The 115,343-nt window shown below is 38.5% G+C and carries 98 protein-coding genes, 1 tRNA gene and 3 pseudogenes (2 of these 102 cut by a window edge); 39 read left to right on the top strand and 63 right to left on the bottom strand.

Going from position 1 to position 115,343, the window contains the following annotated elements:
* Positions 1-831, bottom strand: the 5' portion of a protein-coding gene (locus tag VB797_RS05285; RefSeq protein WP_323236604.1) for a M23 family metallopeptidase. Its footprint begins 48 nt before the window's first position; the window shows 831 of its 879 coding nt (coding positions 1-831); the start codon lies at positions 829-831; its stop codon lies beyond the left edge, outside the window.
* 344 nt (positions 832-1,175) lie between these two features.
* On the opposite strand from VB797_RS05285, the gene VB797_RS05290 reads away from it, so the two are divergent.
* Positions 1,176-2,381 carry an HhoA/HhoB/HtrA family serine endopeptidase gene (locus VB797_RS05290; protein WP_323236605.1) on the top strand — a complete coding sequence of 402 codons (1,206 nt, stop codon included), beginning with the start codon at positions 1,176-1,178 and terminating at the stop codon, positions 2,379-2,381.
* 229 nt (positions 2,382-2,610) lie between these two features.
* Here the strand turns inward: VB797_RS05290 and VB797_RS05295 are convergent, their stop codons facing one another.
* From VB797_RS05295 to ispD, 3 genes are all read right to left on the bottom strand, one after another.
* The gene (locus VB797_RS05295) at positions 2,611-2,955 is read right to left on the bottom strand and encodes a DUF760 domain-containing protein (RefSeq protein WP_323236606.1); all 345 of its coding nucleotides are present in this window, start codon (positions 2,953-2,955) and stop codon (positions 2,611-2,613) included.
* A gap of 221 nt (positions 2,956-3,176) precedes the next feature.
* Positions 3,177-3,722 (bottom strand): SMC-Scp complex subunit ScpB, encoded by a 546-nt coding sequence (scpB, locus tag VB797_RS05300; protein ID WP_323236607.1) that lies wholly within the window; start codon positions 3,720-3,722, stop codon positions 3,177-3,179.
* 253 nt (positions 3,723-3,975) lie between these two features.
* On the bottom strand, positions 3,976-4,656 hold the full coding sequence (ispD, locus tag VB797_RS05305) for a 2-C-methyl-D-erythritol 4-phosphate cytidylyltransferase (RefSeq protein ID WP_323236608.1): 681 nt from the start codon (positions 4,654-4,656) through the stop codon (positions 3,976-3,978).
* 332 nt (positions 4,657-4,988) lie between these two features.
* On the opposite strand from ispD, the gene VB797_RS05310 reads away from it, so the two are divergent.
* Positions 4,989-5,930 (top strand): glycosyltransferase family 9 protein, encoded by a 942-nt coding sequence (locus VB797_RS05310; RefSeq protein WP_323236609.1) that lies wholly within the window; start codon positions 4,989-4,991, stop codon positions 5,928-5,930.
* 1,292 nt (positions 5,931-7,222) lie between these two features.
* Positions 7,223-7,993: a hypothetical protein gene (locus VB797_RS05315; RefSeq protein WP_323236611.1), complete on the top strand. Its 771-nt coding sequence runs from the start codon at positions 7,223-7,225 to the stop codon at positions 7,991-7,993.
* Positions 7,994-8,517: 524 nt separating this feature from the next.
* On the opposite strand, the gene VB797_RS05320 is transcribed toward VB797_RS05315, so the two are convergent.
* Complete coding sequence (locus VB797_RS05320; protein WP_323236612.1) at positions 8,518-8,991, bottom strand: CRR6 family NdhI maturation factor; 474 nt, start codon at positions 8,989-8,991, stop codon at positions 8,518-8,520.
* Positions 8,992-9,299: 308 nt separating this feature from the next.
* Entirely contained in the window at positions 9,300-11,525 is a 2,226-nt protein-coding gene (locus VB797_RS05325; RefSeq protein WP_323236613.1) for a S8 family serine peptidase, read from the bottom strand.
* A gap of 692 nt (positions 11,526-12,217) precedes the next feature.
* Here VB797_RS05325 and VB797_RS05330 point away from each other — a divergent pair.
* The 3 genes from VB797_RS05330 to VB797_RS05340 all read left to right on the top strand — a co-directional run bounded on the left by VB797_RS05330 (position 12,218) and on the right by VB797_RS05340 (position 15,081).
* Positions 12,218-12,661 carry a Fur family transcriptional regulator gene (locus VB797_RS05330; RefSeq protein ID WP_323236614.1) on the top strand — a complete coding sequence of 148 codons (444 nt, stop codon included), beginning with the start codon at positions 12,218-12,220 and terminating at the stop codon, positions 12,659-12,661.
* Positions 12,662-13,274: 613 nt separating this feature from the next.
* Positions 13,275-14,051 (top strand): putative hydro-lyase, encoded by a 777-nt coding sequence (locus VB797_RS05335; protein WP_323236615.1) that lies wholly within the window; start codon positions 13,275-13,277, stop codon positions 14,049-14,051.
* A gap of 64 nt (positions 14,052-14,115) precedes the next feature.
* Positions 14,116-15,081 carry a DUF4392 domain-containing protein gene (locus VB797_RS05340; RefSeq protein WP_323236616.1) on the top strand — a complete coding sequence of 322 codons (966 nt, stop codon included), beginning with the start codon at positions 14,116-14,118 and terminating at the stop codon, positions 15,079-15,081.
* Between the two features lie 41 nt (positions 15,082-15,122).
* On the opposite strand, the gene VB797_RS05345 is transcribed toward VB797_RS05340, so the two are convergent.
* Positions 15,123-15,992 (bottom strand): 3'(2'),5'-bisphosphate nucleotidase CysQ, encoded by an 870-nt coding sequence (locus VB797_RS05345; protein WP_323236618.1) that lies wholly within the window; start codon positions 15,990-15,992, stop codon positions 15,123-15,125.
* Between the two features lie 155 nt (positions 15,993-16,147).
* Positions 16,148-17,023, bottom strand: a complete 876-nt coding sequence (locus tag VB797_RS05350; protein WP_323236620.1) for a sugar kinase — start codon at positions 17,021-17,023, stop codon at positions 16,148-16,150.
* A 266-nt stretch (positions 17,024-17,289) separates the two neighbouring features.
* On the opposite strand from VB797_RS05350, the gene rsmI reads away from it, so the two are divergent.
* Both rsmI and rpsU read left to right on the top strand, forming a co-directional pair.
* Positions 17,290-18,162 carry a 16S rRNA (cytidine(1402)-2'-O)-methyltransferase gene (gene rsmI / locus VB797_RS05355; protein WP_323236622.1) on the top strand — a complete coding sequence of 291 codons (873 nt, stop codon included), beginning with the start codon at positions 17,290-17,292 and terminating at the stop codon, positions 18,160-18,162.
* Positions 18,163-18,329: 167 nt separating this feature from the next.
* Positions 18,330-18,509: a 30S ribosomal protein S21 gene (gene rpsU, locus VB797_RS05360; protein ID WP_193923349.1), complete on the top strand. Its 180-nt coding sequence runs from the start codon at positions 18,330-18,332 to the stop codon at positions 18,507-18,509.
* A 308-nt stretch (positions 18,510-18,817) separates the two neighbouring features.
* Here rpsU and VB797_RS05365 read toward each other — a convergent pair whose 3' ends face one another.
* Entirely contained in the window at positions 18,818-19,663 is an 846-nt protein-coding gene (locus VB797_RS05365) for a lysophospholipid acyltransferase family protein (protein WP_323236623.1), read from the bottom strand.
* Positions 19,664-19,955: 292 nt separating this feature from the next.
* Here VB797_RS05365 and VB797_RS05370 point away from each other — a divergent pair, with 292 nt between their 5' ends.
* Positions 19,956-20,528: a retropepsin-like aspartic protease gene (locus tag VB797_RS05370; protein WP_323236625.1), complete on the top strand. Its 573-nt coding sequence runs from the start codon at positions 19,956-19,958 to the stop codon at positions 20,526-20,528.
* Positions 20,529-20,530: 2 nt separating this feature from the next.
* On the opposite strand, the gene VB797_RS05375 is transcribed toward VB797_RS05370, so the two are convergent.
* Together VB797_RS05375 and gndA are read right to left on the bottom strand one after the other, a co-directional pair.
* Positions 20,531-21,652, bottom strand: coding sequence for a Gfo/Idh/MocA family oxidoreductase (locus VB797_RS05375; RefSeq protein WP_323236626.1), 1,122 nt, complete (start codon positions 21,650-21,652; stop codon positions 20,531-20,533).
* A gap of 271 nt (positions 21,653-21,923) precedes the next feature.
* Positions 21,924-23,381 (bottom strand): NADP-dependent phosphogluconate dehydrogenase, encoded by a 1,458-nt coding sequence (gene gndA / locus VB797_RS05380; RefSeq protein WP_323236627.1) that lies wholly within the window; start codon positions 23,379-23,381, stop codon positions 21,924-21,926.
* Positions 23,382-23,748: 367 nt separating this feature from the next.
* Between gndA and VB797_RS05385 the strand changes: the two genes are divergently transcribed.
* Positions 23,749-24,474, top strand: coding sequence for a Ycf66 family protein (locus VB797_RS05385; protein WP_323236628.1), 726 nt, complete (start codon positions 23,749-23,751; stop codon positions 24,472-24,474).
* A gap of 258 nt (positions 24,475-24,732) precedes the next feature.
* Here the strand turns inward: VB797_RS05385 and VB797_RS05390 are convergent, their stop codons facing one another.
* The 3 genes from VB797_RS05390 to VB797_RS05400 form a co-directional block, all read right to left on the bottom strand.
* On the bottom strand, positions 24,733-24,960 hold the full coding sequence (locus VB797_RS05390) for a ferredoxin family protein (protein WP_323236630.1): 228 nt from the start codon (positions 24,958-24,960) through the stop codon (positions 24,733-24,735).
* 130 nt (positions 24,961-25,090) lie between these two features.
* The gene (locus VB797_RS05395) at positions 25,091-26,305 is read right to left on the bottom strand and encodes an ATP phosphoribosyltransferase regulatory subunit (RefSeq protein WP_323236716.1); all 1,215 of its coding nucleotides are present in this window, start codon (positions 26,303-26,305) and stop codon (positions 25,091-25,093) included.
* Entirely contained in the window at positions 26,305-27,243 is a 939-nt protein-coding gene (locus tag VB797_RS05400; protein ID WP_323236631.1) for a J domain-containing protein, read from the bottom strand. The genes VB797_RS05395 and VB797_RS05400 overlap by 1 nt, the downstream gene beginning before the upstream one ends.
* Before the next feature lie 446 nt (positions 27,244-27,689).
* On the opposite strand from VB797_RS05400, the gene VB797_RS05405 reads away from it, so the two are divergent.
* The 3 genes from VB797_RS05405 to VB797_RS05415 all read left to right on the top strand — a co-directional run bounded on the left by VB797_RS05405 (position 27,690) and on the right by VB797_RS05415 (position 30,365).
* Complete coding sequence (locus VB797_RS05405) at positions 27,690-28,949, top strand: DNA/RNA non-specific endonuclease (protein WP_323236632.1); 1,260 nt, start codon at positions 27,690-27,692, stop codon at positions 28,947-28,949.
* A 430-nt stretch (positions 28,950-29,379) separates the two neighbouring features.
* Complete coding sequence (locus VB797_RS05410; protein WP_323236633.1) at positions 29,380-29,556, top strand: hypothetical protein; 177 nt, start codon at positions 29,380-29,382, stop codon at positions 29,554-29,556.
* A gap of 164 nt (positions 29,557-29,720) precedes the next feature.
* The gene (locus tag VB797_RS05415; RefSeq protein WP_323236634.1) at positions 29,721-30,365 is read left to right on the top strand and encodes a type I restriction endonuclease subunit R; all 645 of its coding nucleotides are present in this window, start codon (positions 29,721-29,723) and stop codon (positions 30,363-30,365) included.
* Positions 30,366-30,429: 64 nt separating this feature from the next.
* Here the strand turns inward: VB797_RS05415 and VB797_RS05420 are convergent, their stop codons facing one another.
* From VB797_RS05420 to VB797_RS05430, 3 genes are all read right to left on the bottom strand, one after another.
* Positions 30,430-31,245, bottom strand: a complete 816-nt coding sequence (locus tag VB797_RS05420) for an inositol monophosphatase family protein (protein ID WP_323236635.1) — start codon at positions 31,243-31,245, stop codon at positions 30,430-30,432.
* Between the two features lie 215 nt (positions 31,246-31,460).
* Positions 31,461-31,988: a thermonuclease family protein gene (locus tag VB797_RS05425; protein ID WP_323236636.1), complete on the bottom strand. Its 528-nt coding sequence runs from the start codon at positions 31,986-31,988 to the stop codon at positions 31,461-31,463.
* A 185-nt stretch (positions 31,989-32,173) separates the two neighbouring features.
* On the bottom strand, positions 32,174-32,542 hold the full coding sequence (locus tag VB797_RS05430; protein WP_323236637.1) for a 2Fe-2S iron-sulfur cluster-binding protein: 369 nt from the start codon (positions 32,540-32,542) through the stop codon (positions 32,174-32,176).
* A 95-nt stretch (positions 32,543-32,637) separates the two neighbouring features.
* On the opposite strand from VB797_RS05430, the gene VB797_RS05435 reads away from it, so the two are divergent.
* The 3 genes from VB797_RS05435 (at position 32,638) to VB797_RS05445 (ending at position 34,610) form a co-directional block, all read left to right on the top strand.
* Positions 32,638-32,724, top strand: a tRNA-Ser gene (locus VB797_RS05435).
* 591 nt (positions 32,725-33,315) lie between these two features.
* Positions 33,316-33,492 carry a hypothetical protein gene (locus tag VB797_RS05440; RefSeq protein WP_323236638.1) on the top strand — a complete coding sequence of 59 codons (177 nt, stop codon included), beginning with the start codon at positions 33,316-33,318 and terminating at the stop codon, positions 33,490-33,492.
* Between the two features lie 308 nt (positions 33,493-33,800).
* Entirely contained in the window at positions 33,801-34,610 is an 810-nt protein-coding gene (locus VB797_RS05445; protein ID WP_323236639.1) for an ABC transporter permease, read from the top strand.
* A gap of 104 nt (positions 34,611-34,714) precedes the next feature.
* Here the strand turns inward: VB797_RS05445 and VB797_RS05450 are convergent, their stop codons facing one another.
* A complete protein-coding gene (locus tag VB797_RS05450) occupies positions 34,715-35,116 on the bottom strand; it encodes a hypothetical protein (protein WP_323236640.1) in 402 nt (133 codons plus the stop codon).
* A 452-nt stretch (positions 35,117-35,568) separates the two neighbouring features.
* Here VB797_RS05450 and VB797_RS05455 point away from each other — a divergent pair, with 452 nt between their 5' ends.
* Entirely contained in the window at positions 35,569-36,657 is a 1,089-nt protein-coding gene (locus tag VB797_RS05455; protein WP_323236641.1) for a hypothetical protein, read from the top strand.
* Here the strand turns inward: VB797_RS05455 and VB797_RS05460 are convergent.
* The 10 genes from VB797_RS05460 to VB797_RS05505 form a co-directional block, all read right to left on the bottom strand.
* Entirely contained in the window at positions 36,654-37,658 is a 1,005-nt protein-coding gene (locus VB797_RS05460) for a glycosyltransferase family 2 protein (protein ID WP_323236642.1), read from the bottom strand. The two genes, VB797_RS05455 and VB797_RS05460, sit on opposite strands and share 4 nt — an antisense overlap.
* Positions 37,622-38,890 (bottom strand): lipopolysaccharide biosynthesis protein, encoded by a 1,269-nt coding sequence (locus VB797_RS05465; RefSeq protein WP_323236643.1) that lies wholly within the window; start codon positions 38,888-38,890, stop codon positions 37,622-37,624. Before VB797_RS05465 ends, VB797_RS05460 begins: the two co-directional genes overlap by 37 nt.
* A gap of 45 nt (positions 38,891-38,935) precedes the next feature.
* Positions 38,936-40,339 (bottom strand): glycosyltransferase family 4 protein, encoded by a 1,404-nt coding sequence (locus VB797_RS05470; RefSeq protein WP_323236644.1) that lies wholly within the window; start codon positions 40,337-40,339, stop codon positions 38,936-38,938.
* Positions 40,336-41,319 carry a glycosyltransferase family A protein gene (locus VB797_RS05475; protein ID WP_323236645.1) on the bottom strand — a complete coding sequence of 328 codons (984 nt, stop codon included), beginning with the start codon at positions 41,317-41,319 and terminating at the stop codon, positions 40,336-40,338. The genes VB797_RS05470 and VB797_RS05475 overlap by 4 nt, the downstream gene beginning before the upstream one ends.
* A 52-nt stretch (positions 41,320-41,371) precedes the next feature.
* Positions 41,372-42,337: a glycosyltransferase family A protein gene (locus tag VB797_RS05480; protein ID WP_323236646.1), complete on the bottom strand. Its 966-nt coding sequence runs from the start codon at positions 42,335-42,337 to the stop codon at positions 41,372-41,374.
* Positions 42,338-42,384: 47 nt separating this feature from the next.
* Entirely contained in the window at positions 42,385-43,788 is a 1,404-nt protein-coding gene (locus VB797_RS05485) for an O-antigen ligase family protein (RefSeq protein WP_323236647.1), read from the bottom strand.
* Positions 43,788-45,938, bottom strand: a complete 2,151-nt coding sequence (locus VB797_RS05490) for a polysaccharide biosynthesis tyrosine autokinase (RefSeq protein ID WP_323236648.1) — start codon at positions 45,936-45,938, stop codon at positions 43,788-43,790. Before VB797_RS05490 ends, VB797_RS05485 begins: the two co-directional genes overlap by 1 nt.
* A gap of 96 nt (positions 45,939-46,034) precedes the next feature.
* Positions 46,035-47,216: a glycosyltransferase family 4 protein gene (locus VB797_RS05495; RefSeq protein WP_323236649.1), complete on the bottom strand. Its 1,182-nt coding sequence runs from the start codon at positions 47,214-47,216 to the stop codon at positions 46,035-46,037.
* 31 nt (positions 47,217-47,247) lie between these two features.
* The gene (locus VB797_RS05500; RefSeq protein ID WP_323236650.1) at positions 47,248-48,465 is read right to left on the bottom strand and encodes a glycosyltransferase; all 1,218 of its coding nucleotides are present in this window, start codon (positions 48,463-48,465) and stop codon (positions 47,248-47,250) included.
* 604 nt (positions 48,466-49,069) lie between these two features.
* Positions 49,070-51,661 (bottom strand): M1 family metallopeptidase, encoded by a 2,592-nt coding sequence (locus VB797_RS05505; protein WP_323236651.1) that lies wholly within the window; start codon positions 51,659-51,661, stop codon positions 49,070-49,072.
* 394 nt (positions 51,662-52,055) lie between these two features.
* Between VB797_RS05505 and VB797_RS05510 the strand changes: the two genes are divergently transcribed.
* The 3 genes from VB797_RS05510 to VB797_RS05520 all read left to right on the top strand — a co-directional run bounded on the left by VB797_RS05510 (position 52,056) and on the right by VB797_RS05520 (position 56,362).
* Entirely contained in the window at positions 52,056-53,693 is a 1,638-nt protein-coding gene (locus VB797_RS05510; RefSeq protein ID WP_323236652.1) for a DUF3352 domain-containing protein, read from the top strand.
* A gap of 227 nt (positions 53,694-53,920) precedes the next feature.
* Positions 53,921-54,841: a class I SAM-dependent methyltransferase gene (locus VB797_RS05515; protein ID WP_323236653.1), complete on the top strand. Its 921-nt coding sequence runs from the start codon at positions 53,921-53,923 to the stop codon at positions 54,839-54,841.
* A gap of 630 nt (positions 54,842-55,471) precedes the next feature.
* Complete coding sequence (locus VB797_RS05520) at positions 55,472-56,362, top strand: fasciclin domain-containing protein (RefSeq protein ID WP_323236654.1); 891 nt, start codon at positions 55,472-55,474, stop codon at positions 56,360-56,362.
* Positions 56,363-56,384: 22 nt separating this feature from the next.
* On the opposite strand, the gene VB797_RS05525 is transcribed toward VB797_RS05520, so the two are convergent.
* The 3 genes from VB797_RS05525 to VB797_RS05535 all read right to left on the bottom strand — a co-directional run bounded on the left by VB797_RS05525 (position 56,385) and on the right by VB797_RS05535 (position 59,123).
* The gene (locus VB797_RS05525; protein WP_323236655.1) at positions 56,385-56,543 is read right to left on the bottom strand and encodes a hypothetical protein; all 159 of its coding nucleotides are present in this window, start codon (positions 56,541-56,543) and stop codon (positions 56,385-56,387) included.
* A 29-nt stretch (positions 56,544-56,572) separates the two neighbouring features.
* A complete protein-coding gene (locus VB797_RS05530; protein WP_323236656.1) occupies positions 56,573-57,277 on the bottom strand; it encodes a TrkA family potassium uptake protein in 705 nt (234 codons plus the stop codon).
* 511 nt (positions 57,278-57,788) lie between these two features.
* The gene (locus VB797_RS05535; protein WP_323236657.1) at positions 57,789-59,123 is read right to left on the bottom strand and encodes a TrkH family potassium uptake protein; all 1,335 of its coding nucleotides are present in this window, start codon (positions 59,121-59,123) and stop codon (positions 57,789-57,791) included.
* A gap of 169 nt (positions 59,124-59,292) precedes the next feature.
* On the opposite strand from VB797_RS05535, the gene VB797_RS05540 reads away from it, so the two are divergent.
* The 3 genes from VB797_RS05540 to VB797_RS05550 all read left to right on the top strand — a co-directional run bounded on the left by VB797_RS05540 (position 59,293) and on the right by VB797_RS05550 (position 61,739).
* Positions 59,293-60,138: a methyltransferase domain-containing protein gene (locus tag VB797_RS05540; RefSeq protein WP_323236658.1), complete on the top strand. Its 846-nt coding sequence runs from the start codon at positions 59,293-59,295 to the stop codon at positions 60,136-60,138.
* A gap of 135 nt (positions 60,139-60,273) precedes the next feature.
* Positions 60,274-61,212, top strand: coding sequence for a homogentisate phytyltransferase (locus VB797_RS05545; protein WP_323236659.1), 939 nt, complete (start codon positions 60,274-60,276; stop codon positions 61,210-61,212).
* Positions 61,213-61,286: 74 nt separating this feature from the next.
* Positions 61,287-61,739, top strand: a complete 453-nt coding sequence (locus tag VB797_RS05550) for a tetratricopeptide repeat protein (RefSeq protein ID WP_323236660.1) — start codon at positions 61,287-61,289, stop codon at positions 61,737-61,739.
* Positions 61,740-61,893: 154 nt separating this feature from the next.
* Here the strand turns inward: VB797_RS05550 and VB797_RS05555 are convergent, their stop codons facing one another.
* A complete protein-coding gene (locus VB797_RS05555; RefSeq protein ID WP_323236661.1) occupies positions 61,894-62,106 on the bottom strand; it encodes a hypothetical protein in 213 nt (70 codons plus the stop codon).
* 759 nt (positions 62,107-62,865) lie between these two features.
* Here VB797_RS05555 and VB797_RS05560 point away from each other — a divergent pair.
* The 3 genes from VB797_RS05560 to VB797_RS05570 all read left to right on the top strand — a co-directional run bounded on the left by VB797_RS05560 (position 62,866) and on the right by VB797_RS05570 (position 66,857).
* Positions 62,866-63,834, top strand: coding sequence for an LCP family protein (locus VB797_RS05560; RefSeq protein WP_323236662.1), 969 nt, complete (start codon positions 62,866-62,868; stop codon positions 63,832-63,834).
* A gap of 106 nt (positions 63,835-63,940) precedes the next feature.
* Positions 63,941-65,311, top strand: coding sequence for a cytochrome P450 (locus tag VB797_RS05565; protein WP_323236664.1), 1,371 nt, complete (start codon positions 63,941-63,943; stop codon positions 65,309-65,311).
* A gap of 217 nt (positions 65,312-65,528) precedes the next feature.
* A complete protein-coding gene (locus VB797_RS05570) occupies positions 65,529-66,857 on the top strand; it encodes a cytochrome P450 (RefSeq protein WP_323236665.1) in 1,329 nt (442 codons plus the stop codon).
* A gap of 72 nt (positions 66,858-66,929) precedes the next feature.
* On the opposite strand, the gene VB797_RS05575 is transcribed toward VB797_RS05570, so the two are convergent.
* The 10 genes from VB797_RS05575 to VB797_RS05620 form a co-directional block, all read right to left on the bottom strand.
* A complete protein-coding gene (locus tag VB797_RS05575; RefSeq protein WP_323236666.1) occupies positions 66,930-67,397 on the bottom strand; it encodes a PAM68 family protein in 468 nt (155 codons plus the stop codon).
* 18 nt (positions 67,398-67,415) lie between these two features.
* A complete protein-coding gene (rpsO, locus tag VB797_RS05580) occupies positions 67,416-67,685 on the bottom strand; it encodes a 30S ribosomal protein S15 (RefSeq protein WP_323236667.1) in 270 nt (89 codons plus the stop codon).
* Positions 67,686-67,908: 223 nt separating this feature from the next.
* Complete coding sequence (locus VB797_RS05585; protein WP_323236668.1) at positions 67,909-68,736, bottom strand: cyanophycinase; 828 nt, start codon at positions 68,734-68,736, stop codon at positions 67,909-67,911.
* Between the two features lie 242 nt (positions 68,737-68,978).
* The gene (gene ureG, locus VB797_RS05590) at positions 68,979-69,575 is read right to left on the bottom strand and encodes an urease accessory protein UreG (RefSeq protein ID WP_323236717.1); all 597 of its coding nucleotides are present in this window, start codon (positions 69,573-69,575) and stop codon (positions 68,979-68,981) included.
* Positions 69,576-69,614: 39 nt separating this feature from the next.
* Positions 69,615-70,289 carry an urease accessory protein UreF gene (locus tag VB797_RS05595; protein WP_323236669.1) on the bottom strand — a complete coding sequence of 225 codons (675 nt, stop codon included), beginning with the start codon at positions 70,287-70,289 and terminating at the stop codon, positions 69,615-69,617.
* A gap of 188 nt (positions 70,290-70,477) precedes the next feature.
* The gene (ureE, locus tag VB797_RS05600) at positions 70,478-70,912 is read right to left on the bottom strand and encodes an urease accessory protein UreE (RefSeq protein ID WP_323236670.1); all 435 of its coding nucleotides are present in this window, start codon (positions 70,910-70,912) and stop codon (positions 70,478-70,480) included.
* Positions 70,913-70,949: 37 nt separating this feature from the next.
* Positions 70,950-71,339, bottom strand: coding sequence for a hypothetical protein (locus VB797_RS05605; RefSeq protein ID WP_323236671.1), 390 nt, complete (start codon positions 71,337-71,339; stop codon positions 70,950-70,952).
* 31 nt (positions 71,340-71,370) lie between these two features.
* Positions 71,371-71,730 (bottom strand): papain fold toxin domain-containing protein, encoded by a 360-nt coding sequence (locus VB797_RS05610; protein WP_323236672.1) that lies wholly within the window; start codon positions 71,728-71,730, stop codon positions 71,371-71,373.
* Positions 71,731-71,907: 177 nt separating this feature from the next.
* Positions 71,908-72,153 carry a DUF4926 domain-containing protein gene (locus tag VB797_RS05615; protein WP_323236673.1) on the bottom strand — a complete coding sequence of 82 codons (246 nt, stop codon included), beginning with the start codon at positions 72,151-72,153 and terminating at the stop codon, positions 71,908-71,910.
* An 81-nt stretch (positions 72,154-72,234) separates the two neighbouring features.
* Positions 72,235-73,662, bottom strand: coding sequence for a sodium/proline symporter (locus VB797_RS05620; protein ID WP_323236674.1), 1,428 nt, complete (start codon positions 73,660-73,662; stop codon positions 72,235-72,237).
* A gap of 660 nt (positions 73,663-74,322) precedes the next feature.
* Here VB797_RS05620 and VB797_RS05625 point away from each other — a divergent pair.
* Positions 74,323-75,798 (top strand): tetratricopeptide repeat protein, encoded by a 1,476-nt coding sequence (locus VB797_RS05625; protein ID WP_323236675.1) that lies wholly within the window; start codon positions 74,323-74,325, stop codon positions 75,796-75,798.
* Positions 75,799-76,015: 217 nt separating this feature from the next.
* Here VB797_RS05625 and VB797_RS05630 read toward each other — a convergent pair whose 3' ends face one another.
* From VB797_RS05630 to VB797_RS05655, 6 genes and pseudogenes are all read right to left on the bottom strand, one after another.
* On the bottom strand, positions 76,016-76,357 hold the full coding sequence (locus tag VB797_RS05630) for a cupin domain-containing protein (RefSeq protein ID WP_323236676.1): 342 nt from the start codon (positions 76,355-76,357) through the stop codon (positions 76,016-76,018).
* A 51-nt stretch (positions 76,358-76,408) separates the two neighbouring features.
* On the bottom strand, positions 76,409-77,578 hold the full coding sequence (locus tag VB797_RS05635) for a zinc-dependent alcohol dehydrogenase (RefSeq protein WP_323236677.1): 1,170 nt from the start codon (positions 77,576-77,578) through the stop codon (positions 76,409-76,411).
* Between the two features lie 86 nt (positions 77,579-77,664).
* Positions 77,665-78,000: a hypothetical protein gene (locus tag VB797_RS05640; RefSeq protein ID WP_323236678.1), complete on the bottom strand. Its 336-nt coding sequence runs from the start codon at positions 77,998-78,000 to the stop codon at positions 77,665-77,667.
* Positions 78,001-78,066: 66 nt separating this feature from the next.
* A pseudogene (locus VB797_RS05645) lies at positions 78,067-78,549 on the bottom strand (SRPBCC family protein); the annotation flags it as partial.
* A 77-nt stretch (positions 78,550-78,626) separates the two neighbouring features.
* On the bottom strand, positions 78,627-79,718 hold the full coding sequence (locus VB797_RS05650; RefSeq protein WP_323236679.1) for a DJ-1/PfpI/YhbO family deglycase/protease: 1,092 nt from the start codon (positions 79,716-79,718) through the stop codon (positions 78,627-78,629).
* 56 nt (positions 79,719-79,774) lie between these two features.
* On the bottom strand, positions 79,775-80,161 hold the full coding sequence (locus VB797_RS05655; protein WP_323236680.1) for a DUF2267 domain-containing protein: 387 nt from the start codon (positions 80,159-80,161) through the stop codon (positions 79,775-79,777).
* A gap of 459 nt (positions 80,162-80,620) precedes the next feature.
* Here VB797_RS05655 and VB797_RS05660 point away from each other — a divergent pair, with 459 nt between their 5' ends.
* The 3 genes from VB797_RS05660 to surE all read left to right on the top strand — a co-directional run bounded on the left by VB797_RS05660 (position 80,621) and on the right by surE (position 82,718).
* Positions 80,621-81,016, top strand: a complete 396-nt coding sequence (locus VB797_RS05660) for a DUF6335 family protein (protein ID WP_323236681.1) — start codon at positions 80,621-80,623, stop codon at positions 81,014-81,016.
* 357 nt (positions 81,017-81,373) lie between these two features.
* On the top strand, positions 81,374-81,865 hold the full coding sequence (locus tag VB797_RS05665) for an orange carotenoid protein N-terminal domain-containing protein (RefSeq protein WP_323236682.1): 492 nt from the start codon (positions 81,374-81,376) through the stop codon (positions 81,863-81,865).
* Between the two features lie 154 nt (positions 81,866-82,019).
* Entirely contained in the window at positions 82,020-82,718 is a 699-nt protein-coding gene (gene surE, locus VB797_RS05670; protein WP_323236683.1) for a 5'/3'-nucleotidase SurE, read from the top strand.
* 126 nt (positions 82,719-82,844) lie between these two features.
* Here surE and VB797_RS05675 read toward each other — a convergent pair whose 3' ends face one another.
* Positions 82,845-83,150, bottom strand: a complete 306-nt coding sequence (locus VB797_RS05675) for a hypothetical protein (RefSeq protein ID WP_323236684.1) — start codon at positions 83,148-83,150, stop codon at positions 82,845-82,847.
* A gap of 681 nt (positions 83,151-83,831) precedes the next feature.
* On the opposite strand from VB797_RS05675, the gene VB797_RS05680 reads away from it, so the two are divergent.
* On the top strand, positions 83,832-84,491 hold the full coding sequence (locus VB797_RS05680) for a sugar transferase (RefSeq protein WP_416350839.1): 660 nt from the start codon (positions 83,832-83,834) through the stop codon (positions 84,489-84,491).
* A gap of 52 nt (positions 84,492-84,543) precedes the next feature.
* On the opposite strand, the gene VB797_RS05685 is transcribed toward VB797_RS05680, so the two are convergent.
* Positions 84,544-86,289 carry an ABC transporter ATP-binding protein gene (locus tag VB797_RS05685; protein ID WP_323236686.1) on the bottom strand — a complete coding sequence of 582 codons (1,746 nt, stop codon included), beginning with the start codon at positions 86,287-86,289 and terminating at the stop codon, positions 84,544-84,546.
* A gap of 153 nt (positions 86,290-86,442) precedes the next feature.
* Between VB797_RS05685 and VB797_RS05690 the strand changes: the two are divergent.
* From VB797_RS05690 to VB797_RS05700, 3 genes and pseudogenes are all read left to right on the top strand, one after another.
* A pseudogene (locus VB797_RS05690) lies at positions 86,443-87,116 on the top strand (NUDIX hydrolase).
* A gap of 470 nt (positions 87,117-87,586) precedes the next feature.
* On the top strand, positions 87,587-89,119 hold the full coding sequence (locus VB797_RS05695) for a right-handed parallel beta-helix repeat-containing protein (protein WP_323236687.1): 1,533 nt from the start codon (positions 87,587-87,589) through the stop codon (positions 89,117-89,119).
* A gap of 86 nt (positions 89,120-89,205) precedes the next feature.
* Positions 89,206-91,410, top strand: a complete 2,205-nt coding sequence (locus VB797_RS05700) for a hypothetical protein (protein ID WP_323236688.1) — start codon at positions 89,206-89,208, stop codon at positions 91,408-91,410.
* 66 nt (positions 91,411-91,476) lie between these two features.
* On the opposite strand, the gene speD is transcribed toward VB797_RS05700, so the two are convergent.
* From speD to VB797_RS05715, 3 genes are all read right to left on the bottom strand, one after another.
* Entirely contained in the window at positions 91,477-91,908 is a 432-nt protein-coding gene (gene speD / locus VB797_RS05705; RefSeq protein ID WP_323236689.1) for an adenosylmethionine decarboxylase, read from the bottom strand.
* 282 nt (positions 91,909-92,190) lie between these two features.
* Positions 92,191-94,371 carry a serine/threonine-protein kinase gene (locus VB797_RS05710; RefSeq protein WP_323236690.1) on the bottom strand — a complete coding sequence of 727 codons (2,181 nt, stop codon included), beginning with the start codon at positions 94,369-94,371 and terminating at the stop codon, positions 92,191-92,193.
* Between the two features lie 272 nt (positions 94,372-94,643).
* Positions 94,644-96,398, bottom strand: coding sequence for a serine/threonine-protein kinase (locus VB797_RS05715; protein ID WP_323236718.1), 1,755 nt, complete (start codon positions 96,396-96,398; stop codon positions 94,644-94,646).
* 337 nt (positions 96,399-96,735) lie between these two features.
* On the opposite strand from VB797_RS05715, the gene VB797_RS05720 reads away from it, so the two are divergent.
* The 3 genes and pseudogenes from VB797_RS05720 to VB797_RS05725 all read left to right on the top strand — a co-directional run.
* Positions 96,736-98,274: a phenylacetate--CoA ligase family protein gene (locus VB797_RS05720; RefSeq protein WP_323236691.1), complete on the top strand. Its 1,539-nt coding sequence runs from the start codon at positions 96,736-96,738 to the stop codon at positions 98,272-98,274.
* A 202-nt stretch (positions 98,275-98,476) separates the two neighbouring features.
* Positions 98,477-98,563 carry an antitoxin family protein gene (locus VB797_RS34945; protein ID WP_416350840.1) on the top strand — a complete coding sequence of 29 codons (87 nt, stop codon included), beginning with the start codon at positions 98,477-98,479 and terminating at the stop codon, positions 98,561-98,563.
* A pseudogene (locus tag VB797_RS05725) lies at positions 98,563-98,905 on the top strand (RNA-guided endonuclease InsQ/TnpB family protein); the annotation flags it as partial. The gene VB797_RS34945 and the pseudogene VB797_RS05725, both read left to right, overlap by 1 nt.
* Before the next feature lie 76 nt (positions 98,906-98,981).
* On the opposite strand, the gene VB797_RS05730 reads toward VB797_RS05725, so the two are convergent.
* The 4 genes from VB797_RS05730 to VB797_RS05745 form a co-directional block, all read right to left on the bottom strand.
* Complete coding sequence (locus VB797_RS05730) at positions 98,982-99,596, bottom strand: hypothetical protein (RefSeq protein WP_323236692.1); 615 nt, start codon at positions 99,594-99,596, stop codon at positions 98,982-98,984.
* Between the two features lie 363 nt (positions 99,597-99,959).
* The gene (gene petJ / locus VB797_RS05735) at positions 99,960-100,289 is read right to left on the bottom strand and encodes a cytochrome c6 PetJ (RefSeq protein WP_323236693.1); all 330 of its coding nucleotides are present in this window, start codon (positions 100,287-100,289) and stop codon (positions 99,960-99,962) included.
* A gap of 190 nt (positions 100,290-100,479) precedes the next feature.
* Positions 100,480-100,968 carry a GNAT family N-acetyltransferase gene (locus VB797_RS05740; RefSeq protein ID WP_323236694.1) on the bottom strand — a complete coding sequence of 163 codons (489 nt, stop codon included), beginning with the start codon at positions 100,966-100,968 and terminating at the stop codon, positions 100,480-100,482.
* Positions 100,969-101,330: 362 nt separating this feature from the next.
* Positions 101,331-102,482, bottom strand: coding sequence for an RpoD/SigA family RNA polymerase sigma factor (locus VB797_RS05745; RefSeq protein WP_323236695.1), 1,152 nt, complete (start codon positions 102,480-102,482; stop codon positions 101,331-101,333).
* Positions 102,483-103,339: 857 nt separating this feature from the next.
* On the opposite strand from VB797_RS05745, the gene priA reads away from it, so the two are divergent.
* On the top strand, positions 103,340-105,976 hold the full coding sequence (gene priA, locus VB797_RS05750) for a primosomal protein N' (protein ID WP_323236696.1): 2,637 nt from the start codon (positions 103,340-103,342) through the stop codon (positions 105,974-105,976).
* 156 nt (positions 105,977-106,132) lie between these two features.
* Here priA and VB797_RS05755 read toward each other — a convergent pair whose 3' ends face one another.
* The 6 genes from VB797_RS05755 to VB797_RS05780 form a co-directional block, all read right to left on the bottom strand.
* Positions 106,133-108,142 (bottom strand): ATP-binding protein, encoded by a 2,010-nt coding sequence (locus VB797_RS05755; protein WP_323236697.1) that lies wholly within the window; start codon positions 108,140-108,142, stop codon positions 106,133-106,135.
* 113 nt (positions 108,143-108,255) lie between these two features.
* On the bottom strand, positions 108,256-109,788 hold the full coding sequence (kaiC, locus tag VB797_RS05760) for a circadian clock protein KaiC (RefSeq protein ID WP_323236698.1): 1,533 nt from the start codon (positions 109,786-109,788) through the stop codon (positions 108,256-108,258).
* A 44-nt stretch (positions 109,789-109,832) separates the two neighbouring features.
* On the bottom strand, positions 109,833-110,102 hold the full coding sequence (locus tag VB797_RS05765; protein ID WP_323236699.1) for a circadian clock KaiB family protein: 270 nt from the start codon (positions 110,100-110,102) through the stop codon (positions 109,833-109,835).
* An 83-nt stretch (positions 110,103-110,185) separates the two neighbouring features.
* A complete protein-coding gene (locus tag VB797_RS05770) occupies positions 110,186-111,031 on the bottom strand; it encodes a response regulator (protein ID WP_323236700.1) in 846 nt (281 codons plus the stop codon).
* Between the two features lie 336 nt (positions 111,032-111,367).
* Positions 111,368-112,447 (bottom strand): PAS domain S-box protein, encoded by a 1,080-nt coding sequence (locus VB797_RS05775; protein WP_323236701.1) that lies wholly within the window; start codon positions 112,445-112,447, stop codon positions 111,368-111,370.
* A 132-nt stretch (positions 112,448-112,579) separates the two neighbouring features.
* A complete protein-coding gene (locus VB797_RS05780) occupies positions 112,580-113,908 on the bottom strand; it encodes a transposase (protein ID WP_323236702.1) in 1,329 nt (442 codons plus the stop codon).
* Between the two features lie 618 nt (positions 113,909-114,526).
* Between VB797_RS05780 and kdpA the strand changes: the two genes are divergently transcribed.
* Positions 114,527-115,343, top strand: partial view of a potassium-transporting ATPase subunit KdpA gene (gene kdpA, locus VB797_RS05785; RefSeq protein ID WP_323236703.1) — the start only. Its footprint extends 872 nt past the window's final position; only the first 817 of its 1,689 coding nucleotides appear in the window; its start codon is at positions 114,527-114,529; its stop codon lies beyond the right edge, outside the window.

A 115,343-nucleotide genomic window follows, 5' to 3' on the forward strand; every position in this document is an offset into this window, starting at 1 on the left:
ACTGGAACGTATTTCAAAGTGAAGATGAGGTTGCTTGACAGTTGGTGTTCCGGTGGCTCCAACGGTTCCTAATAAGTCGCCTTTATTTACTTCCTTACCGACGCTAACTTTGATATCCTGAAGATGGGCATAGCGGCTTTGCAGTCCGTTGCTGTGATTGATTATGACTAAGTTGCCATAAGAACCTTGCTTCTCGGCAAATACTACTACTCCTTTACCAACTACTGTTACCGAGGTTCCAGGTTGTGCTGACAAATCTATACCGCTGTGGAAGAAAACATCACCGTTACTCGGATTTATTTGCCATCCGTAGGGGAAAGCCACAGTAGCTTTTTCTGGTAACGGATACCCAGTTAATTTATTAGAATTGGAAACAGTATCGAGTACGTTCGATTCGGCTTGAGTCGAATTTGGTGATTTCTTCAGTTCTGGAACAAAAACGACTTGAGGATTTTCTTGACAACCATTGATTTCAAAAAGCGCATCGACACGGATTTTGTGTTTTGCTGCTATTTCTCGTAAAGTTTGTCCCCTAGGCACTTTTTCAACAATGCCATCATAAGGAGGGATGATTAAATTTTGACCTACAGTAACTTTACCGTTACGTATTGTCGGATTCATGCGGATAATAGTTGCAGGAGTAATATCATAACTTTGAGCTATGGTTTCTAAAGTTTCTGCTACTGCTACTTGGTGACGCACAAATCGCTCCAAGGCTGGAGTTGGACATCTTTCTTCTGACTGCGCGGCAGCTAAGTTAGGGAATGTAGATATTAACCCAAATATACCGACCAAACTATAAAACAAGACTGAACAAGAACGAAAGCTCATGTATATAAACAATGATAAGTTTATTTATAAGTTATTTTAAATACTTAGTAGCTTAGCAATTGTCAATTTACAATTATGTCACGAAGCCGCACCGCTAACGGTGAATGTGCCACTCTAAGCTATGCAATTTATTAATTTATCAACCATAATTAAGCTACGGACTTATTTTTGAAGTTAATATTTTATTATAAATCCAAAATTCCAAAATTGATTGATTCCGATTAATCTTAATATTCAAAGCTATTTTTTTATTTTTTTGTTTTCACGTTTATTCGTCAACTGATTCATAAGTTGAATACACTTATAAATTAGCATCTGCATTGCTGTCTTTGAGCGTTATAGTTATGAAGTTATCTGTAAAGCAACTGGCTGTTTCCCTTTCTTTACTGGCAATCGGTGGTGGTGCAGGTCTATTTGCAAGCCGCTTTTTATTGCCACAAAGTCCCTCTTTTCATGATTTCAAAAATGTTACAGTAGCTTTACCTCCAGAAGCTGTTATCAACCGTCCGATAGGAGAATCTGGTGGCAGTAATGAAGGTGGTGAAATGAATTTTATTGCTACCGCAGTACAAAAAACTGGATCTGCGGTAGTACGAATTAATGCTACTCGTAAAGTAGCAAATCCGATATCAGACGCATTAAAAAATCCTCTCCTGCGCCGTTTTTTTGGAGAAGATGAACAACCATTTCCTCAAGAACGAATTGAGCGGGGTACCGGATCTGGTTTTATATTAAGTGACGATGGAAAATTGTTAACTAATGCTCACGTAGTATCAGATACAGATACCGTACAGGTAACGCTCAAGGACGGTCGCACTTTTGAAGGTAAAGTAGTTGGTGTTGATAAAGTCACAGATGTGGCTGTGGTGAAAATTCCTGCGTCAAAATTACCCAACGTCAAAATAGGAAGTTCTCGAAACTTGATTCCGGGACAATGGGCGATCGCCATTGGTAATCCCTTGGGTTTAGATAATACTGTGACAATTGGAATTATTAGCGCTACTGACCGTACCAGCGCTCAAGTAGGTGTTCCAGATAAGCGAGTTAGCTTTATACAAACTGATGCGGCAATTAACCCCGGAAATTCTGGCGGACCTTTACTAAATTCTAAAGGTGAGGTAATTGGTGTTAATACGGCGATTCGCGCCGATGCACAAGGTTTAGGGTTTGCAATTCCCATCGAAACTGCGGCTCGTATCGCGAATGAATTATTTTCTAAAGGAGAGGTACAACATCCATTCCTTGGTATCGAAATGGTGGATTTAACTCCTGCTAAAAAAAAGCAGCTCGATCAAGAAACATCGCTGCAATTGAAGCAAGAAACTGGCATTTTGGTTAGAAGAATTACAGATGATTCCCCTGCAAAAGAAGCTGGACTACTTCCTGGGGACATTATTGAAAAAATTAACAAAAAACCCGTCAAATCTTCTGCACAAGTACAAAAATTCGTTGAATCTTCAACTGTAGGAGATATTTTGCAAATTCAAATTAAACGGGATGGTAAGCTGCAAACTTTTAAAGTCCAATCCGGCGTTTATCCCTCCCCATAGTTAAATAATAAAGGGCATGGGGGGTTAGGGATTGGGCATAGTTGGTAATTGTTTTGCCAGAACCTTACTTACCACCGATCGCAATTTTTGATTTTCAGTTCAGAGAAATAGTTAGGAGCTAGGAGGAAGGTTAAGATACTGCCTCAAGTTATCGCAATTTATAGTCATAACCAGATAGCAATGAATCAATTAACGCTTCTTCGCTCATAACTATTTACTCCTATTAATCCTATTTACTAGTTAAATTATCCAAATTCATCCTTTGTTCCATTTGGCGCAGGAAATACCCCGTCATCATTGCTGAAGCTAAGAGTCCAGCCAGATTATCCCTGTCTGTTGTCACCTGCACATTAAAATTTGGTGGGGGTAACATTCCCACAAGCCCTTGGACGTTTTGCGAAATGATTTGTTTAATTTCGGGGCTGACAGACTGGGCTACCCGTGCTAAAACCTCGGGAGGTTGATGTTCAAGATATTTAAGCAACTGATTGGGATTTTCCTCAAGGTTGTCAAAAATATTTTGATTCGGGTGTTGGTCGAAGTTGTCATTCAAAAAGTCGGGGTCAAACACCATTGGCAATTTATTCGCTGAGTTGCTAATCCTACTCTAAACCATACTTTGAGCATGAGACACCTTGACCGTGCCGGAATAATGCGGTAATTAGAATTTTCTGTTTCCAGGGATATAGGAGACTATATTGCAGTGTTACTAGGCATCCTAGCTATTTGTAGTCAAGAAGTTAATTTAATCGCAAATTATATTTACTTTAAAAAAGTTTTACAAGTTTTACCGTTTTATGCGCTTTCCGCAGTTGCAATCGTTGCCGACTCTAACTCTAATTCGAGTTGTCGTTCCTGCTTGATATTAGAAAAAGGTTGGGGTAATTGGTCTATTTGAAAATATTGATGAAATTTGGGGGTGACTTGCAGCGAGAATGAGCGAGAATCGCCATTACGTCGTTTGCGGACAAAACCTAGCTCTACCAGTTCCGGAACGTGTTGATAAGCCCCCGAACCGCGTAGATTGATTAAATCACTTTGCAGCATCGGACTGTTAAGAGCGATCGCAGCCAAAGTTCTTAATGCTCCCACACCTAATTCCACAGGAATCATCGTTTGTACCAACTCATGAAAATCCGACCGCAATTGTAGACTATAGCCCTGCGGCGTTTCAATCACTTCCAAAGCGCTATCTCGACGAGCATATTCATCAATTAATTCGATTATCCCTTCCTCTGCCGTGGTGCGATCGCACTTTGCATAATCAGCTATCTCACCGATTAACAAGGGTTTCCCCTTCAAGTACAGAATCGCTTCTATCTTTGAGGCCTCTACAGTCATGAGTTCTTTATCCAGTTTCAATTAATCGCAATGGACAATCCACAACTCAAGAAAACAAACTACAAGCAAGTTGGCACGGATAATACCATTTTATTAAATAAATGTCAATTTTAATTGGGAATGGGAATGGGTATGAGATTTTAGATTTTGGATTGTGAATTACGAGTTAGAAGTTATCTACTTGCCTTATCCCTTTGTGTTTCAATGTTCCCTACTCCTAACTCCCAACTCTTAACTCCTAACTCCTAACTCCCTACTCCCTACTCTTCAAAATAAATTCTGCGATCGCTAAATCCTGGGGAGTGGTAATTTTTAAATTAGTTTCTTCTCCCTGGACTATGGACACTTTTAGTCCGCATTTTTCAAATAAAGCAGCGTCATCGGTGACTTGCCAACCAATCTTCACAGCTTCTGTATGACATTGTTTTAATAATTTGACATTAAAGCCTTGAGGAGTTTGTGCGGCCCACAATTGCCGTCGGTCGGGTGTTGATTGAACTATATTATTTTCATTGACAATTTTAATCGTGTCTTTCACTGGAACTGCGGCAATCAAACCGTCAGTACTTTTAAGAGTTTCGGCACACGAATCAAACAAATTTGGCGTAGCAAGACATCTTGCTCCATCGTGAATTAATACTTGCTCTGCTTGAGATGGCAATGCCCGCAAACCATTGTAAACCGATTCTTGACGAGTAGAACCACCTTGGATCAATTTTACTGGTTTGTTTAACTTCAACTGACCGATAATTTTCTCAAAGTCTTGCCAGTCATCCGGTTGAGAGATTATCCCAATCCAACTAACATGATTAGCTGCTGTCGCTGCTTGGATAGTCCAGCCAATTATCGATTGTCCCAGCAAATTTAATAGCAGTTTATTCCGGTCACTGTTCATTCTTCTACCGCTTCCTGCTGCGGGAATTAATACATACACTTTAATAATTCCTCGATTTAAATCAATAATATTTTTTATCGAACTTCGGGGGATGAGAGGATGGGGACAAGGGGACAAGGGGACAAGGGGACAAGGGGATAGGGGGATAGGGGGAAAGATTCCTAATCTAAAATCTAAAATCCAAAATCCTATAACTCCTCACTCCCAACTCCTAACTCCTAACTCCTAACTCCCAACTCCCAACTCCCAACTCCTAACTCCTCACTTACAATCCAAAATCCCATGCTCAATTCTCAATTCCCAATTCTTAATTGCAAATTGTCTCCCTATCTTCCCTTAAAATAAATAGCCAGTAAGCGTAAATAAATAATATGCGAATAGTAGCCCTTGTCCCTGGTGGAATAGGCGAACAAATTCTATTTTTTCCGACCCTAGACAATCTCAAGCGGAAGTATAATACATCTCGCATTGATGTGGTATGTGAACCTTCCTCTAAGGCTGCTTACCGGGTAAGTAAGTCTGTAGACGATTTACTAGCGTTTGATTTCAAAGACCGTAACAGTATGGCTGATTGGGGTAACTTGATCGGTACAATCAGAGATCGCGAATATGATATTGCGATTACCCCATCAACAAGCTGGTTGAATGGCTTGATGCTGTGGTTGAGTGGTATCAACACGCGGGTTGGTTTTAAGGGAGATAGTTCTTTATTTTTTAATCGTGTTGTACCCCAAAACAAGCAGCAGTATGCAGCTTATATGTACTGCGATTTGCTTCAAGGGTTAGGGATTAATTCTAGTTGTCCGGAACTAGAAATTAATGTACCAAAACCAGATATTGAATGGGCAACTTCTGAGCAATTGCGTTTGGGAGTTAAAGATACGGGCTATATTTTGGTTGTTGATGGTTTATTTAATGCTGATAATTCTTACCCAGCAAAACAATGGCTATCCCTGATTCAAGATTTTAAGGAAAAGCAACCAGATATGCCTGTAGTGGTTGTTTCTAAACCGGATAATCAAGATTTACTGCGTGTTCTCAAACTAGCAATACCGGATATCAAGGAAACTTTTCCCGATAATATTGGTAAATTAGCTGGTGCGATCGCCGGAGCTAATTTAATGTTGTGTACTGATAGTCCGCTAGTGCAACTAGCTGTATTTTTACAAACCTACACCATTGCTTTATTCGGCTCAACTGAACCAACCAAATTATTACCTCAAAGCGATAAATTTATCGCGATTAAATCGAATACCGGCATCATGGCGGATATTCAACCAGCAACCATTTTAGAAAAAATTTGGCAAGGCTAAGTTTTAATTTTCGATTCAGGGAAAGCTAACAAAGCAAAATTCCATACAACTATTGCAGCACTGGGTATCAAAAAAAATACCTGGTGTCGTTTTTTTGCATCTACCTGATAAGTAGCCATTATTTTAATTTTCAAATCCTTTTCAAAAAACTATTATATTTGTTATTTACAATACAAAATATTTTGGTAACGCAATGAAATTATTTATTTGTGAATAAAGTGTTTTATCCGAGTTTATTAACAAAGATTATTCTACGCCAAACAAAATTAAATTTTTCTTGTCAGAAAGTTAACCATCAACTTTAGTTGATACAAAAATTCATATTCTAAAACTATAAAATTATGTTTTAATAAATATCCGTCTTACAAAAAGTTGTATTAAAAAATACAATTAAGCTACTTTTTGACAATCAGTTTACTTCAAGTAACTAGGCTTTTTATAAGCAGTTTGAACGCAATTAAATGAGCGTGATCGGAGAACTAAATGTATCAAACACTAATTTTTATAAATTGGCTCTATGGCTTACTGGTAAATCAATACATAATTCAAGGGGGTTAAGCCCCTCAATATAAAAGCAGAAGTATCTATTAAGCTATAAACCTTAGTTCAAGGTTTGTCTGGCGACTAAATTTTTTACTTAAAAAGAAAACTTTGATTGAGATAGATTATAAATGTTAAATAGAATACATCTGATTATAGAATATTGCCTAAATAAAAAAGCATCTTGTTTAAGAAATGAATTTATCTGTCGGCTGTAAATGGCTTGAGACCTAAGTTAATCCGCTGTTTTAAAAAAAAAATATTTTTTTTTGGTCAGAATGTTAGTTTCATTTCATTTTGGGGAATGATAAATCAGAAGTAAATAAGATGACCTGCATCTAGTCTTAACCAAAAGTTATTAATAGTAGTGCTAGTCAGTCACTACGAACAAGATGACTTGGTTCTTAAGGTTGGTGATAGTGGAGAAAAGCTAATTAGCTTTATGTATCTTAACTATCAAAGTTAGCAAGGCATTTTTAAATTGAATTCCTAGAAGCCAAAAGGTTTTGAGTTAACAGCTAGCTTGAAGTTTTGTAACCTTTATTAGTCAACATCTAATTGTTAGCAATTAATGGCAAATCAATTTACAGATTTAAATGTAAGTTCAGCGATTGATACAAACAATATTCCTTGTGAAAGATGTACGAATAAAGGTAAAAGCGATAAATTCTTTTAGCATGAACAACTCTTTAGCTGTTAAGTATGTGAAACCACCACATTTAAATGATTAACTAAATATAAGGAAAGAAATAATGGCGATTCAGTTACATAGCTTAGTTATTAGTAAGAAGCGTTATATTCAAGTAGAGAGTCTACCTCATCATCTCACAGGTATCTATAAAAAAATGATGCTTGACTCTCAAAATATTCCGTTATGGCAATTTTCCGATACGGAAAGCGCATATTATGAAAATGAAGAAGACGGAACCATTACTTTTTATCAATCTGTAAGCACCGAAACGGCAAGCCCTGGGATTTGGACTTACATGATGTATGAATGTCCCGAAGGTGGAGAAGGTGTATTTACGGACTCATCTTTTAATACAAGCATTCAACCCTTAAAAGAATTATTCGCGGGTAAAAAGCTGGAGAAATCCGCTGTAGATATTTATGAATATTTACAATATAGATATAGCGATAATGATTATTTAGATATTGAAATTCCGTCGGGTTGGAATAAAATAGTTGGAATCAAGATAGCCGATGTGCTGTTAGAAGAATATAAAGCATTTAAATCGACATCTATTTTTGCAGAAGGTGTGGGGAAGCGGTACGCACAAATAATATTAGATGAATTTATCAAAGCCGGTGAAGAAATTATTCAAAATGGCAAGAGATTAGAAGATTTTGAATCAGACCAATACGATATATTAAATAAAATTTATATTGATGATATGGCTAAATCGATTGTTGAATATAACGACTATCGTATTTGGCAAGCAGCTTTACCAACTAAATCAAAAGCTGTTGAGTATGCTTTTAATACTGCATTAAGCCTGATATCTCGCATTCATCAGAGTTAATGTGAAATTAACCTGGTTTAAGCAACTTTGGGGGTTAAAGTCCTCTGCTTTTACAAGCAGCACGTTTTGCGTCGGTGTAAAATCCCCTTTGCAAAACTTAATTACGAATTACGTTCACCTTTGTGTGTTCCCGTTCACCGCAAGGTGTCCCGTAGGGAAGGGTATTACGAATTACGAATTATTTTAACTTCAACCGCAAGAAGTCTCACTCCGTATTCTTTGAATCGGTGTTGAGATTAATTGCGGACAGAATTTATGGTATTATTCAAAATGTAGGTGTAAATCAATTAAATGCAGAAATGCAGCCTACAAGATCAAAAAACAATTTAGTAGAAAGTCCGTAGGGCATACGGCTTAAAAGCTCAGTAAATGTCTTCATAGAAGAGTCGCTGAGAAGCCTACAGTTACTCGAAGAGAAGTGTAGGTATGTCACGCCCTCCCCAACTAATGGAGAGGGAAATAATATTTTTCTTTCTTTTTTTTAGTCAGAAGCCTACACTTGCTCAAAGAGAAGTGTAGGTACGTCACAGCATTGCAAATAGCTCATCATCTAAGTCATAACCCAGCAACTTTGCCATTGACTTGATTCGAGATTGACTGGGGATATTTTGTTGTTCCAGCCAATCCTTCAAGACAAAGGTTTTGTGCATGATAAAAATTTCTAAAGCTTCGGGATTGTATTGAATACCTTCTTTAGAATTAAACTGATGTGGAACCAATACAGCAGCATAGCGAACAAATTCTCCCGATTGCCAATCGAGAAAAAATGGTAGCCACGGGTATTTAGCATCCAAACGGATAAACCACAGCCGTACTTCTGGAATTTCCGAGAGTTCCCGTGGGTCTCCCGGTTCTAAATCATATTGAACATCAAAGCGTAACTGTTGTTCGCTCGATGCAATATTATCAAGCGCCAGAATTTTATCAATTACCGTTGTCGCAGGAGACAAATCCAAACTGTTGATAGATAACTTCGGAAGTGTAATAGTGAAAGTCATTGCCCTTACATTTAGCTTTGACAATTTACACTAGCACCAATTAGGATTTTGGATTTTAGATTTTGGATTTAAAAGCGGATAATTTTAGATTAATACCCATAAATAATGTAGAGACGTTGCAGTGCAACGTCTCCCCGTAATTCTATTGGTATCGATGATTTAATAACTGGTTAACTGGTTTCTAGATTCTGGCTAGGAACCCTCCTAAGAAGGCTCTGCCTTTGGGTACTTGACAAGAGGCAGAGCCTCTGTGTAGGCATTCCCAGCCGGAGACTGGGAACGAGACAAGTCAATACCCTAGCCTCAACCTAACTCAACCACTTGTGATACAAAGCATTATCACCACCGATCGCAAATATATCGAGACGGCATTGCTCTGAAGATACGGCAGCAGGAGCGGAGATTGCTGTTCCACCGAGGTTCTCCCATTCACTCGCAGTGGTTCCGCAAACTTTGCGGTGTATAGCATTATCAGCACCGACAGCAAATACATTAATCCGGTTGCTACCCCCAGTTACTGCGGGGGAATATAACCATAAACCACCCAAGCTTTCCCAATTGCTCCAAGCAGTACCGTTCCAAGATTTGCGGTATATCGCATGGTCGCAACCTCGAATAAATATCTCAAGGTTGCCTTCTTGTAAAGAAACTGCTGCTGGGGTACCCAAACTAATACCACCCAAAGAAAGCCATTCACTCCAACATTGACCGTTCCAGAATTTGTGCCAAACGGCATTGTCAGCAGCAACGCTAAATACATCAAGTCGGTTGCGACCCCAACTAGTAGCTGTTACACCGTGCTTGCATAAACCCCCTAAGTCTTCCCATTCGCTCCAAGATTTACCGTTCCAACATTTACGCTGCAATGTACGTTCTTGAGAGATGATAAATAGATCGATATTTTGTTCGTCACGGGACAATACCGCAGGGGTTCCCAAACTAAACCCGTCTAGCTTCTCCCACTCGCCGGGATTTTTGTCTTCGTGCCAAGATTTACGATAAATGGCGCTGTCTCCACCGACAATAAAGGCATCAAGATGATTGGACTCAGTAGAAACCACCGCAGGTGCATAAAAGCTGTTACCTCCCCAACTTTCCCATTCGTGCCATTTTGGCTGTTGGGGTAATAACTGGTCAAAAGCGGCTTTGGCTTGAATAATTCCAGCACCGGAATGATGATCGAAACCGGGTTCTCCAATATTTTTTGCAGTACTCTTGAGGGCTTCTTTAGCTTCTTGTTGGTTTAGGTCTGATTTGGCTTGCTTGAGCAACGCTACTATACCAGCAGCGATCGGACAAGCCGCAGAGGTGCCGTTATCGCTAGCGAAGTAACCTTTAAAATGACTCACCGAGCAAAAATCCGGTTTGTTGGGGTCTAAAGATGCGGGTCCTTGGCTGCTATAACCAATAAACTGCTCTTCTTTATTCACTGCACCAACGGTCATTACTAAAGGATGTCCGTTTGCACCCCAAATGCTTTTACCGGAACCAACATCGGTACCGCATCTTTGAGAGGGACAGCTTCCTCCACAGTTACCTGCTGCGAATAAAACTAAAATACCTTGCTCGATCGCCTCTACAACTTTACGGGTGAAAGGATGTTCGGGATTGCTGGCATAAAACTCGTCCCAGCTTGCTTGGTAAATTCCCCAACTGTTGGTAAGAACATGGGGTGTACCGTCGATTTGATACTGTTTGATTGCCCAATCGAATACTTTTAAAGCATTGGATATAGAATCACCACCGGAAATCCGACAATCGTAGAGTTTGGCTGCGGGTGCCATTCCTAATACATCGGTTGCGGACATATTACCGTGTTCGCCCCATTCTTTGGCAGTAGTTCCCCAGTCGGATGCGGGACCACCAATGACGTTCTTGACGCGACGAATGGTTTCTGAAGCACCAATATCGCGACCTTCAGCAGTTATACCACCATCAACAACGCCAACAACAATACCTTCTCCTTTGAAACCAGCCGCCCAAATTTGGTCAGCACCGAAATACTTGGCTACATCGGTGATGGTTCCTTTGGCTGTGGTTGGTTCGCAATCACAGGTACCGATGGGACAATTTTGCGCTCCATCCATCGGTGCGACTAAATCTTTGCTTTTTTCTAATAACGGAATGTCAAAGGGTGCAATGGGAGTATCTTTGTAAACTTTGATGACGTTAGATTGTGATTCTAATTGCTGAATATCGTTTTCTTCTACCATCCCCCGCACAATAACCGTTTCTTCGTTATTAGCCTGTAAGTTAGATAGTTGCTCGCTACTGGGGTTAATTGTTATCGGTTCGTAGCTGGTGTCAAATCTGAAACTACTGACATTGATTTGTGCAGCCGTCCGAGATGCAGCCAATACACCTTGATTGCTAGGAACGCGCAATTCTACCAAAACTTTCTGCATATGTCCGTAAGAAGAAGACGCATCCATATCGCTGCTAGGCATGGGGCGGGGTGCAGATGGCGAATTCATATCTAGGGAAGGCATTCTGCGCGGAGAATTATTAAAACCACCGTTAACATTGCTCTGCATTTTTATCACCCTGTTAAATAGTTAAGACTTGAAATTACGGTTATCTACTTGTTTAAAAAAACTCAGCAAATACCGTTAAGTAGATGTGCTTATTTATTGATAAGTTCGCGACAAGTATTACTTGCGGCTGCTATTCGAGATGCTTTACAGACATTATGTAAATACACCAGTCTATATGAGAATAAGTAGATATACGGAAAAATAAATCTTGGGTCTTAATCTTCAGTAGAAACCACAGTTGTTTTAGTTTTAAATCATGAAAAGTAATGGCGATCGCGCTTAGATTTAGAGATGTCTAATTATTTACACTCAATAGCGGTAAAAGGGAAAAAATATAAAAATGCTAGCTCAGTATGATTACTGTGAAGAAAGCTAATTGTAAATACTGAAGCGTTAAACTGTAAAGACGTAACGATGTAGCTCTAGTCAAACAAACAACATAAGTTATTGCTGTGTAATACTAAATCTACCTTCGAGTAGACGTTTGTAATGATTTTAAGCTAAAGTGGTAATGAGTTTATTTTAGATTAACTGGTGACAAACTAGACTTTAGCAAGCTTTCAAGAGTTCCTTTTATCGCTCCGTGTCTTTGTAGATGTGAAGTAGGAAAATATGAGTAAATGATAATAAGTGAAATTACTTTTATATTTGCATCTATGAAAAAATAAACTTTAATAGTTAAAAATAAAAATATGCAAAAACAACCATTATCTACAAAACCAATTCGTTCGCTAGAAGACGCAATTGAAAGATGTCAAACTTTGGGTATGCGAGTTAGTCGTCAGCGTCGTTACATTTTAGAACTTTTGTGGAAAGCAAACGAACATCTTTCCGCTCGTGAAATTTACGACCGGCTGAATTTGGAAGGTAAGGAAATTGGACATACATCTGTTTACCAAAATTTAGAAGCGCTATCAAGCGGGAGCATTATTGAATGTATCGAGCGCTGTGACGGACGTTTATACGGAAATATCAGTGATTCTCACAGTCATGTCAACTGTTTAGATACGAATCAAATTTTAGATGTTCATTTGGAATTACCTGAAGAAGTTATTCGCTGTGTGGAAGAACAAACAGGAGTTAAAATAACGGATTACAGCGTGAATTTCTATGGGTATCGTGAACCGCAGGATTGATGCTCGTCTATCGTCGAAATTATCTAGAGACGTAATATATTACGTCTCTACAATTTTGGAATCGGGTTTGTTACGTTAATTTAAACTAATATTCATAACAATTAAATCGCTTCATCAGTCATGTTTTTGTGAGATTATATTTATCTACTTCAGGTAATCTATTATTAAATATTTAAGTTTATGTTATGGCTTTAGCCTTCCCTATATTACAACACTAATTATTTTGGATTTTGACGAAAAGGGATTCTAGTCGTAGGCTTAACTAAACGGTATTGCTATATAAGTAAATATTTCTTGTCGTTCATAAGGCAATAACTTAAATAAGTCAAGTCATAATTTATCAAAATGAAATAAACTGTATTTTAACTTAATCATATTTAAAACTCCCTTGCTTCAAACTAAAAAATAGGGTATTTGTTTGAGGATTATTCTTCATTTAAAGCATTTGTGCTAATATCCTTTTTGTAAATAATATATATATTTTAAATCAAACAATATTGATTCAAGAGACATAGACAATTAATACCGAAATCAGTAATAGATTCGTTGTAGGGTAACTTGGTATTTTAATTAATTTACCCGCGAACATTAAATCTACAAAAATTGATTAATTATGGACTTATCTCCTGCTGAAGTTCGCTATCAATGTCGTCAGGGAACATTCCACTTTCCAACCTCTGGAATTTCATCTGGATTTTTACAGGCAAACTTGGTTATTTTGCCAAGAAATGTGGCATTTGACTTTTTAGTTTTTTGCACCCGCAACCCCAAACCTTGTCCTTTGCTAGATGTTACTGAAGTTGGAAATCCCGAACCTGAAATAGTTTCTCCTGGTGCGGATTTGAGAACGGATTTACCCAGATACCATATTTTTCGTGATGGAAAATTGAAAGACGAAGTAGCCAATATTTCCGATATTTGGCAAGATGATTTTGTGGGTTTCCTAATTGGCTGTTCGTTTTCCTTTGAAGCTGCATTAATGAATGCGGGTATTCCCGTGAGACACATCCAAGAAGGTAAAAATGTCCCAATGTACAAAACTAATATCCCTTGTAGAACCGCAGGTGGTTTTTCCGCTCCAATGGTAGTGTCAATGCGTCCTTTATCTCCATCAGACGTGATTCGTGCGGTACAAATTACCAGCCGTTTTCCAAAAGCCCACGGTACACCGATACACTTTGGTTCTCCCGAAGAAATTGGCATTAAAAATCTCGACGCTCCCGATTTTGGTGAAGCTGTAACAATTGCGGAAGGTGAAGTTCCTGTATTTTGGGCTTGTGGAGTCACAACTCAAATTGCGATTCTGCAAGCAAAGCCAGAAATTGCGATTACTCACGCTCCTGGATATATGTTCGTTACAGACATTAAAGACGATTATTTCGCCTGGTAATCATATTTTTTAACGTCTCAAGTTATTTATTATCCGGCTCCCCTGGTTACAAGAATTTCTCCTAATGACAAAAAAAACGCATTGCGATCGTAGCAGTCGTGTGGTTGAGCGTGAAAATTTAAACAAAATAGCTCGTTTGGAAAGTATTTGTTCGCGAGATGTCGGTAGAGGAATTCAACCTTTAGTGAAAGCGGCTAAAGGAGGGTTGCTGGGGGCTGCGCTTTCAATTGCCGAGCATAGTTGTCCAACGGTAGCGATTATTACAGGGTTTTTTATGCCTAACGGCAACGCACCATGTCCTGAAACTGACGGTATCATCGGTTGTGCGTTGTTAGCAGTTAGTTTGTTAGAAATTGGGATAGCTGTCAGGATTGTAACTGATGATTTGTGTTGTCAAACTGTAAAAACCGCAGTTGTTGCAGCAGGGTTTGATGATATACCTTTAGATATTGTCGCTGTAGGGGAAGTTAAGAAAAACCAATATTCAATCACTTCACTTTTAGAATTTTGGAAGTCTTTAGCATCACCAATATCTCATATAATTTCTATTGAAAGAGCAGGTCTTGGGAAAGATGGCATTGTCCGCAATATGAGAGGACAAGATATTACCGCTTATACAGCACCAATGCATTTGTTATTATCAGAAAACATCATTTCCGTGGGGATTGGGGACGGTGGAAATGAATTAGGAATGGGGAATATTCCTAAAGAAATTATTGCATCTAGCATTCGTCATGGAGAAAAAATCGGCTGTAGTGTCAAGTGCGATTATTTAATAGTTTGCGGTGTATCTAATTGGGGTGCTGCTGGTATATTGTTAGCACCTTATTTACTTCGTCCCCATTGGAAAGCCGCAATTATTAACAAATTAAATCCAGACATTGAATTTCATATCTTAGAGACAATTATAAATCAAGGTTTAGCAGTAGACGGAATTAGAGGAATCCCAAGTTTATCTATTGATAATTTATCTTGGGAATTTCATGCTGAAGTTTTGAAAAGTTTAATTGAGGTTGTAAATAAACAATGAACAATTAGGAGTTATCAATTCATTTTCCCATGCCCAATGGCCTATTCCTTATTAACCGCAAATTCTTCTAAAATTCTTTCAGCCTGTTGACAAAGCATTTCGTGACATTGCCCATTACTTGCTAATAAACCACCCCATTGACTGATATCTCCGGTGTTGTATTCTAATGGTGTACCGTCGAAGTGTGTATATTTTCCGCCTGCTTCAGTTAAAATTAATTCTGGTGCGGCAATATCCCAATCTTTGGGTGCTGATTTCCCGGAAAGTGAGATATAAACATCTGCTTGCTGTTCGATAATTGCAGCAATTTTACCTCCAACGCTACCAACTGATTTTTGATTTTGACAGGGTAGTTTTTCTAAAAGATAATCTAATTGTTTGTTACGGTGACTGCGACTTACAACTAAAGTTAAATCTTGGGGATTTTTGCACTCGGAAACACGCATGGATTTTCTTTCTCCATTACGAGTTTCTACAAATGTACCGCTACCTTTAATTGCATAATATATTTTTTCTGCTTCAGGTATTACGACTAGCGCTAATTCCGGGCGCTTATTTCTGACCAAAGCGATATGAATTGCATATTCACCAGTTTTATTAATAAAATCTTTTGTTCCATCTAAAGGGTCAATAATCCATACCCATTCAGAATTATTCTTACCATCTTGTTTCTGATAAGTTTCTTCGCTAATATAGCCAAATTCTTCACTTCCCAATTCATTTTTTAACTGCTGTAAAATATAATTACTCACAGCTAAATCTGCTGCTGTCACTGGGTCTTTGCCGTTATCATCTTTATATTCTATATTCAAATCATCTTGTTTATTTCCACGATAATAAGAGCGCAATATATCAGATGCACCCCAACCAATGGGACGAATTAATTCGAGAATAGATTGTAATTCTTTCATATTGGTAATTGGTAATTGGTAATTGGTAATTGGTAATGGAGAATTGGTTATTGGGAATTGGTAATTGGGAAACAATCCAAAATCTATTGATGCGGAAGCGTCTTACCGTAGGGTAATCTAAAATCTAAAATCTAAAATCCAAAATTAAATAACTCCTAACTTTTCACTTCTTCCATCCAACGACGAGTACCGAAAAATTGACAGGATAAAGCTGCAACTTTCGCGGATTGTTCGAGAGCAGTGGTAAATGTTTCTTGCAACACATGGTTACAAAAAGCACCGTGAAAAATATCTCCAGCCCCTAGTGTATCAGCAGCTTGTATTTTTGGAACATTTAAAAGTTTGATTTCATTTTGGGATAAATATTGAATCGGGTTTTCTCCGTGAGTTATCGCAATATGAGGAATACCAATTTGATTTAGATAAGCAAAGACTTCTGCGGAAGTTTGACAGTTGGGGGGATAAAAATTAGCTGAACAAATGGCATAATTAACGAAGGGTAGAAGCTTGTCAAATCCGGGCTTCCAACTTCCACCATCGATAACTACAGGTATATTTTTCGCTTGAGCTAATTGTGCGATCGCACATCCCACTTCCATCTGATGTCCGTCAATTAGTACAATATCAATATCTTGCAAAATGTCTGATGAAATAGCTTGGATATTAGCTTGAGTTTTGACGGCATTGATAGAAATTACAGCACGTTTACCTGTCTTACTAACAATAATAGAAGATACTGGTGGAGGGTTTTCTGTGGTATAATTCAAGTCAACTATTTCTATTTTGTAGTTTGCCAAATCGCTTTTAATTAATTGCGTCATTGGATGACAACCAACTACACCTAATATTTTGGCGTTATTTCCCAAATGACTAAAGCTGACGGCAGCGTTTGTTACCGGACCCCCAGATGCAACTGTATAATCATCAGCAACCAATTTTTGATTATTTTGTGGGGGAGATTCTGCAAGATAAATTAAATCTAGCGTTATCAAACCGACGAATAATCCTTTAAAAGATTTTTTAATTGTCATAGAATTTTGGATTTTGGATTTTAGATTTTAGATTAATTTTTTTTAGTAATAAGTAAGTTGGCAGAAATAAACCCAAATATATAACAAAATGCAAAATTGTTTTAAAAGCTTTTCCCTACTGCCTTGTCCTAATTACAATTTTTAACACCGACCTACTTAATTAGGAGTTATGAGTTAATAAGGTTAATCACAATTAATCATAATTTTAGATTAAAAACACCCCAGTCCCTTGTGATAATTGTTCATTGATAATTGATAACTGATTAATGCAAACCGAATCAAAAGCAGGTGTACTCTATATTGTTGGTACACCGATTGGTAATTTGGAAGATATGACTTATCGAGCAGTGAGAATTTTGCAGTCTGTAGATTTTATTGCTGCTGAGGATACACGTCATACAGGAAAACTTTTAAAGCATTTTCAAATTAATACACCGCAAATAAGTTATCACGAACATAATAGCTACACTCGCATTCCAGAATTATTAAAGCAGTTGGAAGGTGGAATTGCGATCGCACTAGTAAGTGATGCTGGTGTGCCGGGAATTTCCGACCCTGGTTATGAGTTGGTGAAAGCTTGTGCTGAAGCTGGAATTACTGTAGTTCCTATTCCTGGTGCGGTTGCAGCAATTACCGCTTTGAGTGCTTCGGGGATTTCTACGGATAAATTTGTGTTTGAAGGATTTTTGAGCGCTAAAGCAAAACAACGGCGATCGCATTTACAATTTTTGAAGTCAGAGGAGCGGACTTTGATTTTCTACGAATCCCCTCATCGATTGCGATCAACGTTACAAGATATCAAAGAAATATTTGGTGAAGACAGACAAATTGTCTTAGCGCGAGAATTGACTAAAATATATGAAGAGTTTTGGCGCGGAACTATTACGGGTGCTTGTAATTACTACGATCAGAAAGTTCCTATCGGTGAATATACTTTAGTTGTGGCGGGTCATTTACCCATGCAGCGCGAGTTTACCCAAGCGGAACTCATAGAAGAGTTAGAAACAATCATGAATCAAGGAATATCGCCTTCACAAGCGAGTCGGCAGCTAGCTGCATCAACTTTTTTACCTCGTCGTCAACTTTATCAACTTGCTCTAACATTAAAAAATTCGGATTCTCAGATGCCAGATACATAGATAACAGGATTGAAAGGTAAAATAGGAAATCTGGATTCAGCAGTCGAATATTATTTGATTGTTCCAGTTTTGTTTGATTTTAGGTAGCTACCGGAGTGTTTTTACTCCGAGCAACCAGCACATTACAATAAAGTAAAAATATAGTAGGAAGACAACGAGGGATTAGGATGACCCAAGTGGTTTTAGGTGAAAACGAAGGAATAGATTCTGCTTTACGCAGGTTTAAGCGTCAAGTTTCCAAAGCTGGGATTCTGGCTGATGTCAAATACCATCGGCACTTTGAAAACCCACAGGAAAAGCGTAAGCGTAAAGCAGTAGCAGCAAGACGCAAACAACGTTTCAGATAACTATGAAGGATTCTACACGTTGGAAATCTATCATCACAAAGAATGAATGCACCTTCTACGTATCGTCATAATATATCTAAACAATACGTCAGAAGTAAAAGGAGTTTGATAAAAGCACCTTGAAACTTCCCAAAATATAGTTGGATGAGGCAAATATTAACTATTAATTGTCCATCAACGAATTGATTTTATAAAGCAACCATCGTTGAATCGGCGATGGTTGTTTGCTAAGTAAGTCGGCACAAATAAAACCATTCAAAATCCTGCGATTAATGGCATACATTGGTTTTTTAACGCCGACCTGCTTATTACGAATTATTTTTAACTTCTCTTGCCAAAATATCTAATTCCTGCTGCATTTTGGTACAAACCTCTGCATAACAAGCATCTACATAATCGCGATTTTTGGCGACATCTTTACCATATTTCTCAAATACAATCGGCTGACACATACGAGTATGAATTTGTACGGGGAGAGGTATATTTGGTAAAGGTCCGATCGCTAAACCCCAAGGTAAACCTAAATATATCGGAAATACTCCAGGGTCTAATCGATATAACCAAGGTAAACCGCGATCGTTCAATTGTTTCATTAATTCGTAAAAATCACCTAATACAATTAAAGTATCATGTGCGCCTACTGAAATTGCGGGAATTATGGGAACTTCTTGTCTTAAAGCCAACTTAATAAAACCTTTATTCCCAGCAAAATTAATGTTGTAACGCTGGTTGTAAGGACGAAACATATCATATTGTCCTCCAGGATACACTAAAACGCTGGCACCCTGATTAAAAGCGGCATTTGCGGTTTTAGGATGAGCTATAATTGCACCTGCTTTTTGGGCTATATGACCCAGGAAAGGACTAACTTCCCAAGCATAAGGGTGCGTCAAACCATATACTAAACGTTCGGTTCCAAATCGACGAAACCAATCGTACATCATCATAATCATATCGGGAGTTGCCATTCCCCCATTATGAGAACCAACTATCAGTACTTGGTCTTTGATCGGAATATTTTCCCAACCATCCGTTTGAACGCGAAAATAATAGCGGTAAAACCACTCCCAAATCGGCATAAATGATTCAATAAATTTAGGGTCTCGTTCTTCTAAAGACCAACCTGGGATAGATTTACTTTGTTGATTGCTCATACGATAAATATATATTGATATTCCGATTAAGGCGATGGTTTCGCAACACCCTTCATTAATATTAAGCAAATTAAGAACCAGTGAACAGTCAACACCGATAACTATGTTAAAGCAGGTTTTAGCGAAGACAAGGCAAAATTACAAACGCTTTTTATTTATCTAAAAACTTGAAAACGAGCATAGTGAAGTCTTTTTAATGTTCACCATACCTTTACATCACGCTGGCTAAATTTTCCTTCCAGCGTGGGTACCCTAATGGTAAGCAGGTTCGGCAAAATTAGGAAAATAATATATGAAAGGTGTTTTCAGTCGGTGGACTACTAAAATTTCAGTTATTCCCATCACGATCATTTTACTTTTAAATAATACCGCCAAGGCTGACGACCCCGGAGCCTGTTTTATGAAAACCGAAGATGGTAGAATCCTGGATTTAGGCAGTCTCTGCGGAATTACACCTGTAAAGCCGGTAGATACGGGAGTTTTTCGAGTTCCTATCAAACGTCGCAGCGGTAAAACTCCCGTAATAGATGTTACATTCAACGGCAAAAAAACCTTTGAAATGATTGTTGATACGGGTGCTAGCGGTACTTTGATTACTCAATCAATGGCAAACGCTTTACAAATCAAGCCTTCGGGTACCCTTCAAGCCAGTATTGCCGATGGTTCAGTCATCAAATTAAATACAGGTCAAGTCAATTCAATGGTCGTCGGTGGTGCTAAGGTGAGCAATATTCAAGTTGCGATCGCCCCCAGAGCAGAAATTGGGCTTTTAGGTCACGATTTTTTCGGTAATTATGACGTGAAAATTGGATTAAATACAATAGAGTTTTACCGTCGCGATCGACAGTCAACAGTTAGCAGTTAACATTAAAGAAACGCATCTAAACTTGGTACATTTACCCAACTAGATGTTTCATTTGACTCGTGGGACTTATCCATCAACAACTGAGAATAAACTCCTTCACGCAAAGATGGTGTGATTGATTCTCCGCTTTCAATTGCTTCTACCCATTGATCCACAACCCGCAAAAATCCGGAAATACGTCCATCTGCATAATTTTTAGGAAACGTTAACCGATTAGGAATTTCAATTTCTCCAACTGGTTTACCTGCTTTAGCACCCCAGACACGAAATCCATGTACGTAGTCTTTTTGATTCTCGCTAGCTAAAATCAAAGTCCCTTCATCCCCGTAAACTTCTATGGTATGAGTCCGGGGTGCGTAAATTACTGCGCTAATAGAAACTTGACAAGGGGTTCCCGAAGCTAATTCCAACATTAGCATACAGGTATCATCTGTATTTACGGGTTTCATTTCTTCAGTTGTCGCATCCGGTCTTTGAGGAATTGCGGTTGTAAAGTGAGCGTTGACTCGACTTACTTCCCCGAATAACCAGTGAATATAGTCGAAAGTGTGGGAACCCAACGACCCCAAAGTTCCACCACCTTTGTCTTTCTGAGAATACCAGTTCCAAGCGCGATCGGGGTTAGAGCGAGAAGAACCGAACCAGTTAATTGTAATTAAACGCTTGTTACCGACATATCCTTGAGCTAGCAGTTCGCAAAACAATAACCATCCAGGTACGAAGCGAAATTCAAAATCTACAGTGGCAATTACACCTTTTTCTTGAGCTAAATAATAAAGTTCTTTAGCTTCGGTAGCATTTAAAGTAACTGGTTTTTCTAATAATAAATGTTTACCGGCTTGTAAAACTTGTTTTGCCATTTCGTAATGAAGAAATGGTGGTGTTGAGATGGTGACTGCTTGCACTTCTGGTAATTGCAGGATATCAGTAAGATTATTGCAAGCGTGAGGAATATTATGAGATTGAGCAATTTGTGAGGCTTTATCCAAATCCCGATTGTAAACCGCAACTACCTGAGTACGCGAATGTGCCTGCAATCCCGGAATATGGACTTTTTGACCGAATCCTGTTCCTACTACAGCAACCCCAATAACACCCTGTTGATTTTTTAATGCAGCAGTCATGAAAGTAAATTATACGTAGATAAGTATTGATCTTACAATTTACAACAATCTTTAAGTTATAAGAAAATTTAGATTGACAATATGACTACGATAAAGATATTTCTACAGCATAAGAAATGATTAAATGGTTTTAAATCAGTAATTAATGAAAAATTATCAATTATCAATCTTTATTATGCTCAATGTACCATGCCCAATTCATAAAAAAAAAGGCTCTGAGTTTTCAGAGCCACAAAATAATTACTTATTAGTTCGTAAATACTATTGACATTTAGTCCTTTTTCACTACTGATTCAGTGCTAACGGTAGCTTCGTCGATGGGAACCCATGCGGTGTGGAAACTTCCTTCTTTGTCGGTACGCTCATAGGTATGTGCGCCGAAGTAGTCGCGTTGTGCCTGAGTAAGGTTTTGAGGCAATTTCTCGCGTCTGTAGCTATCGAAGTAATCCAAAGATGCGCTGAATGCGGGAACGGCGATTCCTAATTTAGCTGCGGTAATAATTACTTCACGCCAAGCGTCTTGTCGATCGAGAATTGTTTGCTTGAATTCGGGAGCTAACAACAAGTTGGGCAATGAAGGATTTTGGTCAAATGCTTTCTTGATTTTGTTCAAGAATCTAGCACGAATGATACAACCACCTTTCCAAATCCGTGCCATTTCACCAAGATTCAAGTTGTAGTTAAACTCATTGGAAGCTTTGTATAACAGCGCCATACCTTGAGCGTAGGAGCAGATTTTGGAACAGTAAAGAGCATCGCGCACCATGTTGATAAACTTCTTGGTGTCGCCTTCGTACTTACCGCTAGGACCAGAAATTTGCTTGGATGCTGCAACCCGTTCCTGCTTGTAGGATGACATAATCCGGGCGTTTACTGCTGCAATAATTGTAGGAATTGGTACACCCAAGTTAAGTGCATCTACTGCTGTCCAGCGTCCGGTACCTTTTTGTCCGGCTGCATCAACAATTAAATCTACTAAAGGTAAACCAGTTTCTTCGTCAATGTAGGGGAAAATATCGGCAGTGATTTCAATCAAGAATGAATCTAATTCCTCTGTGGTATTCCACTCGGCGAAAACTTCATGTAGCTGATTGTGATCTAAACCTGCGACATTTTTTAATAAATCGTAGGCTTCTGCAATTAACTGCATATCACCGTACTCAATACCGTTGTGAACCATTTTGACATAATGTCCGGCACCGCCAGGTCCGCAATAGGCAACACAAGGACCGTCGTCAACCTGCGCTGCGATTTTGGTGAAGATGGGAGATAGATACTCATAAGAGCTTTCGGTACCTCCAGGCATCAAGGAAGGACCGTTGAGCGCTCCTTCTTCACCACCACTAACACCCATGCCGATGAAGCGAAAACCTTGGGGTTCTAATTCGCGGGTGCGTCGTTCAGTATCTTCGTACAGCGAGTTACCACCATCGATAATGATGTCACCTTCATCTAGTAATGGCTTGAGTTGCTCAATTACCGCATCAACTGGCTTTCCAGCTTTCACCATCACCAAGATTTTGCGGGGACGTTCTAATAAGCCCACAAACTCTTCTAAGGTATACCCAGCTTTTACATTTCTACCTTGGGCGCGTTCCTTCATGAACGCATCAGTTTTTTCACGCGAGCGATTATAAACTGCGATCGGGAAGCCGTTACGCTCTACGTTCAGAGCGATATTTTCTCCCATAACAGCTAATCCAATCACACCAAAGCTTTGTAGTGTCATAAATTTTTTCTGGCTAACTCTTCCAAATTCTTTCTTTTATCTCTTAGGGTAGTCCGATAATTTCGGTTCACTCCTAAAGAAGACATTAAGAGTTTATTTAAAGACTAAAAATGCACTATGGATACACATAATTATTTTTAATTTGTATATCAGTCAACATTTTACTTGTAGAATTCGCTAAATTAAAGTGTTTAACATAAAAAATGGGAAAGTGAGAATGGGGCATTACAGATGGGGCATTGGGCATAGGGGGATGGGGAGACAATTGCCAATTCGCAATTAATAACTCCTCACTCCTAACTCCTAACTCCTATTCCCTATTCCCAGTCCAAAATCCAAAATCTAAAATCTAAAATCTAAAATTCTGATGACACACATTCTGGCGTTAATAGTCGGTTTTGGCAGTTTAGCAATCTACCTAACGGCTTTCTTTTTTCCTGAAGTTCACCGCAAAAATGATTTTATCTTGAGTGGTGTAGGATTGTTTTACGCCCTTGTATTATGGGTGTTTGCGCCGCGTATCGGTGGATGGTTTTTCTTGGGTCAATTGGCTGCGGTTGCTTTATTAATTTGGTTTGGTTGGCAAACTTTTTCGTTGCGTCGTCAAATTACTCCCGCAATGCAGCAAACCCCGCTACCCACCACAGACGTGGTGAAAAGTAATATTTCGCTGCAAGAACGTATGGGAGGATTGGTTAAGAGTGTAAGCAATATCTTGCCTGGAAAAAAAGACCGGGTAGAAACTCAAACTGCTATTCAACCACCAACTACAACCACCACTGAGGATACAACTGCTGCAACAATAGGCAAATCTTTAGTTGACGCGATTGATGAAGATAGTTCTACTTTTGTATCGGATACATCCGTTGTTGTTGTTGATAATACTGCCGCAACCGCTACAGATGAAACAGTCCTACAGGCTATCCCACCAGAACCTCCGCCGCAAGAACTTGTAGAAGCGGCGGCTGAAAATTTTGATGTAGAAGAAAAAACTATACCCCCAATAGCAGAAATCGCTCCTGATGCCGAATTTGCTCCTCCTGCGGCAGATCCAGATGAAGAAATTCCACCAAAAGATCTACCTCAAGGATGACTAAACAAGCAAAATTACTTGTTGTTGTCAAACCAATATATAAGTAAATGTAAATCCCCTCCAAAGAAGTTTTCCGGAGGGGATATTTGTTTGTCAATCAATTTTGGATTTTAGATTTTAGATTTTGGATTTTGGATTGAGAGTTAGGAGTTAGGAGTTATTAATTGCGAATTGCGTTCGCGAAGCGTCTCCCGAAGGGAGAAATTGGTAATTGTCTCCCCATCCCCCCATCTCCCCATCCCCCCATCCCCCATCTCCCTATTGCGGTGTTTTCTGTAATTCGGGCTGTTCTTCTGGAAGAATCGCTCCTTCTACGGGACAAACTTGGATGCAAATACCGCAGTCAATACAGGTAGCAAAGTCAATCCAAAACCAATCGGTTCCTTTGACGTTTTTACCTGGTCCCGGATGAATGCAAGCTACTGGACAAGCCTCTACGCAATCCGCAACACCTTCACAAACATCAGTAACAATTGTGTGTGCCATGTTTCCCCTCTCTTTTCAGCGAACAGTCAACAGTTAACCACAGTTCAATAATTTGTTATAAATCATCGGGTTTGTGATTTTGAGCAATTCATTAACTACTCTAAACTGTAAACCTTCCATAAGTAACTGCTCACTGCTTACTGCTCACTGATTCAATGGTTTTTGAACCGTCGGCTTTGATCCAAGCAATTTGAGCGATTCCTCTTTTGCTTGCGTATTCTTGAACGGAATCAGCATCAGATCCTCCTAGTTCCATTTCAACTCTGACTAAGTGAGTAGAGGAACGTAGTTTCTCAGCGTAAGCAAAAGCACTGGCGATCGCGCTGCTATTTTCTGGTACCACTAACCAGTTGCTTGCTGGTGTGGTTTGCGGTAATTGCCCAGAAGTTGATAATACGTGGTATAAATCTTCAATAAATAAAGCGAAGCCGGTACCGGGAATGTTTTTACCTTGGGGATGATACAGCCCTAAAAGCTGATCGTAACGTCCGCCGCTGCCTATAACCCGCGCCTGGTTATCTACAGTGCTAACTACTTCAAATATAATTCCCGTGTAGTAGTCAAAGGTTTGAATCAAGCTAAGGTCGAGAATCAGGGAATTTCCTTGAGATTCGATCAACTTTACTAAAGCAGAAAGGTTATTCACCGCTTCTTGCTGCTGGGAGTCGAGATTTAAAGTATTAATTTTTTGTAAAACGTCCGCACTTTTACCGCGTAAATCCAAGATGATTTTGGCGCGTTCGCGAAGTTCTTCACTCAGAGGCAAGGTATCTATCGCTACTCTGTCTAAGTTTGCGATCGCGCTGCGGATTTTAGTTTGTAAGTCAGCGGGGAAGGGTTTGAGTAAGGACTGGGTAATTCCGGCTTCCCCGACAATTAAATGCCAATTTTGTAGCTGGAGTGCTTGTAAGCAAGCGGCTGCTAACAGCAAAACTTCTGCATCTGCGACTAAACCACCACCACCTAAAAGTTCAACTCCTGCTTGATAAAACTCTTGCTGACGATTGTGTTTAGATTCCGGAGTTCGTCCAAATACGTTGGCATTATAATACAAACGCTGGGGATAGTGGTCAGTCATCCGCGTCACAACTGTACGAGCGATAGAAGCCGTTAGTTCTGGACGTAATCCCAATTCGTCTTCTTGAATATTCTGTAATTGAATTACCGTTGAGCGTTCAATTGCACCTCCCGCCATTAAGGTGTCAATACGTTCTAAGGTTGAGGTAATAATTCTGTGATAACCCCAACCGTGAAACACTTGTTCTAGTCTGTCTTCAATCCAGCGTTTTTGAGCTACGTCTATTGGTAATAAATCCCTAGCTCCAGCAGGAGGTTGATACACCATCATTTTTTCTTTCCACCAAATAAACCACCGAACAAACCACCACTATCAGGTTTTGGAGATTTACCCGCAGCAGCACCAACCGTAGTTTTTTTGTTCGTGCTAGATGCAGTCTTCCCTAAAGCCTTGTCAATTTTAGTTTTTGCTTCCAACGCAGTTTGGTCTTTAGGATCTAATTGTAAAGCACGGTCGAAATGGATTTTTGCCATCTTAGTTTGATTTTGCTTCAAATAGATGGTTCCCATCAAGCTATGACAATGACTGTTATTTGGCTGCATCTTTAAAGCATCCTTTAACTCTACACAAGCTTTTGACAGTTGATTCTTTAAAACCAGTTCTTGAGCGCGACGCATATACCCAGTAAAAACTGGATCTTCCTTGGGCTGTGGTGGTGTGTAATGATTTGTATTAGCAGTAGTATTCGAGTTAGCTTGAGAAGCACTTGCAGACCCTGTATTTAATGGTTTATCAGCAGTTCGCATCAAATAGACCAAATTCAACTCGCTAATTTGGGCGATCGCGTCTAAAACCTGTGTTAAAGATTTATATTGAACTTTACCTATTTGCGATATAGCATTCCGATAAGCGCTGTCAAAATTAGGTGTCGAAGCTAACTGTTTGGCATTATCAGTAGTTAGTTCTGGTTTGGACTCTTTTGCCAGATGCTTTGCCATTTGCATTAAAACAGCGTGATGTTCGGCACGACTTCTATCTTGATATAGATGTTCGTAAGCTGGATTTACCAGTTTTGAGAGCAATTGACTCGCTAAATGCTTTTCCTTATCGCTAACCGCAGCACAGCTATCGGGATGCAGACTACGCGCAATTTGAAGATAGCGTTTGCGGATTTCGGGAGCATCCGCATCCAACCGAACACATAAAACTGCATGATGATCTACCAAGTCGTATTTAAATAGACCGCGTTCTATTTGGAAAGACATAAAAGTGATTTTATACTAAAAGCGAACATTAATCTTACTAGTTTACTTCCCCTCCTTGGCTATTTGTCAGTAGTTGATAGCCCTGAATTTATAAATTAATTACCAGTATCAGTTATCGGTCAAGAGTCCGAAAATCACTTTATTTTTAGCTTTTAAATTACTATTCGTCATAAAATTTCCAAAATTTCAGGGAATATAACGATGTTCCAAAAATAAAAGATTTTTCGTTTACGACGAATTACTGATTTTGTCTAATTAGGTTGCGACTATTTATACTAATGAGTATTTGTCAATTTGGTTAATTTTTATGGACTTTAAATTTAGGTAAAGAAACCCCGTTTAAAAGATCAAAAAAATACACGAATAATCCACATTTCTACCTTATTGAGTTGAAAAGCTAGTCACTATACCTCATACTGTTGAGTGAAATATTACTCAATAAGATTATGGCAGGCTACAATCCCGACTTTCTAGGGAATGGGATTAACCTTCCCGTACCCAGCTTTGCTCCATCTCTCGCAGGTGATGTCCTCCGCAGTTCCCTATTAGAAGATGATATTTTTGCTAGCTATATTAACTACTCGATCATTACCCATCGCATTAGGCGATCGCCAATTGTTGCTTGCTTCAATCTCGATCAGAATCTGACCAAAGATGTAGCCAGAAGTCGGGATTGGAACATTGATACCCGTATCGGTGCGGATTTTCAACTTGATAACGACTACTATCGCAGCAATCCTTGGGATAGAGGACATTTAGCCAGACGACGTAGTATAGCTTGGGGAGAAACCGAACGGGAAGCCAAGCGAGCTTCAGATGAGACATTTTACTATTCCAATGCATCGCTACAGCATGAAAACTTTAATCAAGATGAATGGCTAGCGTTGGAAAATTGGGTTTTTGACCTGAATTTAGATAGCAACGGTAAAATTAGCGTTTTTTGTGGGCCAGTCTATGGCGATTTTTCTCGCACCATTACCCCACCGGGAAGAGAATCTGCATTGATTCCTTCAGCTTTCTTTAAGGTTGTTTGCTTTGTAAATAAAGATACTAATGAGCTTGATGTCCGTGCTTTTCTAATGTTTCAAGATGAGGAAGCTTTAAAGGACAAGCTCGGAAATAAATTGTTCAATTTTCAAACTTATCAGGTAACAATTACTGAAATTGAAAGATTAACGGGTTTAGAATTTGATGACGAGATTTACGAGAAAAATCCTTTGTTGTTTAATGAAAATCCCGAAAAGCGAGAGCTACTTAATATCCAACAATTTCCCGAACGGATTGAAGTTGATGCACCATACGAAATGATTGCCAAAGGTGAACCCAGACACTCAGTTGCTATAGATAATGCTGCCATTTTTATAGCTGCTGCAATGGTGAATCCGTCGGGAGATGAACGGGAATCGGAATGGGTTTCTATAATTAATCTTTCTTCGGAACCAGTTAATTTGGAAAGCTGGACATTATCGGATACGAAGCACAAGCCATTACAGCTAAATTCAATTTTGAAAGAGCAACAAAGAATATTACAACCAGGGGAAGCTTTGAGAATACAGCCTTTAAATCCGGTGATGTTATCTAATAGTGGTGGGGTAATTAGTCTTTACGACAATCAAGGTAAAGGGAGACGAATTGATAGAGTTAGTTACACCGCGAAAGATGTTGAGCGGGAGGATATTACCGTGAGATTTCTGCGTCGGGGTTGATTTTTCGCGTCTATTCCGGGAATTAATTCTTTTTAGATTGGAAGAGTTCCATCATATTGGTTCTCTTCCTCCAGGGGAAGTTGATTTAATCTCAAATCTTACACCATTCTCGTCAAGTTCACATTTCCACCTTCAAATCAATTTCAAGGCGGTTATTACTAATGGTGACGAGCAGTTTAATTATTTTCACAGAAACAATACGTAATATTTGTGATGCAGATGGTAGCATTAAAGCAAAAAAATACGTATTATGGTTAAATTTCAAATTGTCATCAGGGTTTTCCCTAGCTTTTGGAACAACTCAACATCTACATGGTTCCAGTAGAATTAGAAACTTCAATAAAAAAGTCAGTTAAACCCAAAATAATATAAATAAAAATTCAAGGAGCAATGACGTTTAAATTTAAGCGGAAATAATTCGGTAAGTCGAATGGGTAGAAATTGGGCGATCGCGATCGGCATAAATTATTATTACAATTTGCAACCTCTTAAATATGCTCAGCGAGATGCTAAAGCGATGGAAAATTGGTTTAAGCGGAGCGTTAAAAATTTTTTTTCAGAAATTGAGATTATTAAATATTTTGAAATTTTTATAATAAGTACTTAGGCAAAATTAATTGTGTCATTGCGAGTTAAACGTTAGCTGAAAGCTTTCCCGTTCACCGCAAGGTGTCCCGTAGGGAAGGGTAGCAATCTCAAAGTGTTGCGATTGCTTCGGTGTCGCTCGCAATGACGGTAAATAATTTTGCATACCCACTTAGTAAATTCCCCATGACACAGACAAAAGCCATCACGGATGCGATTACCACTTTAACGGATGTAGAAAACCGCTTTGGATTCGTCCGTATTGAAGACGATCAGTTTTTCTCGGAGTGGTGCGAGGAATTACCAAATCTTACCGAAACGGAAAAAGAAAACCTTGATGTGCTGCGACGCAGGTATATTTATCATCGCGCTGATGGGAATTTACTGGAGGGAACGGTTATGCTGTTGCTGGTTTCCCCGTTACTTGCACTAGCTGGGTTTTACGATTCTCCCTTCCGTATTAAAGCAGAAGAATCAGTTAATTTGGTGGTGGATGATGGTGAAGAAGTTCTGCGGAGAAGAATTGATGTTTTGGTTTTGCTGTCGAGATTGTGGGTAATGGTGTTGGAATCGAAAAAAACCACTTTGTCAGTTTTCACTGCTTTACCGCAAGCTTTGGCTTATTTGATGGCAAATCCTAATCCTAATTTACCTGTATATGGAATGGTGACAAATGGAGACGATATTTTATTTATCAAGGTAGTACAGGAAGATACTCCACAGTATAATTTGTCACGGGTATTTGCTCCGTTTACTTCAGCGAAAGAGCTTTATATTGTTTTACAAATTCTGAAGAAATTCGGTCAATCGATTTTGGATTTTGGATTTTAGATTTTAGATTGATTCTACAGATAACTGGAATGGTGCGGTACGCTCCGCTAACAACACCCTACTTTTACTTTTTCTTTACTTCCCATACTTTATGAGCTTCACCCAATTCCTCACTCAAACTTTGATGAATATGACCGTTAGTAGCGAGAATTCTTCCCGATTCCATATTGAAATCGCTACCGTCATACGCTGTAACTTTACCCCCAGCTTCCCGTAAAATAATCACCCCAGCAGTTATATCCCACGGTGAAAGACCTCTTTCCCAATATCCATCCAAACGTCCGCAAGCAACATAAGCTAAATCAAGTGCAGCGGAACCACCACGTCTTACTCCTTGAGTTAAATCAGTGAGATGACAAAATTCCGTATAGTTGTTATCAGAAGTCTCGCGGCGGTCATAAGCGAAACCACTAACTAATAAACTTTTACTTAATTCGGAAGTATTAGAAACACTTATCGGACGGCGATTACAGCTTGCTCCCAAACCTTGAGCGGCGCAGTATAATTCATTATGAGAAGGGTCGTAAATGACACCAACTTGCGGAACACCATTAATCAAAAGCCCAATCGAAACGGCAAAAAATGGGTATTCGTGAGCGAAATTAGTCGTACCATCCAAAGGGTCAATAGCCCAAAGATATTCTTGATTTTGATTGCCTAACTTTCCAGATTCTTCAGCAAGAATAGCGTGTTCGGGGAAATGACGGCGTAAAGTTTCCAAAACCACAGCTTCCGAAGCCTTATCGGCTGCTGTAACTAAATCCCCTGGACGTTTTTCCGCAGTTTTATCTTCCACCTTACCCAAATAACCTTGTAAAACAGCACCACCAGCCAGCGCTGCTTCTGTGGCAATATCTAGAAAAATTTGTAAATCAGCCATAAATTAGGTTAAAGGTCAAAGGTTAAAGGTTAAAGGTCAAAGGTCAAAGGTTAAAGGTCAAAGGTCAAAGGTCACAAGTTAGGAGTGCGAGCGTCTCGCTCGCTATTTAACTGCCCCATCACCCCATCACCCCATCACCCCATCACCCCATCACCCCATCACCCCATCACCCCATCACCCCATCACCCCATCTCCCCCCTCTCCCTATCTCCCCATCATCGATAAACACGACGAAACTCAGAAGGAGAGAGACGCATGGGGTCTTCGGGGTTCCAAATTCCTTCCCCCATCAGTCTAGACCAATGCTGTGCGCGTTCCAAGCGGGAATCGTATTTATGATTTGGCGATCGCGCTGTAAATAATGCATGACCTTCTTTAACAAGTAGTTCGTTTACTAAGGTTTCATCTTTCCACACGTAAGCTAAAATTCGTCCATATTTATCTTTAGCTTCCACGTCAAATTCTAATCTCACAGGAGAAGATTTACTGTCAATCAACTCCATCAAACGCTGTCTAGAAGCTTCTCCCCAAGGACGCTGACGTATAGAAGGAGCGGTGATACCTGTTAAACGCACCTCAGAAATCAAAGAAGGTTGCTCGCGTAAACCTACCACCTGTAAAGTTTGTCCGCTAACTACCCGCACTACCTGAATCGGTACCGTACCGTCGTTTAACCCACTTTTTTTAGGTTGACACCCCAGCAACAGCAACAAGCAACATAAGAAAATAACTGTTTTACCCATTATTAAATAAGAATTTCAGATTTTAACCAGGACTTACGCACTCCTTATGAAAAATCAGGCTTTGGGATTGCTTCGCTTCGCAATAACGAAATTTCGTTATTATTGCGTAAGTCCTGAACAATTTACTCCCCATCCCCCCACCTCCCTATCTCCCCACCTCCCCACCTCCCCACCACCCCATCTCTTTAATCTTCCTCAATCGGTAAACCAACGCGAACCCGACCTTTGGCAAAATAACGTCCGAATTGTAGCTCGTAAACTTCGTCTTCGTCTTGCGTTTCTAGCTCCAAGTCGGAACAAGCATAACTAACGCACAATAGCGCATAGCCTTTTCTTTGCAAATTAGGTGATAATCCCACAGCTTCCGGTTGAGAAATTTTTCCCGAAATGACTTTGACAGCGCAAGTAGTACAAGCACCATTACGACAGGAAAATGGTAAGTCTACTCCCAGAGCTTCAAAACTGTGGAGAATGTAGCGGTTTTCGGGAACTTCCAAAGTGTGGGTAATACCTTTAGCGCGATCCCGAACTGTGACTTTGTATGTAGAGGACATGATGATTTGAGATTTTGGATTATAAATTATAGAATTATTCTCTCAAAGTTTGCAGTTTATTTGATTTCAATGTAGAATGACTTCTTGTGGCACCTGGAGAGGTGGCCGAGTGGTTGAAGGCGCAGCACTGGAAATGCTGTGATGCAGCAATGTATTCGAGGGTTCGAATCCCTCCCTCTCCGTTTTGTTTCTCATATCGCAATTTCTTGATTGTTTGGGTAGTAAGAGCATCTTGCTTGAACTACCGTGATTCAATAAATTAAATTAATTTTCGGAAGCTGCCTAACTGGGACTAGCTGTCCTCCGGACACGCTAAGCGTTCACCACAGTTGCGGCTAACGCACTAGAATATGTTCAAATTTATATCCTGCGGGAACACCTTGCGGTGAACGGACACGCAATAAGCTGTTACGCATTTAATTTGTATAATACTAGCGAGCAAGATGCTCGCACTACAATATTTTCAGGTTTTCCTGTTATACAATTTAGCTGCACATCAGCTTACCTACGCTCCGCTAACCGCTAGCCGCGTGGTAACGCGAACGCATTATAAAAAATTTAGCTACATACACATCAGCTTATCTGCTGCTGTACATTTTTTGTTCGGAACAAAATTGCTCCCTCTAATGTCTTTCCCATAAGTATTAGCAAGCAAAATAATTATTTATATTGCAACAGCTAATACTAGCTATACAAAGATTTAATGATTGTTTAAATTACACTATTATAATATTTTTAATGGTGTGATTAGAGTTTTGGAGTTAATTAGTAGTATGTCTGTATCTAGTGTTTCAGAACGCAATTCCAAGGATTTTAAGTCAAGTTCGGTTAATACTTGCTATCAGGTTGACCAGCAAGCTAAGCTGATTAACTTGCAAGCAGAAGTAGATTTATTGTTGCTACAGTTGCAAAAATATAAGCTACAAAAGGAAAGTTGTACTTACGAATAGTCTTGTTAAATTTTCAAATTGCGCTTGTCGTTATTTATGTTTAATTGAAGCTATGGCAAGCGCTGCTGTTGAAAACGCGGATTTGTTTGAATAAGAGCATTGACACAAAAGTTGGATGAACAAAAAATAGAGAAATATCATCAAAGTCAATACCTCAATAGTTTGTAAATTTATTTTACTGGTTTACTCAAGTGCTATATAGCTATTAAAAGGATTAATTGAGTTAGAAAAAACTTTGCTAAAAATTGACTTTTAATATAAATAATGCTATCAAAGTCCTGATAAACAAGCAATTAATAAAAACTGGCGTGAATATATCTCCACCGAAGAAAAAGCTGCATATCGGATGGCAGGGAGTTTTCTCACTTTTAATGTATGTTCTGATGTATTTACCGATCGCAGTACTTGCCTTTTATAGTTTTAATCGATCGCCATACAGCAGTGCTTGGGAAGGATTTACTTGGGAATGGTATCAAAAACTATTTAGTGATGAACGCATTTTATCAGCTTTACAAAACAGTTTGATAGTTGCTTTTAGCGCTGTTGGGATTTCTGCGGTGCTAGGAACGTTGATGGCTGTTGGATTAGCGCGTTATCGCTTCCCTTTAAAAGGTTTATACCGAGGAATTTCTTATTTACCGTTGATTATTCCCGATATTGCGATCGCGGTTGCTACTTTAGTCTTCCTAGCAGCGTTTGCAATTCGCTTGAATGTGTGGACTGTTGTTGCAGCTCATGTGGTATTTTGCTTAGCATATATCGGTCTTATTGTTTCTTCTCGATTAACTAACTTAAATCCTCATTTAGAAGAAGCTGCATTAGATTTAGGAGCTACACCTTTACAAGCTTTTATCAAAGTCTTATTACCTCAATTAATGCCGGGAATTATCGCTGGTTGTTTATTAGCGTTCGTCCTGAGTTTAGATGATTTCTTAATTGCTAGTTTTACTGCTGGTAGCGGTTCTAATACTTTACCTATGGAAATTTTTAGCCGCATCAGAACGGGAGTGAAGCCAGATATTAATGCTTTAAGCGTAATTTTAATAGTTGTATCTGCAATTGTGGCTTTCGTTGCCGAATCAATTCGCGCTTCAGCGGATTCTAAAAACCAAGATTAGAGTAAAGATAGCCGTTTTCGGTTGAATGTAATATATTTCGGGAAACCTTACCCTACGGACTTTACCGAATATGAAATGTAATACGGTTCAGTTAAAAGAATTGATTACTTTTTACTTTTAAATACTTTCCTGCCTCGATTTTTTCGGAATTCTCTTACTTTATCGTAGTTTTTAGACCCTAATAAACCTAACACTGTTATAGCTACACTCTGCCGTAGATACATGGATGTAAAAAGAATTTGAGGGTAATAATGTACAGCTTGTTGACGGTAAAATGTTGCGTTTTTATAGTCTTTTTCTACTTGAATAGCAGACCAAGCTGCATAAATATTAATCCAACAATAGCTACGTTTTTTTAAATAAAGTAAGTTTTCTGAAACATCTTTGAAGGTTTTTTCAATTACTAGAGATAGCTGAGGAATTGTTTTTTTATCGCTTTTAGTTGTATTTTGAGAATGTCTTCGATAGAGAGTTAAAAATTCTTTAATTACTGCAAAAGGATACATTGCAGCAATCCGAGTCCACTTTCTATAGTTTCTGGCAGATAAGTCATCGCATTATAAGCTGGAATAATTACAGATACTTTTGGCATAGTTCGATTTTAGATTTGTCTTACGGACACGCTACGCGAATGACAACGGATGTTTTCGGTTTATTTTGTTTTAGATTTGTCCTACGGATATGCTACGCACAGGAATTTTAGAGTTAAAAGTTAGGAATTGGAAGTTATGAGTTAATAATTTTGAATTGTCTCCCCACCTCCCCTTACACATTTTAACCTCACCCCCGCAGTATCGCTCTCTGTTTAGTATGGTGTTAAAGTAAAAATATTTTGCTCAAAAAATAGTTATAACGGTTTTCTGTTGCGTAAAATGATATAGATGAAAAAGCATCTATTGCTTGCAATATAAAACATATCAAGATTCGGCAATAAGTTACAACGTCAGTTTCGGTAAAGATGAAAAAGTTTCAGATTTTAACGAGCCATTTTAGGCTGCGTATTTTGGTTGTGTTTTTGATTGGCGTAATGATGGCTTTGGTGATTAGCTGTCCGAGGACGTTTGGGAAAACCCCCTATAGAGACAAATTTTTATCGCCATTTTTATCAACATCAATTTGGAATATGCCTATAGGTTCGGATGCGCGTTACATCAAGGCAAATATTGGTAAAGCAAAGTATGCAGAAGCAGACGAAGAATATTTTTTTCAATTGAAAGATAAGCACCCACCACGTTCGGTTTATGCTCCCGGTGCTTGGGGAGAAGGACGCTGTACTGGTAAAAAATATATGGATATTAAAATACCTATTCCCAACGATCTGATTATTCCAGACGCAACAAAAAAACCATTCCGTACACCAAATAATGCTTCAGCTTTCTTGATGCCCGATGGTAGAACATTAGTACAGCTTTCACCCTTGGCTCGTTGTGAAAAACAAGGTTCAGTATACGGTTGGCGATATGAAAACGTAGATATCTATGGAGAAGGAATAGGTGGCGCACACTTTGGTTCTGGGTTATCTTCAATTGGCGGTTCAATTCGTAAAGGCGAACTTACAAACGATAAACCGATTCGTCACGCTTTAAAAGTTGTAATTTGGGCAGAAAAATATCTATTTTATGATGAAAAAATACGCGGATATCGCTGGCCCGCAGATCGTGCCGATAATTATGCAGCAGAAGGTTACGGTGGTATTAATCATGCTTTAGTGCAAGGTTCATTGCTAGCAATTCCGCCAGAAACGACAAAAGAAAGTCTTAAATTAGAAACACCAGCAGGTCAAAAGCTATTTAATGCCTTGCAAAACTATGGTGCTTATGTTGTAGAGGACTCAGCCGGAGATGCTCATTATTTTGCAGTAGAAAAAGGAGTTCCCGACGAGTTTCGTAACAATTACAGTTATGACTTCAATACTAAAAACGGGAAATTTTACGATGACTTTATGAAGCTATTTGAGGCATTATATATTGTCGATAATAATAGTCCGAATAGTATTGGTGGTGGTGGAACTCCCCGTGTTTCTCTTGCGCCACCGATTGGGAATTAAATGGTAGGGAGCTTACCTTGCTTCATTGAGAATATAGGTTGCATTTTTATCCATTTTTTAACTAGCCACTTAATCAAACTTTGAGCATATTCTCCTAACAAGATTTGTGGATGTAGACGGATAGCTTTGCATAGCTTTTTCGTAGCTTGATTAATTCCACTCAAATCCGTACTATATTCTAGATATTGTTGCGTACAATACTGATAAACCCAAGCTAAACTGCGATTTTTCAGATATTTATATTGTGGTGAGGCAGCTTTAAAAGTTTTTTCAAACATGATCAACATCTGTTTTTCGATACCATCAATTTTTGATGTCATTGAACCAGAAGATTGACGATAAAAAATTTGGTGTTTGGGAACTAGAGCAAAATCACAATATGAAGCTAACCGCAGATAAAAGTCCCAATCTGCACAATGGGGAAAATTAGAGTCATATCCTCCAACACAATCAATTATTTCACGACGAATTAAGGGGTTGGAGCCGTGAGCAAGAAAATTTTCTACTAATAAGTTTGAATATACATCACCTTTGAAGTACACAGGATTACCTGCTTTAATGACTTTACCTTGCTCGTACATAAAATAAGTCCAACTATATGCAACTCCTGCTTCTGAATACTTTTCTAAAACTGCAAGTTGGAGTTCTAATTTATCAGGTGTCCACAAGTCATCAGCGTCTAGAAAAGCAATAAACTCTCCATTTGCATGAGATATCCCACGATTACGAGCGGCGGATACACCCCCATTTTCATAAGAGAAAACCTTTATTCTCTCATCATCAAAATTATTTATGATTTCAACAGTTTTATCAGTTGAACCATCATCGATAATAATTACTTCAAAATCTGAAAAAGTTTGTTTTTGAACCGATTCTATTGTTTCTCTAATCGTCGATTCGGCATTGTAAGCAGGAATTACAATAGATATTGTAGGCATTTTCATTTTAATAACACGAATAATATTTATTCCCTTGATTTTAATGTGTATTTGATAGCCCAAATACTAAATAATGGTGTAGTAAAAAATTGAAAAGTTGTAACTAATATTGCTACTGCTAAAATTCCCCATTTCACAACAAATAAGGCTAATATTGAAAACGTCAAAGTTTTAATTAGATTCCAATACAGACTTATACGGGGTTTACCTATGGCATTTAATAAGTGATAGACGGCATTATCAATTGGTATAGGTAAAGCGGAGAGACAAATAAGTACCAGTATTGGAATTGCAGTTGTCCATTTCTGCCCAAAAATAATCGGTACATAAAATGGAGCCAAACTTGATTGTAGGATAATCAAGGGAAATGTAACTATGCAAATCTTTTTAAGACTGCTAAAAAATCTTTTTCTAAGTAGATTTGTGTTATCACTTACTTCGCATAAATAAGGGAATAAAGCTGAGTTAAATGTGTTTATGACATTCATACTAATCCCCAATCCAGCATTAAAAGCAAAATAATAAATACCTAATGCTTCAACTCCTAAAAATCTTCCAACTATCAGGTAATCTATATTTCCTTTAATTTTATTTAACAGTTCAATACCAAGTAAATTACCTCCAAAACCTGCAATCTTTCGCCATCCTTCCAAGGAAAAAGATTTAGGTGGTCGCCAATCATGATTTCTCCAGGTAATTATAATCCATAATGGAGTTGTTAGAACCATTGCCCAAACTATAGACCACACCCCCATACCTAAAAGGGCAAGAATGACAGTAATTGTATTGTTAACAAGTGACTGAGCAGCATTGCACAAAGCTGTAATTTTTAAGCGATTTTCTCTTTCAATTATGGCTAAATGAACCATGTACAACGGAAGCATCAAGTATGTTATTGCTGCTACACAAATTGGTAAAACTAATTGTTTTTTTCCATAAAAATCAGCAATAAAAGAAGCTGCAAGACATTGGATGATAAAAATCGAGCCGGACAAAATCCAATTTAACCAGTACGATGTGTTGCATATAGTTTTGACATCTTGCTCCGGGGCTTGAATAATTTTGGCTCCAATTCCACCTCTAAGTGTAAAAACGTTGGCAAACTCAAATAAAGTATAAATGACTGCCATCAATCCGTAGTCTTCTGGGGTGAACATGCGAGCTAAAGTGACCGTTGTCCCTAAGCGGAAGACACGATTTAACAGTTCTGCTCCACCAAGCCAACCAACATTGCGGATATACTTACTGGATAAAATTTGTTTTAATTTATTGGTTGTTAATTTTTTGTTCAGCATTTTAACGGGAGTGGGCGTTGGGAATGGGGCATTAAGCTTTAACCTTTAACCTGTGTTTAAGAGAACATCGCGTAATTGCCTACCAACGGTTTTGGGGGCAAAACAATCTTCGGCGCGACGGCGAGCATTGCGACTCAATCGAGTACTTAAAATTTCATCCTCTAACACCCGCCGAAGCCCAGATACCAAGGCGTTACTGTCCCCACGAGGTACAATTATTCCACCATGAGTCTCACCACCTTCAAAGATATCGGGGACACCGGGAGCATCAGCAGCTACCACGGGTAAACCGCAAGACATAGCTTCAATCGGTGCAAGCGGAAAACCTTCTAATCGGGAGGGGAAAGCGTAAACATCCGCTGCTGAAAGATAACATTGCAGCACAGTGCGATCGCTAACAAATTCGTTTCGCCACATCACCCCGCGCAGTTTCATGTTTACAATGCATTGCTGAAGTCGATTTGCTTCAGAACCAGTTCCTACTATAAGTAGCTGTAAATCTTTGTCTGGACACTCATCACACAATTGTTGCCAAGCATCTAATAAAACATCAAGCCCTTTGCGCTCTATTTCAATTCTTCCATGCCAAGCTACTACTTTCGCATCATCAGGAATTCCTAAAGTAGCTCTTGCTTGCTGGCGTTCTATTGCCTGCCATGTGGTAATCTCTAATGGATTGAATATGCGAGCTACTTTATCAGAAGTTATGTTGTAATTATTACGAACGCGCTCAATCTCACTTTGCGTAGCAATAATTAAACCCTTACAAGTATTAATAGAAAGTTGTCGTACAGGTGCTTCTAAAATACTTTGAGTTTTATTACCTCCCTGAAAAGTTGCAAAAACTGGTATATTTATTAACTTTCCTAAAAGTACGCAACTATCAAAACGAGCGTACTCATATTCTTGGCATAAAATGGCTTGACAGTTTTCGCGTTTTAGTTCCCGCGCTAGCAAACCTAAAGGTGTACATAAATAAGTTCCGAAACTTTTAGCTAAATCCTTTAATGGTGTAAAGAATGAACGATGAATACTGCTGTTATCCTCTATGTCTTTAAAAGATTGATTTTCTTTTGCACCATACATATTAAGCGATTTGCGTCGCAAAGCCCGATAAGCATGATACATCCGAGAAGGAGGCAGTACGCACATCTGGGTGCCAGTTGGTTGATGAATAAAACGAGTTGGTTTATCAACAGTGGCTGAAATGCAAAATAGTATTGTTCTGACACCAACCTGTTTAAGAGCATTGATGTATCCAAAAATCCAACTACCAATAAAATCTTGACAATAATCTTCAAAGGAAATATTGATACTGTCTAAGAAATCATCAATCAAATCGTAACAGTGCAGTAAAGCAATAGTTGGTTGTGATTTATTAATTGAGTAATAAGATTGATGCTGCTCATCTAGTTGCTCAATTAGCTCTACATTTGAAGACTTAATCATGCTTGCAACCTTGGGTCTTTTATGGTAATAGATTTTTTCGTTAACTGAATCAAATAACTAGATATTTTTTGCGAAAATATTTGTTTGAATAACAACTTAATTAATAATTTTTGAGTCAAGCTATCTAAAAGAGTTTTCGGTTGTAAACCAATAGCGGATAACAAATGTTGTCGAGCTTCAGCTATTCCAAGATTATCATTGCGATGTTGTAAATAGAGACTAGCGCAATATCTATGAAAGTTAGTCAAAGTATATTTTTTTAGATATTGCAGTTGTTTAGGAGCAGCATTATAAGCTTTTTCAATCGCAATTAAAGATGCTTCTTTCATTACCTCAACTTTGGATGACATTGCTCCAGGAGTTCGACGATATAAAATCTGATATTTAGGAACTACGACAAAATTAAAGCGTGCTGCTATTCTTAACCAATAGTCCCAATCCTCACAGGATTTAAGAGTCGGTTCAAATTCTCCTACGACTTGAATCGCTTGGGAACGAATTAAAGTATTGGAACCACTGTGAATAAAATCACCTATTAGCAACTGCTGATAAACATCACCCGTAAAAGAATATTGAGGAGACGGAAGGAAAGATATTGCTTCTCCTCGTTCATCAACATCCATAAAACAAGTCCAACTATATGCAAGTCCTGCTTCGGGACTCTGTTTTAAAGCATTTAGCTGCATTTCCAATTTGTTTTTTGTCCATAAGTCATCAGCATCGAGAAATGCAATAAATTCCCCAGTAGAATGAGAAATACCCCGATTACGCGCTGTTGGAAGTCCGCGATTTTGAGAAGAAAAAATATTTATCCGTTCATCTTTAATACTTTCAACTATTTCTACTGTTTTATCTTTTGAACCGTCGTTAATAACAATAATTTCAAAGTCTTGAAATGTCTGTTCAAGAACAGATTCTATAGTTTTTATAATCGTTCTTTCAGCGTTATAAGCTGGAATCACAATAGAAATTTCCGGCATTATTTGACCTATCAAACCTATTAAAGTTATAAATTTTATAATCAATGAAATATTATCCACCAATTGCTGCTGTATATCGCCGTAGCAGATGAAGTAACTTCACAAATTTTTGATAACCTTCAGTTCCAAACCACCGCTGGATCTCAATAGCTAAACTCAGTCTGATAAATTCTTTAGAGAAACATATGCGAGGGTAATATTTTATCGCTAAATTACGAAAATGAATTGCTATTTTATAGTCTCGATTGCAACTTTGCAAAGGCTTCCAAGCTATACAAAAATAAGCAGCGGCATAGGATTTATTCTTCAAGCGTTCTAATGTTTTTGGAGCAGAAAAGAAAGCTTTTTCAATTACTAAATTGTAACTTTTTTCCATTCCTTGCCAATTTTTAGAGCCGCTATTCGAGTGTTGTCGATAATAAACTAAAACTTCCTTTACTACTTTAAAAGGAAAGCGAGCAGCAATACGTAACCACATATCCCAATCTTCAACACACGAGCCTAAATTCGGATCGAATATACCTACATCATCAAAAGAACTGCGACGAACCATTGCTACACTACCGCATTCAACAAGATTACATTCGGTAAGTTTTTCCCAAACATTACCTTCAAATTGATGCTTTAAAATTCTACCTGTAGATTTACCTGTTTCATTAATATATTCGACCCAGGTATATACTAATCCAACTTCTGGATTTTCCTCTAAAACACATAGTTGCTTTTCTAACTTTGTCGGCTCCCACAGATCGTCAGCATCAAGAAATGCTAAATATTCTCCTTTAGCATTAAAGATACCTGTATTTCTTGCTTCTGCCAACCCTTTATTCTCTTGAGAAATCAGATGAATGCGCCGATCTTGGAGTTGAGAAAACCACTGTTCAATTCTATCTGAACTACCATCATTGACAATAATTACTTCAAAGTCATCATATGTCTGTCTCAGCAGATTATCTAGAGTTTCTGGAAGATAGTTCATTGCATTATAAGCGGGAATTACAACAGATATTTTCGGCATTTTATTATCACCTTTATTTTTTACTTATTACTCCTAACTCCTAACTCCTAACTCCTAACTCCTAACTCTTTCCCCCCCTCCTCTTCCCATCCAACAATTGCGAATAATAGCCACCAGTAAAAAAAGAAAGTTGTATGATTCCAAACGTTATCCGTAGCCATTCCTATAAGTATTGCCGCGAAAATAGCTATCATTGTTACGCAAATGCTTCGACGCGGACTTCCTAATGGTGAATTTCGTAAATATTTCGCTAGATAAACTATTTGCATTCCTAAAAATACAATAAAGCTTATTAATCCGATAATTCCAGTTTCTGCGAGATATCGAAGATAATCGTTATGAGCATAATTTTGAAAATAAGTTATATATTTACTGGTACCCAACCCATATCCTAAAAGCGGCGATTGTTTCCAAGCATCTATTAAAAAACTCCATTGAGCGATTCGCCAATTTGCGCTGTTTCCATCTCCAAATGATAATAATATTGTTCGCGATATATCTAAGTCTTGATTAAAAACTGGTGTTTCTAAAACTCCGGCTAATTTTTCACTCCCAAATTCCGTACTCGCGAATAAGTAAAATATGATTGTGATAAATAAAATTGCCCCAATTAACCTTAATAAATTCAATTTAGGTGTAATCAAGACAATTACAAAAACTGACATCATAATTAAACTGGTAAGGGATTTTGTCATTACCATAAAAAATGCCAAATTCCCTAATAATGTCAACCAAAACCAACGGTTTTTTTGAATATGACTTAATTTCCACAAAGTTAAGCCAATAAATAAAAATAAAAAAGTTCCGAATGTGCTTGGATGTCCCAAAGTTGAACTAAAACAGTTTGGACAATATGTCGTAGCAGGAAAACTAAAATTTATAGCAAGCTGCAAAAATCCTACTATTAACGGTATCAACAGACTAAAAAATAAGACTGGTATAATTTTTTGCAGATGAATTTTTCCCTTTAGCTGCATCACCAGCAGATATGTCATCAACCAAGAAAATATCCGCGTCCACTCTCTAATCCCATCTCCTAAATATGTTTTTCCTAATAATCCCCAACCGACTATTGGTAAAACTATCCATATTCCTAAAAATGCTACCCATCCTGCAAAAATCCAGAAAAATTTATCTGTATGAACCTTTTTTCCGATTAGTATTTGAACTATTACATAAAGTATTGTTAGTGCATCCAAACCAATAGCAAAAGCCGCAGGTATTTGCTGTGCGGAAAAAGGGTCTAAGGAACTACGCAATACTAATAAAGTTAATACAGCTTGTTCAAATCGAGCGAAAAAGAATACGAGTACTGCTACTACACCCAAAAGCAAACCTACTACTACAGGTATCGCACCAGCCCCAAATCCAACAGCTACTCCAATTGCCATTCCTGCCAATCCTACCAAGAATGCCCCATAAGAAGAACTGTTGAATTTATTCGTTAACATTATCTTCTTCTCCCTGGAGTCAAATATCTTGTCGGTTGATAACTTTTGACGGGATAGTGATAATATTTCTCTGTCAAATTGGACATTCCATTAACTACTACTCCCAAAATTGATATTTGATTGCTAGTCAATTCTGATACTGCTCGTTGCAGCATTTGTTTATTGGTAAAGCTGGGGCGTGTTACCAAAACTACTCCATCACTCTGCTTGCTCAAAGTAGAAGCATCCGCGCAAGCACTGATAGGAGGCGTATCTATAATAACTAGATCGTACTCCTTCGCGGCTGACTCCAGAATCGATTTCATTGCTCTAGACTCTAACAACTGCGAAGGTCGTCCGTGCAGTTCTCCGCAAGTCAAAATATCTAAATTCTCTACGTCAGTCTTTTGTATCGCTTCAGCAAAACTTCTCTTGCCCTCAATTATCTCAGTAATTCCTGGCTTTGGTAGTAAATTAAACAGGGTATGCTGGGTCGGTCTGCGTAAATCTGCGTCAATTATCAGGGTTTTTCGAGACAGCATTGCCGAAACTGCGGCTAGGTGAGAAACTACCACCGATTTACCTTCACCGGAAATGGTGCTGCTAACCACGATTAGATGTAATTCATCATCATTGCGGAACTCCAGAGTTTTGAACAGCATTCGGTAAGGTTCCACCAAAGCAACTTGGTCTAAAAATCTGTCAGAGGGTTCTAATACCAAAGTTTTCGCAGGTAAACGGGGTAATACTCCCAGTAATGGTAAATTAAGTAATTCTTCAGCTTCCCTCGCATCTTTTAAGGTGTTATCCATCAATTCCAGCAGTAAAATGACCCCTGTAGCTAAAATAGCTCCAAAAATCGTCGCTAGAGCCAAAACTACAGGCTTTTTCGGCGATGCTGATGATTCTGGAACTGTAGCCGATTCTATAATTCGGACATTACTCACCTTTTGTGCTTGAGCAATTCTTGCTTCTTCTAACTTACTTTGTAAAAATTTTAAACTTGAAGCAGCTTCTTCTCGTTCCCGGACAAGTTTTGTTAAAGGCTGTTGTTTAATTGGTAATTGAGCCAAACGAGTTTCCAAATCGGACACTTGAGTCTGTACGATTGCTAATTTCTTTTCGATCGCTAAACGTTCGACTTCGTTGGTAATTAATTTAGCAGTTAATTCTTGGGAAAGTTGATCGGAAGCTATATTTTTAGCAGGAACAGCTTGATTTGTGGATGATACTTTAGCTAATTCAGAAAGGTACATTTGACGGAAAGCGTCCCGTTTTTCCGTTAACTGCATGACTTGGGGATGGTTTGGGGTAAACCGCAAACGCGCTTCTACAAGCTGACGTTCCAACTCAGCTAAACTAGCCCGCATTTTAACTAGTTCTTCATCTGCACCGCTGCGAACCGCAGAATAAGCACTACTCAGACTACCAGCATCCGTAATTTGTCGTAAAGAAGCTGCTTGCGATCGCGATTCTTGGAGTAAAGCGCTCAAAGTCCGTTCTTGTTCTTCGAGAGATGCTAAATTCTCCACCAAAGCTTTAGTTTGTTCGTCAAAGGCAACAATACCGCTAGCTTGTCTGTACTGATTTTCCGCAACTTCAGCCTGTTGTAATTTCTTTGTCGCGATTGGTAGTTGTCTATTCTCTAAAAATTCCTTAACTTTAGTCGCTTCCGAACTAATGGTTTTAATATCGTAATCAACCATTGCCGCAGATACAGCGTTGAGCAATTGAGCCGCTAGAACTGGGTCTTTATTCTCATAGCCTAACTGGAGAATATTAGTTGCCGGAACGATTTTTGCGCTCAAGTTTTTACGTAAATATTCCGCAGTCAAACCGTCTTTCCCAAAATCCTGTTTTTGCCCTTGGAATTGAGAATTAAATATTTCGATTGCCTTCTCCAGAACTCGCTGCGACTTCACCAACTCAGCTTGATCGGCCAAGGGACTCGGACCACCAGGCATTTGGCTTCCCATCTGAGTCAAATCTCGACCCAATTCCGAAACACTCACCTGTTTATCATCAAGCATCAACCGCGTAGAAGTTTCATAAACACGCGGAGTAACGCTCAGGTAAACAACAGCCCCACCGATTGCCGCAATCAAAGTAGCAAGAGCGGGTAAACTTCGCCGCTTTAATACCGTTAGTAAGGATGAAATACCTTTCTCCATTGCGCGTACCTTCACAATTTTGGATTTTGGATTTTGGATTTTGGATTTTGGATTTAAAGAGTTAGGAGTTGGGAATTAAGACATTTGACCTTTAACCTACTCCCTAACTCCTGCAAGTCCTTTCTCAGGTTTTTTCACATTTACTTCTGGAGGTAAATTCAAAAGTTTTTCGTATAATTTCAAGGTTTCGTTTGTAATATATTCCCAGCTATAGTTGCCGGTTACGTAATCTTGTGCTTCGTGAGCCATTGTTACCATGTGGGTTGAGTTGTCGGTAGCCCAGGATAGTTCTTTGATGCAAGATTCTAGAGAACCAGCTTCAAATAATCGACCCCGACCGCTACCAATTAACTGCTGATGGGGTGGTATATTGCTTGCTAATATCGGAATACCTTCGCGCATCGCTTCTAACATCGCCATCGGTAATCCTTCCACATCTGAAGGCAAAACAAATAACCCAGCCCCCCGGACAATTTCTGCTAAACGCGCTCCTTGCAGTTCCCCGGCAAATACAATATTGCGATCGCGAGCAATTTGTTCTAATAATTTGGCGGTGAAATTTTTGGTATTGCTAACACCCCCAGCTAAAACCAGCTTCCAGTTTGAAGGTTGTAAATTTCTGAAGGCTTCTACAAGTAAGTCGGGACGTTTTTCCGGTACTAATCTGCCCAAAAATAACATATATCGTCCCCGCTCCAAACCTAATTTAGACCCGTAAGCAAAATCTGGATCGGAACTTGCATAACTAGCTGGAGCGGTAGGAATGTATACTGCATCCCTACCATAGGTTTGTAAAAAATAAGTCTTGAGCGCATCAGAAACCGCAATCATTCCATGAGCGCAACGTACTGCCATCTGTTCGCCCATTTGAATTAAACGAGTCGAAAAATTACCCCATTTCGCCCGCTGCCAGTCTAATCCATGACAGGTTACAACAATCTTTGAGTTTGTGGTAATCCGCGATAAACCTGTAAATAAAGATGGACCGAGAGCCTGAAAATGAATAATGTCGTATCTGTTACCAGTGGTGGCTAATGCTCCGAGTGCCGAGGTCACAAAAGCATCTACCCCTCTCATACGTACATCTGGTAGAGAAATAACCTTAACACCATCAAAATAGTAGTTCTCTAACCAAGAACTATCGGTATAAGAAGAACGAGCAAACAAATCTACACTATGACCTTGAGCTACCATCCGGGGATAAACTTCCGCACAATAATGTTCAATTCCACCCTGTCTGGGAGGTAGACCTTTTGCACCAATTACAGCAATTTTCATCTTTCGTTTGCTCTCAAGATGTTTATAAGCATTAAACGCTAACAGATTGTTTTAAGCGTTGCTCCCAACGTTGCCACATTTGACTGTAAACTTGACTGACTACAGTGCTGGCAGCATAAGGCTGGGCGCTTTTCACGCAGGATTCAACAGGATAATTTTCGGGATGCATCGCAACTTTACGTAAAGCCGAAGCGATACATTCAGGTGTTCGCTTAGAACAAACAATACCGCTACCGGGAGATAGCAATCTGGGAGTATCACCGGCTTGGGTTGTAACTATTGGAGTTCCGCAAGCAAGAGCCTCTAAAACTACAAACGGCAATCCTTCAAAAGCGCTGGTTAAGACAACAGCATTGCAAGCCCGATGTAAATTGGATAATTCCTGTTGTCGAACTATTCCTAACATAGTGACTCGCTGCTCTAATCCTAAAGAACTAATTTCATCGCGTACTTGTCTGCTCAATTCACCTTCACCCGCGATTAATAAGTGAATATTTGGCTCGTCTAATGCTTCGATCGAACGTATTAGTAATAAAGGATCTTTTTGTGGGTGCAGTCTGCCAGCAAACAATACAAAACGGGTATTTTCGCTTTTGTTTAACTTTGCAGCCAAATCGCGTCTTTGCCGATCGCGTTCTTCCCCAAAAACGGGATAAAAAACTTCTTCATCGAAAGTATTGTTCAACAAGCTTACCCTGTCGGAGATATCAGGATAACGCTGTTCATAAAGTGATTTTGAGTCACTATTGCACGAGTAAATATGATCAAACTGTCCTACTAAAGCACGTTCCAAAGCAAAATAAGCTGTGGGCAATCTGCGCCACAAAATAGCGTTCTTATCATCTGCCGATGTCATTTGCTTTTTGATATCGTTCTGGATAAATAGCGTCTTTTCCCCAATCCATTTCAAAGTGGCGATCGTCGGCTCCAGTCTGTAAAAATGCATAAAATCAGAGGCGTAACAACGCCCCATCATTGCAGCCGTATACTTCACAGTCGTCGGTACAATACCTCTAATATTATCGTCCTCGACTACAAATAAGGGCAGAAAACTAATTTCTCGACCTGCAAATTCTTTTTTTTGCCATCTACCTAAAGGCTCATTTCTACTCTGTGCCGTTCCAACAAGTCTGACCTCAAATTTGGAGGGAGCATACTTAATAAAAATGTTAATTAATGTTTGTATTCCTCCAATCGTCGTATTCCAAGGATTATATTGGTAAAAAATTGTTAAAACTGGCTTACGCATTGCTAACCATCCCACACAATATTAAACGCGCAAATTTTTTCGTGATCGCATGACAAACTCTTGAACTAAATTTAAGCAATCCTTTACCAACAGCTTATAAATATCAATAACCTTGCAAATGTACGCAAAACAATTTTTATTTGTTTATAAAAATTTATCACGGTTTTCAAAAGTTTAATATCAATGGGTATCAAAAATCTTCAACTTAGCCGAATCTTTACGAAGATTTTATTTAAGAGGTATAAACTATTTCTTTGAATTATCGAATACGGATACTGCAAGGTATTTTTGTGTAACTGCAAACAAAAATAATCCGTAAGAAATTACAGGCTTTATCATAACTTAATATAGAGTTCGGTAGAAAGCCCCATATTAGGCTGTTGACTCTATAAGTAATTAACCTTTATTTTTTTTTGTACATTTTTATACAAATTGATACGGCAGCTAACTAATTCATAGTCTCCGACTGGGAACTCCTGTATGTAAGGCTTTGCCTCAAATATATTAAGAGGTAGAGCCTCCAGGCAGCCTTCAGAGGAGTTAATCAAAGGTATCTTTAGAAAAAAAATCCCAGCCGACCAGCCGGGAACGAGGAAAGACCTATTTATTCTGATGTCTTCGATTTTGCTTCCAAGTTTTCCAAACGACTTCTGAGTTCTTGGTTTTGCTGCTTAAGCTGTTCCAATTCGGAACGTAAATCGTTTACAGCACCTTCTGATTTAGTATTTTGAGCCACTTTATCAATTTCTTCTTCAGCATAACGACGCACGCGACCATCTGGGGTTTGTACGGCTAAAGTCCGTAAAATACCAATGGCTTTTTTAGTTTCCATTTGTCCGAGTGAAGATGCTACGGCAACTTGGGTTAAGAAGAAAGTTTCTTGAGCAAGTTTGGTTAATCTTTCCAAAATCCTTTCTAAATTCGAGTTACTTTGACCAACAGAAATTTTTCCTAAAGCACGAATTGCTCCCAAACGCAGAGGTTGCGGTACACCTAATTTGGTATAATCCAAGACTAAATTCAAAGCTGCTTCACTAGTTTTTAATTCAGCTAAACCTGTGATCGCGCCGTTTCTAACTACTTCATTCCAACCGGCTTTCGATTGCAAAATATGCTCAAATAGCTGCAATACTTCCGCTTCGTCGGGTTTCTCTTCTCCCATTGTCGCAGCAATGGAACCGATGGAAGCTGCTGCTGCGGATTCTACATAATAACTCTCATCCCCAGCTTGTGATAATTTCTTCAAGGCTTGATAGCTTTTTTCAGTTTTGATTTTACCAAGCGCTTGGACTACCGCTCGCCGCACATAGGGATTTTGATCTGACAAATATTCAATTAAAACATCAAACACTTGGTCTAACTGAACTTCGGCTAACTGCTTAACAACTTCTACCCGGACACCCCAAAAAGCATCATTTTTCAACGATTCCGATAAAGCTTTTACCGCTTCCAATCCGCTTTTCTTAGCTAAAGCAACCGCAGCATAAATCCGCGAAACGGGATTTGCATCGTGGAGTAACTGTGCTTTCAACTCCGGTATGGGATATTCCAAAGTTACAGTTTTGAGATAATGATTCCCCACATCAAAGCTGATAAAATCGGGTTTTTTGTCAACGGGGAAGTAAAAACTTTGTTCTTTCTCGTTTACTCGTACCGTAAATACTTTCAGGTCATGTGGTTCTACATAACCTAAACCAATGGGAATTTTGAGGTCAAATAAATTTTCGTTATTTTTATCTTCCGTAGCTACTTGAGTTTGAGTAACCGTCACCTTTGCTAAATTTGCATCCCCATCCCAAGAGTAAGCAACCTTAAAATCGGGATGTCCACCGCGATACACATATTGGTCAAAAAGAAACGTTAAATTACGACCAGTAGTTTCTTCAATTGCTCGTAATAAATCGATTGTTTCCACAGTTTGATGAGCATTATTGTTTACAAACGTAGCAATAGCTAGCCAAAAAGCATCATCTCCTAACTGCGATCGCAACATATGATAAACGCACGATCCCTTTTCATAAATATGGCGATCGTAAAGCTCAATAGCTTCTCGGTAGACGTGAGTTACCATCGGACGACGGTAGCGACTGCGATCTTCCGCAATATAACGGTTTGCTTGTCCCCATCGATAGTAATCTGCTTCTTGAGAACCATATTCATGCTCAGTCCACATCACTTCAGAATAACTTGCCATCCCCTCCTTGACCCAAGCATGAGACCAATGTTTAATTACTACTAAATCGCCGAACCACTGATGCGCTAATTCGTGAACAACCAAACTTTCGGAATTGCGGTTATCAACAGCTGCTTTTTCATCCAACAAACATCTATCTGTTAACAGCGTAGTCGAAGTATTTTCCATTCCCCCAAAGATGAAGTCATCAACGCAGACTTGAGCATATTTGGGGAAAGCATAGACATATCCGTACTTTTCGCTGAGAAACTCCATCATTTGAGGAGTTTTTTCCATAGTACGTTTAGCATCTGCCGATCGCGGTTTTTCTGCGTAATAAGTAACCGCTTTACCATGCCACTCGTCTTTTATTTCCGCAAAATCACCGACAGCAAGTGTCATTAAATAAGTAGGATGTACCTGCTTTTGTAACCAGTGATAAACTTTATTTTCCCCGTCTTCCTCAGCAGACACTAATTCACCGTTAGAAATTGCCATCAAACCTTTAGGAACCTTGACCCGAATTTCCGAAGTTGATAACTGACCGGGATAATCGAAGCAAGGAAACCAAAACCGCGAATCTTCGTCTTCTCCTTGAGTCCAAACTTGAGTTGGTTTATTGGGATAATGTTCGCTTGGTTGAATAAAATAAATCCCGCGCTGAGGTTTTTCCACCGAATAGCCGATAATAATTTCAACTCGTCGATTAACTTGAGTAGGGGAACTCAATTCAATATCAAGATGTTCGCCGTCATGATCGAACTTTTGGGCGGTTTCGGCCACAGCAACCGACTCAATATTTAAGTTGACAGCATCCAAACGTAAACGGTCTACACCGTCGCAAATCGGCGCTAAAGTTATTTTACAAGTACCGCGAACAACTTGATTTGGGATATCCAAACTCAGATCGAGAAAAATGTGCTTAACCTGTCCGGGGCGATCGGGATTATACTGCGGTTTTGCACCCGGTAAAAGAAAAGACTTATGACGCGGATTTTCGGTATCAAAATGTGAGTGCAACATCTATATCTGTTAACCTTATAATTGGTAAAATTTTGAATGTAGTTAAGAATAACAATTGGTGTTTTATTACCACTTGTGGAATATTGCGCTTTAACGTGAAAGCGTATTACTTATTTTAAGTCTCAAATGGTTTCCTTAAAGTATAAATACTTTGGGCAAGATTTTTTATCTTAATAGATTTTGCCAGATCTATAAATTTATAGTGTGTAGAATTACTAATTTTATCAGTAAATACCGATAATCTGGTAGATGAAATATGAAGTATTAAAAGTGAAGGAGAATTTAACCGCTAGTTAAATCTCTTGTATAGCGCAACATATTCGGAAAAATATCTGAGCTATAGATCGATACTTTTTATTCGATCAATGCCAACTTATGAAAAAGATAATACTGTATGTCTAAACTAAAGTCTAAATTTTTAATTCCTGCGATCGGTTCTGCTATCGTCTTAATTGGTGGTATCGCGACTTATTTGTATTTAAAGGGTGGACCATCTGGAGGTATTTCCGATGCTGCTGCAAGTGCCAAACTAGTTCCAGATGATGCGATGATGGCAACTTATATTGCTACAGATCCAAAACTTTGGTCGAAGTTGGAGCAGTTTGGTACTCCCGAAGCTCAAAAAATAGTTGCTGCGGGACTAAAGAGCTTTAATGACAATTTGTCAAACGATGATAGCATTACTTACGATCAAGACTTAAAGCCTTGGGTTGGTGGTGTAATGGTAGCGGTATTACCTCCACCTGCTGTTAAACCCGCACAAGATACCCAATCCTCGGAACCAAATATCTTGATGGTAGTAGGAATCAAAGATAAGGTAGAAGCTTTAAACTTTGCCAACAAACTCAAGCAGCAAAAAGGCGTTAAAACCAGCGAAATAGACTATAAAGGTCAGAAAATCCAGGAAACCAAAGGTACAAAAACTTCTACATACAGCACCATCTTAAATGACCGCGTATTGTTTGCTCCTTCTCAAAACGCAGTCCAGCAAGCGATCGACACATCAAAAGGAGAACCTTCTTTTTTAAGTAAATCAGGTGCTTCCCAAGTTATGGGAAATAATCTCAAATTAGAGAATACTTTGGCACAAATTTACGTACCCGATTATTCGGCTATGGTGAAAAATTTGATCGCGAATAATCCGCAAGCGCAACTACCACCGCAAACTTTAGAACAATTAAAACAAGTCAAATCCGTTGTTGCAGGTATTGGTGTTGATGATAGCGGAGTGCGGATGAAAGCAAACGCTAACTTAGACTCCCAACTAGTAAAATATGAATACGAAAAAACGCCTGGAAAAGTATTGTCCCAACTTCCCCAAAATACAATTGCTCTAATTAGTGGAGCAGGTATTAGTAAATGGTGGACGGGTTTCGCAGAACAAGCAAAAGACGCTCCCGAACTTAACGTCATGCTTCAGCAAGCAAGAGGACAATTACAGTCAGTCGGTCTAGACTTGGATAAAGATGTTTTCGGGTGGATGGATGGGGAATTTAGCATAGCTGCAATTCCTATACAAGAAGGATTATTAAAGCAAGTTGGATTCGGGGGTGCATTCTTGTTTCATACTGGCGATCGCAAAACCGCAGAAGCCACATTCAGCAAGTTAGACAATCTAGCTAAAGCCCAATCAATCCAAATAGATCGAAAAGACATCGACGGTAAAAACATTACGGAATGGCAAATCCCCGGACAAGGTGCATTACTAGCCCACGGTTGGTTAGATGATAAAACTGCCCTACTAGCTTTCGGCGGTCCTATAGCCCAAACACTTGCAAGCAAGTCATTACAACCCCTCAACAGCGGTCAAACTTTCCAAGGGATCGCAGCAACATTACCAAAAGAAAACGGCGGTTATTTATATATAGATATGGAAAAAGCTCTACCAGTGGTTAACCGTTTTTCCCCACCCACACCAGAAGCAACCGCAATCCTCAACTCAATTCGCGGAATCGGAGTTACCGCAACTAGTCCCAATAAATCCCTTACCCAAATGGAAATGTTATTAGCATTGAAAAAGAATCAGAAATAGGGAATTGAGGATTGGGAATGGGGAATTGGGAATTGGGAATTGGTAATTGGTAATGGGGAAGTTTTAAATTCATAACTCCTAACTCCTAATTCCCTTGTCCCCTTAGCTAAAATGTTTGTTAAATATTTTTTTCAACTTACGACATAATTTCGTTCAAGGCTTATGATTTTTACAGACAAACTTTTGAAAATGTTCCAAATCAACAAGTAAATTAACTAATATTACTGATGGTTCTCGCTACAAAAAATACTGTTCCACTATCTACACGCTTGATCAATGGATTGCTGGGAATTAAGCCACTGTACGGTATAGCCAAACATCAAGCCCGTCAAATGATGGTTAAACGCGGGGAAAGAATTGGTGTACCTTGGAAGAAACAAGTTGAAGAAATGAAAGCGATTGATTGGGAAAGTGAAATCAAGAAGATTGAAAATTCACGAGTTTCTTATCCCGATTACTATATGACTTCATTCCACGCTTATCAAGAAGGCAATCTTGGTTGGAAACCTGCTTTAGAATTAGAAGTTGCAGCTTTGACTGTTCACTCGACACTTTTTAGTAAAGCTGGTGAAATCGAAGGAGACTCAAAGCTACGCGCTTCTTTTCACGATCTGATTAAATCACAGATTCCCGAACCACAAGATATTTTAGATATGGCTTGCGGTGTCGGTTTAAGTACTTTTGCTTTACAAGAAACTTATCCACAAGCTAAAGTTACGGGTTTAGATTTATCTCCTTATTTCCTATCAGTCGCTAATTATCGATCGCAACAGCGTCAAGCCGATATTAATTGGGTTCATGGAGCAGCAGAATCTACAGGTTTACCGGATAGTTCGTTTGACTTAATATCGATTTTTCTAGCTTGTCACGAATTACCCCAGTCTGCAACTCGACAAATATTTACAGAAGCGCGACGATTATTACGTCCTAACGGTCATTTAGCAGTTATGGATATGAATCCTCAATCTGAAATTTATCAGAAAATGCCGCCTTATGTTTTTACTTTACTCAAAAGCACAGAACCTTATTTGGATGAATATTTCACCCTAAATATTGAAGAAGCTTTAGTTAATGCTGGCTTCCAAACTCCTACAATTACTCCTAATAGTCCCCGTCACCGGACTGTAGTAGCTCAAGTAATCAAATAGTCTGTAAGTTTTAGGAAATAGACACAATTATAATTTACCTTTGGTTATGCGATCGCAATACCCAGGGTAAATTGTCTATTTAGGTGACAAAATTATTGTGTTCTTGTGCGATCTATAACTTAACTGTTGTTGTAATTAAAATCATAAGTACTCGTGCAAAATAAATTAAACATTTCGTCTGGGGAGGGAATAGGGTTGGGGGGAATGTTTATATAATTCACGAGTAATTATATAAATAATTTTGCGTTAGTACTTATACAAATAAACTTTTCCAATTCACTATCTTTAATAAGAAATAATTTATTTACTCCAAAGTTAATTATATGACTTGCAATATTTTTTAATTTGGCTTGTGTCTACTTTATCTCAAGCAGCTTAAATGTATAAAAGCTATCAAGAACTATTTCGATATGCTAAAATAAATACAAAATACATAGTAGAACCTAAACAATTAAAGTGTCGCAGTATATTGCGATCAGTTTCCTCTGAGTAAATCATTTTTGGCAAATACTGTATCTCCAGCATTGTAATAAAGTAATAAAAATCAGACCTTACGGGTTAGATTTTTTGCCTAATAAAATGTTATAAGTCTTTAATGTAAAGTGTGGAATAAAAGCCAGATAAATCGACATGAAGGTATACCATTACAGCAATCTGCTGACCAAATTAACTGGCATTGTGGGAGTGACAGGCATCAGTTTACTGATGGGTTTGCCAGCGAGGGCAAATAACGCGCTCAATCCGAGTCCCAGTGTTTTCACAGAGGCTCCTTATAACCGTAGTCAAACAGTAGTTCCCTTGAATACTGATAACGAAGCAGCTATAGGGACACAAAAGAACGGTAAACCGACTAAAACATTATTGACACAAAGCGGTGGAGCGCTTAACCCCAGACCTAGCATTTTGGATGAGTGTCCTTATAACCGCGCTGCTTGTGGAAATAGAACACCTTCAACCGTGCCAGCACCAGCACCATTACCACCGTCAGATCCAGGAGCTACACCACCTTCCTCACCCGAAGAACTCCCAACAATACCTCCAACAACACCTCCAACAATGCCGGGTGCTGAAACAGAACCAACTCAACCATCCGCAGGAACTGAGAATCAGGATATTATCACCATAGCGGAGTCAAATCCTTCGTTTACTGTGCTAACTAAGGCTTTGAAAGCAGCAGGATTGGAAGAGACTTTAAAAGGAAAAGGTCCTTTTACAGTTTTTGCTCCTAGCGATGCAGCATTTGCGAAGTTGCCACAAGATGCCGTACAAGATTTATTAAAGCCAGAAAACAAAGAAGTATTGGTCAAAATACTTACCTATCATGTAGTACCGGGTATGGTACTTTCCACCGATTTGAAATCTGGTCAAGTCAAAAGCGTTGAAGGTGGACCAATTAGCGTTAAAGTTGACCCAGCTACAGGAGTACAGGTCAATGATGCTACTGTGGTTCAGCCTGACATTAAAGCTAGTAATGGTGTAATTCACGTCATTGATAACGTTATTTTGCCTCCAGATTTGTAAGATTGGGGTTAATAGACCAAATTTAATAATGTAAGGCGATCGCCGCAGCCGTGCAGCGATCGCGTTTGAACCGGGTTTTGATTTGAAAACTCGGTTTTTGTTTTGCTATGTATCTGTCGCTTAAGTCCGATACATCCACCAACTCATCTCGATCAAGACCAGATATCCCTTTGCAATCCATCAAAAAGGGACAATTGTATTTCACCCGCATTAAATCGGTAAGCGGCCTATATCTTTGTTATGACCAATCACCACCATTGCAGAACCTTTTTCGAGACGCTTATTGGGGTCTGGATTGATAATAAATTTTCCGCCATTACTGTTATTACTTATAGCCAGCACGTTCAAGCCATAGCGATTACGAAGCTGCAATTCTGCAACAGTTTTTCCGTCAAATTCTTTTGGAATCGTTATTTCAACAATGCTATTGTCAGGATCGAGGTCGAATGTATCTAATATCGCTGGTTTTGTTAATCTTTGTGCTAAAGCACACCCAGCTTCATATTCGGGAAAAACAACTCTATCCGCACCAACTTTTCGCAATAATTTGCAGTGAACTTCACTAGAAGCTTTAGCTACTACGTGAGGTACACCACCTTCCTTAACATTTAAAGTTGTAATAATACTTTCTTGGATATAATTCCCGATCGCAATAATTACGGTATCAAATTCAAAAATTCCTGCTTCTTTAAGTGCAGCGGCTTCTGTTGAGTCTAGCTGTAAAGCATGACCAGTTATTTCTTCCGTCAAGGCTTGAGATACCCGCTTTTCCTCAATATCCGTTGCTAATACTTCATAGCCTAACTTATGTAAAGTTGAGCAGACAGAACGGCCAAAGCGTCCTAATCCAATTACAGCGAATTGCTGATTACTTTTATTTAAGTTGCGAAAAAACCCTAATGACGACAGATTCACAGTTTATTATCCTTAATTATTGCTGTCTTTGCCTAGGTTATAAAATCGGTCACGATCAATAAAAAATATTTTTTTGACCAATTGTAATTATATTATCATTTCAGCTTAATTGAATCTATAGGAATCCGATCTAATTAAATAAATAATTAACACAAGTAATAGGTTAGGTGATGTACTGATTTTTTTTAAGTTATTTTTCAAAAGTTGATAAATCAGTCTGATGTATTGAACATATTTGTTTTATCTAAATTTTATTTATTCTGATATATCAATAATTAGATATTAGATAAAGGTCATATACGAATATAGAATTACTCCACAGAATTTTGTTAACATAGCCTGCGCTTGAAATACCTCTCATAAGTCAAGTCACAAATGTCAATCAAAGCTAATTTATAGATATTTTGTATGCATCAAAATATGAATTTCGTCAAATAAATAATTATTGGTTTACAGCGATAAATTATTATCTATAAAAGACAACTGTAAACCGATAAACTGTCCTCAACATTTATCCAACAAGTAAATTTTCTTCAGGATAATGAATTCTGCTGGGTTTGGGGTCTCCAAGTACAGCAGACATTAACAGTAAAACACCAACTCTTCCCATATACATAGTTAGAATTAATATTAACTTACCCCAGATAGAGATATTGCCTGTTATACCTGTTGAAAGTCCGACAGTTGCATAAGCCGAAACTACTTCAAACAAGATTTGAATAAAATCAAGGTTAGGGTCTGTAAGAGATATGAGAATAGTACAAAATATTACTACTGTTACAGAACCAACGACAACGCCAACAGCTTTTAAAATTAAAGATACAGCAATGCGGCGTTCGTAGAGCAAAACTTGTTCTTTACCTTGTAGAATTGATTTAGTACAGCTACTTAATACTCTTAGAGTTGTAGTTTTCATTCCTCCTCCAGTACCACCAGGACTTGCTCCAACAAACATAAAAGCAATGGTAATAAATAACCCCGCAGTTGTCATACCACCGATATCAATGCTGTTAAAACCAGCAGTTCTTGTAGTCACCGATTGAAATAATGCGGCTAATAATTGGCTGCGAAAGTTGAGATCGCCTAAAGTTTTGGTATTTTTTATCTCTACGAAGAAAAAGGCTAGAGTACCTAAAATTAATAAAAATATTGTTGTACTAATGGCAACTTTGTAGTCAAGGGATAATACAATATGACGCGGTATTTTACGTAAGCGATCGCGCAACCAAAAAAACATTTCTAATATTACTTGATATCCGATACCGCCGAATATAATTAATCCCGAAATAGTCAATACTAGTAATGTAGAAGAATTGTAATCGATCAAACTATTAGAAAACAAGCTAAAACCTGCATTGTTCCAAGCGCTGACACTGTGAAAAATTGCCAGCCACATTCCTTTTTGCCAGCCAAAATCCGGGACAAAAACGAGCAATAATAAAAAGATTCCCGTAATTTCAAACAGTAAAGTTGTGGCGATAATTGAGCGAATAATTTGACCGCTACCCTGCATTTCTCGTCGATCTAAGGATTGTTGAATGGCGATTTTGTGTCTTAAATCAAATCTACGTCCGGTCAACATGATTAAAAAGGTTGTAAATGTCATGTAGCCCAACCCACCGACTTGTGCAAGCAACATAATGCACAACTGACCCCAGAAGGAAAAATCGGTACCAGTATCAACTACAGCCAAACCCGTTACGCAAACCGCTGAAGTTGCAGTAAACAAAGCCACAACTGGGTCATTCCAGGTACCAGTAGCTGTAGAAAAAGGCATCATTAGTAGGATTGTTCCTACAAAGACTACTGCCAAAAAGCCAATGCAAATTTTTTGAGGAACGGTCATATAAAAGCTTGAACCACGAATTATTCCATCTTATTGCGGATGGAGTCTTTTTCCTTATGCCAACAAAACAGTTTGATTTAATTAATTTGATTTAATTAAAAACACACATGGTAGCCTACCAATATATGTATTTTATATTTTGCAACAGTCAAAACACATTATTTAATTCATGAGTGCCACACTAAGCCAGCAAATTCAGCAGTTCTACGATGCTTCCTCCGGTCTCTGGGAAGAGATATGGGGGGAACATATGCATCACGGTTATTACGGTGCAGACGGTAGGGAAGAAAAAAACCGTCGTCAGGCACAAATCGACTTAATTGAGGAGTTATTGCAATGGGCCCAAGTGCAGCAAGCTCAAAATATTTTAGATGTCGGTTGTGGTATCGGTGGTAGTTCTTTATATTTAGCGGAGAAATTTAACGCGACGGCAACTGGTATCACTTTGAGTCCGGTACAAGCACGAAGGGCTTCTGAGCGGGCTGTTGAATTTGGTTTACGAGGTAGAACCAATTTTCAAGTAGCAGATGCCTTAAATATGCCCTTCGAGGACAACAGTTTTGACTTGGTTTGGTCCTTGGAAAGCGGCGAGCATATGCCAGATAAAAACAGGTTTATGCAAGAATGCTACCGGGTACTCAAGCCGGGAGGAAAGTTGATTATGGTGACTTGGTGTCATCGTCCTACAGATGAATCACCTTTGAGTCCAGAAGAAAAAAAGCATTTAGAGCAGATCTATGAAGTTTATTGCTTACCTTATGTGATTTCATTACCCGAATATGAAGCGATCGCTCGTCTACTACCTTTACAAAACATCCGTACTGCCGATTGGTCGCAAGCTGTAGCACCTTTTTGGAATATAGTAATTGACTCGGCTTTTACCCCCAAGGCATTTTTTGGTTTACTGCTTGCTGGTTGGAAAACAATTCAAGGAGCGATGTCTTTGGGTTTAATGCGTGACGGTTACGAACGCGGTTTAATTAAATTCGGTTTGTTAACCGGGAATAAGGGGTAGGGGATAAGGGGATGGGGGGACAAGGGGAAGAATAATTCGCTTGCTACTCGTTACTCCCCATTTACAATTACCAATTACCAATCCCCAATTACCAATCCCCAATTACCAATCTAAAATCTAAAATCTAAAATTATTATGAGTCAAGTTTCACAAACAGGGTTGCAAAGTAGCTGGTTGTATGCTTTTTGGAAGTTTTCTCGTCCTCATACGATTTATGGTACGAGTTTGAGCGTTTTGGGATTATATGTTGTTGCGATTGCTTTAAATAATAGTATCCCATTCCAAAATTCTTCTTCCGTACTTTCTGTTTTAGGTGCTTGGGTAAGTTGTTTGTTGGGGAATGTCTATATTGTGGGACTCAATCAACTGCAAGATGTGGAAATCGACAAAATTAATAAACCTCATTTACCTGTTGCTTCTGGAGAGTTTACGCAACGCACGGGGGAGATAATTGTAGTTATTACGGGTGTTTTGGCGCTCTCGTTATCTTGGTTGCTAGGACCTTTTCTATTTGCAATGGTAGCTATCAGTTTAGCGATTGGTACGGCTTATTCTTTACCACCAATTCGTTTAAAAAGATTTCCTTTTTGGGCAGCAATTTGTATTTTTTCGGTACGAGGGGCTGTTGTTAATTTAGGATTATTTTTGCATTTTTCTTGGGTACTGCAAGCTAAACAATCGATTCCACCTGCGGTATGGGCTTTGACCTGGTTTATCTTGGTGTTTACAGTCGCGATCGCAATTTTTAAGGATATCCCTGATATGGAAGGCGACTTTCAGTACAACATCACTACTTTTACGATCAAATTGGGTAAGGAAGCGGTTTTTAATCTTTCTCGCTGGCTATTAACTGTTTGTTACGTTGGAATGATTTTGTTTGCAATATTGGGCTTTACACAAGTTAATTCAGTATTCTTGATCGCCACTCAATTTGTGTTTTTGGGTCTGATGTGGTGGCGCACTCAGCAAACTGATTTAGAAGATAAAAGTTCTATAGCTACTGCTTACAAGTTTATTTGGAAGTTGTTTTACCTTGAATATCTAGTTTTTCCGATTTCTTGTCTTTTGGGTTAGTGGTTTTTAATCTTTAATAATTTTGTAACTCCTAACTCCTCACTCCTCACTCCTAATTTTTATTAGTTTGTTTTATGTTAGAACTGCAATTAAATACCGTTGTTCCAGTTATTATAGTTATTTCAAGTATTTCTCTGCTAATTTATTTTGCGTGGAAGACTTTAATTACCTCTAATTTATTTCAAAAAGGACTCGAACTCTACCAACAAAAAGATTATCCAAATGCAGAAGCTGTTTTTCGTCGCGTAACTTCTATTAATTCTACTAATGATGTAGTTCGCTTACTTTTAGGCGATTCTTTATTGAAACAAGGAAAGGTCGAAGAAGCAATTGAAAGATATCAAGAGGTGATTACTCGCGCACCTAAAAAAGCAGATGCTTATTTACGTTTAAGTCGAATTTATATGCAGCAAGAAAAAAAATCTATAGCGATTGAATATTTGCAACAAGCTAAAGAAGTATTACAAAAACGCCAGCCGGAGAAAGCACAAGAAGTTAGTCAGTTACTAGAAAAATTGAATGAATAGGGAATGGATAGGAGATCTAGAAAAGGTTTGAATTATTAACTGCTAACAAATAAAAGTCTGCTAATTTTTATTCAGGTAGCAGGACGGAATTTGAATTTGTTTTGCAAATAACTTTTCAAAATATCTTTACTTAGAAAAAGACTTATTTACTGTTTTACTTTACAAACTTTTCTTGCTTGCGGTTTCCTACAAATATGCTGCCACTAACAGCTAATATTCCTAAAATAATGTTTGATTCAGGTACGCTTGCTTGTGAATATTTTCCTTCCTTGATGAGGAATGCATGGTTATCAGTTTCAAAAGAATCAGGATGAGCAACGGTCGCGATCGCACATAAAGCAGCAACAGTAAATAAGTTCTTAAGCATGAATATAATTTCTTTCTCTTTTGAGCCAATATCTAAATTATGCGTCGCATTCAACACAAAGGTTAGGTGATATTTACTTAAATAATAAATTTTTCTTTGGAAAAAGAAAAAGTATTATATTTTACGAAATAGTCAGTATTTTCCTAGTAGAACATCATTTTTTCACGCTCGTTATATAAGAAACAGTGAAGAGTTTGTATCTAGTATTATAAAGAAACAAAATTATAGTCAATTAATGGCGATCGCTTTACGGCTAGTTTAAGTTTTGGTCATGGGTTTGAGCTTGGGATGAAGAATAATCATCAATATACCTATATCTATATCTATATTTAGAATCATTCATCAATGTAAAAGTGAATTTGAAAGTAATTTAAAAGATGCTGCGGGAATGTTTTTAAACGCTCAATTTGGGTCAATCAAACCTTTTGGAACAGTGGTATTTGAAGATTTAACTTTAAAAAATGCTCAAGATATGAACCTAGAAGAGTTAGAAGTTGCAGTGAAGGTACTTAAATAATTACGAGAAAAGCTCAAACAAACAATTTTAAGTTAATTAGAAAAGAACAATTGATTAAGAGAATTATACTCATGCATATGAATGCGATATTACTGTAAGATTTTACGCAATTAACAGCAGCCGAACTGTAGTTATAAATTAGTAAATTTGAGTTATTTACCCTAATTTCATTTATGGAAAAATTTAAGGAATTGATTCATAAGGAAACCCAGATAAAAAGTAAGCGGGGGTTCTGGGGCAAAATGGGTATACTTGCCATAGTATCGGCTGTTGCAGGAGGGTCATTTGGAGTTTTTCTAAATACCAAACCGTTTATGCAGGCTAATCTGACCCCGGAAGAAGCGAAGTTTTTTCAAAGGAATTCTACTTTTGAAGGACAATTTTTACAGCTAAATCGTCCTGTAAATATTTTGGTAATGGGGATGAGCGTACTTCCTCCAGATACGCAAAATGCACCACAAGATACAAAAAGATTGGGATATTTACCGCAAGTAAATTCCTTTGATGGACTTTCAGATGTAATGTTATTGATTCGGTTTGATCCAAAAAATAAGCAGTTAAATATGCTTTCTATTCCTAGAGATACCCGCACGGAAATAGAAGGATATGGTTTAAGAAAAATTAATGCTGCTAATAACTTGGCTGGCGCTTATTTAAGTGCTAAAAGCGTCAGTAATTTATTAGGTAATGTAGAAATAGACGGTTATATTCGGATCAACGTTTTGGGAGTCGGTAAACTTGTTGATGCTTTGGGAGGTGTAACAGTTAACGTTCCTAAAGATTTGAAATATCAAGATGATTCTCAGCATTTATATATTAATCTTAAAGCCGGACAACAACATCTCAACGGCGACCAAGCACTACAATTATTACGCTTCCGTAACGATGGACAAGGCGATATCGGACGCATTCAACGGCAGCAGATGTTAATCAAAGCCTTGATAGAACAGTCATTAAACCCAGCAACATTAGCGCGATCGCCAATTATTCTCAGTACGGTTAAAGAAAATATTGATACAAACTTAACACTTGATAGTTTACTAACTTTAGTTAACTTTGGAGTCAAAATCGATCGCTCGAATATCCAAATGTTTACCTTACCCGGTAGAGTCAGCAGTAGACAAGAGTTTGCAGCTAGCTACTGGCTACCAAACGAAGAAGAAATCAAAGTGATGATGGCTCGTTATTTTGATTTTGGACTAAAAGAGTGAGGAGTTAGGAGTGAGGAGTTAATAATTACGAATTATCTCTCCTTCTCCCGGTGTCCAAAATCTTAAAAATAATTACTATTAACAAAAGATTATTTGGTCAAAGCCGATGAAATTACCAAACGGACCGCAAGCCCCTTCATTCATTCAAATGTTTCAGTTTATCGTCAATCCTTTATCGGTGCTGGAAAAATGCGCTAAACGCTACGGAGATATTTACACTTTAAATTTGAAATCTCCTGTGGTTTTTATTAGCAATCCGCAAGCGCTACAGCACATACTCACTAACGATACGAAGGATTTTAGCGTTCCATCAGAAGGAAACAAACCTTTTGAACCGTTGATGGGAAAGCATTCTGTAATTATGGCGAGCGGTAATGCACATCGTCGTCAACGTCAGTTATTGATGCCGAGCTTTCATGGCGATCGCATACGTTGCTACGGGGAAGTGATAAATCGGGTCACGTCGCAAATAATGAGTCAGTGGGAGGTTGGGAAACAATTTTCCGTCCGAGATGGGATGCAGGCTATTACCATGCGGGTGATAATGCAGGCAGTGTTTGGGATTTATGAAGGCGATCGCGCTACGGAATTAGAAAAACTTCTCGGTTCAATGCTGGATGCAGGAGGAAGTTCCCCTCTTAAAGCCGCTTTTTTAATTTTTCCCGTTTTACAAAAGGATTTGGGTGCGAAAAGTTATTGGGGTAATTTTCTCCGCGAGCGGGAACGAGTTTATCAATTGCTAAATGACGAAATAGAAGAACGTCGCGCTTCACCCGATGATTCGCGTACTGATGTTTTAAGTATGTTAATGGCAGCGCGGGACGAAAACGGTGAAGCCATGACTAATGTGGAATTAAGCGATGAATTGATGACTCTATTAACAGCAGGTCACGAAACTACAGCAACTGCTTTAACTTGGGCTTTGTACTGGATTCACAAATTCCCTGAAGTGCGGGAAAAACTATTAGCAGAACTCGATAATTTAAACGAAAATACTGACTTTAGTACCATCAATAAACTGCCATATCTCAACGCAGTTTGCAATGAAACCTTACGAATTTATCCAGTAGGAATACTTTTATTTCAGCGAAAGGTAGAAAAACCCGTTTCGTTGTGCGGTCACGATTTGGAACCAGGTACATTATTATATGGTTCTATTTATTCGGTTCATCAACGAGAAGATTTATATCCCGAACCCAAGAAATTTAAACCAGAACGCTTTTTAGAAAGACAGTTTTCACCCTACGAATTTATACCTTTTGGTGGAGGTGCAAGACGCTGTATTGGGATGGCGTTGGCTCAACTTGAAATGAAATTGATACTAACAAAGATTCTGAAAAATTTAGATTTGGATTTAATTGATAATGGTGAGATAAAACCTCAGCGTCGCGGTTTAGTAACTGGTCCAAATCGTCCGATTCAAATGCTTGTTAAAGGTAAGCGAGCGGTGAATCGCAGTTTAGAAACAGTCGGTTAAGATGCAGGGATTTTCTCGAAATTTGGTGCTTAACCGTTTCTTTATAAAGACGCGCTTAATTTAGCCTAACTGCGTAGGCTTTGTAATATCAGCCCCAGCCTTCTGGGCTGCGGGTATTTTAGCTATAAAAAGATATTAGAGATTAGAAAAGTGGGAGAATAGGACAGGGGAAAAGAATTCAAACTTTGACCTTTGACCTTTGAACTTTGACCTAAAGATGACAAATTCCTTAATCCAAACGCTACAGCTAATTGTTAATCCCACAAAGTTTTTTGATAATCAAGCGGCAAAATACGGGGATACTTTTACTTTACGAGTATTAGGTGTAAATTCACCACCAGTTGTGTTTTTTAGCAGTCCCCAAGCTATTGATGATTGTTTCGCAATTCCTGCTAAAAAATTAGATTTTAAAAAAGCTACTCACGTATTTAAACCTTTATTTGGTAGTGATTCCATCGTTTTTCAAGAAGGTAAATCGCACAATCGTCAAAGACAATTATTAATGCCTCCCTTTCACGGCGATCGCCTTAATTCTTACGGAGATATAATAATTCGGATTACTCAAGATGTAACGCGCAATTGGCAGGTTGGCAATACCGTTTCCATGCAGCAAGTAATGCCGGATATTACTTTACAAATTATCCTGCAAGTGGTATTTGGAATTACTCCAGGGGAACGTTACGATAAGTTAATCAAATTACTAACTACGCTATTAGATGATATTACAAAACCTTGGTATTCCAGCTTGTTTTTCTTTCCTCCTTTACAGCAAGATTTCGGAAAATGGAGTCCGTGGGGAAATTATCTCAAAAAACGCGAAGAAATTGATCGATTAATCTATGCAGAGATTTCCGAACGTAGAATTAGTCGCGAAAATTTGGATACAGATATTTTGAGCTTATTAATGTCAGCGAGTGACGAAGAAGGGGGGAAAATGACAGATAAAGAATTGCGCGACCAACTAGTTTCTTTACTACTTTTGGGTTACGAAACCACATCTGGAGTTTTAGCGTGGTTATTTTATATGATTCACTCGCATTTAGAGGTAAAAGATAAATTAATCCAAGAATTACAAGATTTAGATAATAGTAATTTCTTACAAATAGCTCAACTACCCTATTTAAATGCAGTTTGCTGCGAAACTATGCGACTTCACCCCATCGCTTTGATTTGCACTCCTCGGATGGCTGTAGATCGAGTAGAAGTTGCGGGAGAAAAATTTGATTCGGGTACAGTTTTGGTTCCCTGCATATATTTAGCTCATCGTCAGGAAGCGACTTATCAACAACCAGATAAATTCATTCCCGAAAGATTTCTCAATCAAAAGTTTTCTGCATTTGAATATCTACCTTTTGGGGGAGGTTATCGCGGCTGTATCGGTTCCGCTTTTGCAATGTATGAAATGAAGTTGATATTAGCGACGATTTTATCCAGATTTAAATTGGAATTAGCCGAACAAAAACCAGTAAATCCAGTGCGTCGAGGGATTACTATTGTTCCTAGCGGTGGAGTGTCGATGAAAGTTGTGCTTTGCGATCGCAGCTAAATCTCGAATTTAAAGTTTTAATTAAAATCAAGTATGAAGAATGAAATTTGCATAATTCATCCTTCATCTTATTTATACTTTTTTTTGCCGAGTTTCGCGCCAACCTGCTACCATTCGTCCCCAATTGGTAGTAAACTCGCTCAAACCGAGCCTAGTCCCCACTCTGTGTTCATCCCAAGAAGCGGAAAGAACTCCATAACTAATTCCCAATACTCCCAAACCAAACAGTCCCATATTGACAAGCAATACCAGTATCGGAGGAAGCTTGATGTCAGTGTAGATGATCAGCAAATAGCTCGCTACTAAAGTCAGAATACCTAAAATGGTTGGTACTCCACATAACCAAGCTACTCGTCTAACCATCCGCTGGCTAACAACTTGAGGAATAGCCATTTCCTGTTTAGTAAAAGGAGGTTTTTTTTGCTTTGAGTCCTCAGACAATTTTTCATTAACTATTGGCACTTGAGCCTTCTTTTTGACCGGCTTTTGGCGCTTTTTCTCAGGTTCAAAAGGTAAGCGGTTGCGTTCATCGGCAGACATAATCAGCGGCTCTTTTATTTATCCACGAATACCGAGACTTTGAATTAAAGTTTTATAACGTTCGCGGTCTCCACTTTGAATATAAGCCAAAAGACGCTTACGTTGACCAATCATTTTCAATAGTCCCCGACGGGAAGAATGGTCTTTTTTATTAATTTGCAAATGTTTGCTCAAGCGGTTAATGCGATCGGTAAGCATCGCAACTTGTACTTCACCAGAACCAGTATCGGTTTCGTGAACTTGGTATTGGGAGATTAATTCTTGTTTTCGCTCTTGTGTTAGGCTCATAAATCGACTTTTTTCTTTAATCTAGGCAGCAATCTCTAATATTATCACAGCCGTTTGGCAGTGGGATTAATTAAGAGGGGAGATGAGGGGATGGGGGGATGGGGAGATGGGGAGATGGGGAGATGAGGGGATGGGGAGATGGGGGGACAAGGGGACAAGGGGAAATAATTATTACTAACTCTTAACTCTTAACTCTTAACTCCTAACTCTTAACTCCTAACTCCTAACTCCTAACAACTAACTGATTCAAAATCGGTTTACGAGTTTCTAAATCAAATTCATATCCTCGTGGTAGGATATGCAGCTTTGCACCGCAAATCGCCAAACCTTCATCGATTAAAATATTCTCAATATTGCTGTGAGTCAGATCTGTATGGTCAATTATAGTAACAGCACCTTCTCCAATCACTTTAATTTTGTTATTTACAACTAACATCCCGGTATTTTCATCAATTCCAAATCCTAAAACTGCTTGTTGTTGCTGTGCTAAAGCTGAAATCAAACGTCCCATACGGGCGCGTTGCGAAAAATGCTGGTCTATAATCACTCCTGGGAAAAAACCCATTCCGGGAGACATTTTGACAATTTCCATTCGGGGATGTGTTTCGGAATCACCATCAGAAATCATCATATCTGGCATTATCGCAGCCCCAGCGCTGGTACCTGCTACTATTATTCCTTCAGAAAAGCGTCGGTGAAGCGCTGCATCCAATCGAGTATCTTTAATCGTATTGACGATTCTGGCTTGATCTCCTCCAGTAAAGAATACACCAGTAGCTTTCTCAATATCTTGCAATGCAGTCGAGGAATCTGCATCTTCTTTGCTTCTAGTATCAATTATGCGGGCATCTTCTATACCCAACTGCTCGAATACGCGAATATATTCCTGTCCTACTTCTATGGGTAAGTCAGTTGCAGATGTAATAATTACAACTCTTGCTTTCGCTCCTCCTGCGTAACGAATAAATTCTCGCAGAAGCTCGCATTCACCTTGTTTATCTTCCGCACCGCCAATAATTAACAGCGCCCCACAAGTGCTATTCTGCGCCATTTACCCTCCGAATATTTATTTTTAAATAAATATAGTATTTTATTCTTTAATATTATAATTTAAATCTTAACTTTTTATATTATGTACTTAAATATACAAAAGTAATTAATCACATCTGGTAAAGGCAGTTATCAATTCTTAGACGATTAAAAAAGCTTTTGACTACCAGCGAGCGAGACGGTTGTCCTTACGGACACGCTACGCGATCGCACTACAATCAAAACCAGGGGAGGTGATTATTACTAACAAATATTTGTTGAAACAAACTCGACAATCTTCGTTAAACCTTCTTGTTTTTTCAAATTTGTAAATACAAAAGGTTTCTCTCCACGCATTTTTAATGTATCTCTTTCCATGATTTGTAAATCCGCACCAACATAGGGAGCTAAATCAATTTTATTTATTACTAATAAATCGGATTTAGTAATACCTGGTCCACCTTTACGAGGAATTTTATCTCCAGCAGCGACATCAATTACGTAAATGGTCAAATCGACTAATTCCGGACTAAAAGTTGCAGCTAAATTATCACCACCACTTTCTAAAAATACTAAATTTAAATCAGAGAAACGTATTTCTAACTGTTCAATTGCCGCTAAATTCATCGAAGCATCTTCCCGGATAGCAGTATGAGGACAACCACCAGTTTCTACACCAATAATTCTTTCTTTTGCTAACGCTTCAGATTTGGTTAAAAATTGTGCATCTTCCTGAGTGTAAATATCATTTGTCACAACTGCAATTTGATAAGAATCGCGCATGGATTTACACAAAGCTTCGACTAAAGCAGTCTTTCCCGAACCCACCGGACCAGCAACACCAACTCGGAAACTCATGATTTATTTTGATATTTGATAATTGTTGATTGATAATTGAAATTAGCTGCGAAACAATCTTGTGTACTGCTGTTCGTGTGCCATACTTGCTAAAGATAAACCCCAACTACAACAGCTTAAATCATCGTCCTGTAAGTTGATAATTTCTGTTGCGATCGCGCTGAGTAATTCTTGCAATTCTAGTAATAATAATTGTCCTGCTGTTTGTCCTAAAGGAATCAGCTTTATCCCAGCGGTAATTAAATTATTGACCCAACTGTATAGATATCCTAGTAATGCAGCAGTTGGATTAATTTCCCAATTTGCAGCAGCAATCCCAAACGCGATCGCAAAGTTGCAAGGAGTACCACAAGCCGTGATTATCGGCATCATTTGCGGCTGTAGCTCTTTTAATAACCGAATCAAGGAACCCCCCATTTGATGAGATTGATTGCGTAATTCTTCGGTTTCTCGTGCTGCTGTGAGCCAATTATTCCAATAGGTAACGGCTGCTAAATCCTGCATTTTTACCGCACGATAAGCTCTTAACATCACTGCTGCTTCTAACCGAATCGTACCATAATGTAGTTCTTGAGTTAACCAATGTTTCAGACTTTGAGTATCGTTAATTATCTTCTGTTCAACCAGTGTTTCCAATCCTTCCGAATAACTATATGCTCCCACGGGTAAAGCGGGACTGACAAGTTGTAAAAGACAAAGAAGATTACAGTCAATCAATTTTAGATTTTAGATTACTCTACGAGAAGACGCTTGCGCGTCAATGGATTTTGGATTAAATAATTAGAAGTTAGGAGTTAGGAATTAGGAGTTAGGAGTTAGGAATTAGGAATTAAAAAAGCAGAAGGAGCGGAAGGAACAATTTAAAATTAGTTTTTTCTCCCCTTGTCCCCTTGTCCCCTTGTCCTTTAATGGTGTCCATATGCACCTGTTTCTGGTTGAAAAGGTAGAATATCCTCTGTTACTTGTAAACCAAGATTTTCTAGCATTTGACGTAACACTGAATCGGGAGAAAAACGCAAATGATGCGGTGTAATTTCTAACTGTACGTGACGGTTTCCCAAATGATAGGCAGCCTTAATTAAATCTAGCTGACTTCGAGCAGTTACGGTTAAAACTGGTTCAGTTTTGGCGATAATTTTGATTAAAATACTATTGGTTTCATCTTGTAAAATATCACCATTTTGTAATACAGTTCCTCTAGGTAAACGTAAACATACCATTTGTCCATCTGAAGCTAGAAACTGATGTCTCGAACGAGTGCGTTCTTCTGCGGTTAATTCAAGCGTTAAAGTAACCGCTAAACCGGGGTTTTGGTTTTTGCGTTGAGTGAAAGTTATCAAATCAATTATCAATTGTCAGTTATCAATGAACTAATATTTATGAATTTACTTTTGCCTCTTTTTCTTGATGCTTATTTGTATATGTATAGCTCACACTAACTTTCTCTTTTTTATCCAAACTTTTGTCTCGATTTCTAAATTTGTCTAATAACTCATAAAAAGTATCAAGACCTTCTTTCTCGCTTCCACAATGAAGCATAATGATTTTTGCCCAGGAATTAGATGTTGAAACATGATATTTTTTTTGAACCCAAGGCTGAAACTCTCGATGAAAATCCATTTCTTCTTCAGTTGACTTAATTTCTAACTCTCTCAATGCAGTTTTAAATCCGACTAGAAAATGGAATAAATCACTCACTGAGGGTCTACCGATATACATTCCTGGTCGAAACTTAATTTTTTCTAATATTTCAAATAATTTACTCATTTTTTTCTCGTATTTATCTAATTTTTAATTTTTACACGATATCAATACTGGTAATCACAAAATTTCTACTAGGACAGATAAAATCATTTAACCATTCTTCTTTTGTAATTCCATTTGTCGAAAGATTATCAAATATTTTGCCTCTAATCTCTATTCCATAATGTGTCCCATTCAGCGAAATAGATTCATTTATCTTTTGGTTTTCCCAACGTGTACTTATTATATAATCTTCACCTTCTGATGTTTGAATTCTAACAATTTTACCCTCAATCCCGTTTGCTTTTAGCCAAAAAATTATTGCTTCAACACATTCATAGCATTCATACAGTTTGAAATTTGCTGTGATCTTCCCGACTTCCTGATAAATCTCTTCATCCGATAAAGAACTCACCCATGCACCCCTGTACGAAAACACGCATCCAATCAATCATTAATACATGATTCGTAAGCAATAAAACTGCTATTTAATCAAATGAAATAATAACCAAATGTTTGTTGGTGTGTAATGCTATCAAGAGTACAAAAGTTCTGGGGCTTTCATCCACACTGTAAGCTACCTCCCCTATAACTAAATCTCTACCAAAGAACGAACGCTGAGAACCTCATCTTTTGTTAAAGATTTAATATCAGATTTAGGAACAATAACAACAGCTATTGATTCCCCTGTAGCATTAAATACTTCTAAAACACATCCATCCTCACCACTACTAGGATGAGGAACAAAATCAATTAATATTGCAACATCATCTTTTTTTAGTTGATTTGCAGGTAAATCGCGTTTTAAAGCTACACGTTGGTATAGTTCAAAGTTCATGATTATGACTTTTACTTAATTAAATGCAAAACAAAAGTTAAGGCTTAAAACTCCTAACTCCCAACTCCCATTCTCCCATTTCTACTTCCTACTCGCTGTTTTCATATCATCACCGATGAAAAACTGTGCGATTAAATAAACCAATATTCCCGCAGTCATTCCGGGAAGTACTGCGTAAATTAACTTTGATACGGGAGTTATTGTCCATATCAAAGCGGTTGATATTCCAACTAGCATCATTGCGATCGCAATTGTTCTATTAATTGGTTTTTGCAGTACTCGTACCATAAACAATGGACCTAATGCTGAAGCTAAAGCCGACCATGCAAAAGTAACTAAGAAAAATACGCTTTGATTTTCGGCTAAGGCAATTACAAATATGATTGCTGTAACAGTTAAAGTTCCCAATTTTACTATCTTATAAGAATGGGAAAATTGAGGAAAGATATCTTGGGTAAGGGCTGCGGAGCATGATAGTATCTGTGAATCTGCGGTAGACATTGTTGCAGCAAATACTCCTGCTAACATTAGTCCTACTAAGGCAGCTGGTAATAAGTTTAAAGATAACAAAGGTAAAGCTAATTCAGACCGATCGCCGTTTAACAATTCGGGTAACAGTACTCTTGCTGTTAAACCCACACCAAGGGAAGCGAATGCTGCGATTAAACTGGCGATCGCTTTGATGTTGCGGGCTTTCGCAACGTTTTGTGCATCGTCAATTGCCATTGCACGAACCATAATGTGAGGTTGCCCGACTACACCAAATCCTGCTACCGTCCAACCGAGAAAGAAGGGTATAAAACCTAATGGTAAATCTGCCGGATTTAGGTTGACTAAAGCTGGGTCAATTTCGCCTAGTTGCGTCAAAATTCCATTGAATCCGCCGCATTTTACAATTGACACAACTAAGAGCAATAGCAGCGAAAAAATCATAATTATTGCCTGTATTGTGTCGGTCCAAATTGAGGCGCGGATACCTCCGGAAAAACAGTAGATGACAACAATTACGGTTCCAATAATAACACCTACCCTATAATCCCAGTCAAAAACCGCACTGAGTGCTTTGCTTCCTGCTGAAAGTTGTGCTGCGGCATACGTACCAAGAAAAACGATGGTAATTAATGCTGAAATAATACTAATGGCACGGACACCATTAGTGTTTTGACCCAAGAAAGCCGAAACTGTCTCTGTTTCGGTTTGTTCAGAAATTTCTCTTAATTTTCTAAAAAACAGCCACCAAGCAATATAGTCTCCTATAGCCCAACCAATGCTTAGCCAAATTGAAGAAATTCCTGTTTTATAAGCGTAACCAACTTGACCTATAAATAAGAAACCACTTTGTCCCGTTGACATCGCTGAAAGTGCTGTCAACCAAGGGTTTACACTTCTCCCCGCTAAAAGGTAATCAGTAGTATTGTTTTGCTTTTTAGTTGCCGAATAGATTCCGACTACCGTAAACAAAAGCATAAAACCGATGAAAGTTATTGCAATCCAGATTTGATTTGTCATGATAAGGGGATAGGGAGTAGAAGTTAGAGATTTCTTGATAGATTCAAAAAACTTATTATTTGGCGTTTATAGCTGTGGAACACAACATTTATCGTTCATACTTTACTTTTAACTATTTGCTAATGTCAGGAACAATGATTAATTGTCAAATGTCTTTTATTTGTATACTACTTTTGTATTAATCTAAATAAACGCTTTTTAGAAACACAGAGCAGATGATACAAAATCAAAAGTGCAAGTAAATATAAAATGTCAGAACATGAAATTTTGACGCAATAGAAAATAAGTAATTAGTTAATAAATTTAAAAAAGCCGATATATTCTTCATGTTCCCCATACAACATAAACCAAGTACAAACAGATACAATAAAGGTGCTGCGTATTGTCAAAACTAGCTATTTTCAGAAAGTATACGGGAGCAACATCATAGATTATCGAATTTTGTTGTTATAGCCTGCGCTTAGAAAACTTAGTATATTTTCTCCTCTGTGTTCGCTAACCTTTATGAGTTATTCACAAATCAAACCAAATTCCTATATATAATACGAAATACTTAAAAGCCGATTAAAAATATTGTGATGACTAAAAGACTGCTTAATTTGTATCATGGGCAGACTTGACTTTATTTTTTCTAAAACTAATTTTCGGAGACATAACAAAATGGGCTTGCAACCACCAATACCTAATAACGAATTAGCTAGATTAGCAGCACTTCGTCAATATCAAATACTTGATACTCCCTCAGAAAAAGTATTTGATGATTTTACCTTTTTAGCCGCACAAATTAGTCGTACCCCCATTGCGCTGATTAGTTTTATAGATGGCGATCGCCAATGGTTCAAATCGAAGGTTGGTGTAGATGTAGACTGTACTAGTAGGGATGTAGCTTTCTGTGCTTATGCGATTATGCAGCAGCAACCGTTAATTGTCTCCAATGCTTTAGAAGACTCTCGATTTGCAGATAATCCTTTAGTAGCTCAAGCACCCCATATCAGGTTTTACGCAGGCGCACCTTTGATTACACCAGAAGGATTTGCGATCGGAACATTGTGCGTAATTGATACGGTACCACGAGAGTTCAGTTTAGAACAACAAGAAGCATTAAAAGCATTAAGCAATCAGGTAATAACGCAATTAGAAATGCGACGTAACGTGATGACTGTATCGCGTACAGTTATACAGCGACAGCAAAAAGAAGCAGAAATTCGCCGTCAGCAAGAGTTTATTGAAGTTATTTATCTTCGTGGGGTAGATAAAGCGCAAAAAGGAGATTATGAAGCGGCAATAGCAGATTTTAGCCAGTTTTTAAAATTCAATCCTAATGGAATTAAAGCTTATTATCAGCGAGGATTAGCTCTTCACAACTTGGGAGACTATCAAGGTGCGATCGCAGATTTGAATCAATACCTGCACTTCAATCCGTCGGACGCTAAAGCTAGATACAGTCGAGGACTTATTCGTTCTCAACTTGGAGATTACAACGGAGCAACTGCCGATTATACCAAAGCAATAAGCATTAATCCCGAATATATTGATGAATATAGCTCCGCATTAATTCTCCCTAGAGAAGATAATTATCAAGGAATAACTGTGGATTCCATCGAAGCTACATCAATAAATTCTGACTATACAGTTACAGTTGATTCTAATATTATAAGTTCGGAATTGAGTAACGAATACCATCGAGCAATTTCTAACTCCACTGAAGCTACACCAGCTAATTTCCAAAACACAGAATATTATATTAACCGTGGTAATGATTATTTTAAAAATAAAGAATATACTCAAGCAATTGAAAACTATACCTTAGCTTTGCAACTTAATAATAATAACGATCTTGTTTATTTAAATCGGGCTAATGCCAATTATCAGTTAAAAAATTACATTCAAGCGATCGAAGATTATACTCAAACTTTACGGCTTAACCCCAAAAATGAAAAAGCCTGTGTCAATCGAGGTAACACTTATTCCAAACTCAAAAATTACGATCGAGCAATAGAAGATTATACCAAAGCTTTATTGCTTAATCCTAATAATGATAAAACTTATATAAATCGGGGCAATGCTCGCTCTAAACTCAAAGATTATAACGGTGCTATGGAAGATTATAAGCAGGTATGGTCGAAGAGGGAATGAGATGGAGAGATGGGGGGATGGGGAGATGGGGAGAGGGGGAGAGGGGGAGAGGGGGAGATGGGGAGATGGGGAGAAGATCATTCTTAATCAACTCCTAACTCTCAACTCCCAATCCAAAATCTATTCACGAAGTGTGTCCGTTCATCGAAGATGTTCCCGTTCACCGCAAGGTGTCCCGTAGGGAAGGGTAGGACATAATCTAAAATCTAAAATCGAATTACGCTTCATCTCTTCCGTGAACTTCAGCAGGGGGACTTGTTGCTTCAACTGCGGTGAATGATTCTAAAATTTTATAGGTGTGGGAAGCTCCTTTTGGTACTACCCAAGAATCACCAGCTTTTAATACAACTTTTTGACCCTCTAAATGCAATTCCGCACTTCCTTTAATTACATAACCGACAGTTTCATATTCTCTTGATGCTGCTTCTTTGGGTTCGTTGGGTTGTTCGTCTTCCCATAAACGCATAGAAACAGTTTTACCGGAAGCTAAATATTTTTGTCCCATTTCCCCTGTAGGAGAATTCGCTGAATCTACTTTTTTAACGCTTGTATCGCTCATGTTATTTCCTCATTGATAGTTGATAATTGATCGTTGACCTTTAATAATTGATTACGGTTTAAGCACAACCTTGATACAGCTATCTTCTTTCTGTTTGAAAATTTCGTAACCTTTGGGTGCTTGATCTAAAGGTAGTTGATGGGTAATTACAAAAGACGGGTCAATATCGCCATTTTGAATGTGTTCGAGTAAGGGTTTCAAGTATTTATGAACGTGGGTTTGTCCAGTTTTTATGGTTAACCCTTTGTTCATCGCTGCACCCATTGGGACTTTATCTATAAATCCACCGTAAACACCGGGAACTGAAACGTGACCACCCTTACGACAAGCAACAATTACTTCGCGTAACGCGGTTGGTCTGTCAGATTCCAAACGCACTGCTTGCTTTGCTTTGTCGAATAAACCCATAAAATCGGTACCGTGAGCTTCCATTCCTACTGCATCTATACAAGCGTCAGGACCTCTACCTCCGGTCATTTCTTTGAGGGCTTCACCTACGTCAACTTTTGTATAGTCGAGAACTTTGGCTTTTCCGTATTCTTCTGCCATTTTCAAACGTTCGGGTACGCGGTCTATAGCAATAACTTGCTCTGCACCAAGCATATAAGCGCTTCTGATGGCGAATTGTCCCACCGGACCGCAACCCCAAATGGCGACAGTATCACCTGGTTCTATGTCGCAATTTTCCGCAGCCATATATCCTGTGGGGAAGATATCAGTTAAAAATAATACCTGCTCATCTTTTAAACCATCGGGGACTTTGAACAAGCCGACATCAGCAAAAGGTACTCTAGCATATTCTGCTTGACCGCCAGCATATCCTCCCATCATATGTGAATAGCCGAATAAACCCGACGGTGAATGTCCCATCATTTTTTCAGCTATCCAAGCGTTGGGGTTGGAATTATCGCACAAAGACCATAAATCGCGATTGCAGAAAAAACAGCTACCGCAAGAAATCGTGAACGGAACCACAACGCGATCGCCAACTTTGACATTTTTGACCGCTCTACCTAGTTCGACAACTTCTCCCATAAATTCGTGTCCGAGAATATCTCCCTTTTCCATAGTGGGGATATATCCATCGTAAAGATGCAAATCGGAACCACAAATTGCTGTTGAAGTGATTTTAACAATAGCATCGCGGGGATTGAGAATTTTCGGGTCGGGTACGGTTTCTACTCGTACATCATTAGCACCGTGCCAGCAAACAGCTTTCATTATTATTAATTGTTAGTAGGAATTAGAATTTATATACCTTTGTAGCTGCGGTTTTAACCGCTAGCTTTTTACTAAACTATCAACTATCAGTCGTAATACTTTTGTTTACCAGTTATTGGCTCGACTGTTTCTTCAATTTTTTCTTCAGTTGAGCGTAAGAAATCTTTGGTACTCTGAGGTAATGGTTCGTCAAGATTTAGTTTTTCACGAATGTTATCGCCAGTATCTTTCAAGCTTTCTTTCAGATTTTCGATAGGACTATTGCTGTCAATATTAATCCGAGAATCTGGATTTGGTACGCTGTATTCAGATGCTTCGGGTGTCAAAGCTTTAGCTTGCACCGCCATATTTGGATAGTTAAAAGCTGATATAAAAACAAAGCTTAATCCCATCAAAACAACTGCAACAATTCTTTTTAACATGGTATTTTTTCCCAATAAACTAGTCTTTTCATCGCACACCTGCATTCTTTCATAAATCTTTTCAGATTACGAACTACCTTTAGATTGTCCTTCTGTAGTTGCAATTTCGCCCGCTTCCATAATCATCTTAAATCGGTTCAAATCATCACCAATTTGCTGTTTTGGTTCCTCTCCAAAAAGCTTAGCGATCGCAGCACCAAGTACACCACCCGGTGGTTGATAAACTATAACTACTTTTACTTCCGTACCGCGATTTCCGGGAGCTTTAGTAAAGCGTACAAAACCAGAATTTTCAATATCGGCATCTTTTGCTGAAGACCAAGAAATCAACTCGTTTTCTCGATCTTCAATAATATTGGCATCCCATTCCACGCTCGTACCCAAAGGGGCTTTTGCTACCCAATGCGATCGCTTTTCATCAATCACCTTAACTAACTTCAGATGATTCATAAATTCAGGCAAATTCTCGAAGTTATGCCAAAAATTGTAGAGTTCATTCTGTGGTTTATTTATAGTTACCGTTTTTTCGACTTTTATGGTTTGACTCATGTAATTATGCCTTATTTAAATCGATTACCAGCTTTTACCCAAAAGATAAAAACTGATAATTGCTCATTGTTCACTGATTAAACTGCGGTACCAGTAGTAGGTTTAGCTGGTTTTAATTCACCACCTACCTTTGTTCTGTAAAGGTCTACTAAACGCTGTTCTTGCTCCATCAAATCTTTTTGAATTTGAGTAAAAGTTTCAGTTGTCACAGGGTCAGTATATGCAGTCATCATAGTAGCGATATCGTTGATTGCTGTTTGTAAATCGCCCAAAGCACAGCGGATTTGATAGATATCATCGCTACCCTTGATAGAATTTTTCACCTTAGCGTAAGCTTCAGCAATTTTTGTACTTAAAGATGGTTTTTCGCCAAATTGATCCAACCGCGCTTCTAATTTATGGATGTGAACTTCCTTACTAGCAATCATCTCTTGAAACAGAGATTTAAGCGTTGTATCGGATGCTTTTTCAGCATAGGTTTCTAAAGCTTTATGAGAATAACGTTCCCCAGCTAAAACGGTATTTAAGCCTTTAACAATATCGCTTTTATGAGAACCACCCCAAGCATCCCCAATTTTCCACCATTCAGCATTTTGATCGTTTTCGCTTGGTAAATCGGCTTCTTTACCACCGTAACCCAAACGACTTAAAATAGCTGTAGCAAAAATAGGTAAATCTCCCGGTTGACGAGAAGTAATTAAGTTACCGTCTACCACTAAAGGCTTATCTTCGTAATTAGCACCAGCGTTAATCATATCCTTACGAATTGCGCTGAAACCAGTAGCAGTTCTACCTTTGAGTAAATCACCTTCAATTAACAATTGAGGTCCATGACATACCGCAGCAACTAGTTTTCCTTGACTCATCGCTTCTTGAACAAAGCGGACGGTATTGGGATTAAGACGCATTTTGTCAGGAGCCATTCCTCCAGGAATTATCACTGCATCGAAATCGGAAGCCATTGCTTCAGTAGTAGTTCCATCAGCTTCTTGAGAAACTTTACCTTGCTTACCTTTATAGGCTTCATTCATCCGAGAACCTAAAACAGATACTTCAATTCCGGCTTGTTTCAAAGCTTGATAAGGAACTTGAAATTCTGAATCTTCGACTCCATTCTCAATCAGAATTGCAACTTTCTTTTTACCCGAATTATTGTTTGTAGACACCATATTTTTCCTTTTTTATGAGATTTACTTTGTTTTGCTCTCGCTTTACAACTAATAATCTATGCAGAAACGGCAGGAAATAGTTCTGCAAAATCATCTGAAAAGTTATGTTTGAAACTAGCAAATTCGCCGGGAGACACCGCATTTTGTAGTACTGTGAAAACAGCCCTGATGTGCATAATTGCATCAGTGGATTCTACACCTGCTTTTTCACTTACACGCTCGATAAATTCTTCTAACTTAAAATGTTGACCGTTTTCACCTTCACGTCCGCGCAAATATTGAGCGATTTCTTCTGGCAATTGTGCGGCTAGATCTTTAGCTTCATCACCAACAATCCGCTCTTTAATAATTTCTAATGTAGCCTGAATTGATTGTTGTGCTTGTTCACGAGAATCAATCTGAGCAACGCTTTGAACGTGTTTTATAAATTCATCATACTTCATAACATATCTCCTATTTCTTCAAGGTTAGTTTTACACTGGCATCGGTCTTTTTTACGAACCATCTACTATCTACTGTCAGAAAAAATGTAAGGTGAAAATATCAACTTGCCCAAAATTTTGCTCGTACTAATCTAAAATGTAATATTAAAAAATTATCTAAGATTCCATCTAAATAACTATTATTTAAAATATTGCCTTGGGCTAAACTGCTTCAATCGCGATCAACAAGAAAAAACTATAAATAAATCAATAATCGTGAATATTTTTTAGTTGTACTCCAGTAAATTTTGTCAGGTCGCTTTTGTGTGAATAGTCACTTACAACAATATGCATCTATCAACTGTTTCACTTCGCTCGTAAGGGAGATATTCTTTTACACCTTTGGTTATAGTTCTTTTGGAAGAGAAAGATTTGATGATGGATGAGCTATGGTGATAAGGCACCATTATGAATAATATTATGAGCCAACAAAATATCAATAATGACGCTGAAGGTAGCGATTTACCCCAAGACATAACTGAGTCCTATGGAACTGGAGTTATTCAGGAATCGCCAACCGACGGCGGTAGAATAATGAAAGAAAAGCTAAATCAATATAATTCAACAAGTCCGGAATTAACCGGAGGTGATGTTGATGCTTATTGGGAAGGTGCAAACTCTGTTGGTGACGAAGCTGTTGGTGGTACAGTTGCAACTCCAGATAAAAATGTGACGGAAGAATTAGGAAAAGCTGTAGGGTTAGAAATGGACGACCAACAACCTTTACAAACAAACGATATCTTAGATAGACGTGACGATCGCCGTTGGGAATTAGACCCCCAATCATCGGAAGATTATCAGAATCATCCTAAGTAATATATACAAATTCGGGTAATAATTTTAAATCATCAAATAACCTAGTTTTTTGAAAAAGCTGGGTTTTTAATTGCTTTACTATTTTTTTTAATTTAATATTTTAATTCTACTACTTTAGAATATTGACTTTTTACACAACTATGTTATTCAAATAAGCTTTAAAAAATAGCAGCTATCTTTTAATTAAATCTCAAACAACGGTAGTTTTTAAAATACCCGCTCGGTTGAAATTATCTATTTAATTGTTCTGCTTTACGACATCAATATATCTGTCTTCAGTAGGGTTAAATACTCAATACTGATTTGATACGGTTGAAATTAATCAGTAGACAAAAATTATTGCAATCGGAGTTGAATATGGAAGCTACACAAACTAACGACCCTAAAGTTCGCGAACTAGTTCAAGCATTTAATGCATTAGATGTAGATGAACAGCTAGCTTTGTTCTATTTCATCTATAAAGAAATGGGTGATTCGATTACACCTGCTGCACCTGGAGCTAGTACTGTTTCTCCAGCAATTGCTGATGGTTTGTTTAATCAAGTTAAAGAATTATCTCACGAAGAACAATTACAGTTGCAACGCGATTTAATTAATAAAGCCGATACTGTACATTCCCGCGAATATGGTTCGATGAGCGATACAACTAAGCTACTATTTTGGTATCGTTTAGCTCAAGGTATGGATGCTGCAACTATTATTCCTATGCCTGGTAATTACGAACTTTCTGCTCAATCTCAGGAATTGATGGACAAAATCAAGGAATTAGACTTTGGTGTACAAATGAGCCTTTTCCGCGATTATGTAAGTCCAATGGGTGCCGATGCTAAACCTGGTGCTGAAATTTAATCATTTTCTTTTTTGTACGGTTGATATATCATCCCATAACAATACAAATTAACTATGTAGAGACGTTGCACTGCAACGTCTTTATTCTTGTCGTATGTATTACCAACACTAATTAGATATGATAGGACATCAAAACTAAAATAATTAGATGAGTATGAGTTTGATTTTAACCAACGATGACGGTATTGATGCTCCAGGTATTCAAGCGCTGGTTAAAGCTGTAGAAATATCCGCTATTTCACCGAATGTCATCATCGCTGCTCCTCAAGACCATTTATCCGGTTGCGGACATCAAGTCACCACAGTTCGTCCTCTAACTATACAGCGTCGCTCCGATACTGCATTTGCTATTTCCGGTACTCCTGCTGATTGCGTTCGTCTGTCCCTTTCCCATATTTGTCCCGATGTGAAATGGGTACTATCGGGAATTAACGCTGGAGGGAATATGGGAGTTGATTCTTATATTTCTGGTACTGTTGCTGCGGTTAGAGAAGCCGCAATGCATGGTATCAAAGGAATCGCGATTTCTCAATACAAAAAAAGAGATTTTGCTTTCAATTGGGATAATTCAATCAAATGGACGGCTAAACTTCTACCTGACTTATTAAATCGTCCATTACCGTTAGGAAGTTTCTGGAATGTTAATTTACCGCATTTACAACAAGAAGCAGAACCAGAAGTAGTTTTTTGCCGTGCTTGTACTAAACCTTTACCAGTTAATTATCGTACCGAAGGCGAGAAATTTTATTACACTGGCGAATATGCTAAACGAGAAAAAACCCCCGGTAGCGATGTAGAAGCTTGTTTTTCCGGAAAAATTGCAGTTACACAATTAACAATTAACAATTATTAGCAGTATTTAAGCAGTATTTGAATAGCTACGCAAAAATATTTACTTGCATAACGTTCCCATAGGCTTAATTGCAAAAATAAGCACAACCACTTAATCGTTAATTGATAATTGTCTTTCCTTACAGTGTCAATCCTCATCTTCAGTTTCCAAAATCGTCGTTAAACGATTTAGCGTCTGTGTCAGTTGAGTAAGTCTTTGCAGAGAACTATCTTGGCTTTCTGCAAGAGTTTGCACTGCATCGCATAATGCCAATATTTGATATCCCTGCTGCTGTACCTGCTTTCCCTGCTCTTCTACCTGAATGCTGATACTGTCTACCCTGTCAGAAAGACGTTCTATTGTCTCCGTGGTAGCCAATACAGCTTCCCCTATTTGCTCTACTATCGACTCCAAACGACTTACCTTAAGTTTATCTACTCCAGTTGCAACCATTTTTTTTACCTTAATCGTGAGATAGCACCACCGTGGAACTGCTGCTCATCCCTAACTGCAATTAGTGCAGAACCTAGTACTATAAGCAGCACTACTTAAAAGGGATGCTATTAATCATGTTTCCCAAAAAACTGGATGAAATACACATGAAGGGAGTTGACAAAGGATAATTAACTCCGATTTCTTGACTAACAATGTATTAAAATATTCATCCAAATCATATGACCCTTTTGTAGCAAGCATTGTATCGCCTCCTACCTGCGAACCAATCTTCTAACTCATTGATATTCTTTTTCTATAGTTTATAAGCCTTACCATACAGCCAAAGATTCATCAAATCAATGATAAAAATTACATTTTATTTTAGTCAAAATTAATACGCTATATTGAATCCGTATATCGAATAGATTATTAAGCTTACGCATTTAACTAGTAGCAAATTTTTACATCTTGGCGTTATTTATTCATGTCCTAATCTTTCTTTCATCTACCATTGGATAGATTTATTATCCTTTACCTGAAGTTTATAAATAGTAATGATCCCGGTCATATCAATGAAGATTCAGTAAAAATACGGTTAGAAGCGGATTAATTTGATAAAGCTAAGTCTATATTCAAAATACTGTTACGTAGGAATACGTTTCTGGCTCACAACTTAGCTTGACGATGTTCCAATCACAAATGATAAGTTTTGTTAAAGGTGCAAATCATACTTGGATTTCGCAAATTACGCCACATCCCTCAGTAATTTGCAGATACAAGCGTTTCCTAGATATCTTAGGAAGTTTGGTAGGTTTAATTATTTTAGCGATGGTATTTTTCCCGATCGCGATCGCGATAAAAATAGACAGTCCCGGTCCGATTTTCTTTGCTCAGGAGAGACGCGGACTTTACGGACGCACTTTCCGGATTCGCAAGTTCCGTTCGATGGTGTCGGATGCAGAACAATTAAAATCTCAGGTCAAAAATGAAGCTAGCGGACATTTCTTTAAAAGCAAAAATGACTTTCGAGTTACAAAAGTAGGACGTTTTTTAAGAAGCACGAGCTTAGACGAGCTACCTCAGTTCTGGAACGTTTTGCTTGGTGAAATGAGTTTGGTCGGAACTCGTCCCCCTACTAATGACGAAGTAATGCAATATTCCGAGCATCACTGGCAACGTTTGCACGTCAAACCCGGTTTAACAGGTGAATGGCAAGTAAGCGGACGTTCTCAAATTAAAGAATTCGAGCAAGTATTTGAGTTAGACCTGCAATATCAAGCAAAGTGGCATCCTTTATATGACTTATCGCTAATTTTTAAAACAATTTACGTAATTCTTGCTCGTGTAGGAGCATTTTAAATCAGTTATTAATGAACAATTATCAATGAAAAACTTGATAATTGTTCATTGCTTAATGCAGCAACTCTTCTACCTGATGCTGACTCCATAAGTTTCTGTAAAGACCGGGTTGCTGTAAAAGTTCTATTTGAGTACCAGTTTGCACAATTTTACCTTTTTCCATTACCAGAATTCTGTCGGCAGCCGCAGCCGCAGATAATTGATGGGTAATGAAAACAACTGTTTTGCGTTTACCGCTAGAGAGATTTTTTAAAATTTGTGTAGCTGTTTGGTTATCTACACTGGAAAGTGCATCATCTAAAATTAATACTGAAGCTTCTACCAACATAGCTCTAGCTAAGGCTGTACGCTGTCTTTGACCACCAGAAAGCGTGATCCCGCGTTCCCCTACAAGAGTATTATATTGTTGCGGAAAATTGCCGATTTCCGAACTTATTTGTGCTAATTCGGCAGCACTTTCAACTTCTTGCTGTTCTGCTAAAGGATCGCCATAACGGATATTATTTTGAATGGTAGTGCTGAACAAAAAGCTGTCTTGAGGAACGTAAGCGATCGCATCCCGCAAATCTGTTAAAGCGATGTTAGTAATATCAATTCCATCTAAGAACAGTTGTCCTTGATCAATATCTAATAAATGCGGTAAACAATTCGCTAAGGTGGATTTACCCGCACCAATCGCACCGACAATAGCGATCGTTTCTCCTGGGGAAATATGAAAATTAATCTTATCTAACGCTGGAGTTTCCGCACCTGGATAAGTGAATGTTAAGTTTTTTGCAGTTAGTTCTCCTTTGAGTTCATCTCGTGATATATGAACTGCACTGCTGTCATCTTTAATTTTGGGCTCAACACTAAAAATTGCTTCAACGCGATCGACGCTAACTTCACCACGTTGATAAGCAGTAATTGTGAATCCCAACAAAGCAGTAGGAAAAATCAGACGTTCAATATATATTAGTAACGCTACAAAATTGCCCACATCCAGACTAGAGCCGATTCTGCTTGCTCCGATCCAAATAATTATCAGCGAACTGATGTTAGCCAATCCCCCAATTAAAGGAAACAAAGTATTTCGTGTTTTCGCTAACTTCAAATTAGCTTTTAATAATTTTTGATTTTGTTTAGCAAAAGCACGACGTTCGTTTTGTTCTTGAGCGTAAATTTTGATTAGAGAAATGCCGCTAATATCTTCTTGAATTAGGTTGCTGACATCGGAGAGATTTTCCTGTACATCCGTTTGTTCGTTGCGGAGACGTTCGCTGAATAGCGTTACCACGAAAAACATGATCGGGTACAGTGATAACGACGCGATCGTTAAGTTTACATCGATCGAGAGCATTACAGGTAAAGTCAGCGCGTAGGCAAAAACAGTATTTGCAAAACTCAGCACTACAAAACCTAGCAACCGTCGAATATTATCAACATCACTCGTAGCGCGGCTAATTAAATCTCCAGCCGTATTCGTAGCAAAATAAGAAGGCTCTAATTTAAGTAAATGTTCAAAAATCTCCTGTTTGAGGTCATACTCAACCTGTCTTCCCACACCAAATATCCAGATACGGGAAGCCATCCGCATCAGCCACATTGAAGAACTTAGTGCAATAATTAGTATGGAGTCGCGGATTATTTCTCCGTAGTTGAAGTTTCCCGAAAACTTATCGATGCAGCGGCTAATTAATAAAGGGATGTAAGCCCCCAAACCATTAACAACCAGTAAAGCGATAATACCCAAAGTTGCATCTCGCCAATGCGGACGTAGATAAGCAACCAGTTTGATAAAGCGTCGTGATTTTGACATTCGAGCAATTTGTTACCAATTATCAATTATCAGTTATCAATGAACAATTATCAATGAACAATTAATAGGTTGTGCTAAATGCGAAAAAATAAGCTCGCTATACTGCCTAAGAATCGCAAACTCACCTATAATTATCAAAAATTACAAAAACTAATGCAACCCAAATGGTTAGAATGGGCGCAGCAAATTCAAGCTATTGCTCAAAATGGTCTGACTTATTCCGAAAATGCTTTCGACATCGAGCGTTACAAATATCTCCGTGAAATTGCGGCGGAAATCATCGCTACTCATGCAAATATCGAACACAATGAGATACTTGATTTATTTACGCAAGAAACGGGATACGCTACCCCTAAAGTAGATGTCAGAGGTGCGGTGTTTCAAGATGACAAAATATTATTAGTAAAAGAACGTTCCGATGGTGGTTGGACTTTACCCGGTGGATGGGCTGATGTGGGTGAAGCAGTACGGTCTTGGGGTCTCCCCAAGTGGAGTAACTGCTGAACCCGGAGGGAGAGTCTCCGAGTGAATGTGTGGTCAAAGAAATTTTGGAAGAATCCGGTTATCATACCCGTGCTGTAAAGTTAGTTGCTGTTTACGATCGCGATAAGCAAGGACATCCACCGCACCCAAATTATATTTATAAATTATTTTTTCAATGCGAACTTATCGGAGGTTCTGCTTCTCCAAGTATTGAAACTGAAGATGTCGGATTTTTTGCGGAAGATAGTATCCCCCAATTATCAATAAGTCGGACTTTACCAGCACAAATTACTAGATTTTTTCAGCATTATTATCAGCGGGATTTACCTACGGATTTTGATTAATTAAAGTGTCATAAAGTTAATATACTTCTAACAAAATAAATCTTTATTTCTATATGAATAACTATCAATATACTATGTCTAAAGTAATAGATATGATGATAACTACTACTTCAGATAGATTGGTTAATATTTAAAGCCTGACATATTTGTATACGAGTTGAAAATCCGCTCAAAAATCCAAAAAATGGCTTTTAGGTTTCAAATTTGGCACAATTCTAAAGTTTACAAAGTTGGCGTTAAGACTGCGGGAAGAGTAAATATAGCGGTTTCCTATTGAGTTAGGTACACAAATTTTATCTTTTTCTTAGTAAGAAAAGGTTGCCGGAAGCAGGTTAAAAAAATTCGACCGAGGTAAAAGCAGATTTAAATATTTGCATTCAACTAATCATCGACCAAATTAATTTTGAGTCGGTTAAATATTGATTGTCTACTCAATATTCTCTGTACAAAGATTAAAGGGGAAAATAAGCATGGATACTGAATCAACACTTTTTCAAACCGATATTTTGACTGCTTCGCTTAATCCTTTAGAAGAACCGATTCTTGGTCAAGCAAATGTCGGTGCTGCGGTTCCGATGATGGATAATACCGATTTAGATTTAACGGAAGCTAGTATGAGTCCAATTCCTCAAAGTAGCGGTGATGGGGTTTATTACGTCTCTCCCAGTGGTAGCGATGAAAATTCTGGTTCCCAAGACCAACCTTGGAGAAGTATTAATTATGCAGTTAGTGAAGACTCTCCCATAAATCCTGGTGATACTGTTTTAGTTCAACCAGGTACTTACACAGAGTTAATTAGTCTTGGTAAATCTGGGAGTGATGCACAAAGAATTACCCTCAAAGCCAATGGTGAAGTGACTTTGCGCGACCCAGACCCGAATAGTGGAGGTTTTCCAGAAGGGGTAATTCAGTCACCAGGTCAGAGTAATTGGGTAATTGATGGTTTTCGGATTGAGAATACGTCTTGGGCTGGAATTTCTCTGAGTGACGCTAAAAATATCACGGTTCAAAATAACGAAACCTATCAAACTGGAAGTTCCGGGATCATCGTTTTACCCAAAACGTTTTTTGGGGGTGGAGAAGATGAGATTACCGGAAGCAACGTTAAGATTCTCAACAACACTGTGGAACGAGCTAACTGGAAATGGGATGGTCCGGGAGATACTGACGGAGACCAGGAAGCTTTGAGTATTTGGGGTGTAGATGGGTTTGAAGTTGCGAATAACAAGATGATTGATGGGAAGCGTGAGGGGATGGATATTAAAGTTGGTTCTCGTAACGGTTTGATTCACGATAATTCCATAACTTCTCAAGCCTTAATTTCGGGAACTTATGCAGGTTTTAGAGGTGGTGCTGCGATCTATGTAGATGGTAATCGTGCTGATTCGTTTAATTTGGATATTTACAACAACGAAATTTTTGCTAATACCGCTGATGCAATTTTGATTGCAGATGAAGTTCCGAATGTGGGAGATGTATCCGACATCAATATCTATAACAACGTCATATATGGAAACGGAAGACGAGTTGAAAATGGTGGTGTAGGAGTTGCGATCGCAAATAATGTCCGGGATGTCGAGATTGTCAACAATACTTTTGCAAATAATGTCCAAGGAGTTAATATTGACAACAGAAATAGCGGCTATAATCCCCGTGACATTTTGATTCGTAACAATATTTTTGCTGATAATAGCTACCAAAATGTATTTGTTCAAGATGCAAGTAATGTAACTTTAGACAATAATTTGTTTACGAATACAGATGAATTTGCAGATAAAACCGATCTGTATGACGGAGGAGAAAGGGTCAGTAATTTCAACGTTTTTGATAATGAATTAGCAGAATCGGTCGATTTTGTGAATCTAGAAGGTAACGATTACCGTCTCACATCTACTTCCCTAGCAATAGATATCGGTGCTTCGATTAGCAATTATGCACAATTTGATAAAGATGGGAAGCAACGTTTAGCAGGTGCTGTTGATGTCGGTGCTTATGAGTTGTAGAAAATCGAAAAAATTAATGTAAAGCCCCTTTTTGAACAGGGCTTTTTTTATGCTTTTTTATTGAAATTGATGCTTATTGGGAAGACTTGAGTCCATATGGTTCCAGTATTCTTGGTGCAGCTTCACCCTATAGCTTTCAAAGCAACTTTACGGGTGCAACAAAAGATAATACTTATTATGCAGCGTCATTAGCTAATCATTTAGCTGGTGAAGATTTAAATGGCGATCGCGCTGAAATTGATGCCTATTTTAACAGCAGTTTTTCTAAGTGGTACTTTGGTACTGATGGCAATACACCAACTGGTAAATACGATTTTACAACGGTAGTTTTGCACGAGTTAGGACACGGTTTCGGATTAACGGATTTTATATATTATAACAACGGTACTGGTAGTTACGGTTCCACCATTTTTGAAAGTTTTGTAGTTAATGGTAATAATCAAAGTCTCAATACGTTTACTAACAACTCTAAAGAATTAGGAACGCAATTAATTAGTAACAATTTATTTTTCAACGGTGCTAATGCAACAGCAGCTAACGGTGGATTGAATCCAAAATTATACGCTCCAACTTCTTGGGAATACGGTTCAAGTGTTGCTCATTTTGACGAGAAAACATATCCCAAAGGTAATCTAGATTCTCTGATGACACCTTATTTCGCTTCAGCAGAAGCAATTCATAATCCGGGTGCGATGACTTTGGGAGTTTTGCAAGATTTAGGCTGGGATATTAATCAGGTGAACCCTGCACCCATAATTGAGACTATCTCAACTCCACTAGTCGCTGAGATTAAATCGACCCCAGCAATATCAACAATACCAACAATATTATTCAACTCTTTAGAATCCTACGCTGGACAAGATAAAAATCCAATTCTGAATATTTCCGCTGATGGTAAAGAGTTTGAAGTGCAGGGTAATTCTTGGAAGAAATTATCGCATAACTACAATATTACGGCAGATACTATACTCGAATTTGAATTTCAAAGCACTGTAAAAGGAGAAATTCAAGGTATTGGTTTTGAGACTGATGATAAATTAACTAATACAGATGCTAAGCGTTTATTTCAACTGTCAGGAACTCAAAAAGGCTGGGGTATTTCTGACTTTGAATATCAAACTAATTCCGGTTGGCAATCTTATCAAATTCGGGTCGGAGACTATTTTACTGGAGAGTTTAATTATCTAACATTTGCTAACGATCATGATGTTAGTAATGCTGATGCTCAGAGTCAATTCCGCAATTTACGACTATACGAATACGGTCAAGCGATTGAAATACCGACTCCATCTGTAGTTGAAACTCCACCTATAATACAACTTAGCATCATTAATGTTGAGGAAAGCGAACTTACTTCCTATGCTTCCCAAGATAAAAACTCTAGCTTCACTATTTCGGAGAACAAACAACAAATAGAAATCCAAGGAAATGCTTGGAAGAAACTTTCTTTAGACTATAAAGTTACTCAGAAAACCATTTTAGAATTTGAATTCCAAAGCGATATTAGAGGAGAAATTCAAGGAATCGGCTTTGATACTAACGATAATTTCAACAACAAAGACGATAATCCCCGATTATTTCAATTAGAAGGAACTCAAAAACTCGGTGTTTCCGATTTCAAAGAAGATATTACAGGACTTGGTTGGAAAACTTATCAAATAGAGGTAGGAGAATACTTTACAGGTGACATCAACTATCTTACCTTTGTCAACGACCATGATGTTAGCAGACCGGATGCAGCCAGTAAATATCGCAATATCAAGATTTATGAAAGCAATACTAACAAGATAAGCACCGTTAAAAACCAAGAATTCAATTCAGATCTAACACTTTTCGTAAAAGATAGTACCAACAATTACAGCCTTTCATCCTACGGTGGTATAGCTCAAGATCGAGGTATATTTAGCATTTCTGATGATAAAACCGAAATTGAACTTCAAGGTAATAGTTGGAAAAAATTAGACATAAATAACTACAACATTACCGAAAATACTCGGCTCAAATTTGAATTTCAAAGCCTTGCACAAGGAGAAATACAGGGTATAGGTTTTGACAGCGATGATATTATTAACAACAGCGATCGCGCTAATTTATTCCAAGTTTCTGGTACTCAAAATTGGGGAGTAGAAATTGAAGATAACTACACCCTTGGTTCCGGATGGAAAACCTATGAAGTAAAAGTCGGAGACTACATCAGGGGTGAATTCGATTATCTCACCTTAGCCAACGACGATGACGCAAATTCAACAGCACAAAGTCAGTTCCGCAATATTTCCCTGTATGAAATGTAATTGGGGAATAGGGAATAGGAGTTATGAATTATTTTCTCCTTGTCCCCCCATCTCCCCATCCCTTTATTAAGAGGCTCCAGCAGTTAAAGTTTCTTCAAGTTTCCTCAGTTGCGGAGTCAGTCTACCTCTAGGAATCTTCAAAAGCACATGATTTTTGGCTTGAAAAGCTTTGACTAAATACTTGCAAGCTTTTTCTGGTTCAGCGTGTTCACCGCAAGTAAACATATCTACAGCAACATAACCAATTTCGGGCCAAGTATGAACCGAAACGTGAGATTCAGCTAAGAGTGCTAAAGCTGTAACTCCGTAAGGTTCAAATTGATGCGTAAGTTCCCTCAATAAAGTCGAGTCCGCTTCTTTGACTCCTTCTTCTAAGGTTTTTTTAATGAAATCAACATCATTAAGCAAATCTTTGGGACATTCATATAATTCCAAAATACAGTGGCTACCCACCGGAACCAAAGGAGTGTCTTTGTCTAAGTATGATTGATTTGCCAATTTCTTCTACCCTCTAATCACAAAGCTGTAATCATATCATAAATAAACTATCAATGACCAGTTATTACCCAGCAACTACTATTTTTAAGTTGAGGTGAGGGAGTAGGGAGTACTAGTAGTCTATTGCATTTATTTTTGATAGGTTCGGGTAGTGCGACGCTGCGCGAATCTGCGCTTACGCACACGCTGGTTGCTTCTAGCTCGCTCGTGGTAGCTAGCGACCAAGATGGTCGCACTACCATGACCCCTCATAACTTATGCGGTGGAGTACTACGCTGTTGACTAAGGTGTCGGTGTTGGTGTCAATGTGGGTTCTGGTGTCGGAGTTGGTTCTACTGTTGGTGTCAGAGTTGGTTCTACTGTTGGTGTCGGAGTTGGTTCTACTGTTGGTGTCGGTGTTGGTTCTACTGTCGGTTCTGGTGGTGCGGCGTTTTCTACGTTTAAACGCAGCCGATAATCTTGGGATTGCGATGATGTGGAGACAATGACGAATTCATAATATCCGCTTTCGTCTAAAGTACCTGACCAGGAACGTCTTGTGGAATCTTCTAGTAATGCTGTTTTCCCCGAAGGTGAATATATAGAAAATAACACTCTAGAAGAAGCCGTTAAGCTGACTTCCATTTCTTGTCCTGCGCTGAGTTGAGCGATGAATATTTTACCGTCTCTATTTTTAAAAGTACCGCTCCTAGTAACGCTCGTGTCACCGCTGGCAAATTGCATTCTCTCGAAGTCGCTACGTGCAATTACTGCATTTATTTTGTCAAATACGAAGCCATGCCAAACTTGTCCTACGGGTTGATTAAGAAAATTCTTACCTCTTTGGTCGGGGAATTCTTGGTAGAATGGCGCATCGGCTAAATCGTATACTGAGCGGCTGCCGACATTAATATCATTAACCCGAACTTTCCAGCGATCGCGATCGGCTGATGTAAATGTTCCCAGTCTGCGACGAGCATCAGAACTCAGTTCTGACAGTTTATCCAGCAATTCACTAGCTGTTTTATCCCATTCTTCCCGCAGATCTGCATCTTGGGGTTCGTCGCTCAAGGTACGTCCGCTTAAACTCGGGTTTTTAGCCGAAAATATTTGGTTAACTAACTGTACGTAAAAGTTATAGTCTATACCCAAACGTTCGCGACGTGCTTTTAGTCTTTCTTTACGTCCTCTTTCTTCTGCGGAAAATTTCGGGTCAACTGGAGGCTCTGTTGATGTCGGCGTGACTGTAGGTGTGGGGTCTTGTCTAGATGTTATCTGAGATACGCCAAAGTAAGTCAAACCGCCTAAAGCTACTGTGGCTACAAATATGGCGGCAATTTTTCCCGGTGTCAACCAACTGGATTTGACTTGAGGTTGGGAGTAATGGGGTGCAGGAGTTATAGGTAGGGGAGTCGGAGCCGATTTTCCAGGTGCTACAGGAACGGTTTGTCCTGTCTGCTGGGCAGGTGTTTGCTGTGGTGATATATGCTGCGGAAACGGTGTTTGTAGCGGTGGATTATTTGTCGCAGTAAGGTTAAGCGCTTGCAAAACTTGATTGGCATTTTGATAGCGTTCTCTGGGTGCAGCAGCCAGCATTTTATCTAATACTTCTCCAAATGCCGGACTGAGATTAACTTCTCGTCGCCACTGCCATTGCAGGTTATAGTTATCAATTAGTTCCGCTGGCTGTTTCCCCGTAAGTAAAACAAGTATCGTTGCAGCTAAAGCGTATAAATCGCTGTGTGCTTCCACCGACCCAGTTTGCATTTGTTCTGGGGGAGCATAACCGACTTTTCCGAGTAAAGTTGGCATTGGGGTTGCAGGTGTGCTACCGGGTGCGTAATATTGAGAGGCTACAGTTGCGACAACTTGCTTAACACCGCCAAAATCTATTAATACTGGTAATTGGTCGCTTTTACGCAGAATCAAGTTATCCGGTGAGATATCGCGGTGAATTACACCTAGAGAATGAATATAATCTAATACTGGTAATATTTGCTGTAATAACTGTTTTGCTTCGGTTTCACCAAATTTCATTCCTTGCTTGAGACGGTGATCGAGTAAGGAACGATAAGTTTCTCCCTCTACATAGTCTTGGACTAAAATTAAGTATCCTTTATTATTAATGTTAAGGCGTAAAAGTTCGCGGAAACGAGGTATTTGGGGATGTTGCAGCTTGTAAAGAACGCTAGCTTCCCGTTCAAATAGTTCTTCGGATTTTTGTAAAACGTATTCAGTTTGAACTTGGGGAGAAAATTCTTTTAAAACGCAAAGTTCGCGAAAACGATTGATATCTTCTGCTAAATAAGTCTTTCCAAATCCCCCCTGTCCTAACTGACGTACTACTAAATAGCGATCGCCTAAAGTTTGCCCAGGCTGTATACTTTGACTCATCGGAGAATCATACAACATTTCGCCGCAGTGGAGGCAAAAGCGACTTCCAGTCGGATTTTCATGTCCTTTAGAGCATTTTAGGGATGTCATGGGATTAGGAGTTGGGAGTTAGGAGTTAGGAGTTAAGAGTTAGAAGTTTCTAATTACTACTCAAAATTTTTTACAGTTAGAGTATTAGTTTAAGAGTTACGGGTTAAAAATGTAAAATTAATCGATATTGCTACCTATAAAATAAGGCTACACTTGTATTGGCGCAACCTACATACTTAGTACGTTACACTTCATTTAATTTACAATGAGCTAGTTAATAAGTAGTCAATACAAATTAACTATATTAATAATCGATAATCGATCGCTGATTTTCAATTTCCTCGCTTACTAACCTCTTCATTAGCCAATGCATACCAAATTTGACCAAAAGTTTGTTGTGTTAGGTTCCCCTGTCTGATCCCAGGAAACAATCGATCAAATTTCTGATTTGTATCTTTATTTAAATCTTCGATAGTATAATTACCGAATTCCCCCGATCGCGATCGCCGTTCCCAAGTTTGATAATCTCGTCCGCTATAGGTTCCTAATTTTTGTCGAGTTTCCTTACTGAGATTAGCTTTTTCTAATTTATCGAGCAAGTCTTGGGCAATACCGTACCACTTCTTCCGCAAAGATTCATCTTCTGAACTATTAGTTAAAGTACGCCCGCGAGCTTGGGGATTCTGGGTATAAAAAATTTGATTTACTGTATTATTAAAAAATAATTCGGGAATTCCTAACCGCTGACGGAGCTGTATAATTTTTCCAATATTGTTTGTTTCATCGCGCTTCAATCCGGTGTCAGTATTATCTCCTGGCAAACTAGGTAATTCGACTGAGGGTAATTGCGGTAAAGAAATTGTTGGAAGAGAAAATGAAGTGACAGCATTGATTACTCCATTAATTACAGCCCAAGTACCCGCAAAAACTAACACTACAACGCTCGTACTTACCAAACTCACGAAAAAAGGACGCAACCAAATCGGTAAATGGATTGTTTGAGCAAAAGCATTAGTTTTATTATGAAAACTAGTCGCGATCGCACCGGCTCTTTTGCGTCCGGGAGCCACCACCATTGTATTAATCTTGGTAAGATGATTTACACTTTTAGCCCCAGCATAAGTAGGAGCAGAGGTCGGAAGATTAGAAGCAGCCACATTAGAACCAAGAATCGAAGACTGTAAATCTTTTAAAACTTGTTCGGCATTTTGATATCTGTCGCTGGGTTTATAAGCCACCATCTTCTTTAATACTGCTTCAAAGTTGTGACTAACTTTAATTTTGTCTCCCCAACGCCAATTTCCTTGATAACTATCGTAAAGCTTTTGTGGTTCCTCCCCGGCAAGCAATACCAAAGCCGTCACCGCTAACGAATACAAATCGCTGTTGTGAAACGCTTTACCCTGACGTAATTGCTCTTCGGGCGCGTATCCTTTTTTCCCCAACAAAGTGCGATTTACGGGTAATTGCGTAAACCATAAACCTTGAGAAGCCGGTAATTGTTTCACACCCCCAAAATCAATTAAAACCGGCAAATTATCGGTTGTGCGTAAAATCAAATTGTCCGGTGAAATATCGCGGTGAACTACATCTTTGGAGTGGATGTAACTCAAAACTGGTAAAATTTGCGTTAATAAGTGTAATACTTCTGCCTCACTAAAACACCTGCCGCGATCAAGATATTTTTCTAATAAATCCTGATAATTTTCACCTTCAACATAATCTTGCACCAAAAAGAACAAATCTTTATTAGAGAACTTTACCTGTAGCGAACAGTGAAAACGGGGGATTTGTGGATGTTGAAGCTGTTTAAGTACGCTCGCTTCCCTTTCAAACAACTCTTTTGCTTTTTGTAAATCTTTGTCTTCTTCTACTTGGGGTGCAAACTCCTTAAGAACACACATTTTATTTGATTGCATATCCTCAGCCAAATAAGTGCGTCCAAAACCTCCCTGTCCAAGTTGACGTACAATTTTATAACGGTTAATAATAACTTCCCCAGAAGGAAGAGGCAAAGGTTCACCGCATACAGTACAAAAGCGGTGATTTGAAGAGTTTACGTGGTTTCTAGTGCAATTAACCTGCATAATGCCCAAAAATGAAAGGGGGTTTTTGCTAATAACTACAATGCGATCGGATGAATTTACGTATAATTCGCTGGAATAGGTAATGGGTAATCGGTAATCGGTAATGGGTAATCGGTAATGGGTAATCGGTAATCGGTAATGGGTAATCGGTAATCGGTAATCGGTAATCGGTAATCGGTAATGGGTATGAATAACCGCGAGCAATAGATTTATAAATCCTTACTTCTCACTTTTAACTCTTTCCTAATTACCAATTACCAATCACCAATTACCAATGCCTATCACTTGATCTAGTAACTGCATATGGTAGTCCGTTTTTCAAGGTATCACAAGCGTTATGAACTACGAAAACCAAAGCCAACGGGCAATTAAGGGATTTGAGGACTTCTTAAATACTCCTCTCGAAACTTTACTACAACAGCATCTTGACAAAAATCCCGCTGTAGAGATAATCAAACTATTTCAGGATGTTGCTGCAAATGTACCGGCTTATCAAGCTTTTCTGATGCAACAGCAAATTAATCCCGATACTATTCAAACTGCGGCGGATTTTCAAAAATTACCCCCACTTACTAAAGATAATTACCTCAAGTGCTATCCTTTAACTGATTTCTGCCGCAATGGAAAAATAGCAAGCTGCGATACGATCGCCGTTTCATCTGGTTCTACAGGTAAACCGACTTTTTGGCTGCGTTTCTTTACCGATGAGCTACAAATTGCTACTCGATTTGAGCAGATATTTTACGATAGTTTTTTTGCAGATACTAAACCAACTTTAGCTGTAGTTTGCTTTGCTTTGGGAACTTGGGTCGGGGGAATGTTCACGACTAATTGCTGTCGCTATCTTTCTAGTAAAGGTTATCCCGTTACCGTAATTTCACCAGGTACAAATAAAGCGGAAATTTTACGAGTGGTAGCAGAATTAAGTCCCAATTTTGAACAAACTGTTTTATTAGGATATCCACCTTTTATTAAAGATGTAATTGATACAGGTATTGCTAGCGGTATTAAATGGTCGCAGTATAATATCAAACTTGTAATGGCTGGAGAAGTATTTAGTGAAGAATGGCGAAATTTAGTCGGGGAAAGAGTTGGTTCTCAAAATTCCTGTTATGATTTTGCATCGCTTTACGGTACCGCTGATGCTGGTGTTTTAGGTAATGAAACTCCGTTAAGTATCTGTATTCGGCAGTTTTTAGCAAAAAATCCCAATGCTGGACGTACTTTATTTGGAGAATCCCGTTTACCGACTTTGGTTCAGTATGACCCGATGAATCGCTTTTTTGAAGTTATACCGAATTCTTCTGATTCTACTAATAAAAAGGGGATTTCCAGAGGTACGCTATTATTTTCTGGAGACAATGGAATTCCCTTGGTACGTTACAACATTTTAGATAACGGTGGCATAATTACCTATGATGCCATGCTTCAGTTTTTGTCGGAATGGGGATTTGACCCTGTAGAAGCATTATCAAATAAAAGAGGAATTCGTAATTTACCTTTCGTTTTTATCTTTGGACGTTCCAACTTTACAATTTCCTACTTTGGAGCGAATATTTACCCGGAAAATATCCAAGTCGGTTTAGAACAACCTTTAATTAGAGACTGGGTAACTGGTAAATTTGTGATGCAAATACAGCAAGATGCCGATCAAAACAGTTTTTTATCTATAGCTGTAGAATTAGCTCCTGAAATTGAAGCGAATCAAGAGAAAAAACTAGCTGTAGAGGATTCTATTCTGACTCAACTTAAACGACTTAACAGCGAGTTCGCAAATTACGTTCCTCAAGAATATCAAACACCACAAGTAGAATTATTACCAATGGGAGAACCGGAATATTTTCCGCAAGGTGTCAAGCATCGGTATACGAGATAGCGTAAATTGTTACAAATAAGTCGGTGCTAAAAAATCAAGGTATGTCATTGCGAGTGGAACAAAGTGAAACGAAGCATATGCCCTACCGGGCAAGCTGCGCTAACGCAAGGTTTTGAGGACTATTTACATTCCGTTACATGATTGGGTTTAATTACGTCTACCTACTTAGAATAGCTTTAAAAATAAAAGTAAATTAACTCCAATTGCTAAGGCAATTCCCGCAATTTACGAAAATGGAGTATTGCGTTCCTTGTCTCCAGTAAATTTTTCTGAGTGCCAAACTGTTTAGCTATAAGTGATGCATCGTGGTCTTTGCTCCGGCAATGGGTTGAATATTTCGGTAAAGTGTTTGGTGTAGTGACTGTCGCAGTTCCACCTCAGTACACCAGTCAAAATTGCTCTAATTGCGGTGAGGTTGTTAAAAAATCTTTTGGTACAAGAACTCATACTTGTCCTCACTGTGGGCATACAGAAGACCGGGACTGGAATGCTGCGCGGAACATCCACCGGAAAAGGTCTAAGTACGGCGGGTCACGTTGGAACTAACGCCTCTGGAGAGACTGACCAATACTTGGGTGAGGTAACTCCTTCAAGCAAGTCAACTCGTATGCATAGGAAGTTTAAGAAGTGATTCTTGGAATCCCCGTGCGTTTACGCCGGGGAGGATGTCAAGAATGTATAATGAAAAGTTGAACTATTGCCAAATTTTAATCAGAATAAATAATACCTATAAGTATTTTTAAAAGGATCGATAAATCTTCTGGAACTTGGTAGCGTTTTTGGTCTTGAGTTACTTGACGATTTGCGCGATTGTAGACTCCAAAGCGCCAATCTTCTCCGGTTGTAACGGCTCCATATAAAACCTCAGAGGTGGATTTAGTCCATTGATCGAGCGCAATCAATTCAACAGCAAGTTGAGTAAAACCCCTAACTAAATCTGATTGTTTCGCTTCAATAACCAGTAAGTTTTGATGTGCTGCAATGTAGTAGTCGAGAGTTCCTTTAAGATAGTGGTTGACCGCAATAGAATATTCTATATTCAGCCGTTGGTTAGTTAAATCGCATACCTCAAACAAAATTGGTCCAATTAAAGCTTCTCGTCTAGTAGTTTCATTAACTAAATCAATATGAGATAAATTACGCTTAATTTGCTGCTGTAAAAACCGGAGGTCTAAATTTTCTGATGATTCTGGTAGCGTTAAATTTTTTCTTTCAATAGTGCAGTTTAATTCGGCTAAAATATCATCAATTGTGAAAGGTAATTCAAAATATCGGCTAAAAGTATAAGATTCACCTGCTTGTAGAATACGGCGGGAATTCATAAAAAATCTAAGCCAAATTTATCCTACTTATTATATATGAATAGTCTAAGTTAACCAGATATAAAGCCAAGAAATAAATTACTCGTTCCGCTACAAGCTACGCAACAACAACTACAGCACAATGCTGGCTAAATGAGGTGCCATTTCCCCTATTTCCTCCTGGTATCTCCCAAGGGGAGACGCTGAGCCGCACGCAATACCTACGGTACGCTCCGCTAGCCGCGTGTTCAGCTTGCTGGTAACGCTAGCGCCACTCCCCACAACGCGGGGAACCCGCGCATGGGGGTGGATTCACAAATCATTTAGGATTGCTATAGAAGATTAGAGCTAACCCAACAAAGCTCCTCATCCAAACTAAGAAGTTTACCAACCGCTTTCAGCCTTTGACAAAACGTAAGCAGCTACATCTTGAATTTGTGTATCTTTCAAACGTCCTTTAAAAGCAGGCATAGCATTCTTACCATTAGTAACTTGATTTGTGATGGCTTCTATCGAATTCATGCCATACTTTTCCAAATCAGCTTTACTAAGACTTTTATTAGCTTGAACTAAATTTCTACCACCTGCATGGCAAGAAGCGCAATTAGCATTGAATACAGCAGCACCAGCAGATGCATCTGCTAAAGCAGGACGACCAAAAGCAAAACTGAAAATTGCTACACCTAGTAACAATATTGAAACAATCTTTTTCATTACGTGTTCTCTCTACAGATCAAGGGCGATCGCATAAAATATCTCCTGGATTATTCTCTAACTCACAGCCTTGATCGTCAAATGACAAGCTGTCATACTTCAAAGGTTAAAGGTTAAAGGTTAAAGGTCAAAATTTATACTCATAACTCCTAACTCCCAACTCTAACTCTTCTAATCTAAAATCTAAAATCTAAGATCCAAAATTCTTCAACTCATCTCCGGTAACGCGACAGGTTCGCCAATCTTCTAAAATATCTGCTCCCATATGCCTGTAAAATGCTTTTGCTGGTTCGTTCCAATTCAAAACACTCCATTCTAATCTGCCACAGTTTCTTTCAACTGCAATATTTGCAAGTTTAGTTAAAAGTGCTTTCCCAACTCCTTGTTGACGATATTCTTCTAACACGAATAAATCTTCTAAATAAATTCCCGGTTGAGTAAGAAAGGTTGAATAATTATGAAAAAATAAGGCAAACCCCACGGCTTGCCCTGTATATTCTGCTAATATTGCTTCCGCATATTTTTTCGATCCAAATAGGTGCTGCTTGAGTTGCGAAGCGCTACCAGTCACGGCATCAGTCAGTTTTTCGTATTCTGCTAATCCTTTGATTAATTCAAATAATACGCCGCAATCTTCTGGTTGAGCTAAACGCAAAGTTAAATCGTTATCTGGAGTCATTCGTGATTAAAAATATGAACGATGAAACAAAGATATCTCAAATTTGGAATAACTTTACAAAAGTTTTTTAATTTAATTGATTTATCTGTATTTCCCAACCACCAGGGGCTGAGAATCCCCGTCTAATAGCTAAAGTCTTCTTCAGGGAACTGGAGAAAATTATGTTTAAATGTCAAATTCTCGATCATTAATTATCAGTTAACAATTACTAGTACAGGTTAGCGGAAATAAAGCTACTATTTCAAATGGCGGAAAAGCCTATAAAATAAACCTTCTTTCTTTTACGTTTTTACTTTTTATTTTTGCCTTGTTGTACCAGCATTTGCTCGATGGCTGAGAACTGTTAACTGATAACTGTTTGTTTAAACCAGCCAGCCTTTCAAACGCTTAGCGATATGAGGACGGCGTAATTTTCGCATGGCTTTACTTTGAATTTGTCGTACTCTTTCGCGAGAAAGATTGAACATATTGCCTACTTCCTCTAAGGTGCAGGGTTCGCTACTTGTTAAACCGTAACGCAATGAAATTACGTCTTTCTCTCGTGGAGTTAGTACGTCTCCTAATACTTCCCAAATCTCCTGACGCATCATGCTTTCGTTCATTTTTGCTTCAGGAGATTGGTTGTCTTCGTCTTCCAACAAATCCATCAGTTCGGTATCTTCTTCTTTACCGACACGGTGGTTTAATGAAAGTGCTTGACGACGTAGTTGCTGCAATTGACGTAGCTGACTGGCTGGAATGTCCAACACTTTCGCCAATTCTTCTTCGCTGGGATTTCTTGCTAATTTCTGCTTTAATTCTCTTTGGGCTTTCTTGAGTTTATTAAGCTTTTCTACAATATGTATGGGTAAACGAATCGTCCGAGCATCATTAGCGATCGCTCTTGTAATTGCTTGACGAATCCACCAGTAAGCGTAGGTTGAAAATTTATATCCTTTATCTGGGTCAAATTTTTCCGTAGCGCGATTTAAACCCATCGCTCCTTCTTGAATCAAATCGAGGAAGGGAACGCCACGATTAAGGTATCGTTTGGCTATGGAAACTACTAGACGCAGGTTAGAACGAATCATTTTTCGCTTCGCAACTTTACCTTGGTATAAGCGATGCTCTAACTGCTTTTCATTAATCCCCATCACGAGTGCTATGGCTGCTTTATCGGGGGAATGCCCCAATTTTTCCTGTGCCGTAGCTTGCGCTTGCCTAACTTCTTCGAGGATGCGTACTCTTTTTGCTAACTCTACCTCTTCTTCAGGCTTGAGCAATGGATAACGCGCCATTTCTTTGAAAAATGCTCCTACAGCATCATCATATTCGGTTTTGTTATATCCCGAAGGTCGCGCTGCCGCCATATCATCCCCATTGCTTGATTCCACATTGGCTGCTTCCGCATCAATGTTTTGAGCAATTATTGCTTCTTCGTCTGTCACTACTTCTAAAAGATCAATTGCTTCTGATTCATTCTTATTAGCAACTTTCTGCATATTTTCCATTGTTCCCAATTGTGCAATATTCATAAGTCTTTTAATGGGGGATTGTTGCTTGCGGACCGTAAATAATCATTCGTGAGAACTGTTAGATCGGCATTTTTGATGGGAAAATTTTCCATATCCATACATCAATGCCCTTTTTAGTTGAAATAACGGCGTTCTGTGTGGTTTTATAGCTTGTTTTCTTTAATGTGTGTTGCCTTATAACTGCTGTAGCTATATCCCACTTGTCCTATTCGCGTTATCCTAATCATCGATAAATATAAACAGGATTATCCTAATACATATATTCTTCACTTTTTTTCTCTAACAGAATATTCTTACCACCTCCTATTTTTTCTTTTATTAATAGAATAAATATAAAAAAGACTCTATAAGCGCCAAATCATTAATTTTTTCTGTATTTATGTCAGAACTGTTACACTTTTATTTTTAATAACTGTTTGCCGATAATACTCTCTTTTGATTCGGTAATATATATCTTTTGGCGGAGTACGGCTCAATTCATCGAAAAATATGGCAAGTGAAACTCTAGGAAATTGTTCCCTATATAAAAGCATCTCATATACCATCAAAGCTGAATATCTATCAATAGAGAGATAAGCCCTCTTCCATAGTTGGTAAACCAGCGTCAAAAATGGCGTAAATAGGTGAGACTATTTGAGATTATAAGTTAATGTATCAAAAAATCATTCCCGAATCATGTTTGTGTAAGGTTTGTTTATCAAATTACATATCTAGGAAACTTATCAAGTATTATATCCTGTGAAAGTATTGCGAAATACATTTTCTCTTATAAGACAGTAGATTATTACGACCTAAATAAATTTGATTAATTTTGTCAAACTAATAGCGGTAATTATTCATCGGTAAAATAAAAAAATATGTATATAAATAATGTAATACCGACTGCGATCGCGGCATCAAACCAAGGAGAATACCAACCGAGAATGACCCCGAAACAGTGGGTTGAGGTATTAGTAGACTGTCCGGGAATGACGGGATTGTTAACTTACGGATTACCGGAGCAGTTGGAAGTAAAACCAGGAGACATTTTAAGCGTACCATTGAATACGCAAACTGTTGGGGGGATCGCAATTCGTAAGTTAACAAAACCTCCCCAAAACATACCAATAGAAAAAATTCGGAATATAGAGGATGTAGTCAGTGCGGGATTTTTCCCTCATTCTTACTGGCAATTATTAAATCAAGTAGCCGCATATTATTACACTCCTTTAATTAAAGTAATTCGCGTTGCTTTACCTCCTGGTTTATTGGGAAAATCTCAACGGCGGATTCGGCTTATTTCTAATCAAAATACTTTTATTTCTTCCCTTTCCCCCGCAGCCCGGAAAATTCTTGATTTACTCCAAGCTCAACCAGCAGGAGATTACAGTTTTATCTATTTACAGCGACAAGTTAGAAATGCTTATCGGGGGATAAGGGAATTACGACGACTTGGGTTAATCGAAACTTATTTAGAAGCACCGCGCTCAACCAAACCAAAGTTAAAAAAAGCCATAATATTAATCGGAAATCCTGCTGCACCAGATTTAACCACCCGTCAAACTGAAATATTAGAAGTATTGCGACGACGCGGTGGCGAGATGTGGCAAACTGAATTCTTACAAACTTGTAACGCTGGTTCCTCAACTATCAAAACCTTAGAAAAAAAAGGTTATGTTGTAATCGAAGAAAAAGAATTATTGCGAATTGAGACCTCTGAAAATGCAGATGAAACATTAAGCGGCGAGCAAGTAAAAAATCTTACACCAGCCCAACAAAATGCTTTAGAAACTATAAATAATATCAATATATATGCTTCAATCCTCTTACATGGAGTCACGGGTTCGGGGAAAACAGAAGTATATTTGCAAGCAATTGCACCCTTATTAACAGCGGGGAAATCAGCATTAGTATTAGTTCCCGAAATTGGCTTAACGCCACAATTAACCGATCGCTTTCGTGCTAGATTCGGTAAAAAGGTCAGCGTTTACCATAGCGCCCTTTCCGATGGGGAACGTTACGATACTTGGCGAAAAATGTTAGCAGGAGAACCCCAAGTAGTCATCGGCACCCGCAGCGCTGTTTTCGCACCTTTACCCAATCTCGGTTTAATTATCCTCGACGAAGAACACGATTCTTCATTTAAACAAGACTCTCCCATTCCCACCTACCACGCTCGTACAGTTGCAAATTGGCGAGCAGAATTAGAAAATTGTCCCTTAGTATTAGGTTCCGCTACTCCCTCCTTGGACACTTGGGTAAACGTGGGGGGAAGTGGAGAGGGGGAGATTAGGAGATGGGGGGACAAGGGGACAAGGGGACAAGGGGATAAGGAAGATGAAGAAATTGCTTTTCTTTCTACCCCTTCTACCTCATCCCTACGGGAAGATTCTTTCTCCCCATCCCCCCATCCCCCTATCTCCCCATCTTCTTACTATCTCTCCCTTCCCGATCGCGTTAATTCTCGTCCTCTACCTCCGGTGGAAATCGTAGATATGCGTGAAGAATTGCACCGGGGAAATCGTTCTATTTTTAGCAATCCGTTACAGCAAGGTTTGCAAGAACTGATTGAAACTGGACGACAAGGTATATTGTTTATTCACCGTCGGGGACACAGTACTTTTGTATCCTGTCGTAGCTGCGGATACGTGATGGAATGTCCCTATTGTGATGTGTCGCTATCCTATCACCAAACTGAAGCTGGAGCAGCGCAGGTTTTACGCTGTCATTATTGTAATTATGCAACTCCCCATCCCAAAAATTGCCCTGACTGCTGTTCTCCTTATTTAAAATTCTTCGGTAGTGGTACGCAAAGAGTAGCGCAAGAGTTAGCAAAACAGTTTCCGGAATTAAAATTTATCCGTTTTGATAGTGACACCACCCGCAACAAAGGAGCGCATCGCACTTTATTAACTAGATTTGCCAAAGGTGAAGCCCATTTATTAATCGGAACGCAAATGCTGACCAAAGGCTTGGATTTACCGCAAGTCACTTTAGTTGGAGTAGTCAGCGCTGATGGATTGCTGCATTTATCAGATTACCGTGCCAGCGAACGCGCTTTTCAAACTTTGACTCAGGTTGCAGGACGTGCGGGTAGAGGTGAAGACCCAGGAAGAGTTATAATCCAAACTTACACCACAGAACACCAAGTCATTCAAGCCGTACAGCAGCACGATTATTTATCTTTTATCCAAGATGAATTAGCACAGCGAGAAGCTTTGAATTATCCACCCTACGGTAGATTGATTTTGTTGCGTTTAGCCAGTTTAGATGATATCCAGGTAGAAAATACTGCGATAGAAATCGCCGAAAAGCTACAGCAGCAAGCGGATATAGACATATTAGGACCCGCACCAGCAAGTATATTAAGAGTCGCAAACCGTTATCGCTGGCAAATACTTTTAAAATTCGCTCCCGAAGACCTACCGCAACTACCAGACTGGGAAGAAATACGTCAGCTTTGCCCAGATTCCGTTAGTTTAACCATTGATATCGATCCACTGAATATAATGTAATGGGGATTGGTAATTGGTAATGACTGGTTCCCAGCCAGAGACTGGGAACCCATGTATGAAGGCTCCGCCTTCAATGTAGACTAAAGGCGGAGCCTTTATGAAAAGCATTACAAGGTAGAACCTTGTAACGAGATAATATTGATAATTAATGACTGCTCACTGCTCACTACTCACTGCTAACTCCGCGATCGTTTCAGCTAACTTCTCTGCTTGAATGGGTTTGGCAAGATGCAGGTTAAAGCCAGATTGGAGTGATTCTCGTTCATTTGTTTGTCCTGCGTAAGCGGTAAGGGCAATTGCGGGTATTTTCGCGCCTTTTTCTGGGGGTAACGCTCGAATTTGCCGTATCAGTGTATGTCCGTTTACATCGGGCATGGCAATATCACTGATGAGTATATCTGGTTTTTGTTGTAAGAATAATCTGAATGCTTCTGGTGCGGAAGTGGCTGTTTGTATTGATGCTCCGTATGTTTCGAGGACAAATTGCAAAAATTCTAGATTGTCCGGCTCGTCATCTACTAATAATATTTTTATACCTTTAAAATTTAGTTCTGCACTATTAATTTTGCTATTTTGAATTTGGATTTCTATATCGGTGGTTAAGGGTATCTCTACGGTAAATGTCGTACCTTTGTCAACTCCGGGACTTTCTACTTGAATCTTACCACCGTGAAGCTCTACTAAATGCCTTACTATGGCTAACCCTAATCCCAATCCTCCAGCGTTTCTAGTACTGGTACTGTTTTCTTGACGAAAGTAATCGAACACGTAGGGTAAAAAATGAGAATTAATTCCTTTTCCGGTATCGTTAACTTGAACTTTCACTTGTTGGCGATCGCAAGTTAATTCTACGTGTACTTTCCCCCCTGGTGGAGTAAATTTTACGGCATTGGAAAGTAAGTTCCAAAAAATTTGCTGCAAACGGTTGGGTTCACCTTTAATCAAAGCGGTTTCTGGGGAAAAGTTGGTGGTTATTTGAATCGATTTTGCATCAGCAGCTAAATGCACGGTTTCGATCGCAGCTTTGATAATATTTTTTAAGTCAACGCTAATTGGATTAAGCTGTAGTTTACCGCGCAATATCCGGGAAACGTCGAGTAAATCTTTGATCATTTCTGCCTGTAAAGCAGCGTTGCGCTCTATTGTTTCTAATGCTTGATTGACTCTGTGGGGTGGAAGTTTGTTGGAGCGTAAAAGTTGAGTCCATCCTAAAATCGGGTTGAGGGGGGTTCGCAATTCGTGGGAAAGTACGGCTAAAAATTCATCTTTGACTCGGTTTGCTGCTTCGGCTTTTGCAAGCAATTCGGCTCTTTCTATTTCTGCTTGCTTGCGTTCTGTAATATCTCTCAAGGTAACTAAATTAGCTGGTTTTTCTAACCAATCTATTTTTACTACCCGCATTTGTGCTACTAATTGTTTTCCATGTGCCGTTGCAATATCTACTTCGGTTTTATCTTCACCAGCTACGGGAAAGCCGAATATTTCTCCCAAAAGTTCTTCTTCTTTACGGTTAAACAATTTCAAAGCTGCGGGATTGATAAATCTGACTATTCCTTTGTTATCTACCACCACGATTCCGTCGGGATTTTTAGCAATTAACATCTGCAACTGCTTCTGGCTTTTTCTTAGTGCAGCTTCTACTTCTTCCCTACGAACGCTTTCAACTTGACTTTGCTGTCGTTCTCGTTTTAATTCTGTTGCTTGAGAGAATAAGCGTTGCTGTAGCTCGGTTGAATAAATATTACATTCTTCTACCTGAGCAAACTCCGGTTGTGGGGATTGAGTTTTACTTTTCAGTGCTTGTTTTACTATTAATGGTAGCTGATGCAATTCATCTTCACTTAAATAATAGTTTGCTCCTGCTTTCATACAGGCTACTGCATCAGATGCATTGTTTTTACCGTTAATAACTATAAATGGAACGTATATTTGTTTTTGCTGGAGAATTTGTTGAGCTATTGAAATATTTAATCTGGGATGCTGATAATCTGCTAAGATAATTTCTATATCTAAATTTAAATAATTAAGATAATCTGTTTCATCTACTATTTGCCGCCCTACAGGATTAAATTCGGCTTCGCTTAATAACGATAATATTTCTTCGCAAGATCCGGCAGAATCAAATAGCAAAAGTATGTTTAGTGGAATTGCCGTAGGTACTACCATTAAATTTAATATATTGTGTTATTTGGCAAAAAAATTAGCTATATAAACTTAATTTTTACCATAAAACCTATTCTGTTTTGTCTATCTTGAGAGTTAGAAAATATTTAGATAGACTATTCCCTATTCGCTCCGTCTTCTTGAAATAACTCGCTCAGACGATTCACTTCATCTTGGTCTACATACATTGGGTTTCCTGATAAAATGCCCGTAACATTGCGGAAACTTCTGCCGATGTGGATTCCTTGACCGTCAATTGTAAATTCACGAATCCGTTTATCGTGGCTCGAACCGCGCATTTTTATTACCGCTAACCCTCTTCTGACTTCACCGTAAACTTCTACATATCGCAATAATATGATTGAATCGGTACTTGTGGAAATATGAGATTCCGTAACTGAACTACCACCTAACAAAGTTGGAGATGTAGCAGTATAAAGTCCAGTAATCGCTTGTCCTCTAATTGTGGCATTTAAAGTGGCAATAAATTCCCTAAATCCGTTGAGCGCGGCAACTTTTTCTAAAGCCGTTAAACTATCTATAACTATTCGCTGGGGTTTAAATTCCTCGATGACTTCCTGCATCCTAACCAGATGATTTTCTAATCTCGTTGATTCTGGATAGCGGAATATAATCTTGAGTTTTCCTTCTTTTTCTGCTTGCTCGAAGTCTATCCCCCAACCTTGTGCATTTCTAATTAGTTGATGACGATTCTCTTCAAACGCAAAATAAATACAGCGTTCGCCATCTTCGATCCCGGCAGCCGCAAAGTGAGTTGAAAGCAAAGTTTTTCCTGTGCCGGTGGCTCCGGATGCTAAAATAATCGAATCGCGATAAAAACCACCACCACACATCTGGTCAAGTTCTACATTCCCGCTGGAAATGCGGATAGTTGATGAAGGTCTATCTTCCCCATCCATAGCAGAAAGGGGAATTGTCACAAAACCGCGATCGCTCAGAATCGTAAAGGGAAATTCTCCCTGTTGATGAGAACTACCGCGATATTTAAGAATTTCTAAAGTCCGACGACGCTTTTCTTCTACCAACACGTTACGCAAAATAATCACGTTGTCAGCGACAAATTCTTCTACTCCGTGGCTGCTAATTTCGCCGTATTCATGATTCCGTTCTGAGGTTAAAATTGCCGTACCGTTAACATCTCGCAAAGCTGAAGCTATGATAAATAAGTCATCGCGCACTTGAGATTTATTCGGTAAATAACTAAAAATTGCTCCCAAGGAATCCATCGAAATTCTAGTAGCTTTCACCTTGTTAATGGCATACTGAATTCTAGCCAGCAAAGGACTAAAATCATAGTCTCCACTAACATAAGGATTCTTCCCAGGTTCGGGAGAAGCATCAACAAAAACCCACTTACCTTCCTCTTCCCATTTAGCAATATCCCAACCGAAACCACGCATATTTTTGCGAATATTTTGAGGGGATTCTTCAAAAGATATAAAAACTCCTGTTTCCCCGCGTTTAATTCCTTCTACTAAAAACTGACAGGAAAATATTGTTTTACCGCTACCTGCACTACCAACTACCAAAGTAGTACGTCCTACTGGCAATCCACCTTGAGAAATTAGATCGAAGCCGGGGATTCCTGTTTCTAACTTTTCCATTGATTCTTGTTTTTCTTGAGGCATTTCAAACAGAAATTTTGATGTTTATCTAAGAGGATTGTGTGTAGTTATTCGTTAAATATATCATGTTTTTTACTGGTAATTTCTAAACCCATCAAAACCGTTTTTACATCAGATAAATCCCCAATAATTCTGACTTGCGGTAAAGGAAATTCTCTAATTAAAGTTGGTGTCACAATGATTTTCTCTTTTTCCGCAATATCGGGTTGCTTTAATACGTCAATAACGGTAATTTTAAAATGGTTTGGTAAAGTAGCTTGACACAATTCATTTAAGTTAGCGATCGCCCTATTTGACCTGGGTGTATCTCCTGTCACATACAGTTTAACTACATATTTTTTATTTAAATTACCTTTACACATTATTTTAAAATAAACGTATTTTTTACGTTATATAATATTTAATTCGCATCCAAATCACTATTAATTTTATCAAAATTAAGCTTATTTAATCCGATAAAATATTTTCGGTAATAAGCTGTCAAATAACCCATTAATTCTAATATTACTAAACGTCCTTCCATCGCATAGGCTTGAGATTTACGAGAAGCAGAGCTTTTCTCTTTAATAACAGTAGTATGAATTTCAATCACATCACGAGGTGTAACTTGTAGAAAACCCAATTGTCGAGCTAAAGCATTAAGACGATCGGAAATATTATGCTCTACTTTGTAAGCTTTTTGCTCCAAAGCTAATTCCATAATTTCAGCATAACTTTGGACTAATTCTGCAAAAATATCCGGCTTGCTTTTTCGTAATTCAGATTCTAAAGTCTTTGTACTTTTATTTGTACCGGATGCTGCGATCGCTTCGAGTTGCTCAAACTCTAAGAGTTGCTGTTCGTTTTGCTGTTGCTGTCGCTCTATCCCCGAACGAATCGCATAAACTAGCAATTTTGTATCAACCTCAGTTTTATGTAAATATCCAATTGCACCCAATTCCAAGGCTTTCACAGCAGCAGCTTCATCTAAAACAGTATGAACAATAATTGGTAGCTTGAATGCAATCTCCCGTATCCGCACCAAAGTCTTGATACCCCGACTGTCGGGAAGCATTAAATCTAAGAAAACAATGTCAATATCGTTAAGTGCTAGCTGCTCCAATCCCTCTTCCAAGGTTTCGGCAACAATGACCTCAAAACCTTGTTTAAACGAAGCAGAGTTCGCTTTAGATAGCAGTCTGCGAAAATATTCTATTTCTTCTAGCTCGTCCTCAACTAAAAGAACTTGGCAACGATGATTGAGCATAAGTCACTATCAGTTATCAACTATCAGTTATCAATAATTAGTAAATACTGTTAACCGTTAACTGTACTTCAAAAATTTATAAATTGGGGATATTTAATACCTTTATCAGTTTACTAGAAGATAGAGTAACTAGAAGAATGTTTCTGGTCATAGGATAACCGCTTTATACAATCTTTTATCACTTTAAAAGTTAATAAAATCCAATATAATATCTAAAGTATGATTAAAAAGATGATTTTTATTGGCTATATTTGATTACAACTATCTGTGTTCCCGTTCACCGCAAGGTGTCCCGTAGGGAAGGGTATTACGAATTATCTCACCATCCCCATTTCCTTATCGTGGAAAAGCGATCGCAAATTTAGCACCTTGACCAAGCTGACTTTGAGCGGAAATGCTACCCCCATGACGTTCGACAATTCTGCGACAAATTGCTAAACCCAAACCCGTACCTTCATACTCGCTAGAATTATGCAACCGTTGACAAGGTTCAAAAATATGATCTAAATAGACTTCATCGAATCCAATACCGTTATCCTCTACAACAATTTTGTATTGACTATCTGATGCTTGATTTTGGTAAATTTTGACAACTGATGTAATTTCTGGATTACAATACTTCAAAGAATTACTCAAAAGATTTTGAAATAGTTGATACATTTGACCTGGGTCGGCTGCGATAGTAGGTAATTCACCTACTTCTAAAACTGCATTCGTATCAGCAGTTTCTAAATCTGATATCACCCCTTGCACAACTTGAGTTAAATTTACTTCTATGAAAGGTTGTCCTTGAGTTGTGACCAGGGAAAAAGTGAGCAAATCATTAATCAAGCTTTGCATTCGACTTCTAATTTGAACGATGCGGTTTAGATAGTCGAGTCCTTGTTCATCCAACACTTGAGCGTAATCTTCTTGCATAAATTCGCTCAAAATCTGAATTTTGTGTAGTGGTGAAATCAAATCGTGAGATACAACGCTAGCAAAATCTTTTAAATCACGATTACTGCGTTCTAATTCGGTAAGTAAACTTTTGAGTCTAGCTTCAGCTTGCTTGCGCTGAGTGATATCCTGAATTTGAGCAATAAAATATAGTGGTTGTTGATGGCGATCGCACACCAGAGAAACGTTGAGTAGAATCCAAACGATATACCCGTTGGAATGAAAGTAACGCTTTTCGATTTGGTAGGTACGAATTTCACCTGCAAGCATTTGACGCACGCAATCCAAATCTTTCTCTAAATCATCAGGATGTGTAATATCTTGAAAAGTTATTTTAAGTAAATCAGCTTCCGAATAGCCAACAATTCCGCATAAAGAACGATTAACCTTTAACCATCGTCCATCAGTTGCGACAAGTGCCATCCCAATGGCTGCATCGTTGAAAGCTACACGAAATAACTCTTCGCTATCAAGCAATTTTTCCTCTACTTGCTTTGACTGTATGAAATTCGACTATTCCATTTTTACATATCTCAGCTAAAAGCCGATAAAATTACTAAATACAAAAAAATAGTTTTCCCGAATTTATTCTTCATGAACTACCAGTCCTTACTTCGTTGAAGAACTGGTTTCTACATCCAGTTCTGTAAGGGCAGATTTTTGACGTTTCTTCTGACTTAGTTGCTTCATAGTTCCGGCTTGCTTTCGCTTACCAGTGTTTGAAGTAGAGCTACAATCATCTACGCCTAAGAGGCTAGTTCCTAACCCCTGTAGATTATTTGAGTGCCAAAGCAACATTACTTCTGCGGATGCGATATCTCGCTGTTGCGTGTATCCACAGTTGTTGCAAATGTGTGTCCGCTGACTAAGCTCTTTCTTTTCTTGATATCCGCACTTTGGACAAGTCTGTGATGGTTTCACAATGCGTGTCGGAACCTCAACAAATAAACCATCTATGTCAGCTAGTTTCGCTTTCAAAGATTGCTTTATCATACCCATACCAACATCAAGGATCGACTTATTTAGTCCAGCTTTCTGCTTTTTTCGCTTGCCTTTCTTTGCCTTGGCCAGAATGTTTTTAACTTCTAGTTTTTCAGTTACTACCGTGCTGTTACCGCTTATTATCCGTGTAGTTTCCTGGTGGACAAAATTCTGTCTTTGGTTAGCAATTTTACGATATAACTTACTAACTAATTTTTGAATTTTTTTCCATCTTCTAGAAGCCTTTATTTTCTTTTTGAAGTTAGGAGAACGTTTGCGACGCTTTGCTTTACCTAACTGTTTATTTCTTTTTTCGGCTTTCCTAAAAAATCTAGGTGCTTCAACTAATCCATTATCCTCACCGTTTGTCCATGCGATTGCATCATTACAACCTAAGTCAATAGCAATTGTTCCACCTTCAGACGGGCGGCTATTTTTTAGCAAAGTATTGTCAACTTCTAACACGATGGAAGCGTACCATTTGCCGTTACGGTTCACGATATCTAAAGCTTTAGGGTGTCCCCAAAGTCTAGCTTTGCCACGCATTTGAATCTGACCAATTTTTGCTAATTCTAAATAACCATTATCTCCAGTGCTATGAACTTTCCAACCCGTAAATGATGGGTAAGTCCAACCCGAATAATGTCTAATCGATTTGAACTTCGGATACCCGCCAAGCCCTTTGAAGAAACGAGAAAATGCGACATCAACGCGCTTTAGTGTTGCTTGCAAGGCTTGAGAGTTTACTAGTTTGTATTCCGTCCAAACTTCTTTGAAATCTGGCAAACAGTTTTGTTGTTCAAAGTAACTAACAGATTGACCAAATTTTTTATAGGCTGTGATTCTATTAGACACTGCTGCATTGTACAAGTCTTTGTGTAACTTGCGATGGTAGCACAACTTTTCATTGACTTGCTTCCACGGATATAGTCTAAAAGTTGCCCTACGTAACGCCATCAGCAATCACCTCCTGTTCAGTTACTTGACTTATGCTAAATCAACACTATTGTAATTCACAATTAGCTTAATCAACTTTGGGGGTTAAAGTCTCCTGCTTCTACAAGCAGCACGTTTTGCGTCGGGGTAAAATCCCCGTTGCAAAACTCAATTACGAATTACGAATTACGAATTATTTTAATGGTCTTTTATTATACAGTAGTTTCCGCAAATATCTGTTATATCGTTGAAGGTTAATCAATTTTTAATTTTGGGTCAACTTAACTAAGGGATTTTTTTTATAAAATCTAGAATTGTTTTGGCAAACTGCGTGAAGCCTAAATTTGATTTTATTGCAGAAGGAATAATTTGATGGCAGCAATCGGACAATTAAATTATTGTTAAAAAATAATCTATAGATCGAAACGTAGGTTCATAATGCCAGAAATGTGTCAATATCCATTACAGATAGATAAAGAAAGCAATTTGGCTCAAAAAGGATTGCAGAATTAACTAAAATAAGATATTTTCTGGTGAGACTTGTAAATTATATTACAAAATTACAAGATTAACTAATATTTCTATCAATAGACAAGTTCTTAGTTAAATTTATCAAACTGTAAAACGGGCGCGAAATACATGGGACAAGGTTTGTTGCAGATAGGGTTAACCCTTGCTGTTGCGATAATGATTACGCCAATATTGGGAAAATATATAGCGAAGGTATTCATGGGTGAAGTAACATTACTTGATCGCGTAATGAACCCAGTAGAACAAGTTATTTATAAGCTAGCGGACGTAAATCCTCAAGAAAACATGAGAGGAAGGCAATATGCTTATTCTCTGCTGCAAAGCAACTTATTCATGGGAATTTTAGTATATTTACTCCTGACTTTTCAGAAGTATCTACCGTGGAATCCGAATGGTTTTGGTGCGATGAGGTGGGATTTAAGACTGCATACCACAATCTCATTTTTAACTAATACAGGACAGCAGCATTATTTGGGAGAGAAAACATTAAGTCATTTTAGCAGCATCGCGGCTTTAAACTTTTTGATGTTCGTTTCAGCAGCGACGGGTTTAGCGGTAGGTATCGCTTTTATTCGCGGTTTGACGGGTAAGCCTTTGGGGAACTATTATGTGGATTTAATTCGGGGAATCACCCGGATATTGCTGCCAATTTGTATTATTGGAGCCATCGTTTTGTTGGCTCAAGGAGTACCGCAAAATTTAGCAGCACCTTTATCAATAGAAACCTTAGAAGGTAGAACTCAATATATTGCCACCGGACCTGTAGCATCTTTTGAAATGATCAAGCTTTTGGGTACAAACGGGGGCGGTTTTTTTGGTGCAAACTCCGCTCATCCCTTTGAAAATCCCAATGGTGCCACTAACTTAATTGAATTAATCGCGATGATGTGCATTCCCATAGCGATGATATTTGTTTACGGTGCTT

The sequence above is a fragment of the Rivularia sp. UHCC 0363 genome, from assembly GCF_034931125.1.
In the GTDB taxonomy this organism is placed as follows: domain Bacteria; phylum Cyanobacteriota; class Cyanobacteriia; order Cyanobacteriales; family Nostocaceae; genus Rivularia.

Coding starts and splice junctions, on each gene's coding strand:
- VB797_RS05290 (WP_323236605.1), top strand. CDS start 1,176: ATGAAGTTATCTGTAAAGCAACTGGCTGTTTCCCTTTCTTTACTGGCA.
- VB797_RS05295 (WP_323236606.1), bottom strand. CDS start 2,955: ATGGTGTTTGACCCCGACTTTTTGAATGACAACTTCGACCAACACCCG.
- scpB (WP_323236607.1), bottom strand. CDS start 3,722: ATGACTGTAGAGGCCTCAAAGATAGAAGCGATTCTGTACTTGAAGGGG.
- VB797_RS05310 (WP_323236609.1), top strand. CDS start 4,989: ATGCGAATAGTAGCCCTTGTCCCTGGTGGAATAGGCGAACAAATTCTA.
- VB797_RS05315 (WP_323236611.1), top strand. CDS start 7,223: ATGGCGATTCAGTTACATAGCTTAGTTATTAGTAAGAAGCGTTATATT.
- VB797_RS05320 (WP_323236612.1), bottom strand. CDS start 8,991: ATGACTTTCACTATTACACTTCCGAAGTTATCTATCAACAGTTTGGAT.
- VB797_RS05325 (WP_323236613.1), bottom strand. CDS start 11,525: ATGCAGAGCAATGTTAACGGTGGTTTTAATAATTCTCCGCGCAGAATG.
- VB797_RS05330 (WP_323236614.1), top strand. CDS start 12,218: ATGCAAAAACAACCATTATCTACAAAACCAATTCGTTCGCTAGAAGAC.
- VB797_RS05335 (WP_323236615.1), top strand. CDS start 13,275: ATGGACTTATCTCCTGCTGAAGTTCGCTATCAATGTCGTCAGGGAACA.
- VB797_RS05340 (WP_323236616.1), top strand. CDS start 14,116: ATGACAAAAAAAACGCATTGCGATCGTAGCAGTCGTGTGGTTGAGCGT.
- VB797_RS05345 (WP_323236618.1), bottom strand. CDS start 15,992: ATGAAAGAATTACAATCTATTCTCGAATTAATTCGTCCCATTGGTTGG.
- VB797_RS05350 (WP_323236620.1), bottom strand. CDS start 17,023: ATGACAATTAAAAAATCTTTTAAAGGATTATTCGTCGGTTTGATAACG.
- rsmI (WP_323236622.1), top strand. CDS start 17,290: ATGCAAACCGAATCAAAAGCAGGTGTACTCTATATTGTTGGTACACCG.
- rpsU (WP_193923349.1), top strand. CDS start 18,330: ATGACCCAAGTGGTTTTAGGTGAAAACGAAGGAATAGATTCTGCTTTA.
- VB797_RS05365 (WP_323236623.1), bottom strand. CDS start 19,663: ATGAGCAATCAACAAAGTAAATCTATCCCAGGTTGGTCTTTAGAAGAA.
- VB797_RS05370 (WP_323236625.1), top strand. CDS start 19,956: ATGAAAGGTGTTTTCAGTCGGTGGACTACTAAAATTTCAGTTATTCCC.
- VB797_RS05375 (WP_323236626.1), bottom strand. CDS start 21,652: ATGACTGCTGCATTAAAAAATCAACAGGGTGTTATTGGGGTTGCTGTA.
- gndA (WP_323236627.1), bottom strand. CDS start 23,381: ATGACACTACAAAGCTTTGGTGTGATTGGATTAGCTGTTATGGGAGAA.
- VB797_RS05385 (WP_323236628.1), top strand. CDS start 23,749: ATGACACACATTCTGGCGTTAATAGTCGGTTTTGGCAGTTTAGCAATC.
- VB797_RS05390 (WP_323236630.1), bottom strand. CDS start 24,960: ATGGCACACACAATTGTTACTGATGTTTGTGAAGGTGTTGCGGATTGC.
- VB797_RS05395 (WP_323236716.1), bottom strand. CDS start 26,305: ATGGTGTATCAACCTCCTGCTGGAGCTAGGGATTTATTACCAATAGAC.
- VB797_RS05400 (WP_323236631.1), bottom strand. CDS start 27,243: ATGTCTTTCCAAATAGAACGCGGTCTATTTAAATACGACTTGGTAGAT.
- VB797_RS05405 (WP_323236632.1), top strand. CDS start 27,690: ATGGCAGGCTACAATCCCGACTTTCTAGGGAATGGGATTAACCTTCCC.
- VB797_RS05410 (WP_323236633.1), top strand. CDS start 29,380: ATGGGTAGAAATTGGGCGATCGCGATCGGCATAAATTATTATTACAAT.
- VB797_RS05415 (WP_323236634.1), top strand. CDS start 29,721: ATGACACAGACAAAAGCCATCACGGATGCGATTACCACTTTAACGGAT.
- VB797_RS05420 (WP_323236635.1), bottom strand. CDS start 31,245: ATGGCTGATTTACAAATTTTTCTAGATATTGCCACAGAAGCAGCGCTG.
- VB797_RS05425 (WP_323236636.1), bottom strand. CDS start 31,988: ATGGGTAAAACAGTTATTTTCTTATGTTGCTTGTTGCTGTTGCTGGGG.
- VB797_RS05430 (WP_323236637.1), bottom strand. CDS start 32,542: ATGTCCTCTACATACAAAGTCACAGTTCGGGATCGCGCTAAAGGTATT.
- VB797_RS05440 (WP_323236638.1), top strand. CDS start 33,316: ATGTCTGTATCTAGTGTTTCAGAACGCAATTCCAAGGATTTTAAGTCA.
- VB797_RS05450 (WP_323236640.1), bottom strand. CDS start 35,116: ATGTATCCTTTTGCAGTAATTAAAGAATTTTTAACTCTCTATCGAAGA.
- VB797_RS05455 (WP_323236641.1), top strand. CDS start 35,569: ATGAAAAAGTTTCAGATTTTAACGAGCCATTTTAGGCTGCGTATTTTG.
- VB797_RS05465 (WP_323236643.1), bottom strand. CDS start 38,890: ATGCTGAACAAAAAATTAACAACCAATAAATTAAAACAAATTTTATCC.
- VB797_RS05470 (WP_323236644.1), bottom strand. CDS start 40,339: ATGATTAAGTCTTCAAATGTAGAGCTAATTGAGCAACTAGATGAGCAG.
- VB797_RS05475 (WP_323236645.1), bottom strand. CDS start 41,319: ATGCCGGAAATTTCTATTGTGATTCCAGCTTATAACGCTGAAAGAACG.
- VB797_RS05480 (WP_323236646.1), bottom strand. CDS start 42,337: ATGCCGAAAATATCTGTTGTAATTCCCGCTTATAATGCAATGAACTAT.
- VB797_RS05485 (WP_323236647.1), bottom strand. CDS start 43,788: ATGTTAACGAATAAATTCAACAGTTCTTCTTATGGGGCATTCTTGGTA.
- VB797_RS05490 (WP_323236648.1), bottom strand. CDS start 45,938: ATGGAGAAAGGTATTTCATCCTTACTAACGGTATTAAAGCGGCGAAGT.
- VB797_RS05495 (WP_323236649.1), bottom strand. CDS start 47,216: ATGAAAATTGCTGTAATTGGTGCAAAAGGTCTACCTCCCAGACAGGGT.
- VB797_RS05500 (WP_323236650.1), bottom strand. CDS start 48,465: ATGCGTAAGCCAGTTTTAACAATTTTTTACCAATATAATCCTTGGAAT.
- VB797_RS05505 (WP_323236651.1), bottom strand. CDS start 51,661: ATGTTGCACTCACATTTTGATACCGAAAATCCGCGTCATAAGTCTTTT.
- VB797_RS05510 (WP_323236652.1), top strand. CDS start 52,056: ATGTCTAAACTAAAGTCTAAATTTTTAATTCCTGCGATCGGTTCTGCT.
- VB797_RS05515 (WP_323236653.1), top strand. CDS start 53,921: ATGGTTCTCGCTACAAAAAATACTGTTCCACTATCTACACGCTTGATC.
- VB797_RS05520 (WP_323236654.1), top strand. CDS start 55,472: ATGAAGGTATACCATTACAGCAATCTGCTGACCAAATTAACTGGCATT.
- VB797_RS05525 (WP_323236655.1), bottom strand. CDS start 56,543: ATGGATTGCAAAGGGATATCTGGTCTTGATCGAGATGAGTTGGTGGAT.
- VB797_RS05535 (WP_323236657.1), bottom strand. CDS start 59,123: ATGACCGTTCCTCAAAAAATTTGCATTGGCTTTTTGGCAGTAGTCTTT.
- VB797_RS05540 (WP_323236658.1), top strand. CDS start 59,293: ATGAGTGCCACACTAAGCCAGCAAATTCAGCAGTTCTACGATGCTTCC.
- VB797_RS05545 (WP_323236659.1), top strand. CDS start 60,274: ATGAGTCAAGTTTCACAAACAGGGTTGCAAAGTAGCTGGTTGTATGCT.
- VB797_RS05550 (WP_323236660.1), top strand. CDS start 61,287: ATGTTAGAACTGCAATTAAATACCGTTGTTCCAGTTATTATAGTTATT.
- VB797_RS05555 (WP_323236661.1), bottom strand. CDS start 62,106: ATGCTTAAGAACTTATTTACTGTTGCTGCTTTATGTGCGATCGCGACC.
- VB797_RS05560 (WP_323236662.1), top strand. CDS start 62,866: ATGGGTATACTTGCCATAGTATCGGCTGTTGCAGGAGGGTCATTTGGA.
- VB797_RS05565 (WP_323236664.1), top strand. CDS start 63,941: ATGAAATTACCAAACGGACCGCAAGCCCCTTCATTCATTCAAATGTTT.
- VB797_RS05570 (WP_323236665.1), top strand. CDS start 65,529: ATGACAAATTCCTTAATCCAAACGCTACAGCTAATTGTTAATCCCACA.
- VB797_RS05575 (WP_323236666.1), bottom strand. CDS start 67,397: ATGTCTGCCGATGAACGCAACCGCTTACCTTTTGAACCTGAGAAAAAG.
- rpsO (WP_323236667.1), bottom strand. CDS start 67,685: ATGAGCCTAACACAAGAGCGAAAACAAGAATTAATCTCCCAATACCAA.
- VB797_RS05585 (WP_323236668.1), bottom strand. CDS start 68,736: ATGGCGCAGAATAGCACTTGTGGGGCGCTGTTAATTATTGGCGGTGCG.
- VB797_RS05605 (WP_323236671.1), bottom strand. CDS start 71,339: ATGAGTAAATTATTTGAAATATTAGAAAAAATTAAGTTTCGACCAGGA.
- VB797_RS05615 (WP_323236673.1), bottom strand. CDS start 72,153: ATGAACTTTGAACTATACCAACGTGTAGCTTTAAAACGCGATTTACCT.
- VB797_RS05620 (WP_323236674.1), bottom strand. CDS start 73,662: ATGACAAATCAAATCTGGATTGCAATAACTTTCATCGGTTTTATGCTT.
- VB797_RS05625 (WP_323236675.1), top strand. CDS start 74,323: ATGGGCTTGCAACCACCAATACCTAATAACGAATTAGCTAGATTAGCA.
- VB797_RS05630 (WP_323236676.1), bottom strand. CDS start 76,357: ATGAGCGATACAAGCGTTAAAAAAGTAGATTCAGCGAATTCTCCTACA.
- VB797_RS05635 (WP_323236677.1), bottom strand. CDS start 77,578: ATGAAAGCTGTTTGCTGGCACGGTGCTAATGATGTACGAGTAGAAACC.
- VB797_RS05640 (WP_323236678.1), bottom strand. CDS start 78,000: ATGTTAAAAAGAATTGTTGCAGTTGTTTTGATGGGATTAAGCTTTGTT.
- VB797_RS05650 (WP_323236679.1), bottom strand. CDS start 79,718: ATGGTGTCTACAAACAATAATTCGGGTAAAAAGAAAGTTGCAATTCTG.
- VB797_RS05655 (WP_323236680.1), bottom strand. CDS start 80,161: ATGAAGTATGATGAATTTATAAAACACGTTCAAAGCGTTGCTCAGATT.
- VB797_RS05660 (WP_323236681.1), top strand. CDS start 80,621: ATGAGCCAACAAAATATCAATAATGACGCTGAAGGTAGCGATTTACCC.
- VB797_RS05665 (WP_323236682.1), top strand. CDS start 81,374: ATGGAAGCTACACAAACTAACGACCCTAAAGTTCGCGAACTAGTTCAA.
- surE (WP_323236683.1), top strand. CDS start 82,020: ATGAGTTTGATTTTAACCAACGATGACGGTATTGATGCTCCAGGTATT.
- VB797_RS05675 (WP_323236684.1), bottom strand. CDS start 83,150: ATGGTTGCAACTGGAGTAGATAAACTTAAGGTAAGTCGTTTGGAGTCG.
- VB797_RS05680 (WP_416350839.1), top strand. CDS start 83,832: ATGATAAGTTTTGTTAAAGGTGCAAATCATACTTGGATTTCGCAAATT.
- VB797_RS05685 (WP_323236686.1), bottom strand. CDS start 86,289: ATGTCAAAATCACGACGCTTTATCAAACTGGTTGCTTATCTACGTCCG.
- VB797_RS05695 (WP_323236687.1), top strand. CDS start 87,587: ATGGATACTGAATCAACACTTTTTCAAACCGATATTTTGACTGCTTCG.
- VB797_RS05710 (WP_323236690.1), bottom strand. CDS start 94,371: ATGACATCCCTAAAATGCTCTAAAGGACATGAAAATCCGACTGGAAGT.
- VB797_RS05715 (WP_323236718.1), bottom strand. CDS start 96,398: ATGCAGGTTAATTGCACTAGAAACCACGTAAACTCTTCAAATCACCGC.
- VB797_RS05720 (WP_323236691.1), top strand. CDS start 96,736: ATGAACTACGAAAACCAAAGCCAACGGGCAATTAAGGGATTTGAGGAC.
- VB797_RS05730 (WP_323236692.1), bottom strand. CDS start 99,596: ATGAATTCCCGCCGTATTCTACAAGCAGGTGAATCTTATACTTTTAGC.
- petJ (WP_323236693.1), bottom strand. CDS start 100,289: ATGAAAAAGATTGTTTCAATATTGTTACTAGGTGTAGCAATTTTCAGT.
- VB797_RS05740 (WP_323236694.1), bottom strand. CDS start 100,968: ATGACTCCAGATAACGATTTAACTTTGCGTTTAGCTCAACCAGAAGAT.
- VB797_RS05745 (WP_323236695.1), bottom strand. CDS start 102,482: ATGAATATTGCACAATTGGGAACAATGGAAAATATGCAGAAAGTTGCT.
- priA (WP_323236696.1), top strand. CDS start 103,340: ATGTATATAAATAATGTAATACCGACTGCGATCGCGGCATCAAACCAA.
- VB797_RS05755 (WP_323236697.1), bottom strand. CDS start 108,142: ATGGTAGTACCTACGGCAATTCCACTAAACATACTTTTGCTATTTGAT.
- kaiC (WP_323236698.1), bottom strand. CDS start 109,788: ATGCCTCAAGAAAAACAAGAATCAATGGAAAAGTTAGAAACAGGAATC.
- VB797_RS05770 (WP_323236700.1), bottom strand. CDS start 111,031: ATGCTCAATCATCGTTGCCAAGTTCTTTTAGTTGAGGACGAGCTAGAA.
- VB797_RS05780 (WP_323236702.1), bottom strand. CDS start 113,908: ATGGCGTTACGTAGGGCAACTTTTAGACTATATCCGTGGAAGCAAGTC.